Raw genomic sequence first — 114818 nt, 5'->3', positions numbered from 1 at the left:
CGATGTCTGGGAGCCGGACGGCCAGGGAAGCCCCGAGGGGCACGCTGGGTGGCCGCAGTAGCAGGCCGCTGGCGGGGGACGCGCCAAGGAGGTTTCCATGCCGGAATACACGTGGCTTCTGTACGTGACTGATCAGCACGGCCGCAGGAGTGGCCAGGATGGCAATCCTGTGCCCTACCCGTTCCGTAGTGAAGACAGTGCTCAGGATGTCGCCCGCAACCTCCGCGACTACTTTGCGAGGACACTGAGCGATCATTCCCCGAAGAAGATCGAGGTGGAGGTCTGGGAGGGAAGGCAGGCCGTGCAGGAGCCTCACGCGAGAGCAGATTGGCCATAACCGACGCTTGTGCGCCTGGGACTGAGCAAGCGCTCGGCGCCATCGCCTACCGCGCCCCGGGTGGCGGTCTCATGGTCTGGCTCTGACAATCGGGTGATGGCAGATCTTCAGGCGGACCCCGCAACAGTGCATCTGGTCCATGCGGCGGACCACGTCAATCCCGGCGTCACGGCCGAGCAGTCGGTGAAGGGCAGTGTCCGTATCGACGAGCACGGGTGGGTGCATGTCGAACGCGCTGGCGGGGGGCGGGTGTCCTTCCCGCCGCATGCGGTGGCGCGTGTGGATTGGGACAAGCCAGGCGTGTGAACCACACAGCTCGCCGAGCAGCTCGCGAACCCCGGCCCTACGGTCGAGGAGGGCACCCCGCCGGAGGACGAGATGGCGAAGCACAGATCGCGTGTGCGCGTGTTGTCGACCCGGCCATCAGCGTATCGGCGGGCATCTGCCTCCCCTGGCCACGAGCCCTTTCCCGCTGTTGGGCAGTACACCACCAGTGTGTAGCACGATGGAACGTCCGTAGGTGGGAGCCGGGTTGGGGGTCTCGTTGCCGGGTGACAGGCGGCCTATTTCAGACGGCGGTGCTGGGCAGCGCGGAGTCGGACGATCCGCTGATCCTTCCGCTGGAAGCGATCGAGCTGGACGCCTTCCGCCGGCACCACGCCGAGGACACGTTCTGGTGCGGGCTCCTGCTCGGCGGCTTCGGCTCCCAGCCGACGACGACGCTCTACACCGACCGGGTGTGCCACTTCTCGCACTTCCCCGACCCGACCGGCCTGCACGTGTGCGGCCGCCGGGCCCGGGACGTCTCGCCCGACGACCTGTACGTGAAGTCCGCCGCCAGAGCCTGGCTCCTCGACCAGGACCAGCAGGCCGGCATCCACCTGCGCGAGCCGCTCGGCTCCGTCGTCGACATCGTCTGGGAGTACGGGACCTGCGGGCTGCGCCTGCACCTGGACGACGCGGGGGCGCCGGTGTGGGACGACGACCTGGTCGAGCCGGTCCTCGGCACGAAGGTGCCGGTCGACGTCGGCACGCGCGAAGCGCACCGCCTGGACGCCTTTCCAGCCGAAGTACACCCGGGAGCCGACCGCCATGCAGCGCCTGGAGGGTGCCCTGAAGTCCGGCTCCATGATGATCGTGAGATCCGAGTGCTGCACGACCGAGGCCGGCGGACCATACGAGGGCGCCGAAGCACAGACGGTAGCCGCTCTGCTGAAGCAGGACTGCGCCATCGAGGCTGCGCGCCGACAGCGCACCGGGCCGGGCCGCGAGGCGGCCCAGCCCTGTCCTTCCCTGTCAAGTCAGCATGTTGACATTTCAGGGCTCTTGGCCGCTTCGCGCAGGATGGTCGTCGGCCAGGGCCGACACGCTGCCGGGTACCCCTGTGGGCCGCTTCCGATGGTCGGGGCGGCCCACAGGCGGGTGCTGGTGTCAGTGGCTGGTGAGCTCGCCGCTGAGGGTTTCGTGGATCCTGGCGCTGTGCTGGTTGAGGCCGATGATCTCCACCGTCTTGCCGCGCTGTTCGTACTTGGTGGTGACGGCGTCGAGGGCGGCGACGGAGGAGGCGTCCCAGATGTGAGCGTCGGTGAGGTCGATGACGACACTGGCGGGGTCGGTGGCGTACTCGAACTGGCCGACGAGGTCGTTGCTTGAGGCGAAGAACAGGGCGCCGGTGACGGAGTAGACGACGGTGGTGCCGTCGGGGTCGGTGACCGCGGTGACGTTGACCAGGTGGGCGACGCGCTTGGCGAAGATGACCATCGCGGTGATGGAGCCGACGACGACGCCGATGGCGAGGTTGCTGGTCGCGACGACGACGGCGACTGTGATCACCATGACGGTGGTCTCGCCGACGGGCATCCGCTTCAACGTCTTGGGGGCGATGGAGTGCCAGTCGAACGCGCCGACGGAGACCAGGACCATCACGGCGACCAGTGCGGCCATCGGGATATCGGAGACGACCGGGCCGAAGACGATACACAGCACCATCAGGAACGCGCCCGCCAGGAAGGTGGACAGGCGGGTGCGGGCGCCGGACGTCTTCACGTTGATCATGGTCTGGCCGATCACCGCGCAACCGCCCATGCCGCCGAACAAGCCGGTGACGATGTTGGCGATGCCCTGGCCGATGGACTCGCGGGTCTTGTTGGAGCGGGTCTCGGTGATGTCGTCGACGAGCTTGGCGGTCATCAGCGACTCCATCAGGCCCACCAGAGCCATCGCGAGCGCATACGGGGCGATGATCGTCAGGGTGTGCAGGGTGAGCGGCACGTCCGGCAGGCCCGGCACCGGCAAAGACGACGGCAGCTTGCCCTTGTCTCCCACCGTCGGCACGGCGATGCCGGCGCCCACCGTCATGACGGTCAGGATCACGACGGACACCAGCGGCGCCGGGATCACGCTGGTGACCTTCGGGAAGAACACCGTCAGAGCGAGACCGCCGGCGACCAGCGGGTAGACCGCCCACGGCACGTCCACCAGGTTCGGGATCTGCGCCATGAAGACCAGGATCGCCAGGGCGTTGACGAAGCCCACCATCACCGAGCGCGGCACGAACCGCATCAACTTGGCGACGCCGACCGCTCCCAAGACGATCTGGAAGACCCCCGCGAGGATGACGCAGGCGACGAGGTAGCCCAGGCCGTACTGGCGGTTCAGCGGGCCGATGACCAGGGCGACGGCGCCGGTGGCGGCGGAGATCATCGCGGGGCGCCCGCCGACGATCGCGATGGTCACGGCCATCGTGAAGGACGCGAACAGCCCGATCTTCGGGTCGACACCGGCGATGACCGAGAACGAGATCGCCTCGGGAATCAACGCGAGCGCGACCACCAGGCCGGCCAGCACCTCGGCGCGGAAGACCTTCGGCGACAGCCAGGCGGGACGGGAGCCGCGCAGGCGCAAGGCGGAGGCGAGCGAGGAAGACTGCAAGACGGTGGGAACCTGTCGTGCTCGGGCGCGACCGGCGGTGCGCGCGGGGACGGGGACGCGGAAGGCCACGGCGGCATCCCGCGGATCGCCCGGGGTGGCGGGCGCAAGACTGAGGGCGGAGCGAGGCCGGCCCGAAGGCGGCCGATCAGCTCACGAGACGGGGTGTGTCACGGGGGACAGGCGGCGGAGCGGGCACCTGGGGCATGCGCACGCTGTCTCCTGTTGAAGGGGGCTTCGCGGGGGCGCCATCGGCCCCGACGGGCGGGGCGCCGCGAGTGGCAGACCGCAGCTCGGGGAAGGGCACGCGCATGCCGTTCCCGCACTCCCTGAACCCTACCCTAACGTTAGAGTAGGGATGTTTGGGGCCGGACTGGCCCGGGGGAACGTGTGGACGAGAAGGACCGAGGGCAACGGGCGTGGAATCCGAGCACATGCAGATCGGCGAGGTCGCCACCCGCACCGAACTGTCCCTGCGAACCATCCGCCACTACGAGGAGGCCGGCCTCGTCGTACCCTCCGCCCGCTCCCAGGGCGGCTTCCGGCTCTACACCGAGGCCGACGTCGCCCGCCTGATGGTCATCCGCCGGATGAAGCCGCTGGGCTTCACCCTCGACCAGATGCGCGACCTGCTGGAGGCCACCGACCGCCTGGACACCGACGCACCCGCCGAGACCCGGGAGCGGGAGAAGCTGCTGGAGCGGGTGCGCGGCTACGAGCAGGCCGCCCAGGACCGCATCGCCGACCTGCGCGTCCAGCTGTCGCGCGCCGAGGACTTCGCCGCCACCCTGCGCGGCCGGCTCCAGGCCGCCGGCAATCCTCCCGCCCACATGTGAACCGCTGAGCCCCGCTCCCCGTTGCTGTCGGAGGCACCGTGCCGGACCGGGCCTGGGCGAACTGGGCCCGTCCCTCGCCAGCGCGGTGCTCGTCCCGCTCGCCGTCTCCGCCCAGGCCCACGCCGCCGCGGTCACCGTCCACCGCGCCAACCCCCGCACCCGGGCGTCGCTGCGAGCCCTGAGCCTGGACCGGCTGCTCGCGCACAGCGACGACACCCCGTGAGGTGTGGCCACGGCCGCTACATCGGCCGGTTCATGCTCGACCCCACGCCCGAGAGCGTGCCCACCCGGCAGGCGCTGCTCATCGCAATCACCCTTGCCAACCAGGCCGGCCGAGCGATGGATGTCCTGTCCCGGCCGGTGAAGAGCGCCTGAGACCCCGGCCGTGCCCATCGGCCCCGGCCGGGGCACGGGCTCACCGCGTGCCGAGTGCGGCTTCCTCCCGGTCGAGATCGTGCTGCAGGCTCCTGCGGGTGGCGTCGCTGATCCGGTGCTCGTCGTACAGGCGGCGCAGTTCGTTTCCCTGGATGGCGATCACCTCGTGCCGAAGCTCACGGTACGCGGCGTCCACTGTGCTGCCGTCCGGGCCGTCGACGCTGCGGTCGAGACGGGCGTCAAGCCCGCGCCGGACCCGGTCGATCACGGCCTCGGGCATCGCCTCCAAGGACTCCAGGTCATCGATGTGCGTCAGCGCGGCACGGTTGAGGGCGTCTCGGGCCTGGGCCTCCTCGCGGGCGGTGTGCTCGGGCTCCAGCGCGAGGCCGGAGCGGTTGACCACCACCGCCAGGCTCAGGCCCTGGACGACCAGGGTGAACACCACGACCGCCGTGGTCAGCACGAGCACCAGCGGGCGCCCGGCCAGCGCGGTGCCGTTGCTCGCGACGAGCGGGATCGACAGGGCGGCGGCCAGCGGCATCACGCCGCGGGTCCCGGCCCAGGTCACCACCCCAGCCACCCGCCAGGACATCCGGCCCGGGGAGGGCTTGACCGCCCGGGTCAGCGGCAGCGTCGAGAACACTCGGACGGCGATCAGCACGGCGGCCAGGGCCAGGGCCTGCACCGGCCACCAGCCGCTGCCCGCAGGCAGATCCCGCACCCGCGCGGGCAGCTCCAGGCCGACGATGCTGAACACCACGCTCTCCAGGATGAACACCACCACCGCGTAGACGGCGTGCAGCTGCAGGCGGATGTGGGCGTCCGTGAGGCGGTGGCCACCCCGGCCGAGCAGCACGCCAGCCACGACGACCGAGGTGATTCCGGAAGTGTGGCCGGCCTCCGCCACCACATAGGCGGCGTACGGGGTGACCAGGGCGATCACGGTCTCCAGCACCGGGTCCGTGGTGCGGCGGCGGATCAGCCACACCACGCCCGCGACCGCCGCGCCGATCACGCTGCCGCCCACCCCGAGCAGCAGGAACTCCCCACCGGCCGCGGGCAGGCTCACCACCGCCCCAGTGGATACGGCGAAGCCGACGGCGACCTTGAACAGCACCAGCGAGGTGGCGTCGTTGAACAGGCTCTCCGCCTGCACCAGAACCTGGACCCGCCCCGGCAGCGCCAGCCGGCGCCCGAGCGCGGTGACCGCCACCGGGTCGGTGGAGGCGAGCACGGCACCCAGCACGAACGCCATCGCGGGCGGCAACCCGGTGACCGCCACCGCCACGAAGGTCACCGCGGCCGCCGAGGCGAAGACCAGGCCGAAGGCCAGGATCGTGACCGGCTTCCAGACCGTGCGCAGGTCGCGCAGCGACAGCTCCTCGGCGGAGGCGTACAGCAGCGGGGGAAGCACGATCAGCGCGATCGCCTGCGGCGGGATGCGCAGCGCGGGCACGCCAGGTATCAGCGCCACCCCGAGACCGGCCAGGACCAGCAGCGAGGGGGCGGGTACCCGCCAGCGCCGGGCGAACGTGGCCACAGCGGTGGCTAGAACCACCAGGAAGAGAACGATCCCCACGGCGCGCATCTGCGAAAGACCCCATCACGACGAACGGGGTCGCCGCCGCCCGATCGCCGCAGTCATCCCCCGAGCCGACCAGACTTCCCGGCACACCGAGGCATATCTTATCAATTCCTTAGCACCGCCGAGACCGAGCCGGGAGGCCGGCGCCAAGAGCATCCCTCCCTTGGCCCTGGCCGCTGCAAAGGCGGAGGGCAGGGCCGAAGCGCCACGCAAGGTCGGCAATGTCGACGCCCGACGCCGGTTTCGGTCCAGCCGCGGCGCCTTCGACTTGGATCCGAGTGCGGTTCCTCCTCCGGCCGTTCGCGGTTGAGCACGGTCCCGCCGACGGCCGTGACGAATCGGGAGGCGCCGGGCCAGATCAGGTTGGGGTAGCCGGTATCGCCCGTGCCGGCCACGTAGGCGATGCCGGGGTGGTTGAAGTACAACTGATCGAAGATCGTCTCGGCGGGGAACTCTGGGGCGCCCCAGCTCATGGAGATGTACTTGGCGCCTTGGAGCCGGGCTTGGTCCACCGCGGTGAGCAGGTTGACGGACATGCCGTTGTCGGCCTCGACGAGCAGGATGTGGCAGTCCGGGCAGGCGGCGCTGACGGCGTCGGTGTCCAGAGCCGTCTCCAGCGCCCAGCCTGGATCGGCGTTCGGGGGTGGTGTCGTGCCACCGTCTTGGTTGATCTTGCGGAAGCATCCGTTGGCGGTGGTGCACGGCGGCAGGTGGAACTGGGCGCGGTAGACCGCCAGGTCGCTTTCGGCACTGGGATCGTCGAATGCGACGGCGATGGCCACCGTCCGTCCCCGGCCGGCGTGGTGGGGCAGGTCGTAGGCGCTTCGGATGTGATCGGGGCCGTAGCCGCCCGGCTCGGCGTGTGCGGCGGCAGGTGCAGCACCGCGGGGAGGTCTGTGCGGACCAGGGCCAGGCAGGACGCCCGGTCCGGATCGGGTGACGGATCACATGCCCGCCGATACGTCATCGCTGTCGCATCGCGATCGCCGTCCTGGCCGGCCTTCTGCGATGGCGAGAGGGTGGTGTCCAGAGTCCGGGCATGGGCAGCGGCAGGAGTGCCAACCAGGCCCAAGGCCAAGAGTCCGACGAGCAGGACCCTCTCTGACAGTCTCGACCGAGACGCCCGGTATGTCGGGTTAGTCTGGATGGGCGAGACAGGAGTAGACCCCGGCATGCCCGGCACCAACGAGCCCGAGCAGGACCCGGCGCCCCGCCCGAAGCGGCGGACGTTCCCGGCGGAGTACAAGCGTCGGCCGGGTTGGCGTCGTGGGTGGTGAGCCGACCGGAGCGGACATCGTCGGCAGCGATGGCGATCTGCCAGAAGTCGAGGTCACCGTTGCCGTAGCGCTCCATCCGCTCGACCACCGACTGCGGAACGGCCCTCTCGCTAGGATCCCAGTCGCCACAGATTCTCCGGAGCGCCACGAGCGTGCGGTTCGAGTCCACGCAGCTCAGAAGCGGTCAGGACGCCCATAGCCGGTGCAACAGGTGTGGTGCACGGACTCGCTCCAAGGTTCACTCGGCAACGGCTCGCCCAGGTCAGAGCGGCGCCACCAGGAGCCGCCGCCCTGTGCCTCGGTTGCGACCCGGCGTCCAGGTGCCGACCACCAGGCCGTCCGGGCCCCGATTGCGCGTGGCGTCGTCGCCGGTGCGCAGCGCGGTGATTCCAGGTGGTGGGGGCGAGGCTTTCGATGCCTGGCCAGTAGGCCCGCGTCAGCACGTCGCGTTGTCGTCGACGACTCGTTGCGGCATCGCGCTCCACACCCGCCTGGCGTGGACGTCGCGGCGGACCACGGTGGTGCCGGGCGCGAACCGGGCGCCGTTCTCCGCACCCGGGCGGACGCACTCGGCCGACGCCGCCGCGCGCTGTTCAGTCAGCGGCCGGGTGAACCGTGCCAGAACGCGATCATCCTGTCACCGAGGGGGTACGGATCAGGGACACGAGGTTCCGTCGGGAAGGGTTACGCCATGCGCCGCGCGCTGATCGTCGTCGACGTGCAAAAGGACTTCTGCGAGGGCGGCAGCGTCCCGGTCAAGGGCGGAGCCGACCGGGCCCGCGCCATTGCCGACCTCGCCCGTCGCACCGCTGGCAACAAGTACGAGCACATCGTCGCCACCCGCGACCACCACATCGACCCCGGCGGTCACTTCTCCGACCACCCGGACTTCCGCAGCTCCTTCCCCGTACACTGCGTCGTCGGCAGCGACGGCAGCGAGTTCCATCCTCACTTCGCCCCCACCGCCGTGTCCTCGGCCGTCGACGAGGTCTTCTACAAAGGCGCGCGTTCCGCCTCCAAGAGCGGCTTCGAAGGCTCCACCGCAACCGGCACGCCGCTCGCCGAGTGGCTGCATGCCCGGGACGTCACCCGTGTCGACGTCGTCGGCATCGCCACCGACCACTGCGTCAAGGCCACCGCACTGGACGGCGCACGAGCCGGCTTCACCGTCCGCGTCCTGCTCGACTACACCGCGGGCGTCGCCACCGACACCACCACCGCGGCCCTGAACGAACTACGCCAGGCCGGCGTTCGCCTCACCGGCCACCCCGTCGTCCTCGACTGAACCGCACCCACGGCGACCAAACCTGCACGCCTGAGCGGTTGGAACGGGCCAATCGGGAGCGAAATGACCACGGGACTCGAAACCGTTCGACTACGAATAGCGGTGGTACAGTCACTCAGAGTATCCACTGGTTTCCGTGGCCTCGCCTCGGGTCGCCGGGCGCCGCTCCAGCCGGCTCCCGATACGCCACAACCCGAAGGGCTTCAGCGGATGTAGGGGTCCGGCCGCTCCTGGGCGGGCCCACCAGTCGTCAACAGGAAGGCAGACACCGTGAGCGACGAGAACGCGCAGTTGATCTACGGCCAGGGAGAAGAGGCGTGCCCCGAGGGAAGCTTCTGCCTCTACCGCGCCACCAACTTCAACATCGGCCAGAGGCCGGGTGTCGGTGACAAGATCCTGGCCATTCCGGCGGGCACACACGTCAACGACTTCTCCGTGTACGGCTTCGACCACAGCGGCGACGGGGTGAGCAGCGTCGTCAACCGCACCGATGAGGACAACGCGCTCTTCTCGGCCGCCGACCAGCGCGGGCAATCGCTGCCGGTGGACCGCAGGTCCTCGCTCGCGGACCTGCGGCGGATCGCCATGGCCGACAGTCCGAACGGCACCTGGAACGACCAGCCGCAGTCGGCGCTGGCGGCTCCCTTCCTCGGGAACCTGATCGTCGAGCAGGCCTTCCTGAGCAAGTGGCAGGACTGGGAGACCCAGAAGTGGATCTACTCCTACCGGATCACGGTGCGTGCGGCAGAGACGCGCGTCGTGAAGTGGGCCCTCGGCTTCGGTGACCTGCCCGAGGAGACCTCCCTGTCCAAGGGCTTCACCGACGTCTTCTGGGGCCAGATCCTGCGGGACGGCACCGACGGTAGCGTCCTGCTGGGCTCCCCGGCGGGCGGCGGACACACCATCGACCCCGGCACCGACCTCGCCATCGACATCCAGGTGCTCTACGCGAAGGAAAGCCCCGCCCAGGAACACCTCACGAGCCTGAACGCCCAGCAACTGGGCTAGGCGCACACGGGCGTTGACCCCGGATGCTGGACACGGGGTTATGCGGCTTGGGCGAGTGCAGTTGATGTTGTGTTGAGTGCGGCCTCGTAGGCGATGGGGCTGCGTTGTCCGAGTCGGGAGTGGCGGCGGACGATGTTGTAGCGGTGGAGCCAGCGGAAGAGTTCGAGCCGGGCTTCGCGCTCACTGGACCAGCCCTTTCGTCCCTGGAGCGTCTCGCGTTTGCAGGTCGCGTTGAAACTCTCCGCGAGCGCGTTGTCGGCGCTGCTGCCCACGGCGCTCATGGACTGGGTTACGCCCGACTGGCGGCAGGCCTCGGCGAAGGCCTGGGAGGTGTATTGGGCGGATTCAACCGGTCGTTGCAACACCGGCTTGTTGGATCGATAGTAGGTGCTCGTTGAGGGCTTCGGCGGGTGTCTTCCAACCGAGGCTCTTGCGGGGTCGGCTGTTGAGCGTGGCAGCGACCGCCTCGATTTCCTCGGCCGGAGGCCGCACTCAACACAACATCAACTACACTCGCCCAAGCCGCATAACCCCGTGTCCAACATCCGGGGTCAACGCCCCCCTGACCACCAGCGTTCCGCTGTTCCTGCTGTTGTTCGCCAGCACGTACGTCGTCATGGCCACGATGTCGGCCAGCAACTTCGACGGGCAGCTGACGCACACCGACGGGCTGTACTTCACCGTCACTGTGTTGTCGACCGTCGGGTTCGGCGACATCACGCCCAAGACCGGGGCGGCACGGCTCGTGGTCACCGGGCAGATGCTCGCTGATCTCGTCATCCTAGGACTCGCCATCAAGATCATCCTGGGCGCGGTCAGCCATCGTCGCCAGCCGGGATACGCCGACGGCGCACAGCCCGCCCGGCGGATCCACCCCTGAACGCCGCGTGTGATGGCGCAGGCGCGCTTGACGCGGCAGCCGGGACCGGGACACCAGAACGCCGAGGAAGAAGGCCGCGCCTGCCAGTCAGCGTGCGTGACGATCGAGCTTTGGATGCGGTAGCACGTCGAAGCGGGGCACCCGATGTTCAACCGACACGTGGCAGAGGGTCACGACCACCACTACCTGACGGATGCTCAGTGGATCGAGGACAGGCGCCCAACTATGGGCGGGACCCGCCCGAGGCGGTGACCACCGCCTCGAGAACGACCAGTCCCGCTGGCCGGCCCGGACCGGCGGCGAAACAGGCTATGGCGTCGATGACGAAGTTCGACATCTCCGAGCTGCAGCGGGCGCACAGAGGCCGGTAGCCGCAGAGGCGACCGGGCCTCAGCCGATCCGGAAGGTGGCCGACACGACCTGGAAGTAGTGATCGGCCTCATCGAGCCGGCCGGTCGGCGCGGAGACCCAGAAGTCGTAGCTGCGGCCCTGCTCGGTCCAGGAGATGTCCTGCACGCGCCGGGCACCGAAGCCGTCCTCCGGGTAGCCGTTCCAGGTCCACAGCCACAGGGCGGCGTCGGCGGTGCCGTGGAAGACCGTGGGCTGGACGCTGCCGCCGCGGTAGCCGGGGTTGGTCCGCGGGCCGGCGGCGTCCTGCTTCTGGAGGTCGGCCAGCACGCCCTGACCGCTCGGGGTGGTGGGGTGGACGCCGATCCGGAAGGCGTGGTCCGGCGAGAGGTAGAAGACCCGGCCGGAGGCGTCGGTGCTGCGCACCCAGCCGTCGGGGACGGCCAGCGAGAAGCCGGCCGGGTCCCGGCGGATGCTGGACCCGGCGGGAACGGCCACCGGGCCGGTGCCGCCCGGGACGGCCGGGGACGACTCAGCCGGGCTCGCGGACGGCGTGCTGGTCGCGCCTGCCGGGGACTGCACCGGTTCGGCCTGTGCCTCGTGTCTTCGCGGGTGGAGGCCGGGGTCCAGGACGAGGACGCCGACGATTGCGGTGGCTGTTACCACCGCGGCGGCGACGCTCCAGCGCAGTCCGGTTTGCTGGCGGGTCCACCGCATTACGGGGCGGGCTGCGGGTGTGGCGGGCAGGTGCTCCCCGGCGGGGGCGCCGGGAGTGACACGTGTCCCGGGTGGCTGCGTCACGCTGTGCACGTCACCACCGGCCGCGGGCCGCTTCGCAGCCTGAACGGGGGCTCCCCCGCCCCTGACAGCCGGGCCCGGACCGTGGGTGTGCTCAGCCCCATCGACCGGCTTCGCCTGCCATGTCGCGGTGTCGTCGAGCATCAGCCGGGCCTGTTCGGCGGACGGTCGCCCGTGCGGCTCCTTCTCCAGCAGCGACCCGATGAGCGGGGCGAGTGCGCCAGCGCGCAGCGGCGGGGCCGGCGGGTCGGCGGCGATCGCCATGGCCGTTTCGACCGCGGTCGCTCTGCGGAACGGCGGCAGCCCCTCCACGGCCTGGTACATGGTGACGCCCAGTGCCCACAGGTCGGAGGCGGGGCTGGGGGTGCCGCCGCGGATCAGCTCCGGCGCCAGGTAGTCGACGGATCCCACCAGTTCGCCGGTTCTGGTCAGGGTGGAGGTGCCCGCGATGCTGGCGATGCCGAAGTCCGTCAGCACGACCCGGCCCTTTAGCGCGAGCAGGACGTTGCCGGGTTTGACGTCGCGGTGCACGACGCCGGCGGCGTGGGCGGCCCGCAGCCCGGCCAGGATCTCACGCCCGATCCGGGCGGCGTCCGCCGCGGGCAACGGTCCGTTCTCGGCGAGGACCGCGCCGAGGGTGCGGGAGGGGACGTACTCCATCACCACGCAGGGGAGCCCCTCGTGCTCCACGACGTCGTGCACCACCACGACGTTGCGATGGCTGATCCGCGCGGCGCTGCGGGCCTCGCGGCGGGTCCGCTCCAGCAGGGTCGCGGTCTCCTCGGGCGACAGGTCCTGGCGGGCCTTCAGCTCCTTCACGGCCACGTCTCGGCCCAGCAGCTCGTCCTCGGCCCGCCACACGGTTCCCATGCCGCCACTGCCGATCCGCTCCAGCAGCCGGTACCGGCCGGCGATCAACCGGTCCTCGCCCACCTGGGCACCTCTTCTCGTCTTCTTCCCGCCCGCCGCAGGCATCCGTCCGCAGCGGGTGATCTCCCGAGATTCTCGGCCGCCGGGGGCTCGGACGCCAATTTCCGGGGAGATCTCAATGTTGTTACCGTGCGCGCCCGGCGCGGCGCCCCGCAGACAGCACTGGCCACGCGCCGGCCGGCGCGGCGGCATCGTCCACCTCCGACAGCCCGCAGCCCGGCCAGGAGAACCCGTGTACAGACGGGGCACGCGCCGGGCCCGGATGCTCTCCGGTTGCATATCCCCACACCTTGTCTCCCGACTTCTCGAACTCGGCCACGCCGAGGAGATCGAGTTCCAGGCCCGCCGCGGGGAGTGGTTGTGCGCGTGGGAGTGGGCGCGGCTGCTCGGAGGGCAGGGCCGGCAGCGCGAGGCGTTGGAGGTACTCGCCCCGTACGTCGCCACGGGTCGGTGGAGGGCGGCCGAGACCACGGCCGAGCTGCTGGAGAGGTGGGGGGAGGGCCGAGGAGCGATCGCGCTGGCCCGCACGTGTGCGGAGGATGGGGAACGATCCGCGCTGGAGTTCTTCGCGCGTCTGCTCGCCCGGCACGGTCGGGGTGATGAGGCGTTCGCCCTGCTTCGCCCGCACATTGAGGACTGGTTCCTCGCCGAGGCCTGGTCGACGTCGCCGAGGGATGGGCCCGCTCCCGTCCGGGCCGGTCGCCCGCGTTCCGTGCAGGCGTGCGAGGCAGTGCTCCGCAGCACCCTGCGCCTGGGCCGCCCTGCCCGCATGCAGCAGGGCCGCGGCGGCGACGAGCCGGATCGCGCTGCGGTCCCTGCCCGGCAGTCCCTGCCGCAGGCTCTGGGCATGTGCTGCCTCGACAGCCGCGAGCGCCTCGCGGTGCCTGCCCTGACCGTTGAGCGCACGCGCCAGATTGACCTGCAGGACCGTGAGGAAGTCATCCTGCCGGAATCCGGCCGCTTCCCGACCTTCACCAAGGTGCTCGGAGCTTTCGAGGACGGCTACGACCTGCGTCTCGATGCTCTCTTCGAATTCGGCCTCAAGGCACTCCTCGATGGCCTGACCTCCATCGTCGAAGGCCAGGAAGCAGTTGTGTAGACCCATCAACCAAGCTCATCGAGGACCGGACCCCGATCAGGCCAAGCCGTCGGCGGCATGCCCGCCAGGTTCCGGGGGCTCCCGCGCCGGACGGCCGCCCCTGAGGTCAGGTGCGCTCGAAGCCGTGGGAGCGCCCGATGACGGCGAAGCCCCTGCGTTCGTACCAGTGGCGCGGCCAGTCGTCGGCGGTGAGGAAGCGCGTGCCGCAGTCGGCGTCCACCGCCCGGCGCAGCGCGGTGGCAAGGACGGCGTCGGCGTGACCGCGTCGCAGGTGTGCCTCGACGGTCATCAGGTCTTCGATCTGGGCGATGCCGAGGGCAGGTTCGAGATAGAGGTCTGCCCAGGCGGCCACCTCGTCACTGGCCTCCGGTACTAGAGCGCGCCAGTGCGCGGAGCGCGGCTCTCGGATCGCGTCCAGGTCGATGTCCTCGATCGTGCGGCCGCCGTCGGCGGGGGCCGGGCCGGTGTGAAGCACCACCAGGTGCAGCCCCGCGCGCCGAGCTGCACCGCCCCTGGCTCGATCATTCCGCGTGGTTCACGCGGACACTGGCGGCCTCTCCCGGCTGACGGCGTCGAGCAGCAGGTTCGCGGCCACCGTCGCCCCGTCGGTGCGGAAGGTGCCGGTGACGGCGGTTGCCCGTGCCCGGGTCTCGGGGTGAGGGCCGCCTTGAGCGCGACGGACAGGGACTCGATGGTCGGGGTCGGGCCGTCGTGTGCCGCGCCGATGCCCAGGTCGGCCACTCGGCCGGCGAAGTACGGCTGGTCCGCCCCCTGGGGTACCAGCACCTGGGGCGCGCCGGCCCAGGGGGCCGTCGTCGTGGTGCCCGCACCGCCGTGGTGCACGACGGCGGCCACCCGGCCGAACAGTGCCTGGTGGTTGACCTCGCCGACGACGAAGAGTGTGGAGCGGCCAGGACCTGTCCGTTTGAGATCGTGGTCCACCTGCACTCGGACCGAGCCCGGCCGGCCGGGCGTGCCGGGCGCCAGCGGGCGGCTCCAGGAGCGGGCCCGCTCTACGGGCAGCAGCCGGGCTTGGTCGTCGGCCGGGACGGGCATGTCAGCGGCTGGCTCGGAGACGGCTGCCACAACGGGCGGCGGTCTGAAACTCATGATCACCATCTGGCGGTCCGGGCCACCTAGCACAGACCACCGCTGTCGGCGTGCGGCTTCCTTTCCGAGGACGGACTATGAAGCCGATGAGCGGAGCAACCATGACCAAGGACATTCCCACCCAGGCCACGGGCGATCTGGTCGTACTGCGCAAAGTCAACAAGCACTTCGGCGAGCTCCATGTCCTCCAGGACATCGACCTGACCATCGCCCGTGGCGAGGTTGTCGTGGTCATCGGGCCGTCCGGGGGTGGGAAGTCCACGCTTTGCCGCGCCATCAACCGCCTGGAGACCATCGATTCCGGCGAGATCACCATCGACGGCAAGCCCTTGCCCGCCGAAGGCCGCGAGCTGGCCGCCCTACGGGCCGATGTGGGCATGGTCTTCCAGTCCTTCAACCTCTTCGCACACAAGACCGTGCTGCACAACGTGACGCTCGGCCAGGTCAAGGTCCGCAAGGCGGACAGGAAGGCCGCCGAGCAGCGGGCGCGACAGCTGCTCGACCGGGTGGGTGTCGCCTCCCAAGCGGACAAGTACCCTGCGCAGCTCTCCGGTGGCCAACAGCAGCGCGTCGCGATCGCCAGAGCCCTGGCCATGGAGCCGAAGATCATGCTCTTCGACGAGCCGACCTCTGCGCTCGACCCCGAGATGATCAACGAGGTGCTGGAGGTGATGCAGCAACTTGCCCGTGAAGGAATGACCATGGTCGTCGTCACCCACGAGATGGGATTCGCCCGTTCGGCCGCCAACCGCGTGGTGTTCATGGCGGATGGCAGGATCGTGGAGGAGACAACGCCAGAACAGTTCTTCAGCAACCCGCGCAGCGATCGGGCCAAGGACTTCCTTTCGAAGATCCTTCACCACTGACCGGGACTCATGAGCACTAGGGATGATCACCATGAAACCTCGCAAGGTCACCGTCGCGGCCGCCGCTGCGCTCGTGCTGTCGCTGACCGCCGTAGGCTGCGGATCCGACGGCGGTGGCACCAGCAGCGGTGGCACGAGCAGCGCCGGGAAGAAGATCACCGTCGGTATCAAGTTCGACCAGCCGGGCATCGGCCTGAAGACCCCGGACGGCAAGTACACGGGCTTCGACGTCGACGTGGCCACATACGTCGCCAAGGAGCTCGGCCATGATCCCGGCGACATCGAGTGGAAGGAAGCCAAAAGCGCCGACCGCGAGACGCTGCTCCAGCGCGGCGACGTCGACTTCATCGCCGCCTCGTACTCGATCACCCCCGCGCGCTCGGAGAAGGTCGACTTCGCCGGCCCCTACCTCCTGGCGCACCAGGACGTCCTGATCCGGGCGGACGACGACTCCATCACGAAGCCCGAGGACCTGAACAACAAGAAGCTCTGCTCCGTCACCGGCTCCACCTCGGCGCAGAACGTCAAGACGAGGATCGCGCCGAACGCCCAACTGCAGGAGTACGGCGGCTACTCGGAGTGCCTGACCGGCCTGGAGAACAAGGTCATCGACGCCCTGACCACCGATGACTCGATCCTCGCAGGTTACGCCGCGCAGCCCGAGTTCAAGGGCAAGTTCAAACTCGGCGGCTTCAAGATGAGCAACGAGAACTACGGCATCGGCGTTCAGAAGGGCAGCGAGCTCAAGGCGCAGATCAACACCGCCCTGGAGAAGATGGTCAAGGACGGCTCCTGGGACGCAGCCATCAAGAAGAACTTCGGCCCGGCCAACTACAAGAACGAGCCCGCACCGCAGATCGGCGTCGTCGTCAGCTGAAAGCGGGTGACCCACGGCGCGCCGCCCACGAAACGGCGTGCCTCGGCCCGTCACTCAGCGCGGAAGGCCGGGAAACCGTGTTCGACTTTCTTGAGGGTTACAACCTGCTCGGGGCCTTCTGGGTGACGGTGCAGCTCACCTTCTACTCCGCCATCGGCGCCCTGATCTGGGGAACCGTGCTGGCTGCCATGCGCGTCAGCCCGGTGCCACTGATGCGTGGCTTCGGTACCTCCTATGTCAACGTGGTCCGGAACATCCCCCTCACCGTGATCATCGTCTTCACGTCGCTGGGCCTGTTCCAGACGCTCGGCGTCACCCTCGGCGCCGACAACTTCACGACGATCAACTTCCGGCTCGCCGTGCTCGGTCTGATCGCCTACACCTCGGCGTTCGTGTGCGAGGCGCTGCGGTCCGGCATCAACACGGTGCCCGTCGGCCAGACGGAGGCGGCGCGTGCCATCGGCCTGAGCTTCTCCCAGGTGCTGAGGCTCGTCGTCCTTCCGCAGGCCTTCCGTTCCGTGGTGGGTCCGCTGGCGAACGTGCTGATCGCCCTGACCAAGAACACGACCGTGGCCGCCGCGATCGGTGTCGCCGAGGCCGCGGCGCTGATGCGGGAAATGATCGAGAACGAGGCTCAGCTCATCCTCATCTCCGCCATCTTCGCGTTCGGATTCATCTGCCTCACCCTTCCGACCGGGCTGTTCCTCGGCTGGGTGAGCAAGAAGGTGTCGGTAAAGCGATGAGCTCCTCGAGTTCTTCGTCCCGCCTTTACGACGTCCCGGGGCCGCGCGCCAAACGGCGCAACGTGCTGTTCACGGCGCTGTTCGTGGTTGCCGTCGCCCTCCTGATCTGGTGGGTGGCCCAGAGCCTCGCTGACAAGAACCAGCTCGAATGGGTCAAGTGGCGGCCCTTCTTCACTGACTCTCGCGCCTGGGAGACGTACCTCCTGCCTGGGCTCAAGAACACGCTCATCGCCGCCTCGCTCGCCATGATCATCGCGCTGCCGCTCGGAGCGCTGTTCGGTATCGCCCGGCTCTCCGATCATTGGTGGGTGCGGGGTGCGGCCGGTACTGTCGTGGAGTTCTTCCGCGCCATCCCGGTGCTGATCCTGATGCTCTTCGCGAACGCGGCGTACTCCGAGTTCACCGATGTCAGCCCCGACAGCCGGCCGCTGTACGCCGTGGTCACCGGTCTCGTCCTCTACAACGCCTCCGTGCTCGCGGAGATCGTACGAGCCGGAATCCTGTCCCTCCCGAAGGGCCAGAGCGACGCTGCCAAGGCGATCGGCATGCGCAAGAACCAGGTCATGCGCTACGTGCTGCTGCCGCAGTCGGTCACCGCGATGCTGCCGGCGATCGTCAGCCAGCTGGTGGTCATCGTGAAGGACACCGCGCTGGGCGGCGCACTGCTCGGCTTCTCCGAGCTGCTGGCATCGGTCCGCCCGATGAGCGCGAACTACGGCGCGAACACCATCGCCAGCTTCACCGTCATCGCAGTGATCTTCGTCGTGCTGAACTTCGCGCTCACATCCTTCGCGAGCTGGTTGGAAGGCCGGCTGCGACGCGGCAAGAGGTCCACCGGCGCGGTGGTCGGCGCGAACACGGTCGATGAGCTGGCGACACCGGGTGAGCACGTGAGCCACGACGATCTCGGCGGAGCGGGCGGCACCTCCGACAAATGACGACCAGCCGCGACGGCCGACAGCCACCCGCTCGGGCGACCAGCTCCAGCTGGCCCCCAGCGGCCGTCGAACCAATCGAAGAGCGCAACGAATTCCCTCCCACTCGACCTCGCTTCGCCGAATCGAAACGAAGCGAAAGCGAGCCCAGCGAAGTGGGAAGAACAGATGATCAGATCAACGCCCGAGCGGCTGCGGGATTGCAAGGCAGGCGAACGAGCGGCGACAACCCCGTTATCCCCCGACGGGTACTGTACGTCTACCGTTGATCGAAGGCAGCCAAGGCCGACGTGGAGGTGGCGATGCGGGTCGTGTTCGTGCATGGGGCGTGTGTGCGGGACGGGTCGTGGTGGTGGCACCGCACCGCCGAACTGCTGCAGGAACGAGGGGTGCCGAGCGTGGCCCCGGCGCTACCGAGCTGCGGCGAGGCGGGCCTGCCCGGCGGCGTCGGCGGTCCGGGGCTGCCGGAGGATGTCGCCGCGGTGCGGCAGGTACTGCAGGCCGGCGACGAGCCGACCGTCGTGGTAGCCCACAGCTACGGCGGTATCGTCACCGCGGAAGCGGCTGCGGGAATCGGGGCGGTGCGCCACCTGCTGCTGGTCTCCAGCTACCTGCCCGAGGCCGGGCAGAGCCTGTCGGAGTTCGGGGACGGCAGCCCCGCCCCCTTCCTCGACGTCGACCCCGACGCCGGCACCTTCGAGGTCCGCCCCGACCTGCTCGTGGACACGTTCCTGCAGGACTGCGACCCCGAGGTCCATACGCAGGCGGCGGACCACCTCGCCCGGCAGAGCGTGCGGGTGACCGGGCAGCCGGTCGGGGCGGCCGCATGGCAGCAGGTGCCCTCGACGTACCTCGTCTGCGCTCAGGACCGGGGCACCCCGCCGCGGCTGCAGCACGAGTTCGCCCGCCGGGCCGGCAGCATCGTCGAGCTCGACGCAGGCCACCACCCGTTCCTGTCCCAGCCCGCCGCCGTCCGGGACCTGCTGCTGAGCCTGTGACGGCAGAGACAAGATCATTCACGGAATCGCGGCCAGAACCGGGATTTCTCCCCACCCCTGCCCCCATTCCTCAGATCGTTGGTCGTTGAAGTATCTGGGGAGCTCGGAGAGCGCGAGGCCGCCCGGGCAGCCGGCCCGATCAGAGCGAGCTCGCCGGCCAGCGTGCAGACGAAGGAATCGACGGCTCACTTGATCCGCCCCTCGACCGTGGCCGGCTCGGTGGCGAACTGGGCCAGCAGGCCACCGAGCGCCCGCAGGGCGGGGCGCTGGTGGGCCTGGTAGTCGGCCCACTGCGGCCCGTACACGGCCCGCACCACACCCCTGTCCTCTCCCGGCCGTGACCGGACCGTTGTGTTAACCAGACGTTAGCTCTCCGCTGAGGCCCTGTCCCGGCCCACGCCACGTGGTGGAGGCTGCGATCCACGGCCGCGCCTCACCCGTCCGTCGGCCGCGCATCCAGGAGGTCTCCCCCCATGACTTCAGCCATCCCTTCCACGTCAAGGACGCCTTGGAAGGCCGTGGTCGGCGGCTCGATCGGCAATCTGGTCGAGTGGTACGACTGGTTCGTCTACGCGAGCTTCGCCACCTACTTCGCCGGGGCGTTCTTCCCGCACGGCAACCCGACCGCCCAGCTGCTGAACACCGCGGGGATCTTCGCCGTCGGTTTCTTCATGCGCCCGGTCGGCGGCTGGCTGCTCGGCCGCTACGCCGACCGGCGGGGCCGGAAGGCGGCGCTCACGCTGACCGTGACGCTGATGTCGGTGAGCGCTGTGCTGATCACCGTCGCCCCAACCTACGAGCAGGTCGGGTACGCCGGAGCCGGCGTACTGCTGGTTGCCCGGCTGCTCCAGGGGCTGTCGGTCGGCGGCGAGTACGCGGCCAGCGCCACGTACCTGACCGAGGCCTCCGCCCCGGGCCGGCGCGGCTTCGTGGCGAGCTTCCAGTACGTGTCGATGACACTGGGTCAGCTGATCGGCCTCGGCCTGCAGATCGTGCTGCAGCACACGATGTCGTCGGCCGACCTGCACGCGTACGGCTGGCGGATCCCGTTCGTCGTGGGCTCCGTCGGGGCCGCCGTGATCTTCTGGCTGCGGCGGAACCTGGTCGAGACCGAGGCCTACACCGAGGCCGAGACCGACAGCCCGGCCGAGCGCGGCACGCTGCGCCGACTGCTCCAGCACAAGCGGGAGTTCGCGCTGGTCATGGCGCTGACCATGGGCGGCACGGTGGCGTACTACACCTACACCACCTACCTGACCAAGTACCTTTCGAACACCGTCGGCCTCAGCAAGAACGACGCGGCGCTGGTCAGCTTCTGTGCGCTGACGGTCTTCATGCTGCTCCAGCCGCTGGCCGGCGCGCTGTCCGACCGGATCGGGCGTCGTCCGCTGCTGGTCGCCTTCGGCATCGGGGCCACCTTCGGCACGGTGCCGCTGATGACCACGCTCTCCCACACCGGCGGCTTCGGCGGCGCGCTGCTGCTGGCGGTGGCCGCCCTGGTCATCGTCACCGGGTACACCTCGATCAACGCCGTGGTGAAGGCCGAGCTGTTCCCCACCCAGATCCGGGCGCTCGGCGTGGCGCTCCCGTACGCGCTGGCCACCGCGCTGTTCGGCGGCACGGCCGAGTACGTGGCGCTGTGGTTCAAGGACGCGGGGCACGAGTCCGGCTACTACTGGTACGTCTCCGGCCTCGCGGCCGTCTCGCTGGCGGTCTACCTCACGATGCGGGAGACCAGGAGCACCGAGCTGTCGGCGGCCGACCAGCCTGCCGCCGGCGTCGGGGCAACCGTCGCCGCCTAGACTCGGGGCATGCGGGTACTGCTGGTCGAAGACGATGATCGGCTCGCGCACGCCCTGATCCCGGCGCTCGCCCGGCACGGCCACCTGGTGGTCCGGGTCGGGCGGGCGGACGACCTGCTGCGGCTCAAGGACACCGCCGAGTTCATCCTGCTCGACCTGGGGCTGCCCGACATGGACGGCCTGGAGGCCCTGCGCCGGCTGCGCCGGGTCTCCACCGTGCCGGTGATCGTGTTGACGGCCCGCACGGAGGAGCGCGATGTGCTGCGCGGCCTGCGCTCCGGGGCCGACGACTACCTGGTCAAGCCCTTCCGGACGGCCGAACTGGCCGCTCGGATGGACGCCGTGAGGCGGCGCGGCACCCGGCCGCTGGCGGCCGCCAGCCGCGTGGTCGAGGTCGGCGACACCCGGATCGACCTGGAGACCCGACGGGTCACCGTGGCCGGCGAGCCTCTCACCCTGACCCGTCGGGAGTTCGACGTGCTCGCGCTGCTGGCCCGGGAGCCGGGCGTGGTGCGCAGCCGGGAGGAGATCCTCGACGAGATCTGGGGCAACACCCTGCTCTCCGCCTCCCGCTCGCTCGACGTGCACATCGCCGGCATTCGCGCCAAGACCGGCCGCCCGCAGTTGGTCGAGACGCTCCGGGCGACCGGCTACCGACTGGCCCTGGGCTGATGCAGCGCCGGCTGCTGGTCGTCTACACGCTGCTGATCGCCTGCCTGGTGGCTGCGCTGGCGGTGCCCCTGGCGCTCGCGTACTCCTCGCACCGGACCGGGCAGTTGCTGCTCGCCCGCCGGGCGGACGCCACCCGCTTCGCCGAGCTCACCGACCAGGCGATCCGGGACGGCGACGCCTCCGGCCTGGCGCTGGAGGTGTCCCGGTACGCGGAGCTGTACGGGACGGCCGTGGAGATCCGCGACCGGGACGGCACCGCAGTGGCGGGCGGCGGCATCGGGGACACCGCATCGGGCCGGCGGGCCCGGTCCGGCCGCACCACGGAGGCGCTGACGCTGCTCACCCCGTTCGGGCCCTCCTCCGTGCTGGTCGCCGAGCCGGCCGGGCGGGACGACCAGGTCTCCGGGGTCGTCGTGCTGCGGGTCTCCACCGCCTCGGCCCGCCGCGCGATCGGCGAGGTCTGGGGCGCGCTCGCGCTGGGCTCGGTGGCGGCGCTGGGCTGCTCGCTGCTGGCCGCCCAGCGGCTGACGCGCTGGATCCTGCGTCCGGTCGGCGAGCTGGACCACACGACCCGGGCAATCGCCGAGGGGCGGCTGGAGGCCAGGATCGGCACAGTGCGCGGTCCGGTGGAGCTGCGCCGCCTGGAGGAACGCTTCAACGCCATGGCGGACACCATCTCGGCCGCGCTGGACCGCCAGCGGGCCTTCGTCGCCGACGCCTCGCACGAGCTGCGCACACCGCTGACCGTGCTCTCACTGCGCCTGGAGAACCTGGAACCGCACCTGACCGCCGAGGGCCAGGCCGAGTACGACGAGGCGCTGGCCGAACTCGACCGGCTCGCCGCCCTGCTGGAGGATCTGCTGACGCTCGCCCGGGTGGAGGCGGACGCGGGCCTGCCCGAGAGCGTGGCGGCCGGCGGCCTGCCGGCCCGGCTCGCCGGCTGGCAGGAGCTCTACGCCGCCAAGGGCCTGACGCTCACCATGGAGATCGCCGACCACTCCCCGCTGCCTGCCGCCGTGGCGCGGATCGCCGACATCGCGCTCGACAACGCGGCGAAGTTCGTACCGGCCGGCGGCCGGGTGAGGGTCTCGCTCGCCGACCGGGTGCTCCGGGTCGCCGATGACGGTCCGGGGCTGGACGAGGCCGGCCGGGCAGCCGCGCTCGGCCGGTTCTGGCGCGCCGCGGACCAGGGGAACGTGCCGGGCAGCGGGCTCGGCCTGGCGATCGCCGCCGAGCTGGCCCGGGCCTGCGGGGGCACCCTCGCGCTGCTGCCGAACGAGCCGCACGGACTGGTGGTCGAACTGCGCCTCGGCCGGCGCGAAGAGCCAGGTCAGCCGTAGACAGCGCGGTAGTACCCGGCCGCACCGGGGTGCAGGGGCACGGTGCCGGTGGAGACCGCGTACCGCTCGTCCAGCCGGCTGCCCGGTGCGTCCGGCACCTGGAGGCTGTCCCGGCGGCGGAACAGCACCTCCGTCACCGCCCGGACGGTACCCGCGTCCAACGCGGCAGCGCAGACCAGATAGCTCGGCGTGCCGACGGTCGGTGTCGGCCCGGCCCTGCCGTACGCCCCGGCCGGGATCGAGACGCTCTCGTACACCGGCCCGTACGCGCGGCGCAGCACCGGTTCCTGGGCGTCCAGGGGCACCAGCCGGATCGGGGTCTGCTCGGCCAGCCGCGCGATCGCCGAGGTCGGGACACCGCCCGACCAGAAGAACGCGTCCAGCTGCCCGGCCCGCAGCGCCGCCACCGACTCCGGCAATCCCAGCTGCCGCGCCGCGATGCCGCTCACCCCGGCCGCGGCCAGCACCCGCTCAGCCATCACCGAGGTGCCCGACTCCGCTGCGCCGAGCGAGACCGTACGGCCCGTCAACTGGCTTGACGTCAGCACGGGTGAGCCGGCCGGCACCACCAGGTGCAGGTAGTTGAGGTAGAGCCGGGCGATCGCGGCGGCCGGGACGGGGCGGGGAAAGGCGGCCCGACCGGCGATCGCGTCCGCCGCGCTGTCTGCCAGGGTGAGCCCCAGCTCGGCCCTGCCCTCCCCGATCAGCCGCAGGTTCTGCACGCTCGCCGCCGTGCTCAGCACCTGAACGCTCAGGCCGGGGTGGGTCCGGTGGATCTCGTCGGCGAGCCGTCGGCCGAAGGTCTCGTACGGCCCGCCCTCCGGCCCGGCGGCCAGCCGCAGCGCGCCGCGCGGCTCGGAGGCCGAGCAGCCGGCCACCGCGCCCGGTGCTGCCACGCTCAACGCCAGGAACGCGCGGCGCGAGACGCTGGGCATCCGGCAGAGCCGGTCAGCCACGGAAACCCGACGAAGTTGTGTCCGGACACCCTGGTGCGGAGCTTCTTGTCCCCTCCAGGGCAATCACCTCGGCGTGGACACCGTTCTGTCCGCTGGGCGAGCGCACCACGTCCGGCGCGTCGACGGCGAGGTGCGGGCGCCGGCCCGCTTCCTGGCTGGTGGGCCCGAGCCGACCGAGGCCAGAGCCGGTCTCAATCCGCCCGTCGCCGATCACGCCCACCACTGGACAACGTGCGTCTCCCGCGACAACCATCCAGCCAGGATATCCAGTCCGGCCGAGGCGCCGGACAGGCCCTCGCCGCCCACCGCCCCGCGACGCGCAGCATGTCCCAGCTACGGATGAGTTCGAGGAGGCGACCCGCCCGGTTGCGGCCTTGGCCAGCCTTGTCGCCACAGCCGCCGGTCACACCCGCGCCAGGTACGCCTTGATGACGGTGTGCGCGGCCTGCTCGGGGGTGTCGTGGAGGATCGGGTACTGGGTGCCGCCCTCGGCGACGGCGAGCAGGTACGGGCGGTCATGCTGCAGATCCCCCGACCGTTGGCACACGACCACTCACCACGCCAAGGGGCACGACCCTGCACGCCTGGCCGCACGAAGTGTTGAGAGGCTCTGCACGGCACGCACACCCCCACGTGCCGCGTCGGCCTAGATTCGGTGGCACCGGGGACAACGTCTCGGCGTGAGCGCCGTCCACCCCGGCCACGCATGCCTGCGGGGGCACAGCGCTCGTCGGGCGGCAACTCCGGCACACCTTTCAGATCAAGTGATCACCTTTGGAGGACTCGTATCATGCGCACTCGCGGCATACGCGCTGCGGCCACGGCCGCCATGCTGCTCGGCTTCGCCCTGCCGGGTGTTTCATCAGCCCACGCTCAAGTTCCCGGCATGCCGTTCCTGAACGTCACACCGTCCGGGTCAACCAAGTGTGCGACACCTCAGGGAAACAGCACCGCCGACGGAACTCGCATCACCCTGTGGGACTGCACTGGGAGTGACCTCCAGATCTGGACCTGGCGCGGCGACAGGATCGTGCACGAGCAAAGCGGAAAGTACCTGACGCCGGAGGGCGACCGAATCTACTCCAACGGCGCGGTACTGACCCTCTGGCCGTGTACGGGTGCCGAGAGCCAGGACTTCGACCAGTCCGCGTCGGAATTCTTCAGGATGATCAAGACCACGCACTCCAATAAGTGCCTGACCAACTACGGCGGAAACTTCGGCAACGGCACCTGGGTGACCCTCTGGACGTGCGCCGGCGGAGAGCCCGCGGAGCAGAACTGGCACCTGGAGCTGTAATCCTCGGTTGCGGACGGTGACTTGATCAACGGTCACGATCCACGGCGGGAGTACCAACTCCTTGTCGTGTCCGCGCCCCTTGCGGCCAAGGTCGGCACCGCCCGCGGTGGATCTTGGCCAGTCCGCAGTACACGCACGTCATTTCGGCGGCCGGGGAACACTGTCGCCGCCACGGGGAAGAGGTCGACTCGTGATGCCTTCATACGCGCTGCCCGCGCACATCGCGCCGGTCCGCGCCGTGTCTGTGCGGTCCTGAGGTCCATCCCGGACCACACTGGTCCCCTTTGTCTTCAACGGCCCTCCGGCCCGCCGCTGCCCTCAATCGGAGAAAGGGACACCCCTTTGCGTCTCAGGCCAGGGTCATTCAACCCCGGATCCAGAAGATCCCGCTTCCTCACCCCCGCCGTCACGGCTGCCGTCACGATGGCCATCGTCGGCGGCGTGGCCGTCCTGCCCGGCCCCCTCGACCGGACCAAGCCGGCCGGCAACTCATACGACTGGTTCGAGGACACCACCGCCGAGAAGCTTCGGCAGGACCAGTGCCTGATGGCCGACGTGCTGCGGCTGGGCGGGCCTGCCATGGCAGGCACCGCTCAGGACGGACTCAACCAGCCGGCGGACAAGCTCCACACGCTGGCGGACCGTCAGCACTGGGAGCAGACACCGCTCTCCAAGGCGTACGCGCAGGACCGCGCCACCGCCGACAAGGAACTGGCGGACATCTACGCCCTCCGGGACAGCTGGAAGAAGCCCCTCGCCGGGCTGACGACTCCGGCCGGCATCAACGACGCGACCTTCCACTGGCCGCCCGGCATCAGTGAGGGCCAGGACTTCCACACCCAGACCGGCCTGACCCAGTGGATCGCGGACCGGTTCTGGAAGAACGAGATCGACTTCTACCAGGACCCCACCCCGAAGGCCGACGAGAAGACCCGCAAGGCCGTCTCGGACCTGGGCACCCCGCTCTACGGCAAGGCCCCCGACCCGGCGACGAGCACCGACTGGTACCGCGACGGCGCCGAGCACGACGGGTTCGAGTGGCTGAGGGAAGCCACCGAGCGCACGGGCGCGGACAACGCGCGGCTCTTCCTCGCCTCCGGCGGCTTTCCCCGCACTGCCCCCGCGCCGGGCACGGCGGAGTTCCGCATAGCGGTCGAGGACATGAAAACCCGGTTCTCGACCTGCGCCTGGCGCGACCCGATCGACCCGAACAAGGTCCTCGGCGACATCTCCGCGACGGCCGCCGCCGAGTGGCAGCAGGAGATCACCTCTCAGGCCGCCCAGCGCAACCAGGTCGTGGACGCGGGCAAGGACGCCACCGAGGCGCTCGCCGCCGCCGCCGAGTCCCTGGGCCGGATGCTTGGCTACTCGTGGGTCGCCGACCACCTCACCCGCTGGCAGGACCACTGGTCCGCGGGCGGAGTCGGATGGATCGGCGACGCCGACTCCACCATCGAGTTCGCCACGACCTGGGGCAAGTGCCTGGCCGTCCAGGACAACGGGACAGCCGACGGCACCCCCGCCCTGGTCTCCCTGTGCAACCGCTCCGCATCGCAGCACTGGAAGCTGGAGGGCGACGACCACGGTCTGCACCTGCGTGACGCGAACTCATTGAAGTGCCTGGAGGTGGCCGGGAACGGCTCCACGATGGGCACGAAGATCCAGATCGCCACGTGCGACAGCGGGCCGGCGCAGACATGGGCGTACACCCCTCGCGCCACCACGCCGCTCAAGCACGTCAGCTCGGGCATGTGCCTGACCGTCGCGCCGCTCATCCCCGGAGTGGACGCGGTGACGCTCCCCTGCGACGGCCGCAACCAGCAGCAGCTGAGCATCAAGCCGTCCGGTCACACCGGCGAGGTGCAGCCGCAGAGCCACTTCGACCAGGCGGCGAAGGGCGTCGCGGACGCCCAGGCGGGCGCGAAGCAGCAGCTCGCCCTCCTCAAGCAGCAGGCCGCGGCTGCGAAGACGGCGGCCGCCGCCTCCGACGCCGCCGTGCAGGCCGCCTACTCCATCGCGGACAGGAACGGCGCGCCGCGCGGCCGCGGTCTGCTGGTGGGTCTGCAGAAGGCGCAGGTCACCCAGGGAGTCACCGCCGCGCTCGACGCGATGGTGAAGGCGGGCGAGACCGCCGAGGCCGCCACCCGGGCGGCCGCCGGGGACAGCCAGACGATCACGCAGCGCGCGCTCACCCAGGCCGCCCAGTCGAAGGCGGAGTTCCGCAAGGAGGCCGCGCGCACGGCCGAGCTGCAGGCGAAGGCCGCCGCCGACGGGGCCAAGCTGCACCGCGACAACGCCAAGCAGGACAAGGAGACCGCCGAGGCGAAGCTCGTCGAGGCCCTGAAGGCCGAGAGCGACGCCAAGGCGGCCGCAGCGGAGGCGCACGCCAAGCGGCTCGCCGCCGAGGCCGAGGAGGCCAAGGCGAAGGCGGAGACGGAGACCGCCGCGGCCAAGCAGGCCGAGGCCGCCCAGCACAAGAGGAACGCCGAGGCGCAGGCCACCAAGGCCGAGGACGCCAAGAAGGCGGCCGAGTCCTCCGAGGCAACCGCGGTCGAGAAGAGGAACGCCGCCGTCACGGCCCGCGACAACGCCAAGGCGAAGCGGGACGACGCGTGGGAGGCCGAGCAGAAGTCCGCCGCCGCCGCTGCCAAGGCTGCCGCGAAGGAGGCGTTCGCCCAGGCCCACGCGTCCGACGGCAACGCCCAGGAGTCCCGGGCGGCGGCCGACGCGGCGGCGGGACACGCCGACGACGCCGAGGCCGCGGCCGGCAGAGCGCGCGGCGAGGCCGACGCGGCGACGAAGGCCGCCGCGGACGCGGACGCCGCGGCCACCCGCGCCGAGGCGGACGCCAAGCGGGCCCGCGCGAACGCGGACGACGCGCAGGCCGCGAAGCTGCAGGCCGACGCCGCGGTGCGGACGGCGACCAGCGCCGCGGCCGACGCCCTCACGGCGAGCGACCACGCCGCCTCCGAGGCCCGGACGGCGGTGGCGCTGGCCGACGAGGCCGAGCGCAAGGCGAAGGACGCCAAGACCCAGGCGGACGTGGCCAGCGCGGAGGCCGCGAACGCCCGGGCCGCGTCGGCGAAGGCCGCCGGATTTGCCCACGTCACCGCTCAGGCGGCCGTGGACGCCGGCGCCGCGGCCGCTCTGGTCGCCAAGCCCGCGAACGACGCGATCCAGCTCGGCTCCCCGTACGTCACCACGGACGCCACAGCCGGTCTGGTGGTCCTGACGGGACAGGCGTCAAAGACGATCGCCGAGCAGCAGAAGGCCGTCGCCGACGCCCACGCCAAGAACGCGCGGGAAGAGGCCGCCGCCGCCAAGGCCCTTGCGGACGCGGCCACGGGCGACGCCAAGCAGGCGTACCAGCATGCCGCCAACGCCGCCGGATACGCGGCGGACGCCCGTGGCTACGCCAAGGAGGCCCTCGGCTACGCCGCCGACGCCGCGACCGCGGCGTCGAAGGCCAGCGCATCGCTGGCCCGGAGTGTCGAGTACGCCAAGCAGGCCGCCGAGGACGCGGTAGCCGCGGACCAGGCGGCCGGGCGTGCCGAGGGCTTCGCCCGTTCGGCGCGCGCCTCCGCCGACCAGGCCGCCCTCGACGCCGAGGGCGCCCGCCAGGCGGCGTCCCGGGCCGAGCAGGCCGCCAAGGACGCACGGGCGGCCGCCGTCCGCGCCGACACCGCGGCGACCGAGGCCGAGCAGGCCGCCAAGGACGCCCAGAAGTTCGCCGAGGAGGCTCAGGAGGCGGCCGACCGGGCCGAGGCCAAGGACAAGAACAACCGGATCGCGAACGGCTCCACAACCGGAATCGGCGGCGTCTTCTACGTCCTCGACCACATGGAGTCGACCCGCGCCCCGGAGATCAAGAAGCAGGTGAACTGCAACCCGATCGTCCACGTCGGCAACTGTGTGATCACCGCCGTCATCCACTTCGACGCCTACGTCGACCTCTACCTGTGCACCGCGGAGGACATGCCGGCCACGAAGGACGGATGCCCGACCGACTTCGTGGTCCACCTCGGCCCCGACGTGCTGAAGGACCAGAAGAGCGAGGTCACCTACACCCTCACGATGGCCGAGTTCAACTCGGGCATCGACCCGGTGAAGATCCTCCTCGGCGACTTCATCGAGTGCGCCCACAAGATCGCCCCCGGTGGCGAGTCCGGCAGCTGGGCCGGGTGCGCCTGGGCCGCGACCTGGTTCATCCCCAGCAAGGCGTTCAAGGCGATCGGCGAGGCGCTCCACGCGGTCAACGCCTCCCTGCACACGGGCGTCGGCGTCCGTGAGGCGTTCAACGCGCTGCGGGCCCTGGACGTCGACCCGGCGGCGATCGCCCGGATCGAGGAGACCGTCAACGTCTACGAGGACGTGGTCATCGCCTGCGAGCGGAACAGCTTCCCGGGCGGCACCGAGGTCCTCATGGCGGACGGCTCGCACCGGGCCATCCGCGATGTGCGCGTCGGCGACCGGGTGTTCGCCACCGACCCCCGGACCGGAGGTCTGCGGGCCGAAGACGTGACGGACACCTTCCGCCACGACACCGAACACCTGGTGGACATCTCCGTCGCCGGCGGGCAGCTCACCAGTACGATCGGACACCGGCTCTTCGTCGTCGGCCGCGGCTGGACCACGGTGGCCGAGCTGCGGGTCGGCGACCGGCTGCGTACCCCGGAGGACGCGGAGCAGACCGTGACCGCCCTGCGGGACCGGTCCGGTCTGGCGCCCCGCACGGTCTTCGACCTCACGGTCGACGGACCGCGCACGTTCTACGTCCGCCCGCAGGGCGAGCAGGCCCGGGACGTGCTGGTCCACAACTGCACCGACATCGTCAAGGACGAGGGCCTCCTCGGGGCCCACACGCTGGGAACGCACGTCGACATGACCAACGCCCAGATGCAGGCCAAGGCCGAGATCGACGGCATCGCGGGCAGGTGGACCGACAAGGCGACGGCCGCCAGCGCCGTCAGCAAGGCGATGGAGGAGTGGATCAAGGAGCCGGGCAACGCCCAGAGGCTGGCGGACTGGAAGATCAAGCAGTCCAAGAAGGTCGGCAAGAATCTTCCATTCGTCGCGAAGGACGACTGCCTCCCGATCGAATGGGAGCTCAGGAGCGAGGGGTCACTCGGCCAGGTGTGGCGCAAGGGCGGCGACAAGGACGCCCCCGAGGCCGCGAGCAACACCGTCAAGATCATGCTGAGGTACGCGCCGAAGGTGAAGGGAGAGGGCCAGCACATGGACAAGTACGTCGTCTTCACGTCGTACCCCCTCCCGAACAAGTAAGGCGATGACCACGGGAACGGGCACCCTTCGCTCCGAGGGGTGCCCGTTCCGCACAGGAGGTTGGCGATGGCGCGCACGCGCGAGGTCTACTACTACGACTACCCGGGCGACTTCGGGCTCAGCGGCCTCGCCGGCACGCTGTACTCCCGCACTCCACTGCGCCTAGACGGGCCGGTGGTGCTCGCCCTCGCTGCGGCCGAGGCGGCCGACGACGACCACCAGCTCGGCAGGGACGTCCGGCTCCTGCTGGCCTCCCCGCTGTCGGACGAGGTGCTGCACGCCGTGTGGCTGGCGGCCGTACGCCGCTGCTTCGACCCGGTCGAGGAGGGCACGGACACCCGCACATGGCTCCGCCGCGTCTCGCAGGTGTGCCCCCCGCGTACCCCGAAGCGGGACCCGTACGAGGCGAAGACCCTCGACGAGGCGCGGCCCAGGGTGCCGGAGGAGGAGCTGCAGACGACCGTGGCGGCGCAGATCGAGTCGGCCGCGGCCGGGCTCGAACGCTGCGTCGCCGTAACGGACATCGTCCCGGCGCTGCTGCGGGTCGTACGCGAGGCGGACGCCGACCTCGGATTCCGGCTGTTCCTGAGGGTGCTCAAGGCGTACTCCGTGCCGACCGACGAGGCCCTGTACGGCCGGCTGCTGAGGACCGGCGAGCTGTTGGCCTACGCCTTGGCAACCGTCCACGAGGAGCTGAACGTGCGATGGCCGCCCATCGACCCCGGTCGGCGCGACTTCATGCTCGGCCGCTTCGGACTGCCGATGCTCGCGGCCGTGTTCCACGGGACGGATTGGCAGTACCACGGCACCGTGCGCAAGAACATCCAGCACCTCGCCGATGACGGCGGGGGGCGCGTTCCGGGTTCGTACGCGGCCGTGCTCCTGGAGGACGCCCAGCGACTCATTGACTCCTCACTGTCCGATGAGGCGGTTACCGCGCTGTGGCGCACCGCCTCGGCGCGTTCATACGTCGGCGACGCATTCGACGCCAACGGCCGGACATGGCTGGAGCAGGTCGCCCACGTCTGCCGGGAGCGCCTGACGGAGGTCGATCCCGTCTACACACCCTTCCTGTCCCCCGCCCGGACCGATCTGACGGAGACCGTGCTGCGGGAAGTCCGGGAAGCCGTCCACGCCCTCCCGGTCGAGATGCAGGGCGCGACCCGGTCGCTGGAGGACGTCGTCACCACCGTAGACCCGGACCTGGGCTTCCGATTCCTCCTCCAGGTTCTCGCCACGTACGATGTCCCCGTCACCGACGCCCAGCGCACCCGCTACCAGGCACTCGCCGATCAGCTCGGATACAGCCCGGACCACCTCGACGACCGGCTACCCCGCCGACCGCACTGACAGGTCACGGACTCCTGCGCCGCCCCCGGCTGCCGCCGCGGGCAGCCCGCCAGTGGCGGGTCGGCGGCGAAGGCAGTGACGCGGCGACGGCCGCGCTCTCATGGGCACAGGAACGAGAAGGCCTTACGCGCCAGCGCGGGCTGAGGGCGACCTGACGGGGACGACCCGGTAGCGGCGAACACCGCCGCGCGCACACCGTGCCGCACAGCCACCGGGCCGGGCTCCCTACCCGCCCGGCCCGGGGGTGGCCCCGTTCGGGAGCGGGTCAGCTCCATCACCCAGGTGGTCACCCGGGTCGCGCCCCCGTCCACCGAGAACGCCTGCTCCCAGCGCGCCGACCCGGCGGTGATGCCCGACCAGACGAAGCACACCTGCACCAGCCGCCCGCCATGGGTGTCGTCACCGTGGAAGACCCCCACCCCGTCGGCCCCGAACTCCCCCACCACCGGCGGGAAGAGAGTCCGATCGCCACCGAGACGGACGAGGAGAGACTGCGGAGCCTGCGGAAGGGGACGGGACTATTGCGCAGCCGGGCACCCGCTCGACGGCCGTGAGGGGGCGTTGAGCTCCTACGACGCCGTCCGGGCCGAGCTGCCCCGTCTGCGGGCGCTCCTCGGCGATCCGGACCTGGCGATCCGCACCCGGACCGCCTACCTGCTGGGCTGGTACCCCGAGGAAGCCGGCGAGTGCCTGCCCCAGCTGGACGATGAACGGGACCCGGTGGCCGTCGCGACCGCCCTCGTCGCGGCCGGACTGCTCGCCGAGGACGCAGATGCCGACCAGGTCCTCCCCACCTCGACGCCGGGCACCCGCTCATCCGGTGGGCCGCCGCCACCGCCCTGGCCCGCCTGCTACTGCTGCGCGCCGGCACCGTGCCCGACAGCCCGCTGACGGAGCGCGTCATCGCCGAACTCTCCGCCTTCGGCTCCCGGCCCACACCAGGGCCGGCCACCGACCACCACCACGGCGACCTCCACAGCTACACCGTCCGCACCCTGCTTGCACTCATGCCCCTGGCCCAGGACCCCGACGGGGTCCTCAGCGCGATCGCCCGAACACTGCGCCTCATCGACACGAGCGGCTTTATGGGCACCCAACCCATCAGCGACCGCGCCCCGGACCTGCTGCGCGCGGCGTTCGAACCGGACAACGGCACCAAAGCGGCGTACACCGACCTCTCCCCCGGCCGGCAGGACCTCCTGCGGACCCTCGCCGACCTCCTGCCCGCCGACGCGTACGACCACTGGATGACCGGCCCCTACCTCCAGCAACTACTCGCTCCCCTCGGCGTACCCGACACTGGGCCGGCACTCCGCTCCTACACCGGCCTGCCCCCGAACAAGCCCATCACTCCGACACGAACCTCCCCGACCCCAGGCAGGAACTCCACATCCCCTGAGACCACTTGGCGCAACCGAACCCGTCCACCCCGGCCAGAACGGCAAGGGGGCCCGTGCCCGGCAAGGAGTTCCAGGTTGGTCTCGATGACCGGGGGCGTGTGGGCGGGGTGCGGGCCGGCCGGTGATGCCGACGTGGTGGAGGACCAGCACACGCAGGCCGTCTTGTGCCCAGGCGACGGCCGTGTTCTCGGCGATCGGCTGCGGCAGGTCGGCTCCCTCCTACTCGGCGAGGAAACCGATCACGCGAGGCGCGGAACGTGTATAGCTGAGTTGTGAGAGCACCTGGCGCTGGGCGGCGAGAGCACCCCCTTGCCACGGGAGAGAACAGCACGCGCGAGAGGAACCAACGTGGGCAACGAGTCGACGCGCAGGATCGTGCTGGTGCGGCATGCGAAGGCCGAACCGAAAAGGCAGACCACGCACCCCGAACCCGAGCGGCCCCTGGTCAACCGCGGACGTGCTGGTCTCGACCTCCCTGCGCACCCGGCAGACCTGGAGCTGATCGCCGCCGAGCTGCCCGAACCGCCTCCTGTCGTCTTCGAGGAGGTCCTCTACCGGGCGGACCCGACGTGCTCCTCGCCCGACTCCGGCGGCTGCCGCAGGATCTCGCCACCCTGGCGGTGGTGGGCCACAATCCCGGTATCCGCGACCTGACCCTGAGCCTCACCGGCGCCGGGAGCAACGATCTGCGTGCCCGTCCGGAGAAGTCCGGCTTCCACACCACCGCCGTCGCCGTTCTGACCACCCCCGGCTCCTGGGCGGATCTCGCGTACGGCGCGGCACGCCTGGAGGCCTACTGGTCCCCGCATGCCTGACCCGGGCTCACTGCCCGGCCACCACGGACAGTGCACGCCGACACCCCGCCGAAGGAACCGAGACGGATGGACCACACCCCGAGCCCCCCGGCGCCCGACCGAGCCGGCGGCGGACCAGGCCGCGACGAGACGCCCCAGGAACAGGCCGACCGCCTCTGGAACGACGTGCTCCAAGAGGTGCGGGTCGCCCAGACCGGCGCCCAGATCCTCTTCGGCTTCCTCGTCAGCGTTGCCTTCACCCCGGTCTTCGCAGGCCTCGCCACCTTCGACAAGAACCTCTACGTCGTGACCGTCACCCTCGGCGCCTGCGCCACCGGCAGCCTGATCGCACCGGTCTCCTTCCACCGCTTCCTGGCCGGCCACAACCTGAAACCCGCCCTCGTCCGCACAGCCTCACGCATGATCGGCCTCGGCCTGGCCCTCCTCGCCCTCACCATCGGCTGCGCCCTGCTACTCCTGCTACGGACCGCCACCGGCAGCCCGGTCGTCGCCTGGGCCATCAGCGCCGCCGTGCTCGGCTGGTTCGCCACGTCATGGCTGTTGCTCCCCTACCTCCTCCTGCGCCGCTCCGAGCACGCCAGGGCAACAAGGTGACCAGTCGCATTCCACACGTCCACTGACCATGACCCGGCCGCTCCCCGAGCACGTCAACGCAGGTGCCGGTGCGGGCCCCGGGGCGGCCGCGTCCGGGGTGGTCGGCTGGACGGCATCGACGTGACCAGCGCGGCCGCTGCGGCGCAGCTCACGGCGGTGGAGGGCGGCGCCGTCGCCGTCCGGAGGAGCCGCTCGAGGACGAGTTCCACGGGGTGTCTCACCGCCAGCCTCCGTGGACGACCAAGACGTGTCTGGGGCAGGGGGAGCGTGCGGGGGGCGACGGTGCGTGGAAGCCTTGACGATGTTTGGGGCTGCGCGTCGCCTGGGCGGCTTTCGCAGCAGGATGTCGGCTGCGCTGCGTACACACGCAGGGAGGTCGCCTCCTCATCGTCACCTTGCAGGGAACGACCATCGCGACCATCGCGTTTCTGGTCGCGCCCCAGGGCGTCGAGCAGGTCGAACTGACCGAGCCCTGGCAAGCCGTCCGCGAAGCGGGTGGCACGCCGCGCCTGGTGTCGACGCAGAGCGGCAAGGTCCAGGCGTTCAACCCCCGGACCGCGGCGACACCTTCGACGTCGACGAGGTGGTCGGCTCGCCCTCAGCCGACGACTGCGACGCCCTGGCGCTGCCGGGCGGCATGGCCAACCCGGACGCGCTGCGCATGGACTCCGCGGCAGTGGGCTTCGTCAGGTCGTTCTTTCACGCGGGCGCCTGGGCATCGCCCCCGGCAGCCACAAGCACGAGTCCTCGATCCCGCTGCACGCGGCCATCGAGGCGATGGGCGCCGTGAGCACCCGTCGCGGCTGACCCACCAAGTCAGCCACAGCAGGGTGCCCTCCAGCGCGTCCTTCACGGTCTTCTCGTCCAGGCCCACCGTCTTGTCCGTGCCGTCGGGATGATGGCGCTGATGATGAGCGGCACGATGCGCGGTTCCCCGTCCGTACGGCTGGAGACGCCCAGGGGCGGTGTGGCCGACACATGCCGCGCCGACCACACCGCCCGGGGACCAGAAACATCCCGTGCTATGCGGTCACCACTTGTACGTCCAGACGGTGTCGTTGTACGCGTCGGAGCTGTTCACGTAGATCCGGATGCGGGCGGTGTCGTCTTGGAACGTCTGGCCGGGTTTCCAGGTCTGCGTGTCCAGCGTGGTGCAGTTCCCGGTGGGGGCGGCGGCGTCGGGGTTGTTCACCACGCGGATCGGGCCGTTGCCGGTGGTGGCGGAGGTGTCGACCTTGTAGATCAGTACGCCGGTGGCGCAGGCGTTGGAGTCGTTGTTGGCGGCCTTACGGGACTCGGCGACATAGGCCGTGGTGGTGCTGCTCTTGATCACCGCCAGCTTGTAGCCACTGCCCCCGTACTCCACTCCGTTCAGGGGAGTGGAGTACGTGCCCGCCGTGGACAGACAGGAGACCTGGCTGTCGGTGATCCAGCCGAACTTCCACGCATGCCAGCCGAGGAACTGCGGGGCCGCGCCGCTCACCTTGCCCATGACGTCCCAGCCGCCGACATATTGGTGCTGATCGCCACTGAAGGCGTAGAGGTCGGGCAGGCCGAAGGTGTGGCCGGTCTCGTGATCGGCGACCTTGTAGCCCCAGTACCACATGTCCTGTCCGAAAGTCACCGCCCACTTGATAGCCACCCATGCGTTCGTCGCCTTGTTCCAGACCCAGGTCGGGTTGGCGGGGTCCTGGACCCAGGTGGGGGTGTGAGAGATCGCTGCCGCGGTGCTGGTCGGCACGATGTAGAACATGTCGTAGTCGGCGATGTTGACGCCTGCGTCGGCGGCACCGGTGAGCGCGTCCTTCACATATATCCGGTGCGTGTCCCAGGAGAACCCGCGCGCCCAGTTGTAGTCGGTGGAGTTCTTCGGCATGCGCACCCAGTTGCCGTGCGGGGCCCTCAGGTCCAGCCAGGTCTTGCCGTTGGATGCCTTCCACATCCAGTCGGCGGCGCCGGATATCTGGTTGTAGTAGGGCGTGAGAGGCAGGGACGTCCCGGTGGCGTCGGGGAAGTCCACATAGATCACGCCCACGCGCTTGGTGCCCACCGGGTTCTGGAACCGGGCGTAGTCGGTTCGCTGGCCCTCGTTGGTGTAGCCGGTCGTCCCCTGGAGCGCACATGTCGAGGTGCTTCCGTTGGACCCATGAGCGGGCGCGGGGACGATGACCAGGGCAAGCAAGGCGAGCAGGACTGACAGGACGCGTACGGGCGCCGCGACGCGTGTGCGCCGCATCCCGAGGGAAAGGCTCATGATGTGTCTCCGTGGGGGGAGAGTGATCCGGACTTCGAGGCCCGGGTGGCTGAAACCTTCTCATGGGCGGCGTGACAACGTGGTGTTCACCGCAGGCGGGGGCGGCCGGTGTGCCGAGGGGGCGGCCGCCTGTTCGCCACTGATGAGGGTCGGCTGCCACGCCGTCGCACCCGTGATCGCGGCCAGGGCAGCTTCGCGGATGAGGCGGGCCAGCCGATCGGCCGGCGGTGCGCTGGTGGAGGTAGGCCCAGCACGGAGGCGGGGCCGAATGTGACAACACGACTTGTTGCTCCGCCAGCGGGTTGAACACGCCGGACCGCCATCGGCGTGGCTTCCTGGCAGTGGACACCACTCATTTCCACTTCGCCCTCGCCGGTTGCGTGGCCGAGCGTTTCGACATGCGCCTGCAACGGGCCTGCCCGGTACCACCTGGCCGGAACAGCGGCAGGCGCCATGGGATGATCTTGAACCACCGAGGGGCTGCCGCGGGTTCGGCGAGCATAGGTGGTAGGCGGCCGGGGTCGTCGATGGCCGCAGGTCGAGGCCGACGTGGAGGTGGCGATGAGAGTCGTGTTCGTGCATGGGGCGTGTGTGCGGGACGGGTCGTGGTGGTGGCACCGCACCGCCGAACTGCTGCAGGAACGAGGGGTGCCGAGCGTGGCCCCGGCGCTACCGAGCTGCGGCGAGGCGGGCCTGCCCGGCGGCGTCGGCGGTCCGGGGCTGCCGGAGGATGTCGCCGCGGTGCGGCAGGTACTGCAGGCCGGCGACGAGCCGACCGTCGTGGTAGCCCACAGCTACGGCGGTATCGTCACCGCGGAAGCGGCTGCGGGAATCGGGGCGGTGCGCCACCTGCTGCTGGTCTCCAGCTACCTGCCCGAGGCCGGGCAGAGCCTGTCGGAGTTCGGGGACGGCAGCCCCGCCCCCTTCCTCGACGTCGACCCCGACGCCGGCACCTTCGAGGTCCGCCCCGACCTGCTCGTGGACACGTTCCTGCAGGACTGCGACCCCGAGGTCCATACGCAGGCGGCGGACCACCTCGCCCGGCAGAGCGTGCGGGTGACCGGGCAGCCGGTCGGGGCGGCCGCATGGCAGCAGGTGCCCTCGACGTACCTCGTCTGCGCTCAGGACCGGGGCACCCCGCCGCGGCTGCAGCACGAGTTCGCCCGCCGGGCCGGCAGCATCGTCGAGCTCAACGCAGGCCACCACCCGTTCCTGTCCCAGCCCGCCGCCGTCCGGGACCTGCTGCTGAGCCTGTGACGGCAGCCGCGGGCCTGGACTGGAGCGCCACCCGGCCAGTACCGCCACCCCACCAGCGGCGCACCAGGGCTGACTGACAACCGGAGCGCATTGCGCCCCTGAACTGGGCCGATGCCCACATGGAGAGGGCCCGTGGGGAGTGCAACGCAGTGTTGCACTCCCCACGGGCTCTCCGGGCTTGTTGCCGGACCAGAACCTAACTTGACTCTGTCGGGGATGTTGGTGTTCGGCTGCCTGTGATCATCGTGGTGCGTCAGCCTCGCGGGTAAACGAGGCCCGTGAGACTGGCAAGGAGTGAGAGGTGTCGGTACGTCCCCGTCCGGGTGCCGAGATCCCGGCGTTGACCGCGCGGACGGCACGGGCCAGCAACCCGGTGGAACGACGGCGATGTGGGTGCGTGACCGCCTCGACTGCCTGTGGAGCGACGAGGATTTCGCCGTCCGCCGCTACGGTCGGCCGGTGCGCCTCGGCAAGAACCCCACCCGGCCCAAGACCAGGAGCAACACCACCGAGACGGAAGCCCGCCGACTGCTCGAACACCTGGCCCTGAACCATCCTGGCCTGCTGGACGGCCCCCAGATGCGGGCCCTGCGGCAGATCCTCGTTCAGAACTACTACCGGGACACCGCCGGCCGCCTGCGCCGGCGCGACGATGACGGCGCCCTGCCGCCTTCCGCGCACCGAATCGTCCGCCAGGAGGTCACCTGCCGCAGGGCCAACTCAGCATGGGCTGATACGGCCCCTACCCGACATCCCCGCCAACCGCTGCCCCGCTGATCGTGGCCCGCTTCAGCAAGAGCCAGTGCCGGGCCCGCCCAGTCCGGGCCAAGTGCACCATCTCCCGCGACGCCGCCCGCAACGTGGGCTTCCCTCCGAGCGAGCTGCACGAACTACAGATGCGCAACCGTGCCGAGCGGCAGGAACCGGCCTGGCACAGGCGCCACGCAATGCGGTCCGGCATCGAGGGCACCATCTGCGAGTTCGCCCACGGCCACGGCATGCGCCCCTGCCGTCACCGCGGGCAGGCCAAGGCACACGTGCGGCACGTACTCACCGCCCTCGCCGTCAACATCGAACGCCTCAGCCGGCAGTCTCCGGGCGAGAGGACACCCGCACGACCACCGACTGCCTTCCAGGACCACGTCGACCAGCAAGGCATCCAGCGCCTGCGTTCTCGGCGAGCCGTCAGCTGACGCCGCAGTGACCAAGATCCCCGACAGAGCCAAGCTCAGATGCCTGTGTGCCCCTTCAGTGGATGAGGTGGACGGTGAGCTGCGTATCGGTGGCACTGACGTTGTCGGCGGAGAGGTAACCGCGGGCTGTGCGGAAGAACCCCGTGCCTCCTGTGATCGCGAGGCTGACGTCGCCCGGGCCGGCGGCGGTGACGGTGAACCTTCCTTGGAAGGTGATCTGCCCCTGGATCAGGGACAAGGAGCCCGCGCACTGCAGATCGAACTCGTCAAGCGGGGCAGTTCGGGTCAATGTGCAGACCTCGCCGTAGTTGCCGACCGTGGCGCTGCCGAGGAGGAGATCCCCACTGACGACGATTTCGTCCCCTTGGCTGGGCCCGGACGACCCGTCCACATCGATGTTACTGATCTGGGTCTGCCTCGCGATCAGCTGAAAAACTTCCTTCGCCTCAGACTCGGGCGCGGGGCCGGTATCGCTGACAGCCGACGCCGGGGAAGAGCAGACAAGGAGGGCAGCCAATCCGGTGGCCGCGCTCAGACCGAGATGCTTGAAGGGACGCACGATATCTCCTGTCGGACCAAGGGAGCGGTTCACTGACCACGCGTCATGTGACTCAACCGATTCCCATGTCAGCCTCACGTGGATCGCACGGCTGCGCGACTCATGCATGCCATCCAGGTGAACGACGTGGGAGCGCCGACCGGGCAGTGCTGCGCGAGGCCTTCGGCCCCGGGCCGGCCGGGCATCCGGCGCCGCTTATACGATCGGCGGGCCGTTACCAGCATGACCGCGTGACAGATCTGCGACTCGACGCGCCCGAGCCCCTGCTCACCATTCAGCGCCGTACCGGCCTGGCGGACGAGATCCGGCGCGAGACTGCCCCGCTCCTGGCCGACGAGGCCATCAGCGAGCCCCTCGGGCAACGATCTCATTCCGCTTCCCGAGGCGCTCACGATCCGTTTCGGACTCCTCGGCAGGTCAACGGCTTTGTGGGGCCCGGCAATGACGGCACCGACGGCCGCTCGAACCGGGTCCGGAAACACGGTTGTCGTCGGCCGTTCGAGCCGGGATGATCTCCGCCCGTGACACACTTCCTCGCTCCACTCGCCATCCTCCTGGTCATCGCCGCGGTGCGCAGCATGCGCAGCGGTTCGGGCAGCAGCCCCTCGCCCGCGAAGTCCGGTGCCGGCCGTCGGGCGCCGGTGTCGTTCGACGCCGCCGCGTACGGGCTGGTGCCACGTGAGGCGCTGGACCCGAGCCGGTCGGGCCCGCCGCAGAGCGAGCGGGCACGCAAGGAGTCGCAGGCGCTGGCGAACACCGCCTGGGGCGGCGACTGGCGGGCCGCCGCCGAGCACATCAAGGCCGCCGAGGCGGACTGGGACGAGCACTGGGACCGCTTCGAGCTGCTGCGGGCGATCGCCCGCGAGGACGACGCGTGGCTGAAGAAGTGGCGCGAGGCCGACCCGGGCGACTGCAACGCGGCCGCCCTGGAGGCGGACCTGATGGTGCACCGCGCGTGGGCGGTGCGGGGTGCGGGGTACGCCAGCGAGGTGCCGGCGGAGCGGATGGCGGAGTTCCGTTCGCTCCTCCCGGCGGCGATCGAGGCGGCGAAGCGGGCCACGCTGCTGGCGGCCGACAACCCGGCGCCGTGGGTGGTCATGGTGACAGCGGCGCGCGGCGCGCAGTACAAGCCGGACCGCTTCCAGCCGCTGTGGGACGGCCTGGTCGCCCGCGCGCCGCACCACTACGAGGGTCACTGGCAGGGCATGCAGTACCGGTGCGCCAAGTGGTACGGCTCCAACAAGCAGATGATGGAGTTCGCCGAGCGGGCCATGGACGACGCCCCGGCCGGCAGTCCCCTCGCGGGCATCTACCTCCACGCCCTGACCGAGCTTCAGGAGCGCCGCTCCCCACTCCCCGCCGGTGCCCAGGCGCGGCAGCGTCTGTGGGCCGTTTCGGACGCGCTGGCGCAGGTGCCGGCCGACAACGGCAAGGTTCCGGGCCTGCGGCAGCTGCTGGCCTACTACCTCGGTGAGGCCGGCATGTACGAGGCGGCGGTGGAGCAGTTCCGCGTGCTCGGCCGCTGGTGCGGGGCCTCGGTGTGGTCCGACCAGGGCGATCCGGTCGAGGCATTCCACGCCGCCCGCGCGATCGCGGTGGAGAAGGCGAAGCTCAAGCCGCTCCCGCCGGAGGAGCGGCCCACCATGAACCTGGACGCCACCCATCACTGACCTGGTCGGCGATGGCTGACGGGGGCCGGCGTCACTGACAACACGCCGGCCCACCCGCATCGCGTGGGCGGCGTTCCCCACGGGAGATCGGGGCAGCGCGCCGTCCTTACGTCAGGTCCGGCTCGATGAGCGGGGTGACGGCCACGCCGCGCGCATACTCCTGGAACCAGCGGACTCGCCCGCGCCGCACTTCGGCCGTCATCCGGCTCGACAGGGCATTGACGACGAAGGGCCCCACCCCCCAGAAGCCGAGCGTCACGTCGTGGCGGCCGCCCGGCCCTGCCCCGGTCTGCATGTGGGTCAGCAGGGCTTTGAGGCCAGGGAGGCCGCTGCCGCCTGCTTCGTCGATGCGAACGCCCCGCCCATCATCGGCACACACACGCCGCCGTCCGGTGTGAGAGTGATGTCGACGCACCTGGCGTGGCCGGCCAGGACCTCGTTGACGGCCCGGTCGGCGACCTCGAACACCATGTGCGGCAGGCCGCGTGGACAGCCTAGTTGTTGCGGGTCATGAGGTTGTTGACAGGGTGCTGGCTGCGTCCGCTGCTGGCGACCCGCCTCTGACATGAGCGCGAGCCGGTATCGGAGACCTACGGGGGCCGGTTCCCTGCAGTCGCTATTTGTCGGCGAGCCGGGCTTTCTTGACCCTGTTGCCGCAGGTGTTCATTGAGCACCAGCGGCGGTTTGTGCCGCGACTGGTGTCGAGGAAGAGGCCGGCGCAGCCGGGGCCTTCGCAGGCTTTGATCCGGCTGCGGTCGGGGCCTCCGAGTATTTGGATGGCGTCGGCGGCAAGCACTCCGAGTGCGTCCGCTACCGGCGCTTCCTTGCCGAAGTGCCAGACTGCGAGCCCGTTCTCAAGGCCGGGCCTTGGCTGTCCTGCGGCCGCGGCCCCGTTCAGGATCGCCGCGTCACCCGGATCGGGGCGTTGGGTGGCGGCGACGGCCAGCCCCGCACGGTAGATCGCTTCTCTCAGGGTTAGCGCATCCTGGAGCTCGGCGGGCGAGACGTCAGGCACGCCGAGCCCCACGGCATGCAACCAGAGCTCAAGCCGGCCGGGGTTGGAGAGCCGCTCCTGGGGCGCCGCGCCGGCCCGGTCGCTCATCGTGGCGGTGAAGCGGAACGCCAGCACTTCGTTGTCCAGTCGGAACAGTCGACGGGCCTCCACGGTCACCCCCCTTCCGCAGGTATCACCATGGACCTACCTGAACCATCTTAGCCAGTTCGACACAGGCGTCGACTCGCGCCACAATGTGAACCGTCTTAGACGGTTCGTATTGTGGAGGTTGTGCTATGGGCGAGGTTGCGGTCATTGGTCTGGGCGGGATGGGGCGGGCGATCGCGCGCAATCTGGTGCGGGCAGGCCATGAGACTGTGGTGTGGAACCGATCAGAGGGGCCTGCGGAAGAACTCGCGCAGGCCGGCGCCCTCCACGTCGCATCCGTTGCGGAGGCCCTCCGGTGCCCGGTGGTGTTCTCGGTCCTGTCCGACGACACCGCCTTCACGGAGACCTTCCTGGACTCCGGGGTCCTGGGCCAGGCTCGACCTGGAGCGGTCCACGTCAACGTGGCTACGGTGAGCGTCGGGCTGTGCCGCCGGGCCGCAGAGGCGCACGCTGAGCACGGGATCGGCTATGTCGCCGCCCCGGTGTTCGGCCGGGTCAGCGTCGCGGAGGCCGGTGCACTGAACATCCTCGCCGCGGGAGAGCCCGGGCTCATCGACCGGGTTCAGCCGTTCTTCGACGCGATTGGATCGCGCACCTGGCGCCTGGGCGAGCGGCCCGAGCAGGCCAACACTGCCAAGGTCCTGGGCAATTACCTGATTGCCTGCGCGATCCAGTCGCTCGGGGAGGCGGTCAGCGTCGCCGACGCGGCTGGCGCCGACCCGGGTCAGTTCGTCGAACTGCTGGCTTCGACGCTTTTTCCCGGACCCGTCTACTCCGGATATGGATCGATGATCGCGCAGCGGAGATACCAGCCGGCCGGGTTCACCGCAGCACTCGGGCGCAAGGACCTCCACCTCGCCCTGGAGGCAGCAGCCGGTCAAGCGGTCTCCCTGCCGTTCGGTGAACTGCTCACAGGCGTGTTCGACCAGGCGATCGCCGACGGCCGCGCAACGGACGACTGGGCCGTGATCGCCGAGCAGCAGCCGCGGTGAACACCGCTGCTCGCACCGTCGTCGCCGCGCGGCGCCCAGCGCCGGGCAGGGCGGTCCGCGTGCTGTCCGTGCCGCTGATGATGCTCGCCGGAGGGCTCCTTGCTGCCCAGTCCGAGGTCAACGGGCGCCTCGCCGCCCAGCTCGGCACGGGGCCCCGCGCCGGCATCGCCGCAGGAGCTATCAGCATCGGCGTCAGCCTGCTGGCGCTGCTGGCCGTCAGCTCGCTCATTCCCGCACGCCGGCGCGAGGTGGCGGGAATCACCTCAGTCTTTCGAGAGAGACGGCTGCGGCCTTGGGAGGCCTCAGGCGCAGTGCTGGGCGCCTGCTTCGTCGCGAGCCAAGGCCTCACAGCCCCGATGATCGGGGTGGCACTGTTCAGCGTCGCCGTCACCGCGGGACAAGCATGCAGTGCGCTGTTCGTCGACCACATCGGCCTCAGCCCGGCAGGACGACAGGCCGTCGGCCGCTCGCGCGTCATCGCAACCGCCCTGGCTGTCGCGGCCATGGGCATCGGCGCGAGTGAGCAGCTCGCAGCAGGCGTTGCCTGGGCAACCGTTCTGGCCGCCGCCATCCCGCTGGCCACGGGGGCCGGCCTGTCGGTGCAGCAGGCACTCAACGGGCGCATCGCCCGAGTTGCCGGCCCATGGGCCGCGACCGTGAACAACATGGTGGTCGGCCTGGCCACACTCATCGTGGCCTTCGCCGTCAGCCTGCTCGCTGCAGGCAGCCTGAACGGGATGCCCGGCGATGCCGGCCTCTACGCCGGCGGGCTGCTCGGCACCGCCTTCGTCGCTCTGACCTCCTGGCTGGCCCGCATCCACGGCGTTCTGATCCTGGGACTCTCTGTCATCGCAGGACAGGTCCTCGCCGCCGGAGCGATCCAGGCGGCACTCCCGCACGGGCACGCCACGCCGATGAGCCTGATACCCGTCGCGCTCACACTCACCGGCGTACTCATAGCCCTCCGCCGGCGTGCGCACCACTGAGCCCCCACCCCTTCCCGCCAATCCCGCCTCCGGAAGCAAGGAACACCTCTTGTCCCACCGCAACGCCCCGCTGACCGTCGAAGGACGCCGACGTCTCGTCGAACGCTGCAAGACCCGCCCCATCGCACACGTCGCCGCGGAGATGGGCATCTCGCGCGCGTGTGCTTCCAAATGGGTCAACCGGTACCGGCGGTACGGGGAACTGGGCCTGCTCGACCGCTCCAGCGCACCGCACCGCCAACCGACAGCGACCCCTTGCGAGGTGATCGCGAGGATCGAGGCGCTGCGGCGGGAGCGCAAGTGGCCCGCGGCCCGGATCGCGTTCGAGCTCGCCGCTGACGGCATACCCATCTCCCGCCGGACGGTCACCCGCCACCTCGCCGCGCTGGGGCTGAACCGACGGAAGTTCATCGACCCCATCGGCGAGACGAACCGCGAACCGCGGAAGATCCACGCCCGCAGGCCCGGTCACATGGCCCACGTGGACGTGAAGAAGGTCGGCAGGATCCCCGACGGCGGCGGCTGGCGCGCCCACGGCCGCGGCAGCGACCAGGCGAAGGCCGCGGACCGGGCCAAGGCCAGGGGCGCCAAGGCCGGGTACGTGTACCTGCACTCGGCCGTGGACGGGCACACCCGCCTCGCCTACACCGAGGCCCTCCCCGACGAGAAGGCCAGGACAGCGATCGGGTTCGTCAACCGGGCCAAGGCGTTCTTCGCCGCCCACGGGATCACCAGGATCGAGCGGATCGTGACCGACAACGGCGCCCGCTACCGCGCCCACGACTTCGCACGCGTGCTCCAGGGCACCCGCCACCAGCGGATCACCCCCTACACGCCCCGCCACAACGGCAAGGTCGAGAGGTACAACCGGATCCTCTCGGAAGAGTTCCTCTACGCCCGCGTGTGGACCTCAGAAGCCCAGCGTACTGAAGCCCTTTCGGTCTGGAACATCCACTACAACTACCATCGACCACACACCGCTGTCGGAAACCAGCCCCCGGCCACGCGAGCCTGCAGCAGCGTCATGGCCTCATACACCTAGTGCCGTCAACGTTCGGGAACGGTGCGGTGTATTGCCACCTGCGGTGCGATGAGAGGGGTACCTCACAAGAGTGTGTAGGTGAATGCACCTGTGGCGGTGCTGGTGCCGCCCGCTGTGGTGACGGAGACGTTGACGGTGCCGAGGGCGTGGGCGGGCGTGATGACGGCCAGCGTGTGGGTCCCGGTGACCGAGAACGGTACCGAGGTGGTGCTGAAGAGGACCTGGGAGGTGGTTGCCACGTCGCCGATGGCCGTGATGGTCACCGACCTGCCGCCTCCTATCGGGCCGGACGTGGGGGCCAGGGTCAGCGTGCCGGGGTTCGCGACGTACGTGTAGGTCAAGCCGTCGAAGGTTCCGGCGGCGGTCGTGATGCTGACCGATACGGCGCCGGCGGTACCCGCCGGGGCGGTGAGCGCGAGCTGGCCGTCGGTCTTCGAGGTCACGGTCGCGGCGTTGGCACCGAAGGAGACGCCGGTGGTGGTGTCCAGAGCGATGCCGGTGATGGTGACCGTGGTGCCGCTCGCGAGGGGACCGTACGTTGGACTCAGGGAGGACGCGACCGGGGCCGGGATGTAGTAGAACGGCGTGCCGCTGCTGGTCTGCCCGTTTGCGAGGACCGCCCTGACCTGGACCACGCCGGCACCGGCCGGCGATGTGCAAGTGACGTTGTCGGGAACGGGGTGGTACGTGACGCTGGTGGCCGGATTCGAGCCGAACAACACCTCGCTGATGGCGCTCAAGGCGTTGGGGGTGGTGCTCGTGATGGTCACGGAGGTGCCACCCCCCGTGGAGCCCTGATTGGGAGACAAAGGCATGGGACTCTCCTCATCGTGATGCTGCACTCCGGTGCGCCGCCGCCGCGAGCGGCCAGACCAGCGGCTACTCCAAGCGCCGTACGGCCTCCCATAGGCGGCCCGCCCGGTCGGGTTGCATACCAGTAGCCCAGTCGGATGACGTCCACGACAAGCACGCTGATCAGAAATCATCCATCTGGCGGGGCGCGTGAGTCGCACCACTCGCCGAGGCGTGTGCCCCGCGCCCAGGAGCGCTCGGCCCCGAATGCGGTCCAACCGCGCCAGGCGACCCGCGCCGCCCAGCGGACGGTCGCAAACATCCCGCCGGACTCTGTCGCACATCCGGTGGCAACGGATCGTCACCGCCGACCCGTCGCCGGTTGCAGACAGTGCGGGCCGCACTCTGACGTGATGTTCCACGATCCGGCGGAGCTGTCGTGGGGATGTCGGTCCCGGTCAGCCTGGCTCACTTCGGCGGCCGCTGCGCAGGCCGACCGATTCCGTAGCGCGACCGCTTCAAGCCTCGGACGTGCGAGTTCATTGCTGGTGGGCTTAGCCATCGCGATGAGCTCTTCGAGCTGCCGAGCGATCGCACGCTCGCCCGGTGGGTCACTCCCGCAGCCCGTGTCGAGCTGCTGCTCACGCCTTACGATCCCGAACTCGACCCCGAGGTCTGGAGGCCGCTGACCGACTGCCGCGCGGCGGTCTGGCGGATCGACGTCCTTGCGCCGATCGAGCGGGTGCAGTTCTCGGCGGGGCTGCCGGTGCGGCTTCCGGCGGGTGCCGACGCGGGGTGGGACGGCGGGCAGGCGCTGGCTGCTCCCGGAATCGGGGACGAGGAGACCTTCGAGGCCGAGCACGCGGACGGCCCCGATCTGGAATCCCTCATCGGCTTCAGCCCGACACACGCGGTGGACGTCATCGCCGGGTGCAACAGACCGATCGATCACCTCGCCACGGCCCTGCTGACGGCCGCCGTCATGGACGTGGTCGGCGGCGTTGCCAATGCTGATACTGGATGACCAGGTTGCAGTCGTGGACGGACTTCCTGGTGTCCTCGCGATGACGGATGGCCCGCTGCCGACCGTGTTCGGCAGGGCGGAACTCCTGCGCGCATGGGCGGCTCAAGCGGGGTTCAGGCTTCTCAAATAGTCGACTGTGAGAACGTGTTCAGTCCGTGAGAAGGACGCGCTTTCGTAGGAGGTCGAATCCCCCTCGTCCGTACATCTGGCGCTTGAGCATCCTAGACGCGACTGACGTGCCCTTCGACCGTGCCAGAGCTCCAGGGCGGAGTCAGTCCGGCGATCACGGCGTCCAGGTCGCGTTCGAGTCCGGCAGCGAGGGCGTGCAGGCCGGGGAGGTCGTCGTGCCGTACCGCTTCGAGCCGCTGCGGCCGTCGTTCGCCCTCGCGTTGGGTGAGCTTCTGCGCGAAGGCCTGACATGGCCGGAGAGATCCCGGAATCTCCACACCTGCCCAGAGACCGCGCCTTCGACCCTCATGCCTGATGGAACATCCTCACAGCCGGCGCCCGGCCACCTGGCGGGATCGGCCGGGCCCGAACGCGAGGTGCCCCGAGCGAGACGGCCGGGGGCACCAGTGCGAGTGGGCTGCGATCAGCTCTCGGCGGCGTGACGGCGGCGGGAGACGGCCACCAGGGCCGCACCGGCGACGACGGCCGCGGCGGCGACGCCGGCCTCCCAACCGAGGCCCTCGTCCGCGCCGGTGGCGGCGAGCCGGTCGGAGGTCGGGGCCGCCGGCGTGGTGACGGGTACCTGCGCGGGCGCCACAGCCGGAGCCGGGTTGGTGTTGGTGTTGGTGCTCACGGCACTGACAGGCTGGACGGTCTGGCCGGAGGACTGGCTCTGCCCGGTACCGGTGTTCTGGGCCTGGTCCGGCTGCTGGACCGGCGTGGTGGGCTTGGCCGCGGCCGCCGCGTTGGCCTCGTCCTCGGCGCGGGCCTTGTACTGGCCCTCCTTCAGAAAGGCGAGAACGTCCTGGGCAGTGCCCTTGAGCGCGGCGACGGCGGCCTTCTTGACGGCGGGACCACCGATCGCCATGACCTGTACGGCCTTCACCCGGTTGTCGATCTCACGCGCGTCCGCAAGACCGACCTCGAGGAAGCGACGCAGGTCGGCCGGCTTGCCGTCCAGGGCCTTCTGGGCCCCCTCGTAGACGCTCGGGCCGATCTCCTTGTCGGCAAGGAGGGTCAGGATCTCGACCCGGTCGTCCTCGGCGCGGGCCTTGTGCTGGCCCTCGTTCAGGAACTTGAGGAGAGCCTCGGGGGTGTTGATCCTGAGGGCGTCGTCGGCGGCCTTCCGGACAGCGCGCCCGGCGCCGTCGAAGATCTGCGCGACCCTGATCCGGTTGTCGGTCACACGCGCGTCCGCGAGGCCGACCTCAAGGAAGACCCGCAACTCGGCGGCGGTGCCGTTGACGACCTTCTGCGCGGCGGCGCGAACGGCGTACCCCGAGTCCTTGTCGGCCAGGATCCGCTGGACCTCGGCACGGTCCTCGTCCTCGGCGCGGGCTATGTACTGGCCCTCCTTCAGGAACTTGAGGATGTCCTCGTCCGTGCCCATGAGCGCGGCCCTGACGGCCTTACGGATGGCAGGACCGCCGGAGTTGAGGAACTGGGCGACCTTCACTCGGCGGTCGGCCCAGCGCTGCTTGTCCAGTTCGACCGTGAGGAAGTGCCGCAGGTCCGCCGCGCTACCGGCGAGAGCCTTCTCGGCAGCCTCACGAACGCCGCGACCCGACTCCTTGTCGGCCAGGATCCGCTGGACCTCGGCACGGTCCAGCGCCTCCTGGGAGTCGTGGTCCCCCATGGCGTCGGACGCCGTGTCCGGACCGGACACCCCGGCGGGCGCCGGCCGCTCGGCAGCGGACGCCATCGACGGGAACAGGACGGTGGGCGCGAGCGCAGCCGCGGCAAGAACGGCGGACACCTTGGGCAACTTCATCAAGCAAACCTGCTTCTTGAGCGGAGAACACGGGGAGAGATCGTGAACCCGGCAAGCATAGATCGTTTCATATCATCAACATGCCAACTTATTTCGTCCTGTCCTGCGCACACGGGACTACGATGCCAGCCCGGCCCGGTCCGAAACCATGATCCGCTGGGCGGTGTGTAGAGGTTCGCGAGTACCCACTCGTTCGCGGGGGCGGACGGCCCGGTAAAGCGGGCTGTCGGTCGAATGCCCCGGCCTCCGGGCAGAGCAACGATCCCGCAGTATGCCGCCATCATGACGGATCGTCGACCGTATCCGAGCGACCTGTCCCACGCTCGCTGGGCCCTGATCGAACCGACCCTGACCGCCCTGGCGACAGGAACGCACCGCACGAGCACTCGCCCTTCGGCCGTCCACCCGGGCACGACCTGCGCGACCTGCGCGACCTGCTGGACGCGATCCTGTCAGCCTCATGACCCGCCGCCTCACCGGCGAAACCACCCCCACCTGGCGCGGAACCTGACCACCAAGACCAGGGACGAAACGCCCAGTAGGGCATGAGGGCCTCGATGTTCCGGTCCCCTCTGGTGACCCGACGTAGGCCGCCGCGCCGGAGCTTGTCCCGCGCGGCGGCCCCGTTGCGGGTCAGCTGAGCCGTGTCGTGGCGTAGGCCTCGATGGCGTCCCGCTGGTAGGCGGCCAGCCCTGGCGTGATCGCCTCGTACGCGGCGCGCCAGGCGTCGTTGTCCACGCAGGAGCGGCCGATGGCGCGGTACTCCTCGGTGGACACCGCGCGCAGTTCCGTCAGGGCCCGGTACTGGGCGTCGATCTCGGCCTGGACGGGTTCGGCGTCGGCCGGGAGGCCGGCGGCCAGGAGCTCGGCGAGCCGGATCATCTGTGCCGTGCGCTCGCGCTGCCCGGCCTCGACGTCCTCCGGGGTCATCGCGGCGACCTTGCGGCCGACCGCCTCGGCGTGCTCGGGGAAGTCGCGCAGGCTCTCCTCGTACTGGGAGGGCCGGACGCCCTCGAACAGGTTCTCGGGTCGGTTGATGGCGGTCATGGGTGTGCCGTCCTTCCTGGACTGCTCCAGTTCGGCGATCGTGCGGGAGACGGTGCCGGCCAGGGCATCGAGCCGGTCCCGTTCGGCGAGCAGCCGTCGATGGTGGCCGCGCAAGGCCTCCACCTCGTCGACCTGCTCGGCCAGGATCCGTCCGATCTCGGGCAGCCCCAGGCCCAGCGCCCGCAGGACGAGGATCTGCTGCAGCAGCAGGAGCTGGTGCTCCTCGTAGTAGCGGTGGCCGTTGGCGCCGATCCGGGCGGGCGGCAGTATGCCGATCTCGTCATAGTGCCGCAGGGTCCGGGCGGTCACGCCCGACATCCGGGCGACCTCCGCGATCGGCCAGTCCATCGCCGCCTCCCTCACGACCACGTCACCGGGCCGGTCTCTCCGGCCCTGTCCAGGACGGTAGAAGCTGCCGCAGCGACAACGTCAACCCCGGAGCCCAGACCCACCCGACCTCGCCCCGTGGGCACACCCGCGACGCCGCAGGCAGACCGATACGGAAGCCAGCTGCTGTCGAAACCCGTGAACATTTCGATCCGGTCCTGAGCCCCCGGTGCCTCCGAACCGGTGTCGAATCGTCGTCCTCTCTCGTGAACAGAGCCACCACGATGGTGTCGTTGACCCCCATCGCGTGCGGCACACCGCCGCCGCGCCTCAGCGAGCGGGCCCGGTTGCACATCTTCCGCCCCGTGGGCAGCGTTCCTCGAAGCACCGAGTTCCCAGCCGCCGGCATGACGCCCTCAGCCGCAAACCGCCCTCCCGACCAGCAGCGCGGTGTGCGTCGTCTTGTCGATGGCGTCGGGTGGCCGTGCTGGAGGTGGAGCACCGCCGCGACAGCGTGCATTCGCTACCACTCGACCGCGCGCGGGTTGAACGCGCGGAGCTTGACGGTCTGGAGGATCTGAGCGGCGTGCTGTGACAGCGGCCAGCCCGAATCCCCACGGACGGCCAGTCGAGAGCATCACTCTTCGTGAGCAGCGCCGAGCCTCTCTGGAGATCACTCACCCGGCGGGGGGAGGCGGATCGTCTGGGCGGTCGATGCCGCCAGGTGGCGGTCGATGCGACGTTCGGGGGTATGACCGGTGATGGAGAGACGTTGAGGACCCTCTGGCGTGCATGGTGGCAGCGGTGGCCACGATGGGTGGGCCGGGTGGCAGTGCTGTGGGCTGCGGTCTACGGCGCCTTCGGCCTTGCTTGTGCCCTGAGCGGGACGCCGGTGTTCCACGACGGCGTCATCCGGGGAGCCATCGCGCTCGACTGGGCCGTCGTGGCGGTGGGCGTGCTGGCGGCGCTGGTCTGCGGGGCGGTGGTGCGCCACGGGCTGCGACCGGCGCTGCGGGTGCTGCTCTGGGTGCTCTGCGGGCTGACGGGGATCGCCGCGTTCAGTCTGCTGATGGACGTGATCACGCTGATGACGGGCGAAGGAGTGGACAGCCGAGTGGCCGCCGCGAACCGTTCGCTGGCGGCCGTCGGGGCGGTCCTGCTCGCGGCGACTGCCCGAGCCGTCCGTCGCCCGACCACCGGCGCCACCGCGCCAGCACCCTCTCTCGCCCCCTTGCCGGTCCAATTCGCCGCCTGCGCCGGCACTGTGGCCTTCCTTCCGTACGCTGCGATGAAATTGGTCTGGGTGTCCGGCGGCACCTTCGCGGGGGTCAGTGGCAAGGAGATGATCGCGATCTCCGAGCGCAACGGCGCCTCGGGGATCTGGCTCACCCTCGAATCCTGGGGCCTGGATGCCACCGTTCTGCTGGCCGTCCTCGGCGTCTTCCTGCTGTGGGGGCTGGTCCGCCCGTGGGGTCAGGTCTTCCCGCGCTGGACGGTCTTCCTGCACGGCCGACGGGTCCCTCGCTGGCTCCCGCTGACCCCGGCCCTGATCGGCGCCGCCACCCTCGCCCCCTACGGACTACTCGGGCTGGGCTACTGCACCCTGGCCGCGGCGGGCGTGGTGACGATGCGACAGGGCGACGCCCATTCCCCGGGGGACGCGCTGCTGATGAGTTGGATCGGCATGGTCGCGTTCGCCACGTACGGTGGCGCGCTGACCATCGCCGCCCGCTCGTACTGGCTACGGACCCGTCCGATCAATCAGCTGCCTGTTCGCACGGAGTGACATCCGTGGCCCGCCGGCTCCCCACTGACCGGCCGCCCCTGGGGCGTTCCAACTGGCCGCCGACAGACCGCCCAGGGCCCCTTGCAGGTCCAGCAGGGCGGGCGCTCGACGATGGCGGTGCGGGCGACCTGGAGGCGCTCCTGGCGTACGCGCCCCCGGCGAACTTCGCGGCCACCCGGGCCGGGGCCATCGTGGAGCGGTCGACCTCGACCATCAGAACCGGCACCCCGACCTCCGGAGCCTGAAGCACCGCACCCGGACCCGCCTTGCGCCCGCCGCCCGGCAGTACGAACTCGACCCCCGTCGCCCTCAGGACGTCACCAGGCCGACCCCGCCCGCCGCCTGACACCGGCCGGCTGGCCGCGGGGCCCGTCAAACCGGCACCGCCGTCCGGATGACCGCCCGTCTCACTCCCGGCCGGCGGCCCGACCCTCGGCGCCGCCGTCCTCGGGTCCGCCGCCCCAGGCCCGGTAGGCGGCCACGGCGGTGGGCAGGGTGGGGAAGATCCGGTCCGCCCCGACGGACTCGGTCAGCCCGTACGCGTCCAGCTCGCCCCGCAGGTCCTGCTTGACCCGGGCCAGCGCGAAGACCACGCCGCGTGCGGACAGTTCGGCCCTCAGCGCCTCCACCGAGTCCAGCGCGGTGATGTCGACCTCCACATTGGCCTCCGTGTTGAGGACGAACCAGCGGACCGGGGTCCTCTCCTCGGCGACCGCGGCCAGCGCCCGGCTCCGGAAGTCCTCCGCGTTGGCGAAGAACAGCGGCGAGTCGTAGCGGTAGACGACCAGCCCGGGGATCGTGCGGGCCTGCGGGTAGTCGTCGATGTCGTGCATGCCGGCGACACCCGGCACCATGCCCTGGACGGCGTCGTGCGGGCGGGCCACCCGGCTCAGCAGCTCCGCCACCGACAGGCCCACCGCCACCAGCACCCCGTACAGGATGTCCAGTGCCAGCACCCCCACCAGGCAGCCGACCGCGAGCAGGAACTCCCGGCGCCTGAACCCCTTCAGCCGGCGCAGCCCCGCCAGGTCGATCATGCGGATCGCGGCGAAGACGACCAGCGCGCCCAGCACGGCCGACGGCGTGTACTTCAGCAGCGGGCTCAGGAACAGCAGTACGGCGAGCACGGCCACGCCGGCCGTCAGCGCGTACGCCTGGGTGCGGCCGCCGGCCGACTGGGCGAGCGCGGTGCGGCTGGCGCTGCTGCTCACCGGGAAGCCGTGCAGGAACCCGGCGCCGAGGTTGGCCCCGCCCAGGGCGAGCAGCTCCTGGTTGGCGTCCAGTTGCTCGCCCTCGCCGCGGGACTCGAAGGCCCGCGCGGTGAGGATCACGTCGGTGTAACCGACGAGCAGCACCCCGAGGGCGGGCAGCAGCAGGCGGTGCACCTCGCTCAGGTCCGGCAGCGAAAGGCTGGGCAAGCCGGCCGGGATCTCGCCGATCACGGCGATGCCGTGGTCCTGCAGACCGAACATCGCCACCACCGCCGTGCCGAGGACCACCGCCAGCAGCGGTCCGGGGAGTCGGGGGAGGAAGCGGTTGACGGCGAAGAGGAAGAGCAGCGCCGCCGCGCTGAAGACCACGGTGGCGGTGTCCGCCTGTGAGAGGTGCTGTACGAAGTACTTCAGCTGCGGGCCGAAGCCCTCGCCCTCCACCTCGACGCCGGTGAGCTTGGACAGCTGGTCCACCATCATGATCAGGGCCACCCCGGCCAGGTAGCCGATCAGGACGGGCCGGGAGAGCAGGTCGGCGACGAATCCCAGCCGGGCCACCCACGCCATCACGAACAGCGCGCCGACCACCACGGCGAGCGTGGCGGCGAGCACCGCGTAACGGCCGGTGTCCCCGCCGGCCAGCGGGCCGACCACGGTGGCGGTCATCAGCGCGGTCGTCGACTCCGGCCCCACCGACAGCAGCCGGGACGACCCGACGAAGGCGTACACGGCCAGCGCCGGCAGGATCGCCCAGAGGCCCGCGACCGGTGGCAGACCCGCGACGCCGGCATAGGCCATGACCTGCGGTACGAGGTACGCGGCCACGGTACCGCCGGCCAGCAGGTCACCGCGCAGCCAGGGCTGCCGGTAGCCCCTGAGCACGGCGAGCCCGGGGAGTGCGGGATGGACGGACGGACGCCATCCGCCGCTCCGCGGGACAGGCTGCGGCATGATTCTCCTTCCGTCGACCGGCCCATGATGCGCCCGCGGCGGGCGGCATCGGGGGAAGCCCCCGGCGCGTCCGGGCCGGAATGTCGCAACCTCCGGCCCTCTCGGTGGCCGATCACGGAGCCAGGGTGATGTGGCGGTGCCAGGAGGTCCAGTGGCGGACCTGGTAGCGCACGGGGCGCACATCTGCCGAGGGGCTGGGCGGCGGCGCTTCTGTCATCGCCGGCCGTTACGGTGGCCCGCATGGCCCGCATGAATGAGAACACCTACTGGACCTCTGCGCCGGACCGGATCGTGCGCGGCTCGATGAGTCTGTGCCACCTGACAGCGTTCGAGGCGCCATTCAACGTCGACGCCCGTAACCTGCCCCCCAACGACCCTGAGCGCGCACGCGCGTTCGTCGAGTCGTTCGAGGGCATCGAGGCCGTCCTGGAGGACCTCGGGCCGCGCTCCGCGCAGACCCCGCTGCCATCGGCAGCACGGTCTGATCTGGACATCGTGCACGCTGCCGCGTGGGGTGGCATGTTGAGCATCGTGACTCCCGCGTTCGCGACCGACGGCAACGACGAGCCGCTCCGGTCGGCGGCGAAGGAGTTGCGGGAGCGGTTCCCGGATGCGCGGATCGTGGGACGGGTCTCCTACCATGGGGGGATGGAGCACACCGAGAACATCGTGTGGTTGCCGGACGGAGCGATGTTCCACGCATCGGGATGGCCGGATGATGAGCCGTTCGTCATCTCGGGCGATCCGCGTGCGGTGATCGCGTCCCTGGATCTCAGGGGGTGGCTGGTGGACAACGCCGGCGTCGACCTGGACGAGCCCGCGAACGAGGTCTACTGGGCGGGCCTGGGGGGCTTGGCGCTCGGGCATTCGGATCCCTGGGGGTGGGAGGAGATGGAGACGACGGCGTTCCGTGTGCGGCACTCCGAGGACGCGGTCAGGGACATGGAGAGCTTGTACTTCGTCTAGTACTCCAGTGCGACTTCGTGATTCGACGTCACTGCGGTTGCCATAGTGGCTAGCTGACGGTGTCCTCGCCGATCGCCCGGATGACGTCGGCAAGCCAGATCAGGTGGTAGCCCACAGCCCGGTCCTCGTCGGCAAGCAGGCCCTCAAGGGTGCTGCCATGACTCGGAGTGCTGCCCGATCGTGAGAGTGCTCGGTTCGTTGGTGACGTCGTAGAGTTCATCGCCCGGAACAGACCAGAAGTAGTCGTCTTCGATTGCCACCGTGTTGCCGGCTGACGCTTCAACGTGTCGAAGCGCCAGCTCGAAGGCGTGCCAGAGCTGATCGAGCGGAATCTGCAGGGGGTCGCTGGCCATGCGCTCATCTTGGCCGGTCAGGAGCCGCGTTGGGTCCACCCGGCCGGGAACGGGAGCGGCCACCGCGTGATCATCAGAGGTTGTGTGGACTTCTGAAGATGGTGCGATGGCCGCGAGCCATGGCGTAGGCCCTGCCCGCTGGCAGGCGATGTCCGACCAGGCCATGGTCCGCATCGCGGGCCGGTTCCGACGAGTGGAACCAAGAGCGACGGCACGGGCGTTCGTCCTCGGGCTGCTTGTCCGGCGTCGAGCGCGACGCGGCCCAGCTGACGATTCCCGCGGTGGCCGAGCGCGCCGGCGTCAACCCCACCACCATCTACCGGCGCTGGGGCACGCCGCAGGCCCTGCTGGCCGAGGTGCGGCCCGCACATTGAGGACTGGTTCCTCACCGCTGCCCTGGTCGACGTCGCCGAGGGCGCGGGGCGGGACGAGGATGCCGCCGTGCTACTGGCTGCCCGCGTCGAGGCGGGGCACGGCCGCGACACCCCGTCGTGCTGCCGCCGCAGCATCGAACCGTTCAACGCCGTCGACCTGCTCGCCGCGATCCGCGAACGCCAGGGCGGTATCGACGAGGCTGTCGCCTTGCTGCACGCCCGGGAGAGCACCTCGGTCAACGGCCGCGACCAGCTGGCCGACCTTCAGGAGCGGAAGAATCGGTAGGGCCGGTGCGGGTCGGCGGACAGCCAGCGCGGGGCCGTGGCGGTGAGGGCGAGTGCGACGGCGGAGGCGGTGGCGAGCCAGGCGGCGCCCACGCCGGTGAGCCCGTAGCGGGGCATCAGTGCGAGGACGAGGGCCAGGAGCAGGCTGGCGAAGGCCAGCTGGAGGCCGGTCAGGGAGATGAGTGCCTGGCGGACGCGGGCGACGTGGACGGCGACGCCGAACAGGATGTTGGGCAGCGCCGAGAGGGCCATCAGCCGCAGGACGGTGGTGCCGTGCTCGGCGTAGTCGGCGCCGAACAGGCTGAGGATCCACGGCGCCGCGGCGACGACGGCTGCGGTGGCGGGGGTGATGATGATCGCGGTGTGGCGGAGCATGCGGCGGGCGTGTTCGGCGAGGTGGTCGGGGTCGGCGGCGCCTTCGACGGTGAGGGACTGCCCCATGGCGTAGGCGGCCTGGTAGAGGGTGTCGGTCACGAGGTAGGCGAGGGAGTAGTAGGCGGCCTGCTCGGCGCCGAGCGTGGCGAGGACGAGCAGGGGCAGGGATTTGGAGGCGGCGACCTGGCCGAGCTGGCCGATGTAGTCGGCTGCGGCGTAGCTGGCCATGCGTCGCGGCCTGGCGGTGTCGGGGGCGGGGCTGTGGCGGGCGGCGGGCAGGGCGCGGGCGAACAGCACGACGTTCGCGGCCGTGACGGCGAGCGCGAGGCCTGCCGCCCAGGACAGGAGGATGCCCGCGGCGACGGCCAGGGCCGCGCACACGGCCAGGCCGGCCGCCTTCGCCACGGCGAAGACGAGGTTCTCCACCAGCACCCAGCCGGGCCGGCGCAGGCCGGTCAGCGCGCCGTCCTGCAGCACGAAGACCGCGTACCCGGCGGTCGCGGCGATGAACAGCACGGCCGAAAGCGGCTCGCGCAGCTCGGCCAGGCCGGAGGAGATCCTGGGGGCCACCAGGACGAACGCGGCTGCCACCGCCGCTCCGACCGTGGTGGCGACGAGGTAGCAGCGCACCACCAGCCGCCGGCCCCGCTCCCCCGCGGTCGGCAGGAACCGGACCAGGACGTCGCCGAGGTTGAGGGAACCGAGCGTGGCCAGCAGCATCGCCGCCGACAGCAGGGCGTAGCTGCGGCCGACCTGGGCGGTGCTGAACCATCTGGCCGCCAGCAGCCAGAACAGGGCGCCGAGGACGGCAGCCAGCACCGCGCTGGCGGCGAGGATCCGTCCGTTGCGTACCAGTGGTGCGCCGGCGGCGGGTGCGGCCGTGTTCTGGAGGCGCTGCCGGACCCGGACGAACGGCGCGCCGGTCTTCCCCCTCACGCCCGCCGCGCCTTCTTCGGCTTCAGGCGGGCCGGATGGGCCCTGCTGCTGCGGCTCGATGCGGGCGGCACCGGCCCACGGGCCGGGTACGCGGTGATGCGCGTGCCCTCGGGGCGTGGGCCTCGCACCTGCACTCTCGCTGTCACTGTCGGGTCGTCCGGACCGTCCAGCGGCCGGACCGTCGGGACCCGCCGCATCGTCCGGCACCGGGCACGGCGCACCGTGCCGCCCGGTTTCGCCCGCGTGCCCTGCCCATCGTGCCCGCAGGTCGCACACCGCGGCAGCGCGAACACCGGTTGAGGCGGAACAGAGACCTGAGGCATGGACAAACCGTGCCATGTCCACCGCTCCAGGGACCGGATCACACGCCCGGGGCGCGCCGAACGAGCGTCAATTCGTGTAGGAACATATGGCACATTTGATACGTTTTGAGCCATGCCGAGGATGGTGGATGTGACGGCGCGGTTCGCCGCTGGAAGCTCAGGCATCGCCCGGGTGGGTGCCGGTCGGCGTGTGAGCGGCAGTCGGGCACGGGCCGGTGCGCCCGTGTGCCGTCCTGACGCGCCGCGGATCCCCGATCCCCACCGCCCGGTCGCGAGCGGACGCATCCGTACCCGCCGAGGACGCCGCCCGTCGCACGCGGTCTGTGCCATGATCCTCGCGCTCGTGTGGGCGCTGGGCTGGGTCGTGATCGGCCCGTCCGACACCGCCCGGGCCGCGACCGCGTGTACGGCGAGCCTGTGCGTCCTCAGCCCGAGCACGGCGAACGCCCTGTACCTCCACCCCGGCAGCATTCACGTCACCGGCAGCATTCTGGTGAACTCGACGAACAGTCAGGCGGCGCTCGTCAGCGGTACCGCCTCGGTCACCGCGACCGGCGGCACCATCGGCGGCCCGGCGGCGCCGGCCGGCTTCGCCACCTCGGGCGGCGGCTCGTACAACCCGGCCCCGACCAACCAGCCCGCCGTCACCGACCCGTACGCCGCCCTGGCCCAGTGCCCGGCCGCGTCGGCCTGTCCCACGACACCGGCCACGCCGTATCCCGTCGTCAACCATGCCACCGGGAACCAGACCATCAGCCCGGGGGTGTACTCCACCATCTCGTCCCTGGCCGGCACACTCACGCTCAATCCCGGCACGTACGTCGTCACCACCGGCATGACGATCTCCGGCGGGAAGCTGAACGGCACGGGTGTGACGATCTACCTCGCCTGTCCCACCTACCCGGTGGCGTGTGCGACGTCCACCACCGGCGCGTCCTTCACCGACCAGACCGGAGGCAAATCCACTCTCAGCGCACCGACCACGGGGGCTTTCACCGGTCTGACGTTCATCGCCGACCGCAACAACACCGCGGCGGTCACGGTCTCGGGGAACGGCACGTGGATCACCGGCGGCGGCGCGATCTACACCGCTTCGGGGAAGGTGGTGGCCACATCCGGAGGCAAGGCCAGCTTCACCCGCGCGGTCGTGGGCACCGTCGAGACCAGCGGCAGCAACAGCTCCCAGCTCACCGTCATTCCGAACACGGGCACGCTGTCGATCAGCCTGCCGTCCGCCGCGGGCCTCGGCAGCGCGGCACCCGGCGGCACCGTCAGCGCGGCCCTCGGCTCGGTGACCGTCTCGGACGGGCGAGGACTGGCCACCAGCACATGGACGGCGACGGTGTCCGCCACGAACTTCACCACCGGCGGTGCGACGTCCGCCGAGACGATCACCACCACGAACGCCTCCTACTGGTCCGGGCCCGCGACCAGCACGAACGGCACCGTGACGGCCTCACCGGGCCAGAGCGACGCCTCGGCCAAACAGACACTCGGCAGTTCGAGATCCGCCTTCGCCTCCACCGGCAACGGGAACAGCTCCACGAGCTGGAGCCCCACGGTGGTGATCACCGTCCCCGCCGCCGGAGTGGCCGGCACCTACACGGGCACCGTGACCCACTCCGTCGCCTGACTGAGGCGATCCGCAGGAGAACGGGTCAGCCGTGACCCAGATCGAGACCGCCCCCTCGGCGATGCAGTGGACGACGCCCACAACCACACCGCCGGGTGCATGCCCGATCCGCGTGCACGGCGGTCAACCGCACAGCGCGGCCCGGCCGCCTGGGGGGGTTGGGCAGCCGGGCCGAACACGGGCAGGCGACAGCGCGCCGCCCCACCCGCACCACGACAGGGCCGGCATCGGCTGAAATCAGGCAGGCCAGGTGCCGGTCAGCTGCGGCTCAGCGGGCGGCGAAGCCTCCGGGAGATCATTCCCGGGAAGCTGCGGGCCTGGTTCCTCACCGAGCACGGAACGAGGATCGCCGAGACGTTCCCGGAGCCGGAGGGCGTGGCGTCGCCGCCACTGCCCGGCGACAGGACCGCGGCGCGGCTGCGACTCGGACACATCCTGGCCGTGGTGCGCACCCAGGTGGTGTTCGTGCTCGTGATGCGGAGTCCGACGGGTCGGTACTGTCCGTCCGACTGCGGTTCGGGGTCCCGGTGGATCGTGCGTGATCCTGCACCTGTCCGCAGCCTGTCGTGAAGCCGTCTGGATCCCAGTCCTATTGCCGCTTCGTGGCAGGCTGCGCACACTGCTGGGATGCGCTTCTCCATCAACATCCCCAACTTCGGTGACTTCGCCGACCCCCGTAACGTCGCGACGGTGGCGACTGCCGCCGAACAGGCCGGCTGGGACGGGCTCTTCGTTTGGGACCACGTCCTGCACCGCCAGCACCAGGGGCGTCCCTTCGGAGATCCCTGGATGCTGCTGACCGCAGCCGCGCTGGCGACCTCCCGGATCCGACTGGGCACCCTGCTGACGCCGGTCCCCCGCTACCGCCCGCAGCAACTGGCCCGCGTGGTGGCCACCCTGGACAACCTCAGCGGCGGTCGGGTGATCTTCGCCGCGGGCCTGGGAGGCCCGATCGAGGACGAATACCGCAGCTTCGGCGACGCCGCCGAGCCACACATCCTTGCCGAGCGGCTGGACGAGGGACTGGAGCTGTTGGAGCGTTTCTGGTCAGGCGGGCCGGTGAACCACTCTGGCGGACACTACGAGGTCCACGACGTGACGCTGCTGCCCGCCAGCGTGCAACGGCCCGGTCCTCCAGTGTGGATCGGCGGGTTCTGGCCGCGTCGTCCTCCCATGCGGCGGGCAGCGCGGTGGGACGGCGCGGTGCCGCTGTTCGAGACGGCCCGGCATGGACATGTGCCAGATGTGGCGGAGGTACGGGATCTTGTCGGCTTTGTACGCAAGCACCGTACGGCCGGGGCCGAGCGCCCCTTCGAGTTCGTGCTCGGCGGTGCCACGCCCCCGGACGCAGCGAAGGCCAAGGACGTGATCGGCCCGCTGCACGACGCCGGCGCCACCTGGTGGGACGAGCGACAGGTCCAGACCGGACCTGACCTGGACCGCCTTGCCCCAGTGCTGCGCCGCATCGAGGCCGGGCCACCGGTGATCTGATCAGGGCTGTGACCTGAGCACCGGCCGTCGATCCCCAAGGGGATGCCCGTGCTCGTCGACGAGCTGAGGCGAGGATCTCGGCGACTGCAACACGTAGTCGACCGCAACGCCCGTCCGGAGCCCGGTGGAGGACGTGCGGTGGAGGCCTCGGCGGCCGCGCTGCCGCTGGCCGGTCGGCTGACGGCCCGCCGCCAACCCCGGCGGCAGGCAGGCCCGCCACCGGGGGTTCGCTGTCGGGGGTCCGGGGCACAGGCGGTCGGGGAGATCCGATCCCTCACCAGGTCACACCGACGTAACCGGCCCGCAGCACCGCCGACCACCCGCCCCGCTAGGCTCGGGAGCACCGCCGAACAGGCCTGATGCCCGAGGAGACCCGTGCCCCGGTCCGCCCGCCGCCCACCCGACTGGCTGGCCCACCCGCTGCGCTGGCAGCGCGCGCCCGTGCCCTGGCCCGCGATGCTGCGCGGCGCCCTCGGTATGGGCCCGCTGCTCGGCGCCGCAATCGCCGCCGGCCGCCCCGAGGCCGGCCTGCTCGCGGGGCTGGGCGCGCTGTTCGCCGGCATCAACGACCGGCCCGGCACCGGCCGGGCGGGCGCGCTGCAGATCGGCGTGCCGGCCCTGGGCGGCGCCCTCGGCCTGCTGCTCGGCGTCGCCGCCGGCTGGTGGGCGGTACCGCTGCTGCTGACGGTGGGTCTGCTGTCGGGGGCGGTCAGCGTCGCCGGACCGGTCTGCTCGGCGGCGGCGCTCCAACTGCTGGTCCTCACCGCGGTGGGCGGCGGCATGGCGCTGGACCTGCCGGGCTGGGCCAGGGCCGCCGCGTTCCTGACCGGCGCCGGCTGGCTGCTCCTGCTGCGCCTGCTGCTGCGCCGCCCGGCGCTGCGCCTGCACCGCCACCACGGCGAACGGCTCGCGGTCGCCGCCGTCTTCGACGCGCTCGCCGACGCCCTGGACGCTGTCGGAACCCCGGGCGCCGAACCCGCCCGCCGTCGGCTGACCGCCGCCCTCGACCGCGCCGACCAGGCCCTGCGCCTGCACCGCCTGCTCCGGCTGCCCGGCCGCGCCCGTACCGAGGAGGCCGAGCTCGCCGGGCGCCTTGCCGCCGCGGCCGCGCTGTGCGAGGCGAGCGTCGCCCTGCTCTGGGAAGGTGCGCGGCTGCCGGTCCGGATCTCCACCGGCCCACGCCGCCTGGCCGAGGCCGTCCGCGCTGGCGGCAACCCGGGCGCCCTGCCCGCCCCGCTCTCCGACACCCCGGCCCGCACCGCCTTCGACCGCGCCGTCCTCGACGCCGGCCTGGTCTTCGCCGGCGCGCCGGCCCCCACCCGGCCGCCCGCGCCCAAGGGCCTCGGCGGCGTACACCCGGCGAGCCCGGCCGGCCGGGAGTACGGGTTTCGGGTTGCCGTCTGCGTCACCATGAGCACCGTGGTCGCCCTGCTGCTGCACACCGAGCACTGGTACTGGCTGCCGGTCACCGCGGCGTTCCTGGTCAAGCCCGACTTCGGCCCGCTGTTCTCCCGGGTGGTCAACCGTTTCGCCGGCACCGCCCTCGGGGTACTGCTGTCCGCCGCCGTCACGGCGGCCGCCGACCGGACGTGGCTGCCCGTCGCGACCGTGGTCCTCACCGGCGCGCTCATCCCGGTGGCGGCCCGGCACTTCGCGCTGCAGACCGCCGTCGTCACACTCACCGTGCTCGCCTTCGTCTCGGCCGCGGGCGACCGCCAGGCCGCCCCGTCCCGACTCGCCGACACCGCCCTGGCCTGCGCCATCGTCCTGCTGGCCGGCCACCTGCCCAGGCTCGCCGACACCCGGGCCCGGGTCGGCCACCGCTGCGCCCACGCCCTGCGCAGCACCCGCCGCTACCTGGACCATGTGCTCACCGGCGCCCCCGGGCAGCAGCACCGCGCCGACCTGCGCCGTTCCGCCTACCGGGCCCTCGCCGAGGCCCGGGCCGCCGCCGAGGGCGCGGCCGCCGAACTCACCACCGGCCCCGACCTCGACTGGCTCAGAGTCACCACCGGCGCCGAGCGCATCGCGGACGCCGCCACCGCCTGCGCCGTCCGCATCGAACACGGCTCACCCCGGCCCGGCCGGCCGGCCGCCCGTCAGGTCACCGCCGCCCTCGACGCCCTGGCCGACGCCCTGGACAGCCGCGACCCCGCCACGCCCCGGACCGCGCCGACCACCTCTACGGACTGCCGGACCCTGGACGACATCCTCACCGAACTCCACCGCATCCAGGCGCTCACCTCCGCGGCCTGACCGGCCACCCTTCAACCCGGCCAACGCGCAGGGCGCCTGCCTCGGCGGTCCGGTGCTCGGCGAGGGCCTCGGCTGGACCTCGCCCACCCTGGTCGGGGCCGGGCCCGCGGCCGCGGGCTGCGTCACCCGCCGGCACCTGGTGGGCCGGGGTGGTCCAGGGACGGTTCGCCGTCACCGGCTACTACCACTGGTTCACCTGGATGAGCCGGACCGCGTCGGGGCCGTCGGTGGTCGGGTTCTGCCTGCTCTCCGTCGCCCTGGGGGCGGCGGTCGGGCTGGCGGTGCGCCGGGTCGTCGCCTCGATCGTCGTCACGGCCGTCCTCACCCTCGCCGTACGGTTCGCGCTGGACGCCGGGCGCTACCTGTTCGCGCCGGCCCGTGAGGCGTTCGCCGACGTCAAGATGGCCGGCCCGCTGCCGTCCGATCAGATGCACATGGTCCAGAGCGGGCACCTGCCGACGAACACCCCGCTCGAATCGGACGTGGTGGGGAACGGCCTGCTCACCGGCGACGGCCTGCGGATCCCGTTGCAGGGCGACTGGATGGGCCGGCTGGCGGACGGGACGGGCGAGTGCCCGACCCGTCCGAGTGCCTGGCCCACCACGACACCATCGTGCAGGCGTACGCGACCTACCACCCGCCCGCCGACGAGTGGGTGATGCACTGGACCCAGGCCGGTCTGACCCTGGCGGTCACCGTGGTGCTGATCGGCTTCTGCGCGCTGTGGTCCGGCGCGTGCGCTGAGCGGCAGGGTTCGCGTGAACCGGGCAGGGCTTCCTTCCGGGAGCCCTGCCTTTCGCTTGCCCGGTCCTGGTCCCGGCCGGCGCGCGGCAAGTCTGCAATGCCTCGGGTGGGCGGACCGGGTCGGTGGTGTGTTGTCCGCGGACAACACACCGCTGCGGGCCGTGGTGGAGCCGGACCGGGGCCGCTCGGCGCGGACGGGTCAGGACTTGACGGCTCCGGCGGTGATGCCGCCGACGATGTGCCGGCTGAGCAGGACGAAGACCAGGAGCAGCGGCGCGGTGCCGATCAGCGTCCCGGCGAGGACGACGGCCTGATCGGAGTCGTACGAGCCGCCGCCGAGACCGGCCAGGGCCACCTGGACGGTCGGGTTGCCCGGGCTGAGCGCGATCATCGGCCAGAAGAAGTCGTTCCACGACTGGACGAACACCAGCATCCCGAGGACGGCCATGCCGGGCCGCGCGATCGGCAGCACGACGCTGACCATGATCCGCAGGCTGCTCGCGCCGTCGACCCGGGCGGCTTCGACGAGCTCGGTGGGAAGCGCCGTCGACAGGAAGCGCCGCATGAACAGCACACCGAACGCGGCGACCAGGTTGGGCAGGATGACGGAGGGCAGGTGGTCGGTCCAGTGCAGCTGCGCCATGACCCGGTAGAGCGGGATCACACCGAGTTGGGAGGGGACGGTCATGGTGGCCGCCGTCAGGCCGAGCAGGGCGCCGCGACCGCGGAAGCGCAGCTTGGCGAACGCGAAGCCCGCCAGGGTGGCGAAGAGCACCGTGCCGACGGTGACACAGCCCGCCACCACGACGGAGTTGACCAGCGCCCGCCCCATGTGGACCTGGTTCCAGGCGATGTCCAGGTTCCGCGCCAGGTTGCCGCCCGGGAGGAGCGCGGGAGGGGTCCGGGCGATCCGCCCGTTGGACGTCGACGCGCCGACCAGTGCCCAGTACAGCGGGAACAGGAAGACCAGCGCCGTCAGGGCCAGCAACGCGTAGGTGAGGGGTCCGGGCCGGTCGATGCCCGGGACTCCCATCGGGGTCCGGTGGGGGCGGGGAGGAGCCGGGGCCTGTCCGATGGTCGGGGGCGTGTCGGGCACCGGGATCAGCCCCTTCCGCCGGCGCGCCTGATCCGGCCGACCGCGAAGCCGGTCGCACCGATCAGCAGCGTGATCACCACCATGACCCAGGCCACCGCGGCGGCGCGGCCGAGGCGGAACGCGTACCAGCCCTCGTCGTACAGGTACAGGCCGATGGTCTGGTACTGGTGGGCCGAGCCGCCGCTGTGCCCGGTGGAGCCGCCGAACAGCAGCGGCTCGCCGAAGAGTTGGGTGGCCCCGATGGCGGACACCAGGACCGTGAACGCCACCGTGGCCCGGATGGACGGCAGGGTGACGTGCCGGAACTGGTGCCAGCGGCCGGCCCCGTCGAGCGCCGCCGTCTCGTACAGGTCGCGGGGGACGGCCTGCATGGCGGCGAGGTAGATCAGGGCGTTGTAGCCGGTCCAGCGCCAGACGACGATGACGGAGACGGCGACCTGTGAGCTCCACCTGCCGCCCTCCCAGTCGACGCCTCCGACGCCGATCCGGCCGAGCAGCCAGTTGATCGCTCCGAAGTCACGCCCGAACAGCAGCGAGAAGACCAGGGTGGCCGCGGCGATCGAGGTCGCGTACGGGGCGAGCATCGCGATCCGGAGGAAGCCCCGGCCGCGGAGGCGGTGGTTGAGCAGGTGGGCCAGGCCGAGGGCCAGCAGGAGCTGCGGCACGGTCGACAGCACGCCGATGGTGAGGGTGTTGCGCAGTGCGTTCCAGAACAGGTCGTCGTGGAGCAGCTTGGCGTAGTTGCCCAGGCCGAGCCACCGCATGTCGTCCAGCGAGACGAGGCTGACGCCGTGCAGCGAGATCCAGGCCGTATAGAGCAGCGGGAACAGGCCGAAGCCCGCGAAGCAGAGGAAGAAGGGTGCGACGAAGGCGTACGGAGAGGCCTTCACGTCGAACCTGTGCAGGTGGGAACGGAGTGGCCGCCGGTGGCGCGGTGAAGCGGGCCGCCGGCGCTCGGGCGGGTCGGTCTGAACGGTGTACACGTGCTGGTCTTCTCTGGAGGAGCTGCGGCCTGGTGAGCCGGGCGGCGGTCGCGCAGGGAGGGCGGTCACACCGGGAGGGCGGATGGGCGGATGGGCGTGGGCGGGGTTCAGTCGCCGACCTTGCCGTCGATCTCCCTCGTCGCGGCGGACCACGCCTCGGCGGCCGGGCGCCGGTGCTGTTCGACGCTGAGCAGGGTGTTCGTGAGGCAGTTCTTGACCAGGCCGTCCCATTCGCCGATCACGGCGGGCTGGACGGAGGTCGCCGCGGCAACGTAGATCCGCCCGGTGGGGGCGTCCCCGAAGTAGTCCAGCGCCGCGTGCTGCACCTCGGGCCGGTCCAGCGCGGTCGCGTTGGACGGCAGGTTGCCGGCCCGGACGAACACCTTCGCCTGCTGCTCGGGTGCGGTGAGCCACACGGCGAGGGCTTCGGCCTCCTTACGGTGGCGGCCGGCCCTGGGGACGGAGAGGAAGGAGCCACCCCAGTTGCCGGCCGCCGGAGCCGCGGCGATGTCCCACTTGCCCCGGTTGGCCTCCCCGGACTTGCCGGAGATGATGGCCGTCATCCACGACGGGCAGGCGACGGTGGCGAACTCGGAGTTGGCGAAGGCCTGGTTCCACTGGGGATCGAACTGCTTGAGCCCGGCACTGATGCCCGCTTGGGCGGCGCTGAGGGAGAGGTCCCACGCGCTCCGCACTCCGGGACTGTTCCGGTAGTCCAGTCGGCCGCCGTCGTCGTCGTACTGGGGGCTGCCCGAGGCGACCACGGCGTTGAACAGGCCGCTCGTGGAGTCGATGAAGTGGGTGCCGGCGGGTGCCGCGGCCTGGAACCGCCTGCCGACCTCGACGAACCGCGCCCAGTCCCCCTGCCAGAGCCGGCCCACCTCGTCGCGGTCGGTGGGCAGGCCGGCCTGCTGGAAGAGGTCCTTGCGGTAGCACACCGCCGTCGGGCCGATGTCCGTGCCGAGGGCGACGGTACGGCCGTCCGGCGTGGTGGCCTGCTGCCACTTCCACGGGAGGAAGGCGCTCCGGTCGACCCCTTCGGCGTTGCCGAGATCGGCGAACTTGTCGACCTGCTTGACCACTTGGGCGATCCGGCCGACCTCGACGGCCTGGATGTCGTCCAGCCCGCGCCCGGCGGCGAGACGGGTCTGGAACGCCGGGTAGTAGGTGTTCTCGTCCTGGACGTTGTGTTCGACGACGGTGATTCCCGGATGGGTGGTCATGTACTCATTGAACAAGCCGGCTTCCTTGTACCCGAAGGTGCCGAAGTCGCCGATGGTCAGGGTGATCCCGCGGCCCGCGTCGTCGACGTCCGTCGGGTCGAGGTCGCCCGCGACGCCGCAGCCGCCGACGAGGGCGACGCAGAGTCCCAGCACCGACGCGGCCCGGGAAGCGCGCCTGGCCGTCGAAGCCGTTCCGGGTATGCGCATGCCGAAGTCCTCTTGTCCAGAAGTTCCGAGGGGTGCGCCGCCGACGGGACCCAGCTTGCCGACGTGATGGTGGGCGTGGCTGTGGGAGCGCTTTCACCGAGATGTGAGAAGAGTGCTTTCTGATCTGATGACATGTCAAGCCGACTCGATCATGGTGTCGGTGTGGCATCCGTGCCGGACGGCGACCGCGCCGGCCCCGGCCCTCCTCGGCGCAGGGCGATGCGTGCACCAACCGCACCACGGGGATCCGGGCCGGTGGATCCGGGGCCGGCGGATCCGACGCGGGCGGGCGGAGGGGCGGACGGGCGCAGGGGCGGAGGGGTGCGTGGGAGCGCTCTTACCGGCGTGTAGGATCGCCCGTGCCCGAGAAGTACGCGCGTCTCCGGACCGGCCGACTCCGGGGATGACCCCGCCGTCCCGTTCCGATCGGTCGCGCCGTGAACCGCGCCGGAGTGTGGCCATGCCCCGAACCGAACAGTCGGGACCCGGGTCGGCCCGGTCTGCCGGCCGACCGACGCTGGAGGACGTGGCCGCGCGCGCGGGAGTCGGCCGGGGAACGGTCTCGCGCGTCGTCAACGGGTCACCCAAGGTGAGTGCCAAGGCCAGGCAGGACGTCGAGCGGGCGATCGCCGAACTCGGCTACGTGCCGAACCAGGCGGCGCGGTCCCTGGTCACCTCGCGGACCGATGTCATCGCCCTGGTCGTCCCGGAGAGCTTCGCGCGACTGCGCTCCGAGCCGTACTTCTCGGACGTCATCGCCGGGATCTCCGACGCACTCGCCGCGACCGACCTGCAGTTGCTGCTGATCCTGGTCCGCAACGAGCACGAGCGCGAGCGTCTGACCCGCTACCTCACGGCGCGCCGGGTCGACGGCGTGCTCCTGGTTTCGGTCCGCCGGGACGACCCGCTGCCCGATCTGCTCGACCGGCTCGACCTGCCGGCGGTGTTGGGCGGTCGCCGTTCCGAGCGGGAACCGCTGAGCTATGTCCACGCGGACAACGCGGGTGGGGCTCGGGCCGCGGTTCGGCACCTGATCGCGCGCGACAGTGCCGCGGTGGCCACGATCACGGGGCCGCTCGACATGGAGGCGGCCGGAGCGCGCCTGGCGGGGTACCGGGAGGCGGTCGCGGAGGCCGGCCTCACGCTGGACGACGCGCTCGTCGCCACCGGGGACTTCACCGAACCGGGCGGCTACGCGGCGATGCGCGAGCTCCTGGACCGGGTGCCCACCCTCGACGCCGTGTTCTGCGCCTCCGACCTGATGGCCGTCGGCGCGTTCCGGGCGCTGCGCGAGGCGGGGCGGCGCGTGCCGGACGACGTGCGGGTCGTCGGCTTCGACGATTCCGTGATCGCCCGGAGCACCGAGCCCCCGCTCACCAGCGTTCGCCAACCGACGGAGGCGATGGGGCGGTTGATGGTCCAACTGCTGCTCGACGAGATCGCCGAACCCGGGCGGCCCCGTCGTCAGATGGTCCTGCCGACCGAACTGGTGGTCCGGGCGTCGGCCTGACGTCCCCTTGGCTGCCGTGAGGTGTCCGGCGGCCGCACGGTCGTCGACCCTCCTTGTCGGCCTTCCTCGTCCGGACTCCGGGTTCCTCGGGCCTCCGCGCCTGGACGCCGCATCCCGCCATCCGTTTCGCGCGGTCCGCCGCGTGTCACGGCTTCGCCGCTGTTAAGTGCTGCTACGCTCCCGATGGGGTTTGGGAGCGCTCCCAAACCCCAGACTGATCGTGGATCCTCCCTCGTGCGGGGGCTGAGGGGGGAGATGGTGGGTCCACGTTCCGTGCCGTCCGCCGTTTCGTCGGCTCCAGAACGGCCGGAGGGGACCCGACGCACTTGTGGCAAGGAATGCGGGGCAGGAATGCTGGGGGTGAATGTGTCAAGGGCACGACAGATGGACGCAGGATTCGGGGACATGCTGAGAGCACTTCGTCATGAGGCGGGACTCACACACGAGGAGCTGGCCCGGCGTTCCCAGGTCAGTGTGAGGACGATCAGCGACATCGAGCGGGGCCGGGTGCGGCGGCCCCATCGCCGTTCGGTCCAGCAGCTCGCTGCCGCACTCGATCTGGGCGCCGCACACTTGGAACGGTTCCTCCGCGCCGCGCGGTCCCTCTCCAGCGACGGACCGGACCGACCGCACGAGGGGTCGGAACTCCCGCACGACGGGCCGGGCCTCCCGCACGACGGGCCGGGCCTCCCGCACGACGGACCGGGTCTGTCGGACGACGGACGAGGCTTTCCATACGAAGCCGGGGCGGCGGGCGAGCCGCAGTCCGCGCTGGTCGTGATGGTGGTACCGCTGAAGAACACCGGTGGGAACGGCCCGTGTTGCCGACGTCGCCGGCGCTGCTCGCAGCCCCGCCCGGCATCGCGGTCGGCCGCGCCCGTCACGGTGCCCAGCCCCGTGCCCGGTAGGACACCAGCTTCTCCCTCGTGAGGGCCCGCAGGTCGTCCAGGCACCCGTAGTGCGCGGCGAGGGCCACCGCGCAGCGGACGACGTCGAGGACCTCCTTCGCCAGGTCCTCGACGTCGGCCGGCCCGTGGCGCTCCGTCTTCCGGCCCATCCCCTCCAGGTGGTTGACGCACTGGGCCAGTTCGCCGCTCTCCTCGGAGAGCCGGGCGACGAGGTGGAAGGCCCCGTTGTGCGCGGGGAATCGGTTGGCCGTTGCGGCGACCAGGTCGACGACGTCGTCGAGCCAGTCGGATGCGGGCGGGCGCACGGTGCTCCTGGGACTGGCGTCGGGGGGTTCGATGCGGTGCCGAGGGCGGGTCACGAGCGGTGTGCCCCGTTGCCCGCCGGGCTCCGGTATCCGGTCAGTGCTCGGCGCACCAGGGCTCGCTCCGCGTCCAACGCGTGCCGGGTTCGCGGTGCCACCTGCGGGGCGATCCGGTCGAGCCGCAGCAGCTCGGCGCGCAGGGTCTCCCGGTCGGCGCCACCACGGCGCAGTCGATCCGCGAGGGTGTCCCAGCACAGTCGCACCGTCCGGGGGCCGGCGAAGGACGCCCTGCGGCGCGCGCGGCCCTCGAACCCCCAACTCGCGTACTGGCCCGCGCCCGTACGGAGGAGCATCAGCGGGGCCTCCGCCGCGTCGATGCCCATCGCGCTCTCGTTGAAGCCGCTCACCAGGGTGAATCCGGTGTACATCGGTCGGCTGAGGCCGCCCTGGAACATCTCATGGATGCTCGTGCCCTTCACGAACACGCAGTCGGCCGCGGCGAGGCGGGCCGCCAGGTCGGGGGACAGTTTGCGGAGGTTGGCGGTCGCCATCGCCGGGCCGGAGCGACACAGCGTCGCCGGAGCCAGGTTCGCGGTGACCCCGAGCCGGTGCATGGCGGGGGACGCCAGGAGCCGGCGCACGTACCCGGTGTCGGCGTCGGTGTAGCAGGGCAGGGACTTCGGCACCATCGTGATGCGAAGACGGGGGTTCAGCTCGGCCAGCCGGCTGAGCGCCAGCAGGTCGAAGGCGGTCTCCGGGCAGTCGTCGAAGAACCACACCAGCCGGGTCGGGCGGTCCAGCACCTCCCCCAGGAAGGACGGGGTGTCGTCCACGACCGGGACGCGTTCGGCCCGTTCGGCGAAGGCGGACCACAGTCGGGCTGCCGCGGCTTCCGGGTCCTCGTCCGGCCGCAGGTCCAAGGCGAGCCCCGGCCGGGGAACCCGCAGCTTCCGCTCGGCGCCGAGCAGGCCCGCCGCGAGGCTGAAGCGGAGCAGCCGGGCCACGTCCCCGCGGCAGTGCTCGACGACGCGCGGGGCGAGGGCGAGGGACACCCGACGCCCCAGGGCGGCGTAGCCGGCGTGCGTCGCCAGCGGAGCGCGCGCGTCGCCGAGGGCGCAGTGCGCGATCACGCGGTCGACCACCGAGGTCAGCTCCTGGTTCCACAGACCGTCCGCCACTCGCTCGCCGCCGTACCGGTGCTCCAGCAGCCGCAGCGCCTCACCGGCGCAGAACTCGGCGATGGCGGCCGTCGCGGCCGGATCCGTGCCGGGGAGGGCCCCTCGCACCTTCCCCGCGACGCTCCGCGCCATCCAGGCTTCGAAGTCCTCCTCACCGGCGTCCAGCGGGACGCTCCCGGCGATCCGCTCCGCGACGGTGAAGCCGTCGGGAGCGAAGTCGGGGCGGGACAGGGGATGGCTCCCCCCGTCCCGCGCCGAGTCGTCGCACAGCAGTCGGGCGAGCTGACGCGAGTCCCCCAGGTCGAGGGGGTGGAGGCCGGCCCGGTGCAACTGCGGTCGACCGAAGGGCTGTTGGGCGGTCGGGGGCGGCACGTCCGCCCAGGTCCGCCCCATTACCGGGAGACTCCCGTGCCGGAGCCGGAGCCGGAGCCGGAGCCGGAGCCGGCGACGGTGACGCCGGCCGGGGAGATCTGCACCGACTGTCCGTCCCGCAGCAGCTCCCTGGCGCGCGGGAGGACGACGGCGGGCACCCCGCGCTCGCGCAGGACGATGGCCGTGTGGCAGAGCAGGTTCCCGCGTTCGAACACGAAGCCGCTCGCCACGTCGACCAGGGGGATGAGGCCGGCCGAGGGGTACTCGGCCACGATGACCGGGGCGTCGGTGGCGCGGGCGGCGGCGACCGTCGCGGTGATGGCGTCGTCCGCCATGATCGCGGTGTTGTCGGAGCCGAAGCCGACGACGCTCACGTCCCACGCACGGGCCAGGTCGTCGAGCGCGGCGATGTCGGGCACGACGAGGGCGGTGCCGATCACGGATCCGCTCGCGATGACGTGCCCGGCATCCGGTCCGGCGCCCAGCGGGTGCAGGCGGCGGCCTTCCAGGCTGACGTCCCGGACCATGGCGTGTTCCGCCCGGCTGTACCACTCCAGCCGGGCTTCCCCCAGGGCGCCGCACATCGCCCGGGTGGTGCGCGCGACGTCACGGATCTCCCGGTCCGAGCGGTCGAAGGCGTAGGGGGCCGTGGACTGCGGGTGCCACCACCAGCCGTCCCCGGGCCGGATGGTGCACCGCCGGTTGAACACGGCGACGTTGCGGCGGTGCACGGCGCCCCGCTCGTCCACGGTGAAGACCGAGGGGACCAACGAGCCCTCCTTGATCCCGGGGAGGCCGGCGGGGAAGGCCTCGACGATGACGGTGCCGTCGGAGAGGACGGTCGAGAACCCGGAGGCCTCGGCCGGAACGATCTCGCCCAGGTGCACGGCGCTGAACGCCGGATCGGACAGCGGGTTGCGCGCGTGCCCGGCCGCGAGCGCCTCCCCGAGCCGGTCGAGGGGAACGACCTGGTCGGTTCCCCGGGCACTCCAGTTGACCTGGACGAACTCGGTGCGCAGATGGGAGCGCAGCCCTTCGGCGACGCGCTCCGCGCTCTCCGCGCGGTAGACGGCGTAGGCCTCGCGGTACGTCTCCACGCCGGCGGCCTCGCACTGGCGGCGCAGCCAGATGTGCTTCTGCAGCCCGTTCTCCAACCGACGGCGGAGATTGCCCAGGTCGACGTCGTAGAGCTCGGCGACGCGGGCGTCCGGCCACCACCGGTCGGCCGGGGGGAGGGCCGGGCCGCCCGCGCCGGTGATCGGGCGGGCCTGGAGGACGTGCAGGCCCGCGGCGTTCCAGACCCACTCGATGTCCAGCGCGTGCCCGAAGAGGTCCTCGGCGAGCGTGGAGAGCCCGGACAGCCGGGCCCGGAGCTCCGCCGGCAGGTGAGGCGCGGCCGGCCCGCCCTGCTCGTCGGTCGTGGTGACCCGGATGGCCGCGCCCGTGCCCTCGGTGGTGTCGCTGCTGCCCCAGGAGGCCTCGGCGACCGGGCCCGGGACGCGACCCAGCGGGTCCCGGGTGAACGTCACGCCGTGGATCCGCGGCTCGGCCCACCGCTGGACGAAGGCCGCGTACTCGCGCGGCAGGTCGCCCCGGGTGTACGCGTAGGACCGTGCCGTCCACAGGGCCGCCCAGCACCGCCGAAGGGCGGTCAGGACCTCATCGACCGATTCCAGCGGCCCCTCGGAGTGGAAGACGCCGGCGAACGACCGGTCCGTGCCGTCCTCCGCCGGGACGGACGACCGCACCACCACCGGCCCGTCGGCGAGCAGCGGCTCGACGGCCGCGACCACGAGGGCCGTCGCCTCCTCGGGCCACTCCGTCGCCAGGACGGCCCGGCGGATGAGTTCGAGCGATCGACCCGTCCCGGTCGGGACGGCCCGCACCGTGCTGAGCTGTTCGGTGACGACTCCGCCCAGGGCGGTCAGCCGCATGACGTCCCCGAACCAGGCCGAGGTCAGGCAGACGCCGTCCGGGACGGGGACGTCGCACCGGCGCAGCCGCGCCAGGGCCCGGGCCTTGTGGCCGACGTGCGACGGGCCGTGCTGGTCGGCCTCGTGGAGCGGGACGATCCATTCGCTGGTCAAGGGTTTCCTCCTCGTCGGTGGTGGTGATGCGCGCTCGCGTCCGACCGTCCCGGTCAGCCGGGCAGTGCGACCCTCAGCGGTGCGCCGGAGGGGCCGGTGGCCGGGTGCACCCGGAACGCGTACATGTCGATGAGCCGCACCGATCCGTCGGGGTAGATCCCGAACTGGTGCTGGGAGCGTTCCTCCTGCGTCGGCTTGAAGCGGGTGCCGTCCGAGGATTTGATACTGACGGCCTCCGGGACCGGGCTGTCGCCCAGTTGCGATCCCAGGTCGTAGACGTCCTTGGCGCTGATCCGCCGGGGGTCGCCAAGCGCCTTGTCGATGTCGCCCCGGGACAGGCCGGCCAGCGCAAGCGCCTTCGCCGTGAACTCCCACGCCTCCTCGCGGCGGCCGCGGGTGGCCTTGAGGTTGATGCGGAACCGCAGCCCGTCGGGGTCCTCGATCCGGGTCGAACCCAGGTCCCAGAGCGGAGCGAGGACCCTGATGTCCTCGGCGATGCCGGCCAGGTGGCGTTCGCTCCCCCAGCCCTGGTCGCAGGGCGTGACGGTCAGCTTGACCTGGGAGACGACCTCGGGTTCGGCGCCGATCCGCTGGAGCGCCGTCCGGGCGAAGCGCTTGCCCTCACTGCCGTTGGTCACGAGGTACAGGCCCTGGCCGAGGTGCTCGCGCCACAGCCGGGCGACGTCGAAGGTCGTCCGGGTGCCGGAGCCGTCCCGGACGTGGTAGTCGAGCGGATCGCTGATCCGCCAGGAGGCGATGCTGCGGGACGGGGCACGGTTCCGCAGGCGGTACGCCTCGCCGACGTCGGCGACCAGGGCCCGCAGAGCGGCGAAGGGCATCATGACGACGGGTGTGGTGTCGCCGAAGGCGGGGCAGTGCGTGCAGTTGCGACGGCAGTGGTCGTTGGCGTGGATGAAGCCCAGTCGGTCGAGGACGTCGTCGAGCACTCCCTGGTCGACGAGTGGGGCGAGAGTCGTGGAACGCAAAGGGGGACTCCTTCGAAGGGTCGCGTGGTGGGATGGAAAGCAGCCAGGCGGCCGGGGAAGGCGCCGGGAACGGATCGGGCGTGGCGACGTGCCGGGGCCGATCGGGAGGAGAGGGGGAGAGGGGGGAGACAGCGGGAGACGGGGTGTCAGGGGGCGGCCGGGACGAGGCGCCGGTACTGCCCGGTCCCCAGGTGGGCACGGTGGGCGTGCCAGGTATCCAGCAGGGGCCACCGCGCGACCTCGGCCGTGAGCACGGTCAGGGTGACCGCGTGCGACACCACGAGGACGGCTCCGTCCCCTGCCGTGGCGGGAACGGCGCGGAGGAAGTCCCGGACGCGCGCCCGGACGTCCAACAGGCTCTCGCCGCCGGGAAGTCGGACCGTCGGGTCACGCGCCCACCGCGCGAGGGCCGTTTCCCCGCCCTCGGCCCCGGCATCGGTCCGACCTCCGCGCAGCGCACCCCAGTCGATCTCGCGCAGCCGCAGGTCGGCCATGACCGGCAGCTCGGGGCAGAGGGCACGGCGCAGGAGGGCGGCGCTCTGCCGGGCGCGGGCGGCGTCGCTGGTGTAGACGGCCGACACGCGGGGCGCCTCGTCGAGGAGCCGCTCGGCGGTCCGGCGCACCTGCTCGCGTCCCACGTCGTCCAGCGGGATCCCGCCGGAGACCGGGAGCCGTCGTCGGGCGTTGGCGTCGGTCCGGCCGTGCCGGACGACGATCAGTTCCATGGCGTGGCCCCCAGCGGTGTCCGGGTGCCGGCGGTGATCCGCTCGGCGGACGGGAGCCCGACACGCAGGCGGATCCGCGCCTCGACCGTGTCCTCGGGAGGCGTCGCGTCGAGGTCGACGATCCGGACGCCCGCCCGTCGGGCTTCCACCAGGCCGGCCACCGTGTCGGTCACGTAGGTACGGGCCTTGGCGAGCAGGCGCTGCTCGACGTCCGGACCGGGCGCCTCCCCGGTCCTGGCCCTCTCTCTGGCCATCTGGCGCGCGAAGGACGCCGGCACCGGGTCGCCGGGCAGGCGCAGGTGGACGATGGTGAGGTCCCGGAGGTCCGGCAGGCCCGCGAGGAGGATCCGCGACTGGTCGAGGCCCCGGGGCGCGCCGTCCAGGATCACCGGAGTGCCGGGTGTGGCCCTCCGGATCGCCGCGACGAGGATCCGGTCCAGTCCGCACGGCATCAGATGGCCCTTCGAGGCGAGGGATTCGGCCTCGTCCCGCAGCCGGCGGATCTCGGCGGCCTCTTCCGGGGTCACCAGGGGCCACACCGGTCCCGAGCCGCGGAAGAGCGCCGGCACCGAGGCCAGCAGCGCGGGGTGGCCGTCCCGGCCGAGCGTGCGGGCCAGCCGCCGCGCCTGGGTGGACTTGCCCGATCCGGGCGGTCCGGTCAGGGCGACCACGCGCCTGGGAAACATGGGGTTCTCGCTTTCCGATCGGTTCGACGGGGGCGGGCGGCCGTGGTGGGCACGGTCAGCCGCGGGGCAGGTGGGGCCACCCAGGCCAGCTCGGGTCAGCTCGGGTCAGCCCAGGTCCAGTGATCCCGTGCGGACCTGGTGGCGGAGGGACGTGGTCAGCGCCAGGACGCCCACCGCGCCCCAGCCCACGAGCACCAGGCACTCCCCCAGGACCTGCCCGGCGGGCAGGTTCCCGGTCGCGATCACCGCCCGCACGGCCCCGAGGCCGTGGGTGGCCGGGAGCAGGCCGGCCAGCGTGCCCGCCGCGCCGGTCTCCGGGGACGGTGCGTTGACCCCCGTCAGGGCCATGAGGAGGATGGTCGTGCCGGCCGTGAGGTACATCCGGCTCTCCGGCCAGCGCAGACTGACGCCCGCCAGGCCGAGGGCCAGGGCGTAGCCGCTGAGCGCGGTCAGCACGATGAGCGCCGCGCACCAGCACGCCGCCGCCGGGGACAGCGACAGGCCCACCAGAGCGGGCAGCGCGAACAGGGCGATGCACGAGGTGAGCGCACCGTCGACCGCCCAGTAGAGACCGCGTGCGGCCAGCGCCGGAAACGGTCCCCCGATGCTCAGCAGCAGGAACGGAAGCGTGCCGCCGCGGCGCTCGCCGACACTCGACGACACCACCCCGAGGGCGCACAGCGGCCCCAGCAGCACGGCGTTGCCGACCGCGATGGAGCGCTGGAGCTCCGGCGACCCGACCAGCCGCCCCACCATGGAGAAGAACAGGACCTGGCACACCAGGCGCACCAGCCAGCCGAAGAGCCACGACCACCAGGTGTGCTGCGCGCGGTAGTCCTGGTAGCTGCTCAGCAGGCCGTAGCCGGCCTGGCGGAGCAGGACGGTCGGGCGGCCGCGGCCGTGCCCCGCCGCGATCGTTGCGAACCTAGGCATAGAGCCTCGCCCTCCCGTCGCGGGCACGGGCGAGAGCCCGTCCGAGCAGCGCCACCCCCAACGCCAGCTGCGCGGCTGACAGCGCGAGGAGGACGAGGAGGCCGCCGGTCCGTAGGGGGCCACCGGCGAAGGCGGCGCGCAGCAGGTCGGTCCCCCAGGACAGGAAGAACAGCCGGGAGAGCCAGGAGACGGGCTCCGGGAGCGAGGTGACGGGAAGGATGAGACCGCCCAGGATGTAGAAGGGATAGGTCAGCGCGTTCTGGAACGACCGGCTTCCCGGCGCCACCACCATCAGCCCGCTGACCAGCAGGGCCGACCCGCTGGTCCCGACGACCAGCAGCACGACGGTGACGGCCGCGACCAGCGGGTGGTGCACCGTGACGTGCAGGCCGTAGCCGAACCGTCCGATGGCCATCACCTCGAACAGCGCCGGCACGCTCAGGGCGGTGGTCGTGAGGACCCTGATCACCAGGGAGAGCACGTAGGCCCGCGGTGTGAGCAGGGAGGGCTCCAGCGTTCCGTCCCACCGGTCGTCGCCCACCACCTCGGCCGCCACGAACATCGCCTGCGACCACATGGACATCAGGAACACGCCGAGCGTGACGGTGGCCGCGAGTTCGGGGGAAGGGTGGGCCCGGACGGTCCCGAAGAGGACCAGTGCGTACAGGGGGAGGACGACCAGGGTCGCCAACAGCCGGGGTGACCGGATCAGCAGGAGCCACTGGAGGCGGACGAACGACGCCATCAGACGGTGAACTCCCGGTCCTCGATGACGGCCCGGTACACCTGCGCCAGCGTCGGCGCCCCCACCGACACCTCGTGCACGCCGTGCGCGCCGAGCGTCCTGACGACGGCGCCGGCCACCACGGTGTCGGCGGCCTCGACGGTCAGCCGGCCGTCGAGGGAGCCGGCGCCCGTGCAGGCGCCGCGGATCGCGGCCACGGCCGCCACCGCGGCCGGACCGGCGCCCACCGCGGTGACCACGCGGGAGACCCCGACGTCGGCCAGGAGAGCGCGGGTGGAGTCCTGGCGCAGGATCCGCCCACGATCGATCATGGCGACCCGGGAGCAGAGCTCCTGGGCCTCCTGCATGTCGTGCGTCGCGAGCATGATCGTGGTGCCGCCCGCCCGGAGCTCGGCCACCAGGGCGCGGAAGCCCTGCGCGGCGTGCGGGTCCATTCCGCTGGTCGGCTCGTCCATGATCAGCAGGGGCGGTGAGCTGATCATCGCGCGGGCCAGGTGCAGGCGCTGGACCATGCCCCGGGAGTACGTCTGGGCCCGCTCGTCCGCCCGGGCCGACAGGCCCAGCCGTTCGAGCAACTCGTCGGCCCGACGGCGGCCCTCCCGACCGGAGACGCCCCGCAGCGCCGCCCAGTAGCGCAGGTTCTGCCGTGCCGTGAGCCGTCCGTAGAGGCCGCGCTCACCGCCGAGGACCAGCCCGATGCGCTCCCGGGCCGCCGCCGCGTCGCGAACGACGTCGTACCCGGCCACGCGCGCCCGGCCGTCGCTCGGCAGCAGGAGCGTGGTGAGGATGCGGGACAGCGTCGTTTTGCCGGCACCGTTCGGCCCGAGGAGTCCGACGACCTCGCCGGCCGCCACCGACAAGGAGACGTTCGTCAGCGCGTCCGTCCAGCGGTTGCCGCCGGTCCGGAAGCGGCGGCTCACGTGTTCGACCTCGACCATGTTCACGGTGTGCTCCGCTCGACGTCCTCCGGCGTGCCGACGGCGGCGAGCGCCGCGTCGTGCACGTCGGGGTCCACCCGGTCCGAGTCGACGAGCAGGAAGTCCCCGACGGGGCACCGCAGGACCGTGCCGCCGTCGAAGCCGACGAACTCCACGGTGTCCGAACGGCGGACGTGGACGGTCTCGGTGAGCCGGAACCCATGCAGGGGGAGTTCGGCGTCCGGAAGGCTCTGCGCGGCCCGCGCGGCCCGCTCGCGCTCCGCCGGGCCCTCCAGCAGGGCCAGGAGGCGCTCGTTGGCCGGGCACGTGAGGTCCGCGACGCCGCGCACGCGCTCGGCGAGCTCGCGCAGCTCCGGGGCGAGCCGGAACAGCTCGGCGGCGAAGGCCAGTTCGGGCAGGGGAGGGCAGTCCGCGGCGCGCAGGACGAACGCGAGGTCCAGGAGGTCCTTGGGGCCGAACGGCCGGTCGAAGCGTTCCTCGGCGAGCGCGAGCAGGTCGGCCACCGCCTGGTCACCGGGCGGCTCGGTACGGATGTCGACGACGCCGGGGTGGCCCGGGTAGGCGAAGGTCGCCAACTCGATGCGGTGGTCGACGTCCAGCACCGGGTCCTCGGCCTGCCAGCGGAGCACCACCACCCAGTGCAGGACGTCGCCGTGCCGCAGCACGGTGACGTCGAGGTCGTGCAGCGGCCTGAGGGCGGCCACCTCGCGCACGGCCCGCCACAGCGCGGCCGCGTCGGGCACGCAGACGTCGAGGTCCCCGCAGGGACGCAGCAGCGCGGCCGGCCAGTGGCGGCCGAGCGCCGGGCCCTTGAGCACCCGGGCGCCGGGTACCGCGCCGGTCAGCCGGTCGGCGAGCCGGCGGTAGTCCTCCACCCGGGCGCCCATGCGGCGCAGCTCGTCCCCGGAGCCCGTGCCCAGGGCGATCCCCTCGGCCTCCGCCGCCGACAGCACGAGCGGCGCGACGTGTCCGCGCCACGTGCGCGCCGCGCGAACGACGTCCCTGAGAGGTTCGTCGGTGCCCACGTCGAGGACGCGGCGGAAGAGGCCCACCGTGACGGGGGCGGAACGACCTTCGGCAAACATGATCATCCTTCGAGAACAAGTGAACGGGCGGTCGGCCTCCCCAGCCCCGAGGCAGGGTTCAGACGACGGGAACGATGGGCAGGTACCGGTACGCGAACGCCGGTTCCCAGCCGCGGCTCCGCAGGTCGGCGACGACGCCCTCGCTGCGCAGGAGGCCTTCGGGGGACGCGGGGTGGACGACGTTGCCGACGAGCGGGAGGCCGGCGGCGTCGGCCAGCTCCGCGCACGCCCGCACGAGCCGTCGGCCGGCTCCGGTGTGTCGGGCCCCGGGTTCCACCAGGACGTCCAGGAGGTCGACGAAGTCGACGCCACTGGGATCGTCGAACGCCTCCCGGTTCACGGTGGCGTGGCCCACGGGCACGGGGCCCAGCCAGGCGACGAACGTGCGGCACGCCGGGTCGTCCAGGGTCTGACGTGCCATGTCCCGGGCGGCGGCCGGTTCACAGGCCGCTCCGTGGTCGGCCGTGCCGTCGACGAAGGCCCGGGCCAGCCACTCGGCGACGCGTTCGGCGCACTCGTCGGTGATCCCGGTGACCCGGATCTCCCCGTCGGTACGGCGGTCGTCGCGCGGTGCGGCCCCGTCGCCGGCTCGGCCGGCGCGGCGCAGGTAGGTGAGGAATGGGCGCAGCCGCCGGTCGACGTCCTGCCGCGGCAGGGTGCGCGCGAGCACCGCCGCGCAGCCGGGGATCTCCTCCCGGACCAAATCCAGCAGCGGCGACAGGTCGCGCAGCAGCCGTGGCTCGGCGTGTTCGACCAGGCAGCGGAGTTCGCCCGTCAGCGGTTCGCGGAAGGCGCCGTAGACGCACTCGGCACCGGCGACCGTCCGCAGCAGTCCCGCCGCACGCGCGCTCCGGAGGAAGCCCGCGGACACGGTGAAGGACGTCACGCCTGCTCCCGGTCCACCACGACGACGAGCGAGTCCGCGATCTCGGCCGCCGCGGCGGCGAGTTGGGCGGCGGAGGTCCGGCGGATCGTCCGTATCTCGTGCTCGGGGTCCCAGGGATCGCCTTGGACGCACCGTCGGTTGGCGAGGGTGAGGGCGTGTTCGAGCGGGTCCTGCGCCTCGCGCACGACCTCCATGACGGCCTGGCGGCGCGCCGCCTCGACGTCCTCACCGTTCAGCCGGCCGCCGGCGACGCGCGCCAGCTCCTCGCGCAGCACGTCCACGATCCGCGGGGCGTTGTCGGGTTCGCTGCCGGCCATCATGCGCCAGGCGCCGGCGTCGCTGTAGCTGCGCGACCACGACCGGAACGCGTACGCGAGTGCGTGTTCCCCTCGAAGACGGCGGTAGAGCACGGACACCGGGCTCGCACCGAGCAGGTGGGCCAGGACGGTGTAGGCGTACCGGCGCTCGTCGTCGACGGCCGGGCCCCGGGCACCGGCGACGAACCAGCAGAAGCGGTCGGGCCACCGGTCCGGGGTGTGGTGGGTGCCGGTCATCGGTGGACGCGACGTCTGCGGCGGGGTGGCGGGCGGTGCGGGGGTGTCCACGGCGGCGAGGGCGGACGAGGCGACGGACTGCCGCAGGGCCGCCGGGTCGGCACCACCGGAGGCGGCGAAGGCCAGCGGCCGCGTCGTGGTCGCGTGCGCGTGGATGTCCCGTAGCCCGGCCACCGTCGCCTCGCCGACGCTGTCCACCGTGCCACCGCACGGGCGCGCCAGCGGGTGGCCGGCGAACAGCTCGGCCATGAACAGGTCCTGGACCGTGTCGCTGGGGTCCGCCGCCGCGGCGGCGAGCTCCTGGAGCACGACCCGCCGCTCCGAGGCGAGGAGTTCGGTGGAGAGTTCGGGTCTCAGGACGGCGTCCGCCATCCACCGGGCGACCGCGGGAGCGTCCTCGTTCAGGACCTCGGCGAAGAACAGCAGGGACTCCGGCCCGGTGGAGGCGTTGCACTGTCCACCGAGAGCCTCGATCCGCTCGGAGAGGGACCGCCCGCCCGAGAGCGGCACGGACATGAGCAGGTGCTCCAGGAGATGGGCGGAGCCCTCCAGGCCCGCCGGATCATGCCGCCCGCCGTAGCCGATCGCCAGGCACAGCCCCGTGGTGCGGCGGCTGTGTTCGGTGTCGAACAGGCACGGAATTCCGCTCGTCTCGTTCAATTCCCTCGTCATCATCCTCTTCCCACCTGTGCTCTGGCCCGGCCGGGCGGAACAGGGGCCCGCGGAATTCATCCGCGGGCCCCTGTGTCATCACTTGCCCGGGCGGACGCGGATCTTGTCCAGGCGCGGACGCAGCGTCATCTTGTGGTTGCGGATCACGGGGCACCTCCTTTCCTGAGGGGAGCGGCATTCGGCCGGCGGGGAGAACCGTGCGAGGCTCGTCCGCCGAGCACCATGCAATCACCGCCGGTCCGTGGCTCACCATGAGGAACGGCAGGCGGAAACCATGGGGAACTGCCTGCAGAAAGCGCGTCGGTGCACCGCCAGCCCGGCCAGGTCTACGGCGAGCCGATCCCCGGCGCCATCGACGCCCTGCCCCTGCTCGCCGCGAACCGCGCCGTCCGTCAACCCGGGCGGAACCAGAAGGAGTCTTCATGACAGCACCAAGGCGGATGAACGAGGAAGCGCTGGCCGACGCGGCCCGGGACCGCTTGGAACACCTGGTCCGCCACATGCACGAGCAAGCCGACGCCGGCACCGCCGCGTTCGCCGAGCACATCGCCGCCGGACACGACGACCTCTATCGCACCGACGCGGCACACATCGCCCGCCACGCAACAGTCTTCACGAGAGCGTTGAGGCGAAGCGTCCCACAGCCGTGGACCTCGGCCACCAGGGGGAACGGTGCACGGCCGGAACAATCCCCTCCCCCGCCAGTGGTCAAGCGCGGCTGCGTGCGGCCTGCGACGTGCTGCGGAACGCGGGCGCGGCCGGGGCGGCCCCTACCGTGATCCGGGGCCGCCCCGGCCGCGCCGGGTTCACGGGTTGGTCCGCTACTGGCTAGCTCCCAACCTTCTTCCCCCAGAGGTCCAGGCCCTCGCCCGCCGACGCCCGCACCAGGGCGTCGGTCAGCTCGTGCGGCGCGGAAAGCATCGGGTAGTGGCCGGTGTTCAGCTCGAAGTAGGTGACCCCCGGCTCGGCGAGCTTGGCGAACCGAGGGTCACCGCTCCCGTGGAGAGCTCGGGCGACCTCCAGGCTCAGACCGTTAGCGAGGCAGAAGACGCCCGTGGTGGGGATCGTGCGCCAGTCGCCGGTCAGCTCGATCGGTTCGGTGACGGTCCGGACGGGGTGCGGGGTGGCCAGGCGGCGGTGGCGCGCCAGCTCGTCGTCCGGCACACCGTGGACGGCGTCGATCCCGGACGGGACCGGCACCACGTGGCCATCGGCCAGCTCCGCGAGGTGCGGCATGGACGTGGTCACCGCCTCGCCGGACTCGGGGAAGCCGGTGTCCACGAACACCACCCGCTCGACCTTCTCGGGCTGACGGTCGGCGGCCGCGAGGGCGGGGAAGCTGCCGTAGCTGTGCGCCACCAGCACCACCCCCGTCTCCTGGGCGGCGAGTGCATCGCTCACCGCGTCCGTGTGCTCGGCGAGGCCGATCGCCGCGGCGTCCTCGTCGGCGCGCTCGCCGAGCCCCGGGAGGGTCAGCGCGATCGCCCGGTGTCCGCGCGCCGTCAGCTCGGCGGCCACGGCGTCCCAGGCCCAACCGCCCATGAAGAGCCCGGGGACCAGCAGAAATGTCGTCATGATCGACCCTTTCGGAATCTCGGCTGTACTGCCGGTCCGAACGTAGAACCTCCCCCTGCGGGAGATTCCAGTCCTCACGGCGCGTCGGCTTAACAATCCGACCATATGAGAATGTGACTTTGACGGGCAGGTTTTGCACCCCGACGCCCCCGTCAACTCGGCATATTCATGAGCATATAATCCTATTGGCAAAGTCCATTCCTCCCCCCTTGACGCAGGGCGTGTTTCACAGTCCGAGCAGGCCAGGAGAGTCCTATCCGCCATTATTCGCGCCCGGCGCACTACTCCACTCTTCAATACATACTTGCGCCCTTTCAAGGGAGGTTCTTGCACAGATATTGTCAGCTGGTAGGAACGGCCCATCATTAGGCTGGAGTGGGGATCATGCCCTGTTCGATTCTCGTCCTCCTGAGGGGATGCCCGGCCGATATCCCGCACGTGTGGGGCTCACCCACAGGCGGCGCCGAAGAGCCGGTGAAGATCCTCCACGGCAACGGGTACGAGCATTTCGAGTTCACCCAGGAATACGTCGACATCGGGCTGGGACCGATGCCGGTCTATCGCTGGTCGCACCGCACGTTCGTCGCCGAGTAGCCGGCGGCCCCGTCCTTCATCCGACCGGTCCGGCGGACCGCGACTGGCGAAGAGGTGAGCACCGATGGCCAACCTTCCGACCGCACGGGACGTGGTGGTCACTGGCATGGGATTCTGCCTTCCCGGTGGCAGCCGGCCGGTGTTGACCGCCGCGGAGCTGTGGGCCGTGGCCTCCAACGGCCGTACGCACCTGGAACACCACGGCGTCTACTACGGCGCCGTGAACCTCCCGTCGGCGATGTTCGACGAACTCCTCCCGGACGTCCCGGGGATCTTCTCCCGGCACTACACCGACGCGCACCGCTTCGCGCTGGTGTCCATGGCCGAGGCCTGTGCCGACGCGGGAGTGAACATCCGCGCCGGGGACGCGGCCCACGCGGCGATCCTGGCCGGCCGCGGCGGAATCGACGCCAACGTCGCCTGCTACCTGGCGGTTCTCAACGCCGACGTCGAGACGACGACACCCCAGCAGGCGATGGAACTGTTCGTCAGGGGCCAGCAGGGCCTCACGCCCTCCGATGTCGCCCTGGTCCAGGGAGCCCTGACGCGTACGACCGGCCCCTGCTTCACCGTGTCGTGCGGCTGCTCCTCCTCCGCCGTACAGATCGGCAACGCCCGGCGCATGATCGCCGGGGGTGAGGTCGACCTGGCCATCGTCACCGGCGTGGACGTCTTCGGGATCGAGGTGATCCGCAACGTCCAGCGTCTGCTGCACGGCGCCCAGCGAAGCTATGACGCGATCCGGGTGGACGGCATGCCCGACCTCCTGCCGTCGTTCGACCGTCTGATGCGGCCCTACGACCGCCGCGCGGACTGCGTGAACCACGGCGAGGGCTCGGCGACCCTGGTGCTGGAGAGCCGGGAGCGCGCGGAGCGGCGTGGAGCGCACGTGTACGGCCAGGTTCTCGCCCACGCCATGACCCGTGACGGCCTGTCGAACCCGCTGGCGAGTGACGAGAGCGGCTCCTCGCTGGTCGCCGCGATACGCACCTGCCTCGGGGAACGGTGGGAGATCGCCCAGGTCCCCTACATCCACGGCGGCAGCGACGGTGACGTGGTGGTGACCGCCTTCGAGTCGAACGCCGCCAGAGAGCTGTACGGATCCGCCTCGCCCGAGCTCCTGATGACCTCCCAGGAGGCGTGCTTCGGCCACAACGGCGCTCCGGCGGGCGCCGTCGGGGTCGCCCTGACCCTGCTCATGATCCAGAACGGCGAGGTGTGCCCCACCGCGAACTGCGAGGAGCCCGCCGACAACCTCAGCTTCGACCCCGTTCCCGGCATCCGCACCCGGCCCCTGGACTTCGACTACGCGCTGAGCTGCAACTACCAGATCGGGGGCGTCAAGAGCGCCATCCTGCTGAGCAGCCCGGACGCCGTCTGACCGCAGAGCCGGGCACCTCCCGCCGCGCGCTCCCTGCCGTCCGCTCATCCGGACCGACCCCGACCGACGAGGAGGACTCTGCCGTGCGGAACGAACACGAACCGAGGTACGACGATCGGCACATCGCCGTCGTCGGCATGGGGTGCCGGCTTCCGGGTGACGTGGACTCGCCCGCCTCGCTGTGGCGGCTGCTCGTCGAGGCGCGCGACGCGGTCGGCGAGCCGCCCGCCGGGCGCGCGCAGCTGTCGGGCGGCACGAGCGGCGAGCTGCCGTCACCGGGCGGCTATCTGCGGGATGTGTCCGGCTTCGACGCCGACTTCTTCGGCGTCTCCGGCAAGGAGGCCGACGTTCTCGACCCGCAGCACCGGCTACTGCTGGAGGTGGCCTGGGAGGCGCTGGAACACGCCGGGCTTCCTCCCGACCGGTTGGCCGGGACCCCGACCGGGCTCTTCGCCGGCCTGAGCTACAGCGACTACATGGACGCCCTCGCCGGGCAGCCCAGGGAACTGGAGGGCTCGGTCCTGACGAACGGTCACTGCGTGGCCGCGGGCCGCGTCTCCTACCTGCTCGGGCTGCACGGCCCCTGCGTCGCCCTGGACACCGCGTGCTCCTCCTCACTGGTGGCACTCCACCTGGCCTGCCAGGCCCTTCGCGACCAGGAGTGCGACCTCGCACTGGCCGGCGGCGTCACCCTCATGCTCCGCTCCAGGACGACCAGGTCGTTCGCCAGGATGGGCATGCTCTCGGCCACCGGGCGCTGCCGCACCTTCGACGCCGGTGCGGACGGTTTCGTACGCGGCGAGGGCTGTGGCGTCGTCGTCCTCAAGCGGTTGTCCGACGCGCTGCGCGACGGCGATCGCATCCTCGCGATCGTACGCGGGTCGGCGGTCAACCAGGACGGGCGCTCCGACTCGCTGGCCGCGCCGTCCGCCCTCGCGCAGCAGGCCGTGTTCAAGATGGCGCTCGCCCGGGCCGGAACCGATCCCCGCGAGATCGGCATGATCGAGGCGCACGGGACGGGCACACCGGTCGGGGACCCGGTGGAGTTCGAAAGCCTCTCCGCGGTCTACGGCATGGGCCAGGGCCGCTGCGCCCTCGGTTCGGTCAAGACGAACATCGGCCACCTGGAGCCGGCCGCCGGAGTCGTCGGTCTGATCAAGGCGGTGCTCTGCCTCCAGCACGGGCTGATTCCGCCCAACCTGCACTTCACCCGCTGGAACCAGGCGATAGCGCCGACGGGAACGCGACTGTTCGTACCCACCCGCCTCACCGGCTGGCCCACCAGGACACCGGTGCGGCTGGCCGCCGTCTCGTCCTTCGGGTTCTCCGGGACCAACGCGCACGTGATCCTGGAGCAGGCTCCCACCGCCCCCGGCAGGCGGCCGGCTCCGAACCGGCGCGGCGAAGCCCCGCCCGAGGTCTTCGTCGTCCCGGCCGGCTCCCGGGGCGCGCTACCCGCCGCCGCCCGGCGGCTCGCCGACTGGCTGGAGGGCGAAGGAGCCGCAGCGCCGCTGCGCGACGTCGCGCACACTCTCGCCCTGCGCCGCTCGGCCGGGCGCGGCCGCCTCGGCGTGGTGGCCTCCTCCCACCGGGAGCTGATCCACGGGCTGCGCTCATTCGAAGCCGGACGCGCGCACCCCGGCGTGGTCACCGGCTCGGTGGGCGCCGGGATCAGCCGCCGCCCGGTGTGGGTGTTCTCCGGGCAGGGCTCTCAGTGGCCGGGCATGGGACGTGAGCTGCTGCGCCATGAGCCGGCTTTCGCCTCGGCCCTCGCGGAGGTCGACGAACTGATCGCCGCCGAGGGCGACTTCAGCGTGCTCGAACTGATGCACGCCGACGGCCGGGTGAGGGCGTCGGGGCGGGTGCAGCCGCTGCTGTTCGCCCTGCAGATCGCGCTGGCCGCCACCTGGCGTGCCCATGGCGTCGAACCCGCCGCCGTCGTCGGCCACTCGATGGGCGAGGTCGCGGCCGCCGTCTGTGCCGGGGCGCTCTCCCTGGCCGACGGCGTCAAGGTGATCTGCCGCAGGTCCGTCCTGATGTCCAGGATCAGCGGAGCCGGCGCCATGGCGACCGTGGACCTCGACGCCGCGGCGGTGGAGGCCGAGCTCGCCGCCGCGAACGCCACCGGGTCCGTCTGCACAGCCGTCCTGGCGGCGCCCGGCTCGACGGTGGTCGCCGGGGTCCCGCGCGAGGTGCGGCGGCTGGTCGCGGCCTGGCGGGCACGGGGCGTGAGCGCGCACCTGATCGCCGTGGACGTCGCCTCGCACTGTCCCCAGGTGGAGCCGCTGCTGCCGGAGCTCGCCGCCGCCCTCGCCGACCTCACCCCGAGCCAGCCCGCCCTTCCGTTCTACTCGACGGTCCTGGACGACCCGCGTGAGACCCCGCTCTTCGACGCCGCCTACTGGTGCGCCAACCTGCGCCGCCCCGTACGCTTCACGGCCGCCGTCGCCGCCCTGGCGGCCGACCGCCACCAGGTCTTCGTGGAGATCTCCCCCCAGCCCGTGGTGACCCGCGCCGTCAGCCGGACCCTGACCGGCCTGCTGCCCGATCCCGTCGTGCTCCCCACCCTGCGGCGCGAGCAGCACGAGCCGACCACCTTCAGAACCCAGCTCGCCGCGCTGCACTGCGCCGGCGTCAGCGTCGACTGGGCCGCGCTCTACGCCGACGCCGGCCTGACCGACGCGCCCCCGCTCACCTTCGACCGCCGGCGCCACTGGGTCGACACCGTGCCGCCCACCGCCCCGATCCCCCGTGCCACGGACACCACCCTGCCGGGCGCCCACACCGAGATACCCGGCGCCCAACCGCGCCACTGCTGGCAGGGCGACACCGGCACCGGCGCACTGCCCTGGCTGGCCGACCACCGCGTCCAGGGCGCTCCCGTCCTGCCCGGCGCGGCGTACTGCGCACTGGCCCTGACCGCCGCCCGCGAGGTCTTCCCAGCCGGGCCGCACCACGCCGAGGCCACCGACATCGCCTTCCACGAGCTGATGACCCTGGCCGACCGCACACCGACGAGCACCACCGCCACCCTGGTCGCCCCCGACCGCGCCGACCTCGACATCTTCGGGCGCGGCCCCGACGGTGCCTGGGTACGGCAGGCCAGCGCGGTGCTGCGCCGCACGGCAGCCGCAGCGGTCCCGGCGGCCGTGCCCGTGGCCGAACTGGCCGCACGGCACCCGGTCGCACTCGACCCTGCCGCGCTGTACGCGAGCCTGCGGGCCCGCGGGCTGGAGCACGGGCCGGCGTTCACCGGGATCACCGCCCTGCACACCACACCCGAGCGGGACAGCTTCTGGGCCCGCGTCACGACGCCGCCCGAGGCGCACCCGGCCCGGCACCGCCTGCTGGCCCATCCCGTCCTTCTCGACCTGTGCGCACAACTCGTGGTGGCCTGCCTGATCGAGGAACCGGACAGCGGCCTCGTCCTGCCGGGGAGCATCCGCCGCCTGCGGCTCCTCGGTGATCCCGGAACCGCCCGGTACGGCCACGCGCGCATCCGCAGGAGCGACACCACGGGCATCACCGGAGATGTGCTGCTGGTGGACGAGGCGGGGCGGCCCGTGGTCGACGCCGAGGCCGTCCACTTCCTGCGCAAGGGCGGTGCCGAGCGCCCGGACGTCGACCGGTGGTTCCTCGAAACCAGCTGGCAGCCCGCCCCTCGGCAGGGGACGAACGCCCCGGGCCCCGCCGGGAACTGGCTCGTCATCGCGGAACCGGGCAGCTCCCCCGCCGTCCTGGCCGACGCCCTGCGCGCCGAGCGAGCGAGCGTCGATGTGCTGGAGGCGCCCGCGGCGCCCCTCACCCTGGCCCAGCTCAGGGACACCCTCACCCGTCGCTGGGCCGCCCCTAAATCGCCGCCACGGGCGGTCGTACTGCTCTGCGCGCCCCCCGCGTCGCAGAACGACTGCGACCCCGCCGCCCTACGGCGTACCCGGCAGCTGCTCGCCATCGCCCAGGCCGCCGCCGCCCAGAGCGAGCCCCCGCGCCTGTACGCGGTCACCCGCGCCGCCCAGAGCCTGGAACCCGGCCGGCCGGCCGATCCCGGCCACAGCGCCCTGCGCGGCCTGGTCCGCGTCCTGACGTACGAACACCCCGGGCTGCGGGCCACCCTGGTGGACGCCGATCCGGACGACGACGGCCTGCGCGCGGTCTCGCGGGAGCTCCTGGCGTGGGCTCCCGAGGACGAGGTCGCCGTCCGCGGGGGTGTCCGGAGCGTCGCCCGGCTGGTCCACCGGCCGCTCACGGACGGCGAACGCGCGGCGGCGACCACCCGTGCGGTCCGGTACGGCACCGACCGGTTCCGGCTTCGGGCCGGGCGCCTCGGCGACCTCGACTCCCTCGAACTCGTCGCGGCCGCGCGGCGCGCACCCGGCCAGGGGGAAGTCGAACTGCGCGTCCAGGCGGCCGGGGTGAACTTCCGCGACGTGCTCACCACGATGGGTCTGCTCTCCACCGACGAGGACGCCGGGTACCGAATAGGCTTCGAATGCGCGGGCGTCGTCACCGCTGTCGGACCGGGTGTCGACCACGTCCGCACCGGAGACCGGGTGCTCGCCGTCGACCTGCGCGGCGGTACCTTCGCGTCGTTCACCACGGTGCCCGCCGCCGCCGTCGCCCCCGTCCCCGCAGGTACCGACCTCTGCCCCGCGGCGGGCATCCCCACGGCGTTCCTCACCGCCTGGTACGCCCTGCGCCACGTCGCCCGGCTCGCCGAGGGCGAGCGGGTCCTGATCCACAGCGCCACGGGCGGGACGGGTCTGGCCGCGATCGCGGTCGCGCGGCTGCTCGGCGGTGAAGTGCTCGCCACCGCGGGCAGCGAGGCCAAACGGGAGTACCTGCGCGACCTGGGGATCCGGCACGTCATGGACTCCCGGTCGCTGGACTTCGCCGGGCAGGCCAGGGCCGCCACCGCGGGGCAGGGTGTCGACGTGGTGCTGAACTCGCTGTCCGGCCGGGCCATCCGAGCCGGGCTGGAGAGCCTGCGACCGTTCGGCCGGTTCGTGGAACTCGGAGTCCGCGACATTCTCGCCGACACCCCGCTCGGCCTCGCACCGCTGCGGCACAACATCACCATGAGCGCGGTCGACCTCATCGAGCTGCAGCAGAGCCGCCCGAGAACCTTCGCCACCGTGCTGCGGGAGGTCCTCGCCGAGTTCGCCGAGGGCCGGCTCACCCCGCTGCCCTGCCGGACCTACCCGCTCGAACGGGCCACCGACGCGTTCCGCCTCATGGCCGGTGCAGGCCACACCGGCAAGCTCGTGCTCACCGTTCCCGACGACGGCGCCACCACCGCCGTGCTGCGCGAACCGCCACCGCAGGTCCGGGCGGACGGCGCCTACCTGGTCACCGGCGGCCTGCGCGGCGTCGGCCTGGCGACCGCCGGCTGGCTGGCCCGGCAGGGCGCGCGCCACCTCGTTCTCAACGGCCGGACACCACCGTCCCCGCGGACCGAGCAGGTGCTCACCAGGCTGCGCCGGGACGGCGCCCGGATCACGGTCGTGCTCGGCGACATCGCCGAACCCGGCACCGCCGAACGACTCCTGGCCGTCGCCGCAGCCGACGGCCTGCCCCTGCGCGGCGTGGTGCACGCCGCGATGGTCCTCGACGACGCCGCGATCACCAACATCACCGACGACCAGCTCCGCCGTGTCTGGCACCCCAAGGTCACCGGCGCGTGGCGCCTGCACGAAGCGGCCTCGGGACTGGCCCTCGACTGGTTCGTCGTCCACTCGTCGATGGCCTCCCTGCTCGGCAACCCCGGCCAGGGCGCCTACGCCGCCGCCAACGCCTGGCTCGACGCGTTCGCCACCTGGCGCAGCGCGAGCGGCCTGCGCACCCTCGCCGTCAACTGGGGTCCGTGGGGCGAGACCGGCCTGGCCACCGACTTCGCCGCCCGCGGCTACCGGACCATCGCCACGGAGGTCGGCCTGCGGGCCCTCGCCAGCCTGCTGACCCACGGCCGGGTACGCACCGGCTTCATCCCCGGCGAACCCGACAGCTGGATCCCACCGGCCGGCCGGCACTCCTCCCTCTTCGCCCTTCTCACCACCGGCGCGCCGGTGCAGGAGCAGAGCGGCGCCCGCGACATCCACGCCACCCTCCGGTCCATCGGTTCCGCCCTGGCCCGCAGGACCGCGTTGGAGGCGTACCTGGCCGATCACGTCCGCGCCGTCCTCCAGTTCGAGGGCGCCACCCTGGACCCCCAGACGCCGCTGAAGGCGCTCGGGTTCGACTCACTGCTCAGGATCGAGCTGCGGACCCGCCTCGAATCGGACCTCGGCGTCAGGCTCGTCCACGACTTCGTGAGCAGACACCCGACCCTCGCGGACCTCGCCACCGGCATCGCCGAGCAGATGAACCTCGATCTGCGCGCCGAAACCGCCCCCTGAACCGCCGGTGAGACCCGCCGGCCCGCACGGAAGCACATCAACCGGAAGGAAAAGGACATGACCCTCTCCCGACTGGCCAACCGAGTCGCCCTGGCGGCCACGAGCCTGACGCTCGCCGCCCTCCCGCTCGCGGCGCCGACGGCGGCCTTCGCCGCCTCCCACTCGGTCAGCCTGAGCGTCGGCCCGGTGCCGGTCCCGCAGGTCCCGGTCACCGCCTGCGTCGACACCGCGTGTGTGACGACCCCGCCGCTGACCAGCGTGTCGCTCACCGCGACCGCCACCGTGAATCACGGCCCGCAGCCCCTGGTGCTGCTCCTGCCGACGCTCTGCCCCAACGGCGGGACGGGAGTCGCGGTCAGCGTGACCAGCCTCCAGCCCATCACCCTCACCCTCTCCGGATCGGTCTCGGGTACGACCACCGGCGGAGGCTCGGTCAGCTACCCCCTGGGCCCCGTGACGGAAACGCTCGTTCCTGGCACGCCGGGCGTACTGGTCTCCGCCTGCACGACCTGACGCGGACCACGGCCGCTGCGACTGCCCGAAGGAGTCCATGAACGGCAATGCCCCACTCGGCCCAGCACCCCGCCGGACCTGTCCGGCGGGGTGCTGCGCGCTGCGCGGCCCCGGCGGCGGGCGGCCACCGGGTCGACAGGGAACGTCACGGGGGTCTGGGGTCTCCTGACGGTCGGTGGGGTGCCGGCCGGGTACCAGCGGGAACCCGGGCCAGGCCGGGCCGTCGGCGGCGCTACATAGGCCGGCGCCGTGTTCCCCCACCCGTGGCCCCACCCGCACACCCCGGTCCCGGAGCTGGAGCAGCTGCGGGCCCTGCAGGACAGCGTCCCGGGCGCGTTCCTCGCCGACGGCTTCGAGCTGACCACCCCCGGCGACACCACCGCGCCGGCGGCTGGCTGGGTCGCCGACCGCGCCTTGCCGGACCGCCTCACCCCCTTCGCGCAGGCCAACTTCTCCGGCTCCCGGTACGCCCTGTGGCGGATGGACGACCGGCCCGACCCTGGCACCCTGCCGGTCGTCGTGTTCGGCGACGAGGGCGCCGAGTTCGTGGTCGCCCGCGGCCTGCCCGAGCCGCGGGTGGGACGGCGGTCTCGGGTCAGGGCAGGAGGATGACCTTGCCCCGGACACGGCGGGCCTCGATATCGGCGTGGGCGCGAGCGGCCTCGGCCAGCGGGTAGCTCGCGCCGATCGGGAGGTCGAGCTTGCCGGCGGCGGCGAGTGTGGCCAGCTCCGGCAGCGCCTGCTCGAGGTGGTCGGTGGGGCCGCCGGTGCTGAAGCGGACCCCGTGCTGGGCGGCGGTCAGGTCGGCGATGGTGATCACCCGGGCCGCATCGCCGGTCAGCGCGACGGAGTCGGCGAGCACGCCCGCTCCGGAGGTGTCGAAGATGCGGTCCACGCCCTGCGGCGCGGCCGTCTTCACCCGCTCCAACCAGCCCTCGCCGTACCGGACGGCGGTGGCGCCGAGCGCGGTGAGCCGCTCGAGGTCGTGCTCGCCGGCGGTGGCGACGACGGCGATGCCACGGGCGACGGCGAGCTGGACCGCGATCGTGCCGACGGATCCGCCCCCACCGTGGATCAGCAGGGTCTCGCCCGCCGCCACGCCCAGCTGGTGCAGGCCACGGTGGGCGGTCTCACCCACCGTCACCAGGGCGGCGGCCGTTTCGAAGGAGACCTCCGTCGGCTTCGGCACTGGCTGCTGCAGCAGCGCGTACTCGCTGTAGCCGCCACCCAGGGCGACGCCGAAGACCTCGTCGCCGACCGAGGCGGTCGCGCCCTCGCCGGCCCGGTCGACGACGCCGGCCACGTCCAGGCCCGGCCGTACCGGGAACTGCGCCGGGCGGGCGCCGGCCATCTTGCCCGAGCGGACCTTCAAGTCGATCGGGTTGACGGAGGCTGCCCGGACGTTGATCCGGACCTGGCCCGGGCCCGGCTCGGGGGCGTCGACCTCGGTCAGGGTGAGCACGTCCGGGCCGCCGTAGCTCGAATAGGTGATCGCGTTGGACATCGGAACTCCAAGAGGGGGAGACACGGGTAAGAGGTGAGCTGCATCACAAGAGTGGCGTGACGGGAGCGGGACATCCCGGCGGCAGGCCGTGAAGCCCGGGCCGCGGTCAGGCGGTGAGGGTGGGGTAGTCGGTGTAGCCGCGGTGGTCGCCGCCGTAGAAGGTGGCCGGGTCCGGCGTGTTGAACGGGCCGCCGGCCGCCAGCCGGGCCGGCAGGTCGGGGTTGGCCAGGAACAGCGCACCGTAGGCGACCATGTCCGCAGCTCCGTCCTGGATCAGCTCCAGCGCCTCGGGACCTGTGACCTCGGGGTGGGTGAAGGGGTTGAGGACGAACGTGCCGGGCCAGGCCTTGCGCAGCCGGTTGGTCAGGTCACGGTCCGGGCCCTCCAACAGGTGCAGGTAGGCCAGGTCCAGGCCGGCGATCCGCTCCAGCAGCGCCTCGTACACCTCGGCCGGGTTGTCCTCGGCGATGTCGTTGTACGGGTTCCCGGGCGAGATCCGCAGGCCCACCCGGTGGCCGCCGATCGCCTCGGCCACAGCCGTGACGACCTCGACGGCGAAGCGGATCCGGCCCTCGGCCTCTCCGCCCCAGGCGTCGGTGCGCCGGTTGCTGTTCGGCGCCAGGAACTGGTGGATCAGGTAGCCGTTGGCGCCGTGGAGCTCCACGCCGTCGAACCCGGCCTCGACGGCGCGTCGGGCCGCGGCGGCGAAGTCGTCGACGGTCTGCCGGATCTCCGCCTCGCTCAGCTCCTTCGGCGTCACGTACTCCTTCGGCCCCTCGTGGGTGAAGACCTGGCCCTTGGCGGCCACCGCCGACGGGCCCACCGGCGCCAGACCCTCGGGCAGCAGGCTGGGGTGGCCGATCCGGCCGGTGTGCATCAGCTGCGCGAAGATCACTCCGCCCTCGCGGTGCACGGCACCGGTCACCGTCCGCCACGCCGCCACCTGCCCGGACGTGTGCAGCCCGGGGGTGTCGGGGTAGCCCTGGCCGACCGCCGAGGGCTGGATGCCCTCGGTGACTATCAGGCCGGCGGTGGCGCGCTGCGCGTAGTACGTCGCCATCAGCTCAGTCGGTTCGGCGTTGCGTCCGAAGGCGCGGCTGCGGGTCATCGGCGCCATCACGACGCGGCTGGCCAGGCGGCGGCCGCCCAGGACGATCGGATCGAAAGCAGTGGTCATGATCAAGCCCTTCACACGGTGGGTGCTGCAGCGGCCGGTGGCGGCCTCTGTTGGCGGGCCCTGGTGCGACCCAGCCGACTTACTTGTTCGAACAGTAAAACTCTCCGGCGGCATTCCACAAATGATGTGACGCCCATCACAGTTGCCTGGGATCCGCCAGAGTCGGGCCAGTGTGTGCACAGAAAGCGAAAGAGTGGACCGGGAGGACTCGGGATGGGAAGGGATATCCTGTTCGGGCAATATTCACCATGGAACAGGAGTGTCAGACCATGACGGAGTCCTCAGCCAGCAGCGAGGGCCACTCCCCGGCCCCGGCAGACGCGACCATCCCCCTGCCCGCGGCCGCCGGCGGAGGACCCATCAGTCACGCGATCTTCCGGGTGGCCCGCACCCACCGCATGATCGCCGGACACCTCCTGCGCCGCGTCGGCCTGCACCCCGGCCAGGAACTGGTGATGATGCAGCTGTGGGAACTCGGACCACAGCGACAGGTCGACCTCGTCCGCCTGCTCGACTCCGACGCCGCAACCATGACCCGCACCATCCGACGCCTTGAACACGCCGGCTTCGTCCGCCGCTCACCCTGTGCCGACGACAAACGCGCCTCCCTCATCGAGGCCACCACCGCCAGTCACGCGCTGCGCGAGGAAGTCGAGCAGCTGTGGCGCCGGCTCGAAGACGCCACCGTCGGCGACACCACCGACGAGGAACAGGCCTCCGTCCTGCGCGCCCTGGAGGACATCGAGAAGCGACTCACCCGCACCGCCGCACAGCTCGGAACCTGACGGCGCACCACGGCGTGAACCGATCTTCACAGACCGGCCTTCGCCGCAGCAGGGGTCTGGGCGGGGGTCTGGTCGTCCGACGTGCAGCAGGAATGGCCCGCAGCAGGCGTCCGGCGCGGCGGCGCTCCTGCCGAGGGTGTCGGCGTCGGCCTTGACCACGTCGACCTCCCAGGGCTCCTTGCCGGGGCCGGCCACCCAGGTCTTGCCCTGGAGTGCGTAGCAGCAGGAGGTGTCGTTCCGCCCGGCCGGATCCGCCCCGGCCCGACACGGTCAACCCGGCCGTGGTCGAGGCCATGAACGAGTCGGCATCGACATCTCCGCCGAGGTGCCGAAGGTGCTCACCACCGGACGCGGCGGCGCGACGCCCCGGGTCCGGGTGGTCGGCACCCGCGAACGCCTCGGCCGCCACACGACGTCGTCCTGGTGGAGCGCCGCGGTCCCGCCGTCGGCTGGGTCACCCCCGCACCGTGACGGTGGAGGCGGCGATGCCGTCGAAGATCGGCGGGCCGAGGAGGACCGGGGATGCGCCGCGTTCCTGCCGGGCATCGATCCGAGCGGTCTTCGCCTCGGCCGCATCCAGGCTCACCGACAGGCCCTGGATCTCTCCCCGCCGGCCCTCCCGTTCGGCCTCGGCGATCCGGTCGCGCGGGTTCTCGCTGATCTCGACCAGCCGTGGCCGCTCCTGGGAGCTGACGATCAGCTCGTCACCAGTCGATCGGCGTCCGCGTGTGCTGACGAGTTCGAGCTTCGCCGCGGGAAGCCGTCGGCACGTAGAGACGCCCGTCCGGCGCCTGTAGCTTCACGAGGCCCCGTCGACCGGTCGGCCCGCCGGACGCGTGGAGACTCACCGCATGCAAAGACTTGGCAAAGCTGCGGGACAGGGCCGATCGGTCGGCTCTCTTACAACCCCGTGCACCGCTGTTCGCCGACTCCACCGGTCCGCGCCCGCCGCCGGGTGTTCGCGACCCGCACGCCGTCAGCTCCGGTAGCACCAGACCCGCATTCCTGAGGAGAACAGTGTCAGAGCCCGACTCCGTGTTCACAGGTGCCGCCGGCGCCGAAGTCGCCCGGCCCCTCACCCCGGGCGTCGCCCCTCCCTGGCAGGACGACGAGGTCCTCGGGCGGTACCGGGAAGCCGCGCTGGCCTTCGCGCTTCGCTCCTCGTGCGGCCAGAACACCGCCCAGAGGCGTGCGGCGGCATTCGCCGAAGTGTGGCGGGCCATCAGTACCGGAAGCAAACAGACCTACGCCTGGCCCATCTTCCTGGTCAGCGTGGCGCGACTGGCGATGGCGCAGCAGGCCGCCTCCACTCCTGGCACCCGCTCCTCGTCGCTCAGGGCCGTCACGCGGTTCCTTCGGCCCCAGGAGCGACAGCCGATCGAAGCCTCGGGCATGCTCACCCAGCAGGACGCCGCACTCCTGGAAGCTCTGCTGGCCACACCCGAGGCATGCAGGACGGCGGTCCTGCAGGCAGTGCTGGAACCGGCGGGAGCCTCCGACCCGCCGTCCAGCCTGCACCACACCAGAGCGGGCGCCTCGGGGACCGACGACCAGCCCGAAGAGTTCGACGAGTACCTGCGCGCCCGGGTCGCCCGCGCCGCCGACCGCACCTGCCGCCGACTGGCCGCTCTCCTCGACGACAGTGCCGGGCCACTGACCGCGCAGCGGTCCACGCCTTCCGGCCCGAGCGACGCGGCCTGCGCCACATGCTCGTTCACCGTACCCGGCACACCCTTCGGGAACGTCGGCGCAACCGACGCAGGTCACTCCACCGTGGTGCCCGTTCCCCAGCAGAAGCCCGGCCCCGGGGCCGCTGACGCCGAGGCGCACACGGTGTCAATGCCGACCGTGCCCAGGTCCGCGAATCCGGCGGCCCGCGCCCACCGGCGCCCGAGAGGCCGACCCGGTAGGCGTAGTCCGCTCCCCCGGCGCGTGACAACCTGGGCGCTGGCGGCGTCGGCCGTCACCGCTGCTCTGGCCGGCCTGCACACAGCCCTCCAGCACGGCGACACACCGACCGTCAGCACCAGGCTGGACGCGGCGGCCCCGGACCAACCGCCGGCCGACAACCCGCCGACCCCAGAACCGAGTTCGACCTCCAACTCCCAGGGCGGCACCCCGCCCTCCACACCCTCACCCTCCACATCCCCGCCCGTCCGCCCCGCCACCACCACAGTCCTGCCTGCCACGGCCCCCGCCGACTCGCTGCTACCCGAGCAGCACGACTACCGGGCGGTCCAACTTCCGAGCAGGCCGGACGCATCCGCACCGACCACGAAGCCCGCCGTACCGGTGCCTGGCAGAACCGTGGCCCCGCTGCCCAGCCCCACCTACTCGCCCACGCCGGCGCCGCCCAAGCCCACACCCACCCGCCAGCACCCCCGGCCCTCCCCGAGCACCTCTGCCACCACCTCACCCACCCCCCAGCCCACCAGCCCGACACCCACCGCACCGGACGTGCCGACCCCGACCCACGAGCCCACCAGCCCGACACCCACCGCACCGGACGTGCCGACCCCGACCCACGAGCCCACCAGCCCGACACCCACCGCACCGAACGTACCTACACCCACCCCCCAGCCCACCAGCCCGACACCCACCGCACCGAACGTACCTACACCCACCCCCCAGCCCACCAACCCCACACCCACCGCACCGAACGTACCTACACCCACCCCCGGCGCCGACAGCAGCCCGGAGCCCTCCGTCATCCCGAGCCCGGTGACCCCGTATGCCCCGGTGACCCCATACGTCCCGGACGCCCCTGGTACTGCGGCGCCGTGAACCACGTCGAGGGCTCTCGGCCTGACTCTGTCGGGGACGGGATTGATCGTGACAGCGGCGGATCTCCACGTCCCGTCGATGGATCACGACAGAGCTCAATCGACTTCTGAAACGCACTCCGGTGGGGATCGCTACGCGTGACACAGGTCCTGACAGCGGATTGACCACAGGCACGAAGGCGCAGCAGACCTTGGTGAAGGCGCTGGCCACAACCCGTCGCTGCTGCGCCCGATCGACGGGGTCAGGGCTACCTTGCTCACGGACGAGCGCGCGCTTGGCAGTGATCAGTCCGGCGCCACGCAGGGCCGCCGCGTGAGCGGAGACCTCGCGGCACTGACGCGCAGATCCTCGATCCAGCTCGGGGCCTGTCCGCCGATGACCCGGAGTGGCGCCAGGCCGAGGACCGGGCGATTCCCGGGCTCGGGAGGCCGTTGGTTGGCTCGTGCTCCCCGGGCGCTTCCGTCACGCCGTGGTGTGCCGGGCAGGCCGATCGCTGCCCCGCCGGAGGCGTTCGTTCAGACATTCGTTCAGACAACTGACGAGGGCGAGGTCGTAGTACCGGAAGCGGGACATCATGGGGCCAGCAAGCCGAGTCGTTCGGAGCTCGGCGACGGCAGCGCGCCGGGCGTCGCTTCCAGCCCGCAGACGTGACGGCGTTCGGTAGCCGTCCCTGCCAGGATCGGCTCTCCCCCGCGCAGGGGAGCCGGTCCCTCCTTACGGCGGACGTCCGGGCCCGGGCTGACTGCGATCTTTGAGACATCGGACGGCGAGCACCCGCTGTCGCCACCTCCATCGACCCACCCGAGGAGCACCTGTGCGAAAGCTCATCGCCGGCATCGCGCTCACCACCGCCGTGACCGCCGTCACCACCACCGCAGCCTCAGCGGCCCCGGCCGCCGAAACCACCCGCCATCAGAGCCTGCACGCCTGGACCCTCCTCAACGACCGCGGCCCAGGCCCCACACCGCCCGGCGAGCGGCTCACCGCCCGGGTCGACGCCCGCACCACCGCCGGCCGCGAGGCCCGCGGGCACGCCACCATCCAACACGTGTTCCCAGGGGGCAGTACCGTCCGGGTCGAGATGAGCATCGACTGCCTCACCACCAACGGCGCCGCCGTCACCGTCACCGGGCCCATCGACTCACTCCACTTCACCGTCCCCGCAGGCCAGACCCAACCGGACCCGGCACCGAGCACCTGGCACCCCGAGACCGCACTCACCTTCTACCCCGCCGACGAACACGGCGAGCACCAGGTCGGCTGGGCGGGCGCCAACGCCCTCGACTACAGCGCCCCGGCCAAAGCCACCAAGTGCACGCCCACCGAACCCAACACCTGGATCATCCAGGGCGGATTCACCCTCCGTCGATGACGAGTCGTCAGCACCGTCGACACCTCGCCTGGAGTGCCGTCACTTCTCGCCGGCATCTCAAGTACCCGGATCGATCTCCGCTGCCGGGTCTCGCCAATGAGTGCCAGCTGCTTCCCTCCCGTGCCCACCTGATTCCTTGGTAGCGGGACGTCAGAGTCGAGGAGACTCCTGTCGGACCAAGACCCAGCTGCTGCGGATGCCGTTGGACGACCCCCGCAGGGGAGGACACCGGGCACATCGTGGTCGCTGGTTTCCTCGTCTCTGGGTCGCACAGCGACCCTTCGAAGCCGCCCGCCGGCAGCTTCAGCTTGGCGGCGTTCGGAAGCTCCGTGTCGCCGAGGATCCGGCCCGGGTGAACCACTGCCCGGCGTCCCCGGCGGATGCGGGTGCCGCTGTTCCGGACGGCCTTGCCGGGAGCCGGTCGACCGGGTTGCCCTGGCGGTCGGTGATGATCGCGGTCAGTCCGTGCCCGGTGAGGACGGCGGCGGTGGGGTTCCCCGTGAGCCCGCGCAGGTCCACCGCGGTCCATTCGCTGGGGACGGAGCGGACTGCGCCCTGCTCCTGCGCCACGGAGCTGGTGTACAGCAGGACATTCCCGGCCCCGGTGGTGGAGAGCCCGGACGCGATCGAGGCGGAGTCCAGGTTCTCCTGTCGCAGCACCTTGCCGCTCGGCAGTTCGAACACCGTCAGCGTGCTGCGGGGCCGGGTCACGTCCGCGAGTTTCAGGTCCAGCACGGCGAGCGCGGAGCCGTCCGGACTGTAGTCGACGAACTCGATATCCTGGGGGTTCAGGGCAGAAGCGAGCTCGCGGGCGGGGGCGTCCGCCGCCCCGCCGACATCCCGTACGCTCATGGAGTAGCCGCCGGTGTTGGCAAGACGCAACCGCACGGAGACGGTCGCCGAGGCACCGGGCGTGAGCCAGAGGTCGGTGAGGAAGGACGGCCCTCCGGTCAGGACCGCGTGGACCCGGCCGGTGGCCACTTCCCACACCACCTGGCGGCCGCCGGTGGTCTGCGCGGCCACGAAGGCACCGGTGGAGTCGAAGACCAGCTGCTCGTAGGAGAGCGGGACCGACTGCTCGGCCGGAGCCTCGGGCAGCGGCAGGCTGGTACCCGGCTCGGCGCCCAGCTCGGCGAAGTCGGGGAACGGTTCGATGCCCGGTGGCGGCTCGAGCTCGCGGACCTCGCCGCTGCGCAGGTCACGCAGCCTGACCGTCTGGTCCTGCCTGATCACAGGGTGGTCGAGGTCGGGGACCGTGCCGAAGAGACCGGGGCCGTCGCTGAACGCCAGCCACGATCCGTCCGGGCTCAGCGCCTGGGCACCGTCATGCCGGTCGACGGGCACCCGGACGGTGCCGGGGCCGCCCAGCTTCCAGATCGCGGTCTTCCCGTCGGCCGCCTGCGAGAGGACGGTACGGCCGTCGGCGGTGGTCTGAGCCGGTCCGCCGACCGGCTTCGACGAGGACCGGGAGTAGTCGGGGACCACCAGGTCGGCGAAGCCGTACCGGGCGAAGTACTCGCCGAGCAGCGCCCGGGTCTGCGGATTGTCCTCGGTTCGGTACGCGCGCATGCCCAGCAGCAGTGCGGTGAAGCCGTCCCAGGGGCCGGTACTCTCGTCCGCCTCCCTGGACTGCTGAGCCAGGGTCCTGGCGGCGGCGGAGGATGACTCCCGCACCAGATTGTGACGCCAGAGCCAGGTGCCGCCACCGCCGGCCACCGCCACCACCGTCGCCACCGCGGCGGTCAGCGCTCTGAGGCGGCGTGACCAGGTCACGCTGGCGCTGATGAACTTGCGCTCGCGGTCGGGCAGTTCGCGCTCCTTGCGGCGCATCCAGTCGCGGGCGTCGCGCAGGTCGGCGCCGCGCAGCAGCCGGCTACGGGCATGCCGGGCGGCTTCCCATCGGGTGATGTGCCGCCGCAGATCGTCCTGCCAGCTGCAAAAGCCCTGCTCGGCGTGGGCCAGGGCGCTCAGCCGGTCCCAGTGGGTCAGCAGGCTCTCGTGGGCCAGTGTCACCGTTTCCACCGGCGGCCCTTCGCCGGTGCGGTGGCCTTCGGCCGGAACCACCAGCCGGGTGGTCATCAGCCGTTGGGCGACCCGCCACTGGTCCGGGTGCAACTCGGTGCGGGCCGCGACCCGGCGGGTGGGCCCTGTCCTGGTGTCCCCGGGTTGGACGAGCTGGGTCAGCAGGGCGGCCGCCTGCCGCCGCTGCTCCTCGTCGAAGCTCTGTCACACCCGCTCCGCATGGTTGACCAGGGCGTTCCTGACTCCGCCGAGATTCTCGTACGCGGCGTGCGAGATCACCTTGCGCTGCTGGGCGGCCCACAGCTCGGTGAGCGCCGTCTCCAGCAGCGGCAGCCGGCCGAGGTCGGTGCCCAGGTCCTGCAGGATCCGCTCCACCAGGCCTGGTTCGTACCGGATGTCGGTGTTCTCCAGCGGGCGTTCCACGGCCTCGCGCAGTTCCGCTTGCGACATCGCGCCCAGGTTGTACGAGCGCTGCGGGCCGAACAACGGCGCCAGCGCCGGGTGGTCGAGCACCGTCCCGAGGAAGTCGGCACGCAGGGCGATGACGACCTGTAACCGGTGCTCGTTGCGCATGCAGCGCCGAGCGCGCCGGCGAACGCGTCGAGTTCGGGCCCGGTCCCCGCCACCAGCGCCTCCTCGAACTGGTCGACGATCAGCAGCATTCTGCCGGTGCCCTGCAGGGCACGGATCCGGTCGGTCACCGCGACCAGTTGCCCCTCGCGAAGCCGCTCCGCCAGCTGCGGCAGACGCTCCAGCCGTGCCACCTCGGAGACTTCGGGCTCCCGCAGGGGCAGCAACGCGGCGGCCAGCGCGTCGAGTGGCGTACCGCGCTGCTGCCCCGGGCTGAAGTGCGCGACGGTCAGATCCTCGTCCGCGCTCAGCCTGGGCAGCAGACCGCCGTTCAGCAGCGAGGACTTGCCGCTGCCGGACGGGCCGACCAGGCTTACCCCGGAGCCGTAGCGCAGCTTGTCGAGAATCTCCCGAGTCGGCTTCTCGCGGCCGTGGAAGAGCGAGGAATCACTCTGCCGGAAGGGCTTCAGCCAGCGGAACGGGTTCGGGGCCAGTGGGTCGCCGAGGGCCGGCCAGGTGCGGCGCAGCGTCCTCGTCGGGATCAGATAGCCGGTGCGGACGGCCGAACGGACGCTGGCGGCGACGACTCCGACCACCACGCCCTGGCCGGCGTCCCAGACGGGTGCGCCGGAGAAGCCCTGCTCCACGCGGTACTGGCTGGCGGGGTCGGAGTCGCACTGGAGCCAGCCGGTGGCCACCGCGCCCCGGACCGTGCCGCTGCTCCACGCGCCTTCGTCGCTGCCCGGCGGGAACCCGAAGGTGCGTACCCTGCGGTCGGCGCCGGAGACGTGGTCCACCAGCTGAGCGGGGACGGCTCCCTCGGGCGGGGGGCCGAGCAGCTTGAGTACGGCGATGTCCCCCGACTGGTCCACCTCGATCTTCGTCCAGGCGGCGATCTCAGCCGTGATCCGCTGCCCGGGCGCCGCCAGCGGGAAGTCCAGCGTGACCTGCCCGTCAGGCCGCTCCGTACGGTCCGCGGGCTCACCCAGCGCGGCACAGACCACATGGGCGCAGGTGAGTACCGCGTGGTCACGGACCAGGAAGCCCGTCCCGACCGGTCTGCCGTCGCCGCCCAGGATGCGGGCGACGGCTGTGTCGCTTGGAACGGCGTTCAACACGGACATGGGACCCCCGACATAGGCCATCCGGTCAATTCACGCCAGACAACGGTACTGTGGCGGGCTGGACACCGTGGGCGAGCGATCGAACTCGGGCTGCCACGCGGCTGGTTGACGATCCCGTCGATACGGCCGCCCGGACCGTTCGGGGCGCCGGCACTCGCGGAATCTGGCCTGGCTGATTTGCCTCGGAGGGTTGCTGACGTTGGTGGGTGATCCCGGCTGCGTCCCTGCGCGCAGGGTCGACCGCCAGGGCCGCAGCCTGCGGATCACCAGCGGCAAACCGGCCGGCCTGCCGGTCTTCGTCGAGACCTTCGTCGCCGAGTTAGCGAAGGCGACCGGCTGAGCGGCCGCATTGGGCCGAAAGCCTGAACCCGGGCTCCGCCGCGTAACCGACCGGATATCAGGCACCTGCCCCGGCCCATAGATTTGGATACGAACCTACTGGGCGAGTACCCGAGGAGCAGGTATGACAGTGCAGCCGCTGGATCCGACAACCCGTAAGGTGGCCATGACTCTGGCCGCGATCGCGGCCACCGGGGCGACCCCGCGTCCGTCGGGGGAGACCCTTTCGGAGCAGGCGGCGCGAATCACGCTCGGCGTCAACGCCCAGCTGTCGGACCCCTCCCTCGCGACGAGCGGCGACTGGCAGCTCCTATGGCTCGGGCTGAGCCCGGACAACGCCAACCTGGCGTACCTGGTGAAGAACACCTCCGGCCCGAACGAGTTCGCCGTGGTCATCCGCGGCACGGTTGCCGCCAGCGCAACCGACCTGCTCGAGGACCTCTCCGTTGGCACCGTCGTGCCGTTCACCGGCTGCGGGTCGCCGCAGCCCGTCTCGGTGTCGAAGGGCGCCATGACGGCGTTCACCCAGGTCGTCACCATGGGCTCGGCCGGCGTCAACCTGGTGCAGGCGCTCGACAACGCGATCCGCCAGGCGCCCGCGAACCCGACGGTCTACGTCGTCGGTCACAGCCTGGGCGGCTGCATCGCCACTATGGTCGCGCCGTACCTGAAAGCGGTGGAGTGGCCGGTCAACACACCACAGTTCGCGCTGTCGACCTTCGCCGCGCCCACGGCCGGCGATCAGGGCTTCGCCGACTTCGTCAACTCCCTGCAGTGGGTCGCGAACGAGCACTGCTACAACACGTGGGACCTGATTCCGCAGGCCTGGGCGAGCCTCGCCGCCGCCAAGAACTGGTACCCGGATCCCGGACCGGCGGCCGACTTCGATGTGAAGGCACTCATTTCGACGATCGCCTCCCTCCCCGGGCCCAACGTGTATGTCCAGCCGGGCAGTCCGTACACCCTGAACACCGACTACGGGAAGCCCGGTACGTACGACCCGTACGCGACCCGGAGTTCGGTCGAGGACTTCATGGCCCAAGTGGCCTTCCAACACGCCAATTCCACGTACCTGGGACAGGTCGGGGCACCCGTGGTGAGCTCCGGACCGGTGGTGAACTCGCTCAGCCCCACGTTCGGACCCATCGGCACGGAGATCACCATCCACGGCAGCGGCTTCGGCACTGATCCCCAACTGGCCGAAACCGTGGTCGACTTCGGCACCCTCCCGTGCGAGAAGTTCACCGTCAACGGGAACGGCACACAGATCACGTGTTACGCACCCGAAGGGACCGGTGTCGTCGACGTCCAGGTGACCAACATCCTGGGCACCTCCTCGGCCTCACTGTTCAACCAGTTCGCCTATGACGGCCCGCAGCCGGCGTTGGTCTTCGACATCTCCCCGGCCTCGGGAACGGTCGAGACCAAGGTCGCCATCAACGGCGTGGGCTTCGCGGAGAACCCCGTCGTGTACTTCGGGAACAGGACCGCCGACATCATTTCCGTCACGTCGACCGAGATCGCCGTGCGGGCGCCGCTGCCGGACCAGAGCCCGATCGCGCCCGCGACCGTGAACGTCCGGGTGCTGACCAACGGCTACCTGACCCCCACCGCCGGGTCCAACGAGTTCAGCTACACCGGGTGATCCTGTGGCGCATCAGGCAACGTTCGCTCTCTTGGGACGAGGTGCCCGGTGCTGCTGTCGGCGGCTGCGGACGGCCAGAATGATCACGTTGCTGAACGCGTGCGGGTCCGTGAGAGCGATGACGACGAGGGGAGGCGGCTGCTACGGCCCGTCCGTCGGGGCGCCGGGTCGGTGGTGACCTGGCGGCGGGCCCAGATGGTGCTGCTGTCGGCTCAGCGCATGGATGTGGCGAAGATCGCCGAGCTGACCTTCAGCAACGCGCATCGGCTCCGGGATGTGATCCACAACCTCAACACGGACGGCTTCGACTCGCTCTGTCCGAAGTACCGGGGCGGCCGGCCGAAGATCTTCACATTGCCCGAGCGTCGCGAGATCAAGAAGATCGCCAAGTCCAAGCATCACCGAGCCTCGGCCTCAAGCGACGCCGGCCCTCCGGATGGGTCCTGCAGAAGTTGAGCTGCCTTTCGGCGTGCACGAGTGGAGCCAGCAGCGCCCCGCCGCGTCCGTGGCTGGATCGCAGTTCTCAGCTACAGGAGGACGAGCAGCTTGGTGCCCGGCACCAGCTTCCGGTTGACGGAGGTCGATTGGACGAACAGGGTGTACGACGGGTTGTCGCCCGGCTTCACCGTGACCTCCGACGCCGGCAGGCCGAGGAGCTGGCGGGCCGCCGGGCCCGAGAACACCCTGCCTGTCATCCGGCCGGTGGCCGGGTCCTTCTCCGCCACGGCGAGCTGCTTGTTGCCCTGGACCTTCTCACGCTTGGACAGCTCGTAGAAGGCGCAGCCGGTCTTGTACGGGTGCCCGGCGCTGGTGACGAAGTCGCGGATCGGCATCTGCTGGTCGACCGGGACCAGGATGTACTTGCCGGTGTCCAGCGCATCGAGATTGGCCTTCACCTCGGCCGTGCTCAAGTCCTGGCCCATGGCGAACAGGTTCCTGGTACCGCGCACGCCCTGTTCGCGGCCCCGCAGGAAGCTCGTGGCAGCCGCCTTGACGGTGCCGATGGCCTCCTCGACGCCCTTGCTGGAGTCCGCATCCCAGATCGCGATGTTGCCCGCCGGGAAGCCGTACTCCTGAGCGGTGCGCTTGGCCAGGGAGTTCGGGACCAGGATCGCCGACGTCCAGTGATCAGGAAGGTTGTCCATGGCGCCCTGGATGCGGTCCATCCACCCGCGCAGGACGGCGGTGCCCCGGCCGGCGTTCATACGGGTGTGCATCTGGCCGGTCTCCGAGTAGCCGGAGGCGTTCTCCTCGCCGTCGGTGACGACGACCTGGAGGAAGGAGTGTTCCCCATACCCTTCCCAGATGTTCTTCAGGTCGTCGACGGACTTCACGGCCGCCTCGATCAGCGCCGTCGCACCGTTGTTGACCTTGTAAAGGCCCTGCAGGGACGGCAGGTGCTTGACGTCCATGTCCCAGACCAGGTTCTGCACCTCGTGATCGAATGCGTAAAGGCTGATGCGGGTCTCGTGACCGAGTCGGTCGGACTCCTCCTGAAGGCCCTTCACGAACTCGTCCACCACACGGACGAGTTGCGCCTCGTGCTGGCGCATCGAGCCGGACTTGTCGACCACGAGCGAGACGTGGTTGACCTTGTGCTTGATCCTGGTCGCAGACATGGTTCTACCCCTCTTCCAACGCTCTTTCGACGCCTTTCCGGCGCCCCTCCAACGTTGCTTCCACACTACGAGGACGCACTGACACTCCGTTCTGACCTGGGGTCCCATGGATGCCGACCGTCCGCCAGATCTGGCCTTCTGGGCGATGGGTGTGACTTGCACCGGCACTTGTCCCAGCAGGAGGCTCCGCGAGATCGATGGACCTGTCTCCACCGATGGGCGGCCAGGGCCTTCAGCGGTGGGGCGATAGTCCTCCTGACGGGTGAGTTCGACGGGCAGCACCTTCACGGCCACGGTTCGGCCGAGCTCGCGGTCGACACCCTCCCATACCTCGCCCATGCCCCTCTGCCCACCAACTGCAGCAGCTCGTACCGCCCCGCCAAGACGCGCATACCCGAGTGCTCCCCCGCTGCTCGATGTGCTTGCCGCAGTCACCGTATTCGTCTGCGAGTTGGGCCGGGAGTGGCAGCCGGATTCACTTGGCGAAGGGCCGAGATCCACTGTCAGAGGACGCCCGTACCGCCGAACCGAACGGTGTACCCCGAGCCGTACCAGCCGGCCCCTGGCCTGCGCGAACGCCCACACTTCTCACCAGCGGCCACGAGCACGGAAACCAACCGGCTGACCGGGACCTCCCCACAAACCGGCCCGGTGTCGGCGGTGGAACCGACCAGCCACCGGAACGGATCTCACCGGCCCCCGGGGCGGCCGTTTCAGGTGTGTCAGAACGCGGTGCGGCTCTGGCTCCTGGGTCACCGTCGACGAGGTGGTCCGTGTAGAGGCCGGCGCGGTCGCGGTGACGGCCGTGGCGGGCGTGTCAGGCTCGGCTAGACGCCGGGTCCGGCTGGGGAAGGGGCGCTGCCGTGCGGCGGAGGAGCAGCAGCGGGGTTGCCAGCAGGAGCACGCCGGCCAGGCCGATGGCCGTACGCGGGCCGAGCAGGGCGCCCAGTACGCCCCAGCCGGCCGTCAGGAGCGCGGTCGAGGCCTTGGCCGTCACCGCCCAGGCGGACAGTGTGCGGGTGACCCGGTCGGTCGCGGTGTGCTGGAGGCGGTAGGTGGCGCAGACGGGGTTGAAGACGCCGCAGCAGAAGATGAGTCCGAGCTCGACGCCGATCACCAGCAGCAGCCCTCCGGTGCCCGGCCCCAGGAAGGCCAGGCCGACGGGCCAGATCGCGCGTAGCGTCCCGGCCACGAGCAGGACCCGGTGCTGCCCGAACCGGGTGACGAGCGGTCGGGCCAGCCGCGAACCGAGCAGCCCACCGATCGAGGGCGCGGCGAAGGCGAGGCCGTACTGCCACGGTGCGAACCCGAGTGGGCCGAGCATCAGGACGGCCAGCAGCGGCTCGGCGGCCATCACCAGGCCGTTGAACAGGACGGTGTTGAAGAACAGCGGACGCAGCGTCGCGTCGGCGAGGATGTACCGCCAACCGTCGAGCAGGTCCCCGGCCCGCATGGGCGCGGCCTCCCGGCGCTCGGGCCGCGGCTCGTGCCGGCCCGTCGCGCGGATGCCCAGGGCCGAGAGCAGGTAGCTGACCGCGTCGGCCACCACCGTCGCCACCGGACCGAGGAGCCCGATCGCGGCGCCGCCCAGCGGCGGTCCGATGATGGTGGTCGTCCAGGCCGTGGACTCGAATCGGGCATTGGCGACGAGCAGGTCCTCCTCCGGCAGCAGCGTCTTCAGGTACGCGCCGGAGGCGGCGCGGAAGCCGATGTCGGCCGCCGCGACGACGACCGAGACCAGCAGGAGCTGGAGGAAGGTGAGCACGCCGAGCGCGAAGGCGGTGGGGATCGTCAGCAGCGCCGCGAACCGCATCAGGTCCATCGCGATCAGCACCGGCCGCTTGCGGCGGAACTCCACCCACGGGCCGAGCGGCACCGCCACGGCCGCGCCCACCGCAGCCCCCACGGAGGAGAGCGCGGCGACCTCGGCCGGTCCGGCGTGCAGCACCCGGACGGCGATCAGGGGGAACGCGCCGAAGGCGAGCCAGGTGCCGAGCGCACTGGTCGCGTACGCTCCCCACAGCCACCCGAACCGCCGACCCAGCCGCTGTCCGAGCAGATGTCCCAGCCGGTGCCCGCTCCTCATGCCCGCCCTCCCTCGCCACTCCCTCGCACAACCGATCCGCGATCGAAATCATCAAAGCGAGCACCGTACCCGGCGATCAAACAACCGTAGGACCACGGGCCACAACCAACGGTTGTACCCATAGAGTGTCAGCATGGACCTCGACACCGTCCGGACCTTCGTCGCCGCCGCCGAAGCGGGGCAGTTCCAGGAGGCCGCCGCCGAGCTGGCGGTCACCCAGCAGGCCGTCTCCAAGCGCATCGCCGCGCTGGAACGCAAGCTCGGCGTGCGGCTGTTCACCCGCACCCCGCGCGGCGCCGGGCTCACCATCGACGGGCAGGCGTTCCTGCCCCACGCGCGCGAGCTGCTGCGCGTCGCCGAGCGCGCGTTCGCGTCCGTGCGCACCGGCCGCCGTCCGCTGCGCGTCGACGTGATCGCCTCGCGGGTCGCACCGTCGGGCCTGATGCGCGGCTTCCACCGCGCGCACCCCGAGATCGAGCTCGACGTGGTGTGGCTGTTCGACATCGAGACGGCCGTCGCCGCCATTCGGTCCGGTGCGATCGACGCGTCCTTCCGCGCCGTCGCCGTCCCCGGCCGGCCCCTTCCCGAGGACATCGAGTCCGTCCGGGTGCTCGACGAGTCGCTCCAGCTCCTCACCGGCCCCGCCCACGCGCTGGCGGGCGCACGGTCGGTGACCCTCGCTCAGCTCGCCGGGCATCGGATCTGGATGCCCGGCATCGTCCCCGGTACCGAGTGGGCCGCCTACTACGACGACCTCGGCGCCGAGTTCGGCCTCACCATCGAGGCGACCGGCCCCAACTTCGGCTCCGACGCGCTCCTCGACACCGTCGCCGACACCCCGGCACTGGCCACCTTCATGGGTGAGCAGACACGCCTCGTCTGGCCCGCCGACCACGGCCTGCGCCGCATCCCGGTGACCGACCCGACGCCCGTCTACCCGCACTCGCTCCTGTGGCACCGCGACAACCCCCACCCGGCACTGGCCACCCTCCGCGCCCACCTCGCCGCCACAGCGGTCGGCCACGACGCCGCCGGGACCTGGGCGCCGGGCTGGGTGATTCCGCGCTGAGCGCCGCCGCGTCTGCGCCCATCGCGGCGCGGCCGGGCCGGACACGGTCCGGGCCTGCGGTACCTGCCGAGGGACGGGGGTCGGTATGCGCCCGTGCCGGCCGGTGCGGGGCGGGGCATGGCGGGGCATGGCGGGGCATGGCGGCCCCCGGGGGCGGGGCGCGACGGTGGTCGTGCCGGGCCGGGCGGCCTGCGACCTGGACGGGTTCCGGCGCCCTCCCAAGGTGCTCGCCCACCCCCCTGCGCCAGCCACGCGGACGCCGCAGCCAACGACCTGAGTACGGCTTCGCTCCCGGACACATCGTCAAGGACCTCCGTGGAGCCTGCCCGGCTTGCGGCCGTCCACGCGGGCCTGCCCCTGGATGTCCCGTGCCGCAGGTTGGCCGGCGCCCGCCTCGGCGACGGTCGCGACGGCGTCGCCGTCCGCGCCCTGCGCACCCCGCAGTGGCCACCCGGTCCGGTGGCTGCCACGGGAGTCGTCTCCCCCCGCCGGTTGACGGACGTGTCCCCGACATGACGCCGTCGTCGGCTCCTCACGACGTTCCTGCGGCGGGCCCCACCCGCCGATCGGGTGTCCCACGTACTTCGTGAGTCGACCGCTCGGCCCGGGACGAAGTTGTGAGCCGGGCGAGGCCCGCCGTGCGTGGCACCACGGACTGCCCGGTCGCACTGTACGTCGGAGGAGCCGAGTTCGGCGTGCGCGGGGCGATGTTCCCGGACTCGTCCGAACGGCCGCCCGGCGCCTCATCCACCAGGCCGTCGCCCACGCCCACCACCGGAGGCGCCGAGCACAAGCCCGCGCCAACCAGCGGCCACCACTACGAACAGAGCGGACCCGCTGATCTCCAACTGAAGGGACAGCGGGCATGGGCTTCAGCCACCGCACCACCCCGAGGGTCGAGTGCTCCTACTGCAAGATGTTGATCGCGCGAGCGATCACCAGCCCGCCGATTCCAAGGGACGCCACCGCTTCCGTCATCATCAGCAGCTTGGCCCACCGCTTGATCGCGGAGATGTCGGTGGGGCTGAACGCAGTGGCGGTCCAGAAGGCCAGCACCAGATAGTCGGCGAAGATCGGCACCCAGGTGGCCGGCGCGTAGTCCGTGTGCTGCATCTCGGGGAACACCAATGCTGGATTCGCATCCGGCTGGTGCGCGCGGGCGGCGGCACCACCGCGGTCCAGATCCCAGTACCACAGCCCGAAGGTGATCACGTTCGTGGCCCAGACCACTCCGCCGGTGGCCAGCAGCCCTGTGGCGTTGTTGGCGAACAGCTTGTTGTTGGTCAAGATGTCGGCCACCAAGTGGGCGGCGGCGAACAGGTTCGCCACCGTCATGAAGGCAATGGCGACACCGGTCGTGATCCGTAGCCATGGCTTCTGGCGATCGATGCGGCCCGGGTCTCCGGTGATCAGCGCGGCCAGCAGCACGAGCATGACGACCGGGACGACCCATGAGGGGGTCACCCGGTACTTCGCAGGCAACGCCACGTGGAGAAACGCGGCGACCAAGATCGCCAGCGCCACCGGCCACCAGTGCTCACCCCGCGCAGCGGCCTGATCCGGCGTCAGCGGGGGCGGAGCGACCGGGTTCGGGCCTGATGCCATACCCCATTGTGGCCTCGCCAGTCTGATGCCGACGCAGTGACGCGCCGCTTCCGCGACCAGCGCCGATGACTCGCTGAGCCGCACGAAAGCGGCTGCCGTCGTTGCGCACCGTTGAGCTGCGGCCGGCGATTCACGGTCTGCCGAATCTCCCCGTCCGGAACGCGACGAATGGATTCTGCTCGGCTCCGCTGCGAACCGGATCGTGCGAAACGGACCGAGTGGCCGCGGGACCGTGATGGCAGCTCACTCCTTCGGGGGAATGCCGTCCCGGCGTCGTACAGGTTGCCTGGAATAGGTGTATCTATAGCCATCTGTGATGATTTGTCAGCCAGCAGCACGCGCGGCTGCGGCCCGACGGGAGCGGCCATGACGGTGACCAAAAAGGGCGTGCCAGGCGGAAGCTCCGATGCGGGGGCATCCGCGCGGGGCGCGGCGCAGAAGCCCCTGAGCAGGGCGGACCGGGCGGCACTGGGGAAGGCAGCCCGCAAGGCAGCGCCGCTGGAGGCGCACGGCGAGTTCCAGCCGGGCAGATCGCGGGATCCGGTCGGGCTGCTGCTGGGCCAGGCGGCGTCGCGGGTGCCGGAACTGGTGCCGGTACGGCACGGGCGCATGCTGGTATCGCCCTTCACCTACTACCGGGGGGCCGCACTGCCGATGGCGGCGGACCTGGCCGCCACTCCCACCTCAGGTCTGCGGGTCCAGCTGTGCGGAGACGCGCATCTGTCCAATTTCGGCGCGTTCGCCTCGCCGGAGCGGCGACTGGTATTCGACGTCAACGACTTCGACGAGACTCTGCCCGGGCCTTTCGAGTGGGACGTCAAGCGGCTGGCCGCGAGCCTGGCGGTGGCGGGGCGCGACAACGAGTTCTCCGACAAGGCCCGCCGCACGATCGTCCTGGCGACAGCCAACGGCTATCGCCAGGCGATGCGCAGCTTCGCGAAGCAGCCCTTCCTGGAAGTCTGGTACGCGCACCTGGACATCGAGGAGGCCATGGGGGAGTTCAGGTCCAAGGTCAAGGCGAAGAGGTTCAAGGCGACCGAGGAGTTGCTGGCCAAGGCCCACACCCGTGACAGCACGCAGGCATTGGGCAAGCTCACCACCCTGGTCGACGGTCGGCGGCAGATCATCAGCGCCCCCCCGACGATCGTCCCCGTCGAAGAGCTCTTCAGCAATGTACAGGCCGACGCGATCTACGACCTGATCCGCACCGTGCTGGGCAAGTACCGGCGCACCCTGCAATCCGACCGGCAACACCTGCTCGATCAGTTCACGCTGGTCCAGATGGCCCGCAAGGTCGTCGGGGTCGGCAGCGTCGGCACCCGCGCCTGGATCGCGCTGATGGACGCCGGGGACGGCGTCGAGCCACTGTTCCTGCAAGCCAAGGAGGCTCAGCCGTCCGTCCTGGTGGAGTATGCCGGGCGCAGCCAGTACAGCAACCAGGGCGAGCGCGTCGTCGCCGGGCAGCACCTCATGCAGGCACAGAGCGACATCTTCCTCGGCTGGACCCGCGTCCCCGGCCCGGACCGGGTGGACCGCGACTTCTACGTGCGCCAGCTACGGGACTGGAAGTTCTCCGCACCGATCGAGATGATGATCCCATCGGGCATGGCGGTGTACGGCCGGCTGTGCGGTTGGACCCTGGCCCGAGCACACGCCCGCTCCGGTGACCGAATCACGCTCGCCGCCTACCTCGGCGGCTCCGACCGGTTCGACCACGCCATCGCGGACTTCGCCGAAGCCTACGCCGACCAGAACGAACACGACTTCGCTGCCCTGCGGAGTGCCGTGAAAGAGGGTAGGGCCGAAGCCACCACCGGGATCTGAAGTGTGTTCCGTCCTGTCCTGCGTTCCGCGTAATTCAGGGGCCCTGGAGTCCCTGCCGGGTTGAAGGTGCAGGTCAGCCGGGTGGGGTCTGGTGACGCGGTCGGATTCGC

The 114818-nt window shown here is 71.3% G+C and carries 98 protein-coding genes and 8 pseudogenes (1 of these 106 running past the window's edge); 58 read left to right on the top strand and 48 right to left on the bottom strand.

From position 1 onward, the window contains the following. The 3 genes from ACIBH3_RS26200 to ACIBH3_RS26190 form a co-directional block, all read left to right on the top strand. On the top strand, positions 1 to 61 hold the end of the coding sequence (locus tag ACIBH3_RS26200) for a hypothetical protein (RefSeq protein ID WP_145788214.1). 161 nt of this gene lie to the left of the window's left edge; 61 of the gene's 222 nt are visible here — the last part of the coding sequence; its start codon lies beyond the left edge, outside the window; the stop codon is at positions 59 to 61. A gap of 372 nt (positions 62 to 433) precedes the next feature. After that, positions 434 to 643 carry a hypothetical protein gene (locus ACIBH3_RS26195; RefSeq protein WP_396314528.1) on the top strand — a complete coding sequence of 70 codons (210 nt, stop codon included), beginning with the start codon at positions 434 to 436 and terminating at the stop codon, positions 641 to 643. 245 nt (positions 644 to 888) lie between these two features. Continuing rightward, positions 889 to 1650 (top strand): hypothetical protein, encoded by a 762-nt coding sequence (locus tag ACIBH3_RS26190; protein ID WP_396314527.1) that lies wholly within the window; start codon positions 889 to 891, stop codon positions 1648 to 1650. Positions 1651 to 1768: 118 nt separating this feature from the next. Here ACIBH3_RS26190 and ACIBH3_RS26185 read toward each other — a convergent pair whose 3' ends face one another. Further along, positions 1769 to 3268, bottom strand: coding sequence for a SulP family inorganic anion transporter (locus tag ACIBH3_RS26185; protein ID WP_396314526.1), 1500 nt, complete (start codon positions 3266 to 3268; stop codon positions 1769 to 1771). Between the two features lie 416 nt (positions 3269 to 3684). Here ACIBH3_RS26185 and ACIBH3_RS26180 point away from each other — a divergent pair, with 416 nt between their 5' ends. Together ACIBH3_RS26180 and ACIBH3_RS26175 are read left to right on the top strand one after the other, a co-directional pair. After that, a complete protein-coding gene (locus ACIBH3_RS26180; RefSeq protein WP_396314525.1) occupies positions 3685 to 4101 on the top strand; it encodes a MerR family transcriptional regulator in 417 nt (138 codons plus the stop codon). An 85-nt stretch (positions 4102 to 4186) separates the two neighbouring features. Further along, on the top strand, positions 4187 to 4324 hold the full coding sequence (locus ACIBH3_RS26175; RefSeq protein ID WP_396314524.1) for a hypothetical protein: 138 nt from the start codon (positions 4187 to 4189) through the stop codon (positions 4322 to 4324). Between the two features lie 192 nt (positions 4325 to 4516). On the opposite strand, the gene ACIBH3_RS26170 is transcribed toward ACIBH3_RS26175, so the two are convergent. Both ACIBH3_RS26170 and ACIBH3_RS26165 read right to left on the bottom strand, forming a co-directional pair. Further along, the gene (locus ACIBH3_RS26170) at positions 4517 to 6064 is read right to left on the bottom strand and encodes a Na+/H+ antiporter (protein ID WP_396314523.1); all 1548 of its coding nucleotides are present in this window, start codon (positions 6062 to 6064) and stop codon (positions 4517 to 4519) included. Positions 6065 to 6165: 101 nt separating this feature from the next. Next, positions 6166 to 6843, bottom strand: coding sequence for a hypothetical protein (locus tag ACIBH3_RS26165; RefSeq protein WP_396314522.1), 678 nt, complete (start codon positions 6841 to 6843; stop codon positions 6166 to 6168). Positions 6844 to 8029: 1186 nt separating this feature from the next. On the opposite strand from ACIBH3_RS26165, the gene ACIBH3_RS26160 reads away from it, so the two are divergent. Next, entirely contained in the window at positions 8030 to 8623 is a 594-nt protein-coding gene (locus tag ACIBH3_RS26160; protein WP_396314521.1) for an isochorismatase family protein, read from the top strand. A gap of 270 nt (positions 8624 to 8893) precedes the next feature. Continuing rightward, complete coding sequence (locus tag ACIBH3_RS26155) at positions 8894 to 9631, top strand: peptidase inhibitor family I36 protein (protein WP_396314520.1); 738 nt, start codon at positions 8894 to 8896, stop codon at positions 9629 to 9631. A 38-nt stretch (positions 9632 to 9669) separates the two neighbouring features. Here ACIBH3_RS26155 and ACIBH3_RS26150 read toward each other — a convergent pair. Beyond that, positions 9670 to 9966: pseudogene (locus tag ACIBH3_RS26150) on the bottom strand (transposase); the annotation flags it as partial. 116 nt (positions 9967 to 10082) lie between these two features. On the opposite strand from ACIBH3_RS26150, the gene ACIBH3_RS26145 reads away from it, so the two are divergent. Next, on the top strand, positions 10083 to 10511 hold the full coding sequence (locus ACIBH3_RS26145; RefSeq protein ID WP_396314519.1) for a potassium channel family protein: 429 nt from the start codon (positions 10083 to 10085) through the stop codon (positions 10509 to 10511). Positions 10512 to 10901: 390 nt separating this feature from the next. Here the strand turns inward: ACIBH3_RS26145 and ACIBH3_RS26140 are convergent, their stop codons facing one another. Continuing rightward, entirely contained in the window at positions 10902 to 12590 is a 1689-nt protein-coding gene (locus ACIBH3_RS26140; RefSeq protein WP_396314518.1) for a protein kinase, read from the bottom strand. A 229-nt stretch (positions 12591 to 12819) separates the two neighbouring features. Here ACIBH3_RS26140 and ACIBH3_RS26135 point away from each other — a divergent pair, with 229 nt between their 5' ends. Next, positions 12820 to 13686 carry a hypothetical protein gene (locus ACIBH3_RS26135; protein WP_396314517.1) on the top strand — a complete coding sequence of 289 codons (867 nt, stop codon included), beginning with the start codon at positions 12820 to 12822 and terminating at the stop codon, positions 13684 to 13686. Between the two features lie 106 nt (positions 13687 to 13792). Here ACIBH3_RS26135 and ACIBH3_RS26130 read toward each other — a convergent pair whose 3' ends face one another. After that, positions 13793 to 14164, bottom strand: a complete 372-nt coding sequence (locus ACIBH3_RS26130) for a GNAT family N-acetyltransferase (RefSeq protein WP_396314516.1) — start codon at positions 14162 to 14164, stop codon at positions 13793 to 13795. Positions 14165 to 14221: 57 nt separating this feature from the next. Further along, a pseudogene (locus ACIBH3_RS26125) lies at positions 14222 to 14595 on the bottom strand (glycosyltransferase); the annotation flags it as partial. A gap of 302 nt (positions 14596 to 14897) precedes the next feature. Here ACIBH3_RS26125 and ACIBH3_RS26120 point away from each other — a divergent pair. The 5 genes from ACIBH3_RS26120 to ACIBH3_RS26100 all read left to right on the top strand — a co-directional run bounded on the left by ACIBH3_RS26120 (position 14898) and on the right by ACIBH3_RS26100 (position 19215). Beyond that, positions 14898 to 15662, top strand: a complete 765-nt coding sequence (locus tag ACIBH3_RS26120) for an amino acid ABC transporter ATP-binding protein (protein ID WP_396314515.1) — start codon at positions 14898 to 14900, stop codon at positions 15660 to 15662. A 31-nt stretch (positions 15663 to 15693) separates the two neighbouring features. Continuing rightward, a complete protein-coding gene (locus ACIBH3_RS26115; RefSeq protein ID WP_396314514.1) occupies positions 15694 to 16539 on the top strand; it encodes a glutamate ABC transporter substrate-binding protein in 846 nt (281 codons plus the stop codon). A 77-nt stretch (positions 16540 to 16616) separates the two neighbouring features. Then, a complete protein-coding gene (locus ACIBH3_RS26110) occupies positions 16617 to 17282 on the top strand; it encodes an amino acid ABC transporter permease (RefSeq protein ID WP_396314513.1) in 666 nt (221 codons plus the stop codon). After that, entirely contained in the window at positions 17279 to 18220 is a 942-nt protein-coding gene (locus ACIBH3_RS26105; protein WP_396314512.1) for an amino acid ABC transporter permease, read from the top strand. Before ACIBH3_RS26110 ends, ACIBH3_RS26105 begins: the two co-directional genes overlap by 4 nt. 299 nt (positions 18221 to 18519) lie before the next feature. After that, positions 18520 to 19215 (top strand): alpha/beta hydrolase, encoded by a 696-nt coding sequence (locus tag ACIBH3_RS26100; RefSeq protein ID WP_396314511.1) that lies wholly within the window; start codon positions 18520 to 18522, stop codon positions 19213 to 19215. Between the two features lie 185 nt (positions 19216 to 19400). Here the strand turns inward: ACIBH3_RS26100 and ACIBH3_RS26095 are convergent, their stop codons facing one another. Then, positions 19401 to 19532, bottom strand: a complete 132-nt coding sequence (locus ACIBH3_RS26095) for a hypothetical protein (protein ID WP_396314510.1) — start codon at positions 19530 to 19532, stop codon at positions 19401 to 19403. Between the two features lie 156 nt (positions 19533 to 19688). Between ACIBH3_RS26095 and ACIBH3_RS26090 the strand changes: the two genes are divergently transcribed. The 3 genes from ACIBH3_RS26090 to ACIBH3_RS26080 are packed head-to-tail and all read left to right on the top strand — an operon-like array spanning position 19689 to position 23029. Continuing rightward, the gene (locus ACIBH3_RS26090; RefSeq protein WP_396314509.1) at positions 19689 to 21017 is read left to right on the top strand and encodes an MFS transporter; all 1329 of its coding nucleotides are present in this window, start codon (positions 19689 to 19691) and stop codon (positions 21015 to 21017) included. A gap of 9 nt (positions 21018 to 21026) precedes the next feature. Beyond that, positions 21027 to 21689: a response regulator transcription factor gene (locus ACIBH3_RS26085; RefSeq protein ID WP_396314508.1), complete on the top strand. Its 663-nt coding sequence runs from the start codon at positions 21027 to 21029 to the stop codon at positions 21687 to 21689. Continuing rightward, positions 21689 to 23029 carry a sensor histidine kinase gene (locus ACIBH3_RS26080; RefSeq protein ID WP_396314507.1) on the top strand — a complete coding sequence of 447 codons (1341 nt, stop codon included), beginning with the start codon at positions 21689 to 21691 and terminating at the stop codon, positions 23027 to 23029. The genes ACIBH3_RS26085 and ACIBH3_RS26080 overlap by 1 nt, the downstream gene beginning before the upstream one ends. Here ACIBH3_RS26080 and ACIBH3_RS26075 read toward each other — a convergent pair. Together ACIBH3_RS26075 and ACIBH3_RS26070 are read right to left on the bottom strand one after the other, a co-directional pair. Further along, positions 23020 to 23964, bottom strand: a complete 945-nt coding sequence (locus ACIBH3_RS26075) for a TAXI family TRAP transporter solute-binding subunit (protein ID WP_396314506.1) — start codon at positions 23962 to 23964, stop codon at positions 23020 to 23022. The genes ACIBH3_RS26080 and ACIBH3_RS26075 overlap by 10 nt on opposite strands. Positions 23965 to 24388: 424 nt before the next feature. Beyond that, complete coding sequence (locus ACIBH3_RS26070) at positions 24389 to 24532, bottom strand: hypothetical protein (protein ID WP_396314505.1); 144 nt, start codon at positions 24530 to 24532, stop codon at positions 24389 to 24391. Between the two features lie 159 nt (positions 24533 to 24691). On the opposite strand from ACIBH3_RS26070, the gene ACIBH3_RS26065 reads away from it, so the two are divergent. The 8 genes and pseudogenes from ACIBH3_RS26065 to ACIBH3_RS26030 form a co-directional block, all read left to right on the top strand. Beyond that, positions 24692 to 25282, top strand: coding sequence for an RICIN domain-containing protein (locus ACIBH3_RS26065; RefSeq protein WP_396314504.1), 591 nt, complete (start codon positions 24692 to 24694; stop codon positions 25280 to 25282). Positions 25283 to 25705: 423 nt separating this feature from the next. Next, positions 25706 to 30565, top strand: a complete 4860-nt coding sequence (locus tag ACIBH3_RS26060; RefSeq protein WP_396314503.1) for an RICIN domain-containing protein — start codon at positions 25706 to 25708, stop codon at positions 30563 to 30565. Positions 30566 to 30631: 66 nt separating this feature from the next. Beyond that, positions 30632 to 31915: a hypothetical protein gene (locus ACIBH3_RS26055; RefSeq protein ID WP_396314502.1), complete on the top strand. Its 1284-nt coding sequence runs from the start codon at positions 30632 to 30634 to the stop codon at positions 31913 to 31915. A 561-nt stretch (positions 31916 to 32476) separates the two neighbouring features. Then, positions 32477 to 32806, top strand: a complete 330-nt coding sequence (locus ACIBH3_RS26050; RefSeq protein ID WP_396314501.1) for a hypothetical protein — start codon at positions 32477 to 32479, stop codon at positions 32804 to 32806. Next, the gene (locus ACIBH3_RS26045; protein ID WP_396314500.1) at positions 32788 to 33591 is read left to right on the top strand and encodes a hypothetical protein; all 804 of its coding nucleotides are present in this window, start codon (positions 32788 to 32790) and stop codon (positions 33589 to 33591) included. Before ACIBH3_RS26050 ends, ACIBH3_RS26045 begins: the two co-directional genes overlap by 19 nt. Before the next feature lie 293 nt (positions 33592 to 33884). Next, the gene (locus ACIBH3_RS26040; RefSeq protein ID WP_396314499.1) at positions 33885 to 34130 is read left to right on the top strand and encodes a hypothetical protein; all 246 of its coding nucleotides are present in this window, start codon (positions 33885 to 33887) and stop codon (positions 34128 to 34130) included. 66 nt (positions 34131 to 34196) lie between these two features. After that, positions 34197 to 34724 carry a DUF6328 family protein gene (locus tag ACIBH3_RS26035; RefSeq protein ID WP_396314498.1) on the top strand — a complete coding sequence of 176 codons (528 nt, stop codon included), beginning with the start codon at positions 34197 to 34199 and terminating at the stop codon, positions 34722 to 34724. A gap of 419 nt (positions 34725 to 35143) precedes the next feature. Then, positions 35144 to 35472: pseudogene (locus tag ACIBH3_RS26030) on the top strand (DJ-1/PfpI family protein); the annotation flags it as partial. A gap of 282 nt (positions 35473 to 35754) precedes the next feature. On the opposite strand, the gene ACIBH3_RS26025 reads toward ACIBH3_RS26030, so the two are convergent. Further along, the gene (locus ACIBH3_RS26025) at positions 35755 to 36978 is read right to left on the bottom strand and encodes a peptidase M6 (RefSeq protein WP_396314497.1); all 1224 of its coding nucleotides are present in this window, start codon (positions 36976 to 36978) and stop codon (positions 35755 to 35757) included. Positions 36979 to 37539: 561 nt separating this feature from the next. On the opposite strand from ACIBH3_RS26025, the gene ACIBH3_RS26020 reads away from it, so the two are divergent. From ACIBH3_RS26020 to ACIBH3_RS26010, 3 genes are all read left to right on the top strand, one after another. After that, the gene (locus ACIBH3_RS26020) at positions 37540 to 38235 is read left to right on the top strand and encodes an alpha/beta hydrolase (RefSeq protein WP_396314496.1); all 696 of its coding nucleotides are present in this window, start codon (positions 37540 to 37542) and stop codon (positions 38233 to 38235) included. A 387-nt stretch (positions 38236 to 38622) separates the two neighbouring features. Continuing rightward, positions 38623 to 39012 (top strand): hypothetical protein, encoded by a 390-nt coding sequence (locus tag ACIBH3_RS26015; RefSeq protein WP_396314495.1) that lies wholly within the window; start codon positions 38623 to 38625, stop codon positions 39010 to 39012. Between the two features lie 2 nt (positions 39013 to 39014). Then, entirely contained in the window at positions 39015 to 39428 is a 414-nt protein-coding gene (locus ACIBH3_RS26010) for a transposase (RefSeq protein ID WP_396314494.1), read from the top strand. A 55-nt stretch (positions 39429 to 39483) separates the two neighbouring features. Here the strand turns inward: ACIBH3_RS26010 and ACIBH3_RS26005 are convergent, their stop codons facing one another. Then, complete coding sequence (locus ACIBH3_RS26005) at positions 39484 to 39987, bottom strand: hypothetical protein (protein ID WP_396314493.1); 504 nt, start codon at positions 39985 to 39987, stop codon at positions 39484 to 39486. Positions 39988 to 40217: 230 nt separating this feature from the next. Between ACIBH3_RS26005 and ACIBH3_RS26000 the strand changes: the two genes are divergently transcribed. Both ACIBH3_RS26000 and ACIBH3_RS25995 read left to right on the top strand, forming a co-directional pair. Continuing rightward, positions 40218 to 40499 carry a hypothetical protein gene (locus ACIBH3_RS26000; RefSeq protein WP_396314492.1) on the top strand — a complete coding sequence of 94 codons (282 nt, stop codon included), beginning with the start codon at positions 40218 to 40220 and terminating at the stop codon, positions 40497 to 40499. Between the two features lie 9 nt (positions 40500 to 40508). Further along, entirely contained in the window at positions 40509 to 41657 is a 1149-nt protein-coding gene (locus ACIBH3_RS25995) for a hypothetical protein (RefSeq protein ID WP_396314491.1), read from the top strand. A 106-nt stretch (positions 41658 to 41763) separates the two neighbouring features. Here the strand turns inward: ACIBH3_RS25995 and ACIBH3_RS25990 are convergent, their stop codons facing one another. From ACIBH3_RS25990 to ACIBH3_RS25980, 3 genes are all read right to left on the bottom strand, one after another. Further along, entirely contained in the window at positions 41764 to 41952 is a 189-nt protein-coding gene (locus tag ACIBH3_RS25990) for a hypothetical protein (protein ID WP_396314490.1), read from the bottom strand. 5 nt (positions 41953 to 41957) lie between these two features. Next, on the bottom strand, positions 41958 to 42128 hold the full coding sequence (locus ACIBH3_RS25985) for a hypothetical protein (protein WP_396314489.1): 171 nt from the start codon (positions 42126 to 42128) through the stop codon (positions 41958 to 41960). A 145-nt stretch (positions 42129 to 42273) separates the two neighbouring features. Continuing rightward, positions 42274 to 42828 carry a CGNR zinc finger domain-containing protein gene (locus ACIBH3_RS25980; RefSeq protein WP_396314488.1) on the bottom strand — a complete coding sequence of 185 codons (555 nt, stop codon included), beginning with the start codon at positions 42826 to 42828 and terminating at the stop codon, positions 42274 to 42276. Positions 42829 to 42947: 119 nt separating this feature from the next. On the opposite strand from ACIBH3_RS25980, the gene ACIBH3_RS25975 reads away from it, so the two are divergent. Genes ACIBH3_RS25975 through ACIBH3_RS25965 form a run of 3 tightly spaced genes read left to right on the top strand, consistent with a single transcriptional unit; the run spans position 42948 to position 45839 of the window. Further along, positions 42948 to 43811: an NAD(P)-dependent oxidoreductase gene (locus tag ACIBH3_RS25975; protein WP_396314487.1), complete on the top strand. Its 864-nt coding sequence runs from the start codon at positions 42948 to 42950 to the stop codon at positions 43809 to 43811. Further along, positions 43808 to 44797, top strand: coding sequence for a DMT family transporter (locus ACIBH3_RS25970; RefSeq protein ID WP_396314486.1), 990 nt, complete (start codon positions 43808 to 43810; stop codon positions 44795 to 44797). The genes ACIBH3_RS25975 and ACIBH3_RS25970 overlap by 4 nt, the downstream gene beginning before the upstream one ends. 49 nt (positions 44798 to 44846) lie before the next feature. Next, on the top strand, positions 44847 to 45839 hold the full coding sequence (locus ACIBH3_RS25965; RefSeq protein ID WP_396314485.1) for an IS481 family transposase: 993 nt from the start codon (positions 44847 to 44849) through the stop codon (positions 45837 to 45839). A 62-nt stretch (positions 45840 to 45901) separates the two neighbouring features. Here the strand turns inward: ACIBH3_RS25965 and ACIBH3_RS25960 are convergent, their stop codons facing one another. Then, positions 45902 to 46654: an IPT/TIG domain-containing protein gene (locus tag ACIBH3_RS25960; RefSeq protein WP_396314484.1), complete on the bottom strand. Its 753-nt coding sequence runs from the start codon at positions 46652 to 46654 to the stop codon at positions 45902 to 45904. 719 nt (positions 46655 to 47373) lie between these two features. Between ACIBH3_RS25960 and ACIBH3_RS25955 the strand changes: the two genes are divergently transcribed. Next, positions 47374 to 47655: a DUF6368 family protein gene (locus ACIBH3_RS25955; protein ID WP_396314483.1), complete on the top strand. Its 282-nt coding sequence runs from the start codon at positions 47374 to 47376 to the stop codon at positions 47653 to 47655. Next, the gene (locus ACIBH3_RS25950; RefSeq protein ID WP_396314482.1) at positions 47639 to 47785 is read left to right on the top strand and encodes a DUF6368 family protein; all 147 of its coding nucleotides are present in this window, start codon (positions 47639 to 47641) and stop codon (positions 47783 to 47785) included. The genes ACIBH3_RS25955 and ACIBH3_RS25950 overlap by 17 nt, the downstream gene beginning before the upstream one ends. Positions 47786 to 48247: 462 nt before the next feature. On the opposite strand, the gene ACIBH3_RS25945 is transcribed toward ACIBH3_RS25950, so the two are convergent. Continuing rightward, positions 48248 to 49594, bottom strand: a complete 1347-nt coding sequence (locus ACIBH3_RS25945) for an ALF repeat-containing protein (protein WP_396314481.1) — start codon at positions 49592 to 49594, stop codon at positions 48248 to 48250. A 282-nt stretch (positions 49595 to 49876) separates the two neighbouring features. Here ACIBH3_RS25945 and ACIBH3_RS25940 point away from each other — a divergent pair. Continuing rightward, positions 49877 to 50022 (top strand): annotated as a pseudogene (locus tag ACIBH3_RS25940) (IS5/IS1182 family transposase); the annotation flags it as partial. A gap of 205 nt (positions 50023 to 50227) precedes the next feature. Here the strand turns inward: ACIBH3_RS25940 and ACIBH3_RS25935 are convergent. Beyond that, positions 50228 to 50989, bottom strand: a complete 762-nt coding sequence (locus ACIBH3_RS25935; RefSeq protein ID WP_396314480.1) for a MerR family transcriptional regulator — start codon at positions 50987 to 50989, stop codon at positions 50228 to 50230. 805 nt (positions 50990 to 51794) lie between these two features. Between ACIBH3_RS25935 and ACIBH3_RS25930 the strand changes: the two genes are divergently transcribed. Next, entirely contained in the window at positions 51795 to 52754 is a 960-nt protein-coding gene (locus tag ACIBH3_RS25930; RefSeq protein ID WP_396314479.1) for a hypothetical protein, read from the top strand. Positions 52755 to 53161: 407 nt separating this feature from the next. On the opposite strand, the gene ACIBH3_RS25925 is transcribed toward ACIBH3_RS25930, so the two are convergent. Then, positions 53162 to 54916: a SulP family inorganic anion transporter gene (locus tag ACIBH3_RS25925; RefSeq protein ID WP_396314478.1), complete on the bottom strand. Its 1755-nt coding sequence runs from the start codon at positions 54914 to 54916 to the stop codon at positions 53162 to 53164. A gap of 240 nt (positions 54917 to 55156) precedes the next feature. On the opposite strand from ACIBH3_RS25925, the gene ACIBH3_RS25920 reads away from it, so the two are divergent. Further along, positions 55157 to 55882, top strand: a complete 726-nt coding sequence (locus ACIBH3_RS25920) for a DUF6333 family protein (RefSeq protein WP_396314477.1) — start codon at positions 55157 to 55159, stop codon at positions 55880 to 55882. A gap of 143 nt (positions 55883 to 56025) precedes the next feature. Here ACIBH3_RS25920 and ACIBH3_RS25915 read toward each other — a convergent pair whose 3' ends face one another. Next, positions 56026 to 56235 carry a hypothetical protein gene (locus ACIBH3_RS25915; protein ID WP_396314476.1) on the bottom strand — a complete coding sequence of 70 codons (210 nt, stop codon included), beginning with the start codon at positions 56233 to 56235 and terminating at the stop codon, positions 56026 to 56028. 236 nt (positions 56236 to 56471) lie between these two features. Between ACIBH3_RS25915 and ACIBH3_RS25910 the strand changes: the two genes are divergently transcribed. Both ACIBH3_RS25910 and ACIBH3_RS25905 read left to right on the top strand, forming a co-directional pair. Continuing rightward, the gene (locus tag ACIBH3_RS25910) at positions 56472 to 56609 is read left to right on the top strand and encodes a helix-turn-helix domain-containing protein (protein ID WP_396314475.1); all 138 of its coding nucleotides are present in this window, start codon (positions 56472 to 56474) and stop codon (positions 56607 to 56609) included. Positions 56610 to 56676: 67 nt separating this feature from the next. Further along, positions 56677 to 56895 carry a hypothetical protein gene (locus ACIBH3_RS25905; protein ID WP_396314474.1) on the top strand — a complete coding sequence of 73 codons (219 nt, stop codon included), beginning with the start codon at positions 56677 to 56679 and terminating at the stop codon, positions 56893 to 56895. On the opposite strand, the gene ACIBH3_RS25900 is transcribed toward ACIBH3_RS25905, so the two are convergent. Beyond that, positions 56874 to 58205, bottom strand: a complete 1332-nt coding sequence (locus ACIBH3_RS25900) for a lipopolysaccharide biosynthesis protein (protein WP_396314473.1) — start codon at positions 58203 to 58205, stop codon at positions 56874 to 56876. The genes ACIBH3_RS25905 and ACIBH3_RS25900 overlap by 22 nt on opposite strands. A 390-nt stretch (positions 58206 to 58595) precedes the next feature. Beyond that, positions 58596 to 58661 (bottom strand): annotated as a pseudogene (locus tag ACIBH3_RS25895) (hypothetical protein); the annotation flags it as partial. A gap of 195 nt (positions 58662 to 58856) precedes the next feature. Between ACIBH3_RS25895 and ACIBH3_RS25890 the strand changes: the two are divergent. From ACIBH3_RS25890 to ACIBH3_RS25875, 4 genes are all read left to right on the top strand, one after another. Then, positions 58857 to 60161 (top strand): hypothetical protein, encoded by a 1305-nt coding sequence (locus ACIBH3_RS25890; protein ID WP_396314472.1) that lies wholly within the window; start codon positions 58857 to 58859, stop codon positions 60159 to 60161. Positions 60162 to 60788: 627 nt separating this feature from the next. Continuing rightward, the gene (locus ACIBH3_RS25885; protein ID WP_396314471.1) at positions 60789 to 61652 is read left to right on the top strand and encodes an LLM class flavin-dependent oxidoreductase; all 864 of its coding nucleotides are present in this window, start codon (positions 60789 to 60791) and stop codon (positions 61650 to 61652) included. 375 nt (positions 61653 to 62027) lie between these two features. Further along, positions 62028 to 63908: an FUSC family protein gene (locus tag ACIBH3_RS25880; RefSeq protein WP_396314470.1), complete on the top strand. Its 1881-nt coding sequence runs from the start codon at positions 62028 to 62030 to the stop codon at positions 63906 to 63908. 149 nt (positions 63909 to 64057) lie between these two features. Continuing rightward, positions 64058 to 64567, top strand: coding sequence for a hypothetical protein (locus ACIBH3_RS25875; protein ID WP_396314469.1), 510 nt, complete (start codon positions 64058 to 64060; stop codon positions 64565 to 64567). A gap of 284 nt (positions 64568 to 64851) precedes the next feature. On the opposite strand, the gene ACIBH3_RS25870 is transcribed toward ACIBH3_RS25875, so the two are convergent. The 3 genes from ACIBH3_RS25870 to ACIBH3_RS25860 form a co-directional block, all read right to left on the bottom strand. Further along, positions 64852 to 65685 carry a carbohydrate ABC transporter permease gene (locus ACIBH3_RS25870; protein WP_396314468.1) on the bottom strand — a complete coding sequence of 278 codons (834 nt, stop codon included), beginning with the start codon at positions 65683 to 65685 and terminating at the stop codon, positions 64852 to 64854. Positions 65686 to 65753: 68 nt separating this feature from the next. Next, positions 65754 to 66731 carry a carbohydrate ABC transporter permease gene (locus ACIBH3_RS25865; protein WP_396314467.1) on the bottom strand — a complete coding sequence of 326 codons (978 nt, stop codon included), beginning with the start codon at positions 66729 to 66731 and terminating at the stop codon, positions 65754 to 65756. A gap of 107 nt (positions 66732 to 66838) precedes the next feature. Continuing rightward, the gene (locus ACIBH3_RS25860) at positions 66839 to 68161 is read right to left on the bottom strand and encodes an ABC transporter substrate-binding protein (protein ID WP_396314466.1); all 1323 of its coding nucleotides are present in this window, start codon (positions 68159 to 68161) and stop codon (positions 66839 to 66841) included. A 460-nt stretch (positions 68162 to 68621) separates the two neighbouring features. Here ACIBH3_RS25860 and ACIBH3_RS25855 point away from each other — a divergent pair, with 460 nt between their 5' ends. Both ACIBH3_RS25855 and ACIBH3_RS25850 read left to right on the top strand, forming a co-directional pair. Further along, a complete protein-coding gene (locus tag ACIBH3_RS25855; RefSeq protein ID WP_396314465.1) occupies positions 68622 to 69671 on the top strand; it encodes a LacI family DNA-binding transcriptional regulator in 1050 nt (349 codons plus the stop codon). A 183-nt stretch (positions 69672 to 69854) separates the two neighbouring features. Next, positions 69855 to 70601, top strand: a complete 747-nt coding sequence (locus ACIBH3_RS25850; RefSeq protein WP_396314464.1) for a helix-turn-helix transcriptional regulator — start codon at positions 69855 to 69857, stop codon at positions 70599 to 70601. On the opposite strand, the gene ACIBH3_RS25845 is transcribed toward ACIBH3_RS25850, so the two are convergent. From ACIBH3_RS25845 to ACIBH3_RS25780, 14 genes are all read right to left on the bottom strand, one after another. Continuing rightward, entirely contained in the window at positions 70552 to 70884 is a 333-nt protein-coding gene (locus ACIBH3_RS25845) for a hypothetical protein (RefSeq protein WP_396314463.1), read from the bottom strand. The genes ACIBH3_RS25850 and ACIBH3_RS25845 overlap by 50 nt on opposite strands. Before the next feature lie 50 nt (positions 70885 to 70934). Further along, positions 70935 to 72452 carry an ARMT1-like domain-containing protein gene (locus ACIBH3_RS25840; RefSeq protein WP_396314462.1) on the bottom strand — a complete coding sequence of 506 codons (1518 nt, stop codon included), beginning with the start codon at positions 72450 to 72452 and terminating at the stop codon, positions 70935 to 70937. Further along, complete coding sequence (locus tag ACIBH3_RS25835) at positions 72452 to 74518, bottom strand: PEP/pyruvate-binding domain-containing protein (protein ID WP_396314461.1); 2067 nt, start codon at positions 74516 to 74518, stop codon at positions 72452 to 72454. The genes ACIBH3_RS25840 and ACIBH3_RS25835 overlap by 1 nt, the downstream gene beginning before the upstream one ends. 53 nt (positions 74519 to 74571) lie before the next feature. Beyond that, positions 74572 to 75504: a hypothetical protein gene (locus ACIBH3_RS25830; RefSeq protein WP_396314460.1), complete on the bottom strand. Its 933-nt coding sequence runs from the start codon at positions 75502 to 75504 to the stop codon at positions 74572 to 74574. 146 nt (positions 75505 to 75650) lie between these two features. Continuing rightward, entirely contained in the window at positions 75651 to 76229 is a 579-nt protein-coding gene (locus ACIBH3_RS25825; protein ID WP_396314459.1) for a histidine phosphatase family protein, read from the bottom strand. Beyond that, positions 76220 to 76915, bottom strand: coding sequence for a hypothetical protein (locus ACIBH3_RS25820; protein WP_396314458.1), 696 nt, complete (start codon positions 76913 to 76915; stop codon positions 76220 to 76222). The genes ACIBH3_RS25825 and ACIBH3_RS25820 overlap by 10 nt, the downstream gene beginning before the upstream one ends. Positions 76916 to 77020: 105 nt before the next feature. Then, positions 77021 to 77848, bottom strand: a complete 828-nt coding sequence (locus ACIBH3_RS25815; protein WP_396314457.1) for a hypothetical protein — start codon at positions 77846 to 77848, stop codon at positions 77021 to 77023. Further along, positions 77841 to 78593 carry an ABC transporter permease gene (locus tag ACIBH3_RS25810; protein WP_396314456.1) on the bottom strand — a complete coding sequence of 251 codons (753 nt, stop codon included), beginning with the start codon at positions 78591 to 78593 and terminating at the stop codon, positions 77841 to 77843. The genes ACIBH3_RS25815 and ACIBH3_RS25810 overlap by 8 nt, the downstream gene beginning before the upstream one ends. Further along, positions 78593 to 79531 carry an ABC transporter ATP-binding protein gene (locus tag ACIBH3_RS25805; protein WP_396314533.1) on the bottom strand — a complete coding sequence of 313 codons (939 nt, stop codon included), beginning with the start codon at positions 79529 to 79531 and terminating at the stop codon, positions 78593 to 78595. The genes ACIBH3_RS25810 and ACIBH3_RS25805 overlap by 1 nt, the downstream gene beginning before the upstream one ends. Positions 79532 to 79533: 2 nt before the next feature. Then, the gene (locus tag ACIBH3_RS25800) at positions 79534 to 80616 is read right to left on the bottom strand and encodes a hypothetical protein (RefSeq protein WP_396314455.1); all 1083 of its coding nucleotides are present in this window, start codon (positions 80614 to 80616) and stop codon (positions 79534 to 79536) included. 58 nt (positions 80617 to 80674) lie between these two features. After that, entirely contained in the window at positions 80675 to 81502 is an 828-nt protein-coding gene (locus ACIBH3_RS25795; RefSeq protein ID WP_396314454.1) for a GNAT family N-acetyltransferase, read from the bottom strand. Next, the gene (locus tag ACIBH3_RS25790; protein ID WP_396314453.1) at positions 81499 to 82728 is read right to left on the bottom strand and encodes a M16 family metallopeptidase; all 1230 of its coding nucleotides are present in this window, start codon (positions 82726 to 82728) and stop codon (positions 81499 to 81501) included. The genes ACIBH3_RS25795 and ACIBH3_RS25790 overlap by 4 nt, the downstream gene beginning before the upstream one ends. A gap of 392 nt (positions 82729 to 83120) precedes the next feature. After that, the gene (locus ACIBH3_RS25785; RefSeq protein WP_396314452.1) at positions 83121 to 83330 is read right to left on the bottom strand and encodes a hypothetical protein; all 210 of its coding nucleotides are present in this window, start codon (positions 83328 to 83330) and stop codon (positions 83121 to 83123) included. Positions 83331 to 83556: 226 nt separating this feature from the next. Then, positions 83557 to 84303 (bottom strand): alpha/beta fold hydrolase, encoded by a 747-nt coding sequence (locus ACIBH3_RS25780; protein WP_396314451.1) that lies wholly within the window; start codon positions 84301 to 84303, stop codon positions 83557 to 83559. A gap of 384 nt (positions 84304 to 84687) precedes the next feature. Between ACIBH3_RS25780 and ACIBH3_RS25775 the strand changes: the two genes are divergently transcribed. The 5 genes from ACIBH3_RS25775 (at position 84688) to ACIBH3_RS25755 (ending at position 93795) form a co-directional block, all read left to right on the top strand. Continuing rightward, on the top strand, positions 84688 to 84897 hold the full coding sequence (locus ACIBH3_RS25775) for a DUF5988 family protein (protein WP_396314450.1): 210 nt from the start codon (positions 84688 to 84690) through the stop codon (positions 84895 to 84897). A gap of 64 nt (positions 84898 to 84961) precedes the next feature. Beyond that, positions 84962 to 86278 carry a beta-ketoacyl synthase N-terminal-like domain-containing protein gene (locus ACIBH3_RS25770; RefSeq protein WP_396314449.1) on the top strand — a complete coding sequence of 439 codons (1317 nt, stop codon included), beginning with the start codon at positions 84962 to 84964 and terminating at the stop codon, positions 86276 to 86278. A gap of 83 nt (positions 86279 to 86361) precedes the next feature. Further along, a complete protein-coding gene (locus tag ACIBH3_RS25765) occupies positions 86362 to 92670 on the top strand; it encodes an SDR family NAD(P)-dependent oxidoreductase (protein ID WP_396314448.1) in 6309 nt (2102 codons plus the stop codon). 57 nt (positions 92671 to 92727) lie between these two features. Further along, positions 92728 to 93183: a hypothetical protein gene (locus ACIBH3_RS25760; protein WP_396314447.1), complete on the top strand. Its 456-nt coding sequence runs from the start codon at positions 92728 to 92730 to the stop codon at positions 93181 to 93183. Positions 93184 to 93432: 249 nt separating this feature from the next. After that, positions 93433 to 93795: a hypothetical protein gene (locus ACIBH3_RS25755; RefSeq protein ID WP_396314446.1), complete on the top strand. Its 363-nt coding sequence runs from the start codon at positions 93433 to 93435 to the stop codon at positions 93793 to 93795. Here ACIBH3_RS25755 and ACIBH3_RS25750 read toward each other — a convergent pair. After that, complete coding sequence (locus ACIBH3_RS25750; RefSeq protein WP_396314445.1) at positions 93779 to 94687, bottom strand: zinc-binding alcohol dehydrogenase family protein; 909 nt, start codon at positions 94685 to 94687, stop codon at positions 93779 to 93781. The two genes, ACIBH3_RS25755 and ACIBH3_RS25750, sit on opposite strands and share 17 nt — an antisense overlap. Positions 94688 to 94793: 106 nt before the next feature. Further along, positions 94794 to 95864 carry an alkene reductase gene (locus ACIBH3_RS25745; RefSeq protein ID WP_396314444.1) on the bottom strand — a complete coding sequence of 357 codons (1071 nt, stop codon included), beginning with the start codon at positions 95862 to 95864 and terminating at the stop codon, positions 94794 to 94796. A 269-nt stretch (positions 95865 to 96133) separates the two neighbouring features. Between ACIBH3_RS25745 and ACIBH3_RS25740 the strand changes: the two genes are divergently transcribed. Further along, the gene (locus ACIBH3_RS25740) at positions 96134 to 96649 is read left to right on the top strand and encodes a MarR family winged helix-turn-helix transcriptional regulator (RefSeq protein WP_396314443.1); all 516 of its coding nucleotides are present in this window, start codon (positions 96134 to 96136) and stop codon (positions 96647 to 96649) included. Positions 96650 to 97103: 454 nt separating this feature from the next. Here the strand turns inward: ACIBH3_RS25740 and ACIBH3_RS25735 are convergent, their stop codons facing one another. After that, positions 97104 to 97235, bottom strand: a complete 132-nt coding sequence (locus ACIBH3_RS25735) for a hypothetical protein (RefSeq protein WP_396314442.1) — start codon at positions 97233 to 97235, stop codon at positions 97104 to 97106. Between the two features lie 1744 nt (positions 97236 to 98979). After that, positions 98980 to 99360, bottom strand: a complete 381-nt coding sequence (locus ACIBH3_RS25730; protein ID WP_396314441.1) for a hypothetical protein — start codon at positions 99358 to 99360, stop codon at positions 98980 to 98982. A gap of 887 nt (positions 99361 to 100247) precedes the next feature. Between ACIBH3_RS25730 and ACIBH3_RS25725 the strand changes: the two genes are divergently transcribed. Then, entirely contained in the window at positions 100248 to 100805 is a 558-nt protein-coding gene (locus ACIBH3_RS25725) for a hypothetical protein (RefSeq protein ID WP_396314440.1), read from the top strand. A gap of 303 nt (positions 100806 to 101108) precedes the next feature. Here ACIBH3_RS25725 and ACIBH3_RS25720 read toward each other — a convergent pair. Together ACIBH3_RS25720 and ACIBH3_RS25715 are read right to left on the bottom strand one after the other, a co-directional pair. Continuing rightward, positions 101109 to 103400: pseudogene (locus tag ACIBH3_RS25720) on the bottom strand (hypothetical protein). Positions 103401 to 103420: 20 nt separating this feature from the next. Beyond that, positions 103421 to 104521: pseudogene (locus ACIBH3_RS25715) on the bottom strand (trypsin-like peptidase domain-containing protein); the annotation flags it as partial. A 190-nt stretch (positions 104522 to 104711) separates the two neighbouring features. Between ACIBH3_RS25715 and ACIBH3_RS25710 the strand changes: the two are divergent. The 3 genes and pseudogenes from ACIBH3_RS25710 to ACIBH3_RS25700 form a co-directional block, all read left to right on the top strand. After that, a complete protein-coding gene (locus ACIBH3_RS25710; RefSeq protein ID WP_396314439.1) occupies positions 104712 to 104861 on the top strand; it encodes a hypothetical protein in 150 nt (49 codons plus the stop codon). A gap of 123 nt (positions 104862 to 104984) precedes the next feature. Next, positions 104985 to 106505, top strand: a complete 1521-nt coding sequence (locus ACIBH3_RS25705; RefSeq protein WP_396314438.1) for an IPT/TIG domain-containing protein — start codon at positions 104985 to 104987, stop codon at positions 106503 to 106505. A gap of 54 nt (positions 106506 to 106559) precedes the next feature. Further along, a pseudogene (locus ACIBH3_RS25700) lies at positions 106560 to 106901 on the top strand (IS630 family transposase); the annotation flags it as partial. 131 nt (positions 106902 to 107032) lie between these two features. Here ACIBH3_RS25700 and ACIBH3_RS25695 read toward each other — a convergent pair. Together ACIBH3_RS25695 and ACIBH3_RS25690 are read right to left on the bottom strand one after the other, a co-directional pair. Next, a complete protein-coding gene (locus tag ACIBH3_RS25695; RefSeq protein WP_396314437.1) occupies positions 107033 to 108124 on the bottom strand; it encodes a VWA domain-containing protein in 1092 nt (363 codons plus the stop codon). 817 nt (positions 108125 to 108941) lie between these two features. Continuing rightward, on the bottom strand, positions 108942 to 110210 hold the full coding sequence (locus ACIBH3_RS25690; RefSeq protein ID WP_396314436.1) for an MFS transporter: 1269 nt from the start codon (positions 110208 to 110210) through the stop codon (positions 108942 to 108944). Between the two features lie 133 nt (positions 110211 to 110343). Here ACIBH3_RS25690 and ACIBH3_RS25685 point away from each other — a divergent pair, with 133 nt between their 5' ends. Next, positions 110344 to 111279 carry a LysR family transcriptional regulator gene (locus ACIBH3_RS25685; protein ID WP_396314435.1) on the top strand — a complete coding sequence of 312 codons (936 nt, stop codon included), beginning with the start codon at positions 110344 to 110346 and terminating at the stop codon, positions 111277 to 111279. A gap of 906 nt (positions 111280 to 112185) precedes the next feature. Here ACIBH3_RS25685 and ACIBH3_RS25680 read toward each other — a convergent pair. Beyond that, positions 112186 to 112884, bottom strand: coding sequence for a hypothetical protein (locus ACIBH3_RS25680; RefSeq protein WP_396314434.1), 699 nt, complete (start codon positions 112882 to 112884; stop codon positions 112186 to 112188). A gap of 366 nt (positions 112885 to 113250) precedes the next feature. Here ACIBH3_RS25680 and ACIBH3_RS25675 point away from each other — a divergent pair, with 366 nt between their 5' ends. Next, the gene (locus ACIBH3_RS25675; protein WP_396314433.1) at positions 113251 to 114708 is read left to right on the top strand and encodes a DUF2252 domain-containing protein; all 1458 of its coding nucleotides are present in this window, start codon (positions 113251 to 113253) and stop codon (positions 114706 to 114708) included. Positions 114709 to 114818: the final 110 nt, after the last annotated feature.

The organism is Kitasatospora sp. NPDC050543 (assembly GCF_044457565.1).
Classification (GTDB): domain Bacteria; phylum Actinomycetota; class Actinomycetes; order Streptomycetales; family Streptomycetaceae; genus Kitasatospora.
The sequence above is the reverse complement of the archived record's forward strand: the minus strand, read 5'-3'. Positions and strand labels throughout refer to the sequence as shown.

What these genes read in the sequence shown, in the direction of transcription:
- ACIBH3_RS26195 (WP_396314528.1), top strand. Translation starts at nt 434, where the DNA reads ATGGCAGATCTTCAGGCGGACCCCGCAACAGTGCATCTGGTCCATGCG.
- ACIBH3_RS26170 (WP_396314523.1), bottom strand. Translation starts at nt 6,064, where the DNA reads ATGCGCGCCGTGGGGATCGTTCTCTTCCTGGTGGTTCTAGCCACCGCT.
- ACIBH3_RS26160 (WP_396314521.1), top strand. Translation starts at nt 8,030, where the DNA reads ATGCGCCGCGCGCTGATCGTCGTCGACGTGCAAAAGGACTTCTGCGAG.
- ACIBH3_RS26120 (WP_396314515.1), top strand. Translation starts at nt 14,898, where the DNA reads ATGACCAAGGACATTCCCACCCAGGCCACGGGCGATCTGGTCGTACTG.
- ACIBH3_RS26115 (WP_396314514.1), top strand. Translation starts at nt 15,694, where the DNA reads ATGAAACCTCGCAAGGTCACCGTCGCGGCCGCCGCTGCGCTCGTGCTG.
- ACIBH3_RS26105 (WP_396314512.1), top strand. Translation starts at nt 17,279, where the DNA reads ATGAGCTCCTCGAGTTCTTCGTCCCGCCTTTACGACGTCCCGGGGCCG.
- ACIBH3_RS26100 (WP_396314511.1), top strand. Translation starts at nt 18,520, where the DNA reads ATGCGGGTCGTGTTCGTGCATGGGGCGTGTGTGCGGGACGGGTCGTGG.
- ACIBH3_RS26090 (WP_396314509.1), top strand. Translation starts at nt 19,689, where the DNA reads ATGACTTCAGCCATCCCTTCCACGTCAAGGACGCCTTGGAAGGCCGTG.
- ACIBH3_RS26085 (WP_396314508.1), top strand. Translation starts at nt 21,027, where the DNA reads ATGCGGGTACTGCTGGTCGAAGACGATGATCGGCTCGCGCACGCCCTG.
- ACIBH3_RS26080 (WP_396314507.1), top strand. Translation starts at nt 21,689, where the DNA reads ATGCAGCGCCGGCTGCTGGTCGTCTACACGCTGCTGATCGCCTGCCTG.
- ACIBH3_RS26075 (WP_396314506.1), bottom strand. Translation starts at nt 23,964, where the DNA reads ATGCCCAGCGTCTCGCGCCGCGCGTTCCTGGCGTTGAGCGTGGCAGCA.
- ACIBH3_RS26065 (WP_396314504.1), top strand. Translation starts at nt 24,692, where the DNA reads ATGCCTGCGGGGGCACAGCGCTCGTCGGGCGGCAACTCCGGCACACCT.
- ACIBH3_RS26060 (WP_396314503.1), top strand. Translation starts at nt 25,706, where the DNA reads ATGGCCATCGTCGGCGGCGTGGCCGTCCTGCCCGGCCCCCTCGACCGG.
- ACIBH3_RS26055 (WP_396314502.1), top strand. Translation starts at nt 30,632, where the DNA reads ATGGCGCGCACGCGCGAGGTCTACTACTACGACTACCCGGGCGACTTC.
- ACIBH3_RS26035 (WP_396314498.1), top strand. Translation starts at nt 34,197, where the DNA reads ATGGACCACACCCCGAGCCCCCCGGCGCCCGACCGAGCCGGCGGCGGA.
- ACIBH3_RS26025 (WP_396314497.1), bottom strand. Translation starts at nt 36,978, where the DNA reads ATGAGCCTTTCCCTCGGGATGCGGCGCACACGCGTCGCGGCGCCCGTA.
- ACIBH3_RS26020 (WP_396314496.1), top strand. Translation starts at nt 37,540, where the DNA reads ATGAGAGTCGTGTTCGTGCATGGGGCGTGTGTGCGGGACGGGTCGTGG.
- ACIBH3_RS26015 (WP_396314495.1), top strand. Translation starts at nt 38,623, where the DNA reads ATGTGGGTGCGTGACCGCCTCGACTGCCTGTGGAGCGACGAGGATTTC.
- ACIBH3_RS25990 (WP_396314490.1), bottom strand. Translation starts at nt 41,952, where the DNA reads ATGCAGACCGGGGCAGGGCCGGGCGGCCGCCACGACGTGACGCTCGGC.
- ACIBH3_RS25985 (WP_396314489.1), bottom strand. Translation starts at nt 42,128, where the DNA reads ATGGTGTTCGAGGTCGCCGACCGGGCCGTCAACGAGGTCCTGGCCGGC.
- ACIBH3_RS25975 (WP_396314487.1), top strand. Translation starts at nt 42,948, where the DNA reads ATGGGCGAGGTTGCGGTCATTGGTCTGGGCGGGATGGGGCGGGCGATC.
- ACIBH3_RS25960 (WP_396314484.1), bottom strand. Translation starts at nt 46,654, where the DNA reads ATGCCTTTGTCTCCCAATCAGGGCTCCACGGGGGGTGGCACCTCCGTG.
- ACIBH3_RS25950 (WP_396314482.1), top strand. Translation starts at nt 47,639, where the DNA reads ATGCTGATACTGGATGACCAGGTTGCAGTCGTGGACGGACTTCCTGGT.
- ACIBH3_RS25945 (WP_396314481.1), bottom strand. Translation starts at nt 49,594, where the DNA reads ATGAAGTTGCCCAAGGTGTCCGCCGTTCTTGCCGCGGCTGCGCTCGCG.
- ACIBH3_RS25935 (WP_396314480.1), bottom strand. Translation starts at nt 50,989, where the DNA reads ATGGACTGGCCGATCGCGGAGGTCGCCCGGATGTCGGGCGTGACCGCC.
- ACIBH3_RS25925 (WP_396314478.1), bottom strand. Translation starts at nt 54,916, where the DNA reads ATGCCGCAGCCTGTCCCGCGGAGCGGCGGATGGCGTCCGTCCGTCCAT.
- ACIBH3_RS25920 (WP_396314477.1), top strand. Translation starts at nt 55,157, where the DNA reads ATGGCCCGCATGAATGAGAACACCTACTGGACCTCTGCGCCGGACCGG.
- ACIBH3_RS25915 (WP_396314476.1), bottom strand. Translation starts at nt 56,235, where the DNA reads ATGGCCAGCGACCCCCTGCAGATTCCGCTCGATCAGCTCTGGCACGCC.
- ACIBH3_RS25890 (WP_396314472.1), top strand. Translation starts at nt 58,857, where the DNA reads ATGATCCTCGCGCTCGTGTGGGCGCTGGGCTGGGTCGTGATCGGCCCG.
- ACIBH3_RS25885 (WP_396314471.1), top strand. Translation starts at nt 60,789, where the DNA reads ATGCGCTTCTCCATCAACATCCCCAACTTCGGTGACTTCGCCGACCCC.
- ACIBH3_RS25870 (WP_396314468.1), bottom strand. Translation starts at nt 65,685, where the DNA reads ATGGGAGTCCCGGGCATCGACCGGCCCGGACCCCTCACCTACGCGTTG.
- ACIBH3_RS25860 (WP_396314466.1), bottom strand. Translation starts at nt 68,161, where the DNA reads ATGCGCATACCCGGAACGGCTTCGACGGCCAGGCGCGCTTCCCGGGCC.
- ACIBH3_RS25855 (WP_396314465.1), top strand. Translation starts at nt 68,622, where the DNA reads ATGCCCCGAACCGAACAGTCGGGACCCGGGTCGGCCCGGTCTGCCGGC.
- ACIBH3_RS25850 (WP_396314464.1), top strand. Translation starts at nt 69,855, where the DNA reads ATGGGGTTTGGGAGCGCTCCCAAACCCCAGACTGATCGTGGATCCTCC.
- ACIBH3_RS25840 (WP_396314462.1), bottom strand. Translation starts at nt 72,452, where the DNA reads ATGGGGCGGACCTGGGCGGACGTGCCGCCCCCGACCGCCCAACAGCCC.
- ACIBH3_RS25825 (WP_396314459.1), bottom strand. Translation starts at nt 76,229, where the DNA reads ATGGAACTGATCGTCGTCCGGCACGGCCGGACCGACGCCAACGCCCGA.
- ACIBH3_RS25820 (WP_396314458.1), bottom strand. Translation starts at nt 76,915, where the DNA reads ATGTTTCCCAGGCGCGTGGTCGCCCTGACCGGACCGCCCGGATCGGGC.
- ACIBH3_RS25815 (WP_396314457.1), bottom strand. Translation starts at nt 77,848, where the DNA reads ATGCCTAGGTTCGCAACGATCGCGGCGGGGCACGGCCGCGGCCGCCCG.
- ACIBH3_RS25810 (WP_396314456.1), bottom strand. Translation starts at nt 78,593, where the DNA reads ATGGCGTCGTTCGTCCGCCTCCAGTGGCTCCTGCTGATCCGGTCACCC.
- ACIBH3_RS25805 (WP_396314533.1), bottom strand. Translation starts at nt 79,531, where the DNA reads ATGGTCGAGGTCGAACACGTGAGCCGCCGCTTCCGGACCGGCGGCAAC.
- ACIBH3_RS25800 (WP_396314455.1), bottom strand. Translation starts at nt 80,616, where the DNA reads ATGTTTGCCGAAGGTCGTTCCGCCCCCGTCACGGTGGGCCTCTTCCGC.
- ACIBH3_RS25790 (WP_396314453.1), bottom strand. Translation starts at nt 82,728, where the DNA reads ATGACGAGGGAATTGAACGAGACGAGCGGAATTCCGTGCCTGTTCGAC.
- ACIBH3_RS25780 (WP_396314451.1), bottom strand. Translation starts at nt 84,303, where the DNA reads ATGACGACATTTCTGCTGGTCCCCGGGCTCTTCATGGGCGGTTGGGCC.
- ACIBH3_RS25775 (WP_396314450.1), top strand. Translation starts at nt 84,688, where the DNA reads ATGCCCTGTTCGATTCTCGTCCTCCTGAGGGGATGCCCGGCCGATATC.
- ACIBH3_RS25770 (WP_396314449.1), top strand. Translation starts at nt 84,962, where the DNA reads ATGGCCAACCTTCCGACCGCACGGGACGTGGTGGTCACTGGCATGGGA.
- ACIBH3_RS25760 (WP_396314447.1), top strand. Translation starts at nt 92,728, where the DNA reads ATGACCCTCTCCCGACTGGCCAACCGAGTCGCCCTGGCGGCCACGAGC.
- ACIBH3_RS25750 (WP_396314445.1), bottom strand. Translation starts at nt 94,687, where the DNA reads ATGTCCAACGCGATCACCTATTCGAGCTACGGCGGCCCGGACGTGCTC.
- ACIBH3_RS25745 (WP_396314444.1), bottom strand. Translation starts at nt 95,864, where the DNA reads ATGACCACTGCTTTCGATCCGATCGTCCTGGGCGGCCGCCGCCTGGCC.
- ACIBH3_RS25740 (WP_396314443.1), top strand. Translation starts at nt 96,134, where the DNA reads ATGACGGAGTCCTCAGCCAGCAGCGAGGGCCACTCCCCGGCCCCGGCA.
- ACIBH3_RS25730 (WP_396314441.1), bottom strand. Translation starts at nt 99,360, where the DNA reads ATGACGGAGGGCTCCGGGCTGCTGTCGGCGCCGGGGGTGGGTGTAGGT.
- ACIBH3_RS25705 (WP_396314438.1), top strand. Translation starts at nt 104,985, where the DNA reads ATGACAGTGCAGCCGCTGGATCCGACAACCCGTAAGGTGGCCATGACT.
- ACIBH3_RS25695 (WP_396314437.1), bottom strand. Translation starts at nt 108,124, where the DNA reads ATGTCTGCGACCAGGATCAAGCACAAGGTCAACCACGTCTCGCTCGTG.
- ACIBH3_RS25690 (WP_396314436.1), bottom strand. Translation starts at nt 110,210, where the DNA reads ATGAGGAGCGGGCACCGGCTGGGACATCTGCTCGGACAGCGGCTGGGT.
- ACIBH3_RS25685 (WP_396314435.1), top strand. Translation starts at nt 110,344, where the DNA reads ATGGACCTCGACACCGTCCGGACCTTCGTCGCCGCCGCCGAAGCGGGG.
- ACIBH3_RS25680 (WP_396314434.1), bottom strand. Translation starts at nt 112,884, where the DNA reads ATGGCATCAGGCCCGAACCCGGTCGCTCCGCCCCCGCTGACGCCGGAT.
- ACIBH3_RS25675 (WP_396314433.1), top strand. Translation starts at nt 113,251, where the DNA reads ATGACGGTGACCAAAAAGGGCGTGCCAGGCGGAAGCTCCGATGCGGGG.